This window comes from Pseudomonas sp. CF161 (assembly GCF_000416215.1).
In the GTDB taxonomy this organism is placed as follows: Bacteria; Pseudomonadota; Gammaproteobacteria; order Pseudomonadales; family Pseudomonadaceae; genus Aquipseudomonas.
The window spans coordinates 1-115343 of the sequence record NZ_ATLP01000052.1 but is presented as its reverse complement, the minus strand read 5'-3'; the positions used below and the strand labels follow the sequence as shown (position 1 = coordinate 115343).

Here is a 115343-nt window from a genome sequence, read left to right as displayed (position 1 = left end):
TGGGAATCGTCACTCCGTGGAACTCCACGTCCTTGGCGGTTTCCCGCACCTTGAAGGTGGCCACCGGCTCGAAGCGGGTGGTTTCATCCATCAGTCGGCCGATCAGCGAGCGATCGGCCTTGACCCGCTCCAGCAAGCCGGGAGTGGTCAGGAGCAGGGTCATCACCGAGCCGAACATGCGGGTAGTGGTTTCACCGGCGGCCGGCAGCAGCGAACGGGTGAAGGTAATCACTTCGTGATCATCCAGGGTGCGCCCTTCGTACTCGGCCCGCAGCAGGCGCCCGACCACATCATCACCCTGGCTGCCCTCGGCCCGGCGTTGCACCACCACCCCTTCCAGGGCGTCGTACAGGCCTTTGACGGCGATGCCGGCCTGGCGCCGGGCCTCGACCATCTTGCTCGGGTCGATCTGGTTGCCGCCGACAATGGCCAAGGCCCAGGCCGCGTATTGCTTGTATTTGGAGGGGTCGTCGGATGGGAAACCCATCAGCGCATACATCACCCGGATCGGCAGTTCGAGGCCGAACTTCATCAGGTCGGCCTGCTTCGCCGGCAGCATCGGTTGCAGGTATTCCTCGCGTATCACCTGGTCGATCTGCGGGCGCCACTTGTTCACGGTCTCCGGCATGAACGCCGGCTGCAACAGGGCGCGCACCTTGCGATGCTCGTCGCCGTCCATGGCCAGAATGATCAGGCCATCGAAAAACGCCCCCAGGCCTTCGGCGATAAAACCGCTGGTGTAGGTCGCACCGTCGCGCAGCACGGTCATCACGTCCTGGTACTTGAACAAGGCATAGGTCGGGCGCGTGCCCTGCTGGGTGCCGGCGTTGGTCGGCACGCCGAACTGGGTGATGAAGTCGCCCTCGTAGATCGGCGACTTCAGGCGTTGTTCGCGGCACACCGCATGGATGTCCAGGTCAGTGCCACGGTACATCTGCGACACGGCGGAATACGCGGTGGCCAAATCCAGTGCTGCGCTCTCGTTGCTCATCAGGCTCTCCTATCGTGTGGCCCTCGCTGTGCGCAGTCAGGTCCTTGCGCACGGCGATACCGGGGGATGCGAGACTCGCGACAGCGCAGCGCGACAACAGCAACAGGGTCGAAAACCAGGGGGCCGGCAAACCGGTAACGGCGGATGCGGCATCGACGAGTCTCTTGTTTTTATTCTTCTGCACACCAAGACGGCCTGGTTGGAACCCTCGGTGCTAAAGCGTGCCAGCGGACTTTTCGGCGCTTTACGTCCGAAGCCTGGGCTGCCAACCTATGGTATGCGCTCGCCTGTGGACGGGCAGTTCGATTCGTTTGACCCCAGGTCAAACGAAGGCATCGAGTAAATGCTTCAAGATATGAACAACGTGGCCCAAGCAGGCATAAGGAGCACAAGGTGGCGGTAAAGGCAGCCGAAGGTGGCGAACCGGGAAAACGCAATACGATGAATCGCCTGCTCGCGGCTGCTCGTATCGAGTTCGCCCGCAAAGGCCTGGCCGGGGCGCGGGTCGAGGAAATTGCCCGCGACGCCGGGGTCACCAAGCAGCTGGTCTACCACTACTACGGTTCCAAGGAAGGGCTGTTCGTGGCGGTACTGGATGAGTCCTCGGACAACATCATGTCCGAGCTGGTCAACCTCAATGTCGAGCAACTGGCACCGCCCGAGGCGATGCGCACGGTGCTCAATCACTTCTTCGACCAATACCGTTTCGACCCCTTCCTCGGCAGCCTGGCCCTGGAAGGTATTCGCTACCACGACGTCCACGAAACACCGCGCAACCATTTTCTGGAAATGGCCCCGGCACTGATCGCCAAGCTCAACGCGATCCTGGTGCGCGGCGCGGCCAGCGGCGACTTCCGCGCGGACATCAACCCGCGCCTGCTGCTGGCCTGCGCGTCACTGGTGACCACCGGCTGGTTCACCAACCGCTACTCGATGTCGGCCCTTGCCGGGCTGGACACCGACTCGGCAGAAGGCATGTCCACCTGGCGCCAGTATTCGGCGGACTTTGTCCTGGCGAGCATTGCCCTGGGGGCATGAAAAAGCCGGCAGCGCCTGGGCGCTGCCGGCGTCATGCGGCCTGGCCGGGCCCGTGACCAGGCCGTGGCCACTCGCGGTTCAGCGCCGGGTTTTCTTCAAGTAGGCGCTGACCCGCCGGGCCGCCAGGCGCCCGGCCATGCCATTGACTCCGCCGCCGGGATGGATGCCTGCACTCCCCAGGTACAGGCCCGCCACCGGCAAGGTATCGCCCCCCAGCCCATAGGCCGGGCGCATGGTGCTGGAGCGCATCGACGTGGTGTCGATGTGCACCACGCAACCGTTCACGGTGTTCAAGCGCGCGGTAAAGTCCGGCGCGGCCTCTATCCGGCGGCCGAGCACCTGGCCCTGGATCCCGTCGATGTAGGGATACAACTGCTCCAGTGCCTGGTCGGCGACCCGCTCGCGCAGCGCGTCCCACCCCAGGTTGGGGTTCACCGGCATGACCGGCGGATAGATGTACAGCACGTCCTGGCCGGCCGGAGCCTGGGAAGGGTCGGCAGCACTCGGCGCGGCCACGGTGATGTAGGGCAAGGTCGGCACCTCGCCTCGGGCGCAGGCGGCGAAATTCTCCAGCACCGCTTCTTCGGTGCCGATCAGCATCACGGTTTTGCGCAGGTCCACGCCGTCACCCCGCGCGGCCTCGAAACGTGTCAGGGAGATCTGCCCGCGCAGCGCCACATCCACCTTGAGCGGGCCGGAGCCCTTGGCATTGGCCGGGGCCATGGCAATGCGCGTCAGCAGATGCTTGGGAATCTCGCCGGGGCTGACCATCTCCAGCGCCGGCTTGGGGTGGCAGCCGGCAATCACCGCGCGGGCGGTGAACTCGCGGCCGTCGGCCAGTTTCACCCCGCTGACCTGGCCGTTCCTGGCGACGATTTCACTGACGCTGGCCGACAGCAGTACGCGCCCGCCCAATTCTTCCAGACGGGCCTGCATCGCGTTGCTCAACTGCTGCATGCCGCCCAGTACCCGACCCACCCCGAAGCGATGGAGAAAGCCGAGCAAGGCGTAATAGATCCCCCCGCCATCGGCACTGATATCGCCCGCCAGGCCGGTGAGCGCGCACATCGCGGAGATCGTCACCGGATGCTCGAAACGCTCGCGCGCCGCCTGCAGCGCCGAGCCGGTCATCAGCGCCATCAGCTCCGGCTTCAGGGCCTTGTGCTTGAGCGCGGTGCCAAGGAGCTTCAGCTTCACCCCCAGGTTGGTCCGGGCCGGGTCGACGCGCATCATCGGCAGCGCGATGTCGAGGAACAGGTCGATGACCTTCATGAACGCCAGAAACGCTTCGGCGTCGTGGCTGCTGAAGCGGCGGATCTCGGCGGCGGTCTTCTCGCGGTCACGCCAGAAGATCAGCGACTGGCCATCCGGGTGCAGGTACACGTAACCCGGGGCCAGCTCCACCGACTTGAACCCATGGCGCTCCAGCCCCAGCTCCGCCGGGACATGGGCATGCACCCGCATCGACATCATGTCCAGGGCACAGGGGTGGACCAGATGCTGGGGCGCCTCGGGAATCAGGTAGCCCGACGACGCCATGCCGCCCACCTTGTCCAGGGCCTCCAGCACCAGCACTTTCTTGCCTTCCATGCCCAGGTAGCAGCCTGCCGACAGGCCATTGGTGCCGCCGCCGACCACGATCACATCGAAATCGGTGTTTTGCGCTTGTTGGTTCTGATTCATCACATGCTTCCATGTCGAAGTTCAACCACGGCGGCACGCGGCGGCGGTGGCGGCAAAGAGGTCCACGGCCTGCCGCGGGGCAGGCCGTGGCAGGGGTTACATGCCCGTGCGGCCCATCTGCGCGAACAGCGCGCGCATGGCCACCAGCGACGGCGTGTGGCTGCTGAACCCACCGTCGGCGACCAGGGTGCTGCCCGTCACGAAGGACGATTCGTCGCTGGCCAGGAAGGCCACCACATCGGCGATCTGACGCGGCGTGCCGAGCTCGGCGGTGCAGTGGTTGTCACGCAGGATGTCGAGCAAGGGTTCCGGCATCGCGTGCTCAGAAGGCGCCAGGCCGATCTGCAACGCATTGCCACGGATCCCCTGCTTGCCGTACTGCGAGGCCACCATGCGCGGCAGCATCATCAGCCCGGCCTTGGACGTGGCGTAGCCGGTCAGGGACATATCGCCCTGCATGCCCAGGCCCGAAGTGGCGAAAATGATCGAGCCCCGGGCGTTTTCCAGCATCACCGGGATCACGTGCTTGGTGCACAGCACCGCACCACGCAGGTTGACCGCGATGGCGCGGTCCCAGGCCCGCATGTCGAGGTTGACGAAATCGCGGTCCAGCTGGCGTTGCTCGGCGTTAAGAATCGCCGCGTTGTTGTGCAGCACGTCGATCTGGCCAAAGTGCTGCCGGACCTGGGCGACCATCGCCTGCACCTGCTCCTCGCAAGACACATCGGTGCCGATCGCCAGGGCCGCGTGGCCCTGCTCCTGCAGTGCCTGGGCCACGGCCCTGGCGCCTTCGAGGTTGATATCGACCACGGCGACACTGGCGCCATGGGACGCCAGCACCCGGGCGCACTCGGCGCCCAGGCCACCACCGGCGCCGGTGATAATGGCCACGCGTCCTGCCAGTTTTCCTGTACTCATGTCCGGTTCCTTATTGTTCTTGGGAGACATTGATCCGAGGGGTGAGCGGTCACTCGCCGGTGAAGCGCGGTTCGCGTCGCTCGCTGAAGGCTTGGGCCGCTTCACGGGCATCCTTGGTCGGGGCCAGCAAGGCAAACAGGTCCAGCTCCAGGTTCAAGCCACTCTTGAGGTCCAGCTCCAGGGCCGCCCTGGCCGCCTGCTTGACAAAGGCCGAGGCGATCGGCGGCTTGCTGGCGATGCGCTGGGCAAAGGCCCGCACCTCGTCCACCAGGCTCGCGCTATCGCCGGCCAGGCGGCTGACCAGGCCAATGCGCTGCGCCTGCTCGGCGTTCATCCGGTCGCCGGTGAGCAACATGTCCAGGGCCTGGCCCGGCGCGACCACACGAGACAGGCGCTGGGTGCCACCGCCGCCGGGAATCAGCCCGAGGCCGGTTTCCGGCAGGGCGAACACCGCGTTGGGCGCGGCAAAGCGGATGTCGCAGGCCAGCACCAGCTCCAGGCCACCGCCCATGCAGTAACCGTGGATCGCCGCGATCACCGGTTTGCCGATGGTGTCCAGGGCTTCGATCCAGCGCACATTTTCCATGCGCAGGCGCACTTGCAGGCTCGACTCCGGGCCACGCCGCTCCTTGATGTCGGCGCCGGCGCAAAAGCCCCGCTCGCCTTCGCCGCGAATCACGATCACGCGGATTTCCGGGTCCTGCTGCAACAGAGCCAGAGCCTGGGGCACGCCCCGGCGAATGTCATCGTTGATGGCGTTGATCTGCTGCGGCCGGGTCAGCACCACCCAGCCGACATTGGCCTCGCGCTCCAGACGCACGGCCTCGTTGATCAGCAGCACGGGCTGCTGGATTTGCGCTGTGCTCATGCAGGGCACTCCTCGAACTCGAAGACCTGGCCGTCGAGCTCCCGTGGATCGATCTTGATCAGCGCCCGGCCGCCCACCGCCTCCGAGGATTCGATCCACTGGAATTGCGTGCCACGGGCCCGCAGGTCCTCGGCCTTGGCGGCCAGGTCGTTGACCCCGATACGGATGTAGTAAGGGCCCGGCCCCCAGTTGTTGACGTAGTGCCCGGCGTCGGTATTCCAGTAGGTGGCCTCAAGCACATCCAGGGTCGCGCTGTTGGGCACGCTGAAGCCCATGCGCGCTCGGCGGTAGCCTTCGCTGCGGATGTTTTCCACCGGGCCGCTCGGCTCCCAGTCCAGATTGGTCGAGACCTTGCGCAGGGTTTCATCGAGGTCGCGCACCAGGAAGCCGCGAGCCGTGACCCGCACCATGTCGCCGGGCTTGAGATCGAGTGGCTGCACCGGTGGCAACTGGTAGGTTTGTGCCGGCATCTGCAGCGGCTCGGTCGGCATGATCTCGATACACAGCCCGCCATCCACCGAAGGCTGGTAGTACGGCTGCTCTGGCGTGGCGCCCAGCCACAGGCGGTCGAAGGGCATTTCCGGAGTGCGCTGGGCCATGCGGAACGGCAGGCGCCGGCGCATCAGCTTGTCCACCAGGGCGTCGAATTTGTCGCCGTGCAGGGCCAGCACGATGGAGTGCGTGAGCATCGGCCGATGGCGGCCCTGAAAGTCCTTCAGGCTTTCCAGGAAGTCATGAAACAGCGGATCGCCCGGGTTGGGTCGGTCCAGGTGCCACTGGGGCTCGATCCGGGTCGGCGACACCACCAGGGATTTATGCACCCGCAAAAAGTGCGCGATGTAGGGGTGGTTGTCGAACGCCTGGCGCCAGCGCTCGTGCTTGTAGATTCCCAGCTTGTCGACCAGCATCTCCGTCATGCCGTCCGGGTCTGGAACCATCATGTCGGCACTCATCAGTAACTCGAACATCTCTCTCTCCTTGCAATTGCCAGCCAGGCCCTGGGCCCGGCGATCAGTCAGCGGGCACGCCGCGGTAAGGCGGGCTCAGTCAATGCGTGGTAGGTCGGTTGGGCCGCAGGCTTGCGTTGCTCCTGCTGCGCGCGGGCGTCCTCCAGGTCGAGGGTCATCCCGCCCTTGGAGTTGCCCTTGGGGTTGAGCAGGTAATGGGACAGGGCCGGGATCAGCACCAGTGCGCCGAGCATGTTCCAGAGGAACATGAAGGTCAGCAGGATGCCCATGTCGGCCTGGAACTTGATCGGCGACCAGGCCCAGGTAATCACCCCGGCAGCCATGGTCAGCCCCACCAGGGCCACCACCCGCCCGGTGAAGTCCAGCGAGCGTCGATAGGCCACGGCCAGGCTGCCGCCGCGTGCCTGGACCGCCAGTTGCACGCTGAGCAGGTACAACGCGTAGTCCACCCCTACTCCAACGCCCACGGCGATCACCGGCAAGGTCGCGACCTTGAGCCCGATGCCCAGCCAGACCATCAGCGCCTTGCAGATAATGGTGGTCATCAGCAGCGGGATCAGGGCCACCAGCGTGGCGCGCCAGCTGCGGAAGGTCAGCAGGCAGAGCAAGGCGGTGGCGCCGTACACCGCCAGGTACATGGTGATGATGCCGCGCTCGACCTCGATGTTGGTCGCCGCCTCGATCCCGGCATTGCCCGCCGCCAGCAGGAACTCCACCGGCTGCTCGGCACCCGCGGCGCTGTTGTTCTGCCTGGCGAAGTCTTCGGAGACCTTCAGCACCCGGCTCAGGGTGTCGGCCTTGTGGTCGGCCAGGTAGGCGATCAGCGGGGTCACCGAACATTGCTGGTTGGTGATGCCCGGGGCGGAAATCATTGCCGCGTCCACTGCCGAGTTGGTGATCGCCTGGTCCCGGCTGATGCTCAGCCATTTCGGGCTGCCCTCGGCCATGCCGGAGCTGATCATGCGCACGGTTTCCGCCAGGGACTGGGTGGTTTGCACGCCCGGGGTCTGGCGCAGGCGCCAGGCCAGCTTGTCCATGCTTTGCAGCGACTGGTACAGGCGGCAGCTGTCTTCGTTGGTCTTCATGATGACCACGAACTGGTCACTGGACAGCCCGTAGTTGCGGGTGATGTAGGCGTTGTCGAGGTTGTAGCGCGAGTCGGCGCGCAATTCGGGCGCGCCGGGGTCGAGGTCGCCCACCTTGAGATGCATCATCACCACGCTGCCCAGCAGGGTCACCAGGAGCGACAGGGCAATCACCGCCGTGGCCATGGGCCGTTCGGTGAAGCGATCGAGGCCGTGCCAGATCCGCCCGAGCACACCCCGGTTGGCTTCGCCGGCCTGGTCCTTGGCAATGGCTATGCGCGCGGCCTTGCGGCTCACGCCCAGGTAGGACAGCGCCACCGGAATCAACAGCAGCTTGGTGAAAATCAGCACCGCCACGCCGATGCTGGTGGTCAGCGCCAGATCGCGGATCACCGGGATATCGATGATCACCAGCACCGCGAAACCGACGATGTTGGTCAGCAGTGCCGTCAGGCCGGTGAGGAACAGCCGGCGAAAGGTATAGCGCGCCGCCACGTATTTATGGGTGCCGCGCCCGATGTCCTGGAGGATGCCGTTCATCTTCTGGGTGCCATGGGAAATACCGATGGCGAAAATCAGGAACGGCACCAGGATCGAGTACGGGTCCAGGTCGTAACCCAGTATCTGCATCAAGCCCAGCAGCCACACCACCCCGGCCACCGCCACGCCCACCAGCAGCAGGGTGCTGCGCAGGCAGCGGGTGTAGAAGTACACAAACAGGCCGGCGATCACCACCGAGGCGCCGAAAAACAGCATCACCGAATACAGGCCGTCGATCAGATCGCCCACCAGCTTGCTGAAGCCGACGATGTGAATGCCGACCCGGTCGCTTTCCAGCGAACGGATCTGCGCCTCCAGCTGCTTGGAGAATTCGCCGTAGTCCAGCGGTTTGCCGGTCTGCGGGTTGGTGTCGAGCAACGGCGCGACGATCATGCTCGACTGGCTGTCGTTGGCCACCAGGTTGCCGATGATGCCGGCACGCATGATATTGCGGCGCAAGGCGCTGATGGACTTCTCACTGCCGTCGTAGTCCGAGGGCATCACCGCACCGCCGTCGATGCCCTCCTCGGTGACTTCCTTCCAGCGCACGATGGGCATCCACAGCGACTTCATCCACGAGCGGTCGACCCCGGGTATCAGGTACAGGGTGTCGTTGACCTTTTGCAGGGCCAGCAGGTAGTCCGGATCGTAGATATCGCCGCTTTTGTTCTCCACCACCACGCGAATGCTGTTGCCCAGGCCCGGCAACTGGTTTTTGTAGGCCAGGTAATTCTTGATGTAGGGGCTGGAGCTGGGAATCATCTTCTCGAAGCTGGCATTGACCTGCAGCCGCGTGGCGAAGAAGCCCAACACCAGGGTGGCGAGCAGGCAGGCAACCACGACCAACATGCGGTGACGGAAAATAACCCGTTCAAACCAGCCGCCGGAGTTCTTGTCGAAGTCCTCCAGGTTGGCAATCACTGGCATTCCGCTGTTGAATTTTTGCTCGACCATGTTTTCTTTCTCGTAGGGGGATAGTGCCGGCGGCGTCAGTCAGCCCGGGCAATATCGATGACCTTGGCGCCACTGAAGCGCGTGACAACCAGGCTTCCGGCCTGTGCGGTGGCACTGGCGGCGTACACCTCGCCAACTCGTGCGTCGGGCAGTGCGGTAACCTTCAGGCTCTGCCGGTCAAGCTTGACCAACTGCCCGCCCTGGCTCACCACGATCAGCTCCGGGCCTTGCTCGACGATGCTCACCAGGCTGCTGTTGAGGTGGGTCGCCACGGCCTGCCAGTGCTGGCCGTCGTCGCGGCTGGCGAACAGGTTGCCGCGCAGCCCATAGGCCAGCAGCAGTTGATCGAAGGCCCGGACACCGAAATAGGTGCCGCTGTAGGGCGTCTCGATCCTGACCAGGCGTTGCTGCCCGGCATCCAGGCGTAGCAGCAGGCCTTGCTCGCCGCTGATGTAGAAGGTGCCAGCGTGTTCCGCCAGCCCGTACAGGTGCATGCGCCGCTCGTTGTCACTGCGCTCGATCCACGGCTCCCAGTTCTGGCCGTTGTCGAGGCTGTGCAGGACCATGCCAAAGGCACCCACGGCAAACCCCTGGCCCTGGTCGTCGAATAGCACATCGAGAAATGGCGCAGCCAACACCCCTGGGGTCGCCGACGTGCCGACCGCCATCTGGACTTCCTTGAGCACCAGGGCGGCGGACTCGTCGCCCCGCTCCGCCCGAGGGCCGTAGTAGTCGTTGAGCAGGGTCAACAGCCGGCGCCCGTCAAGCTGCACCTGCCAGCTGCGACCGCCATCGGTGCTGTGCAGCACCAGCGCGTCATGGCCGACGATCCAGCCGTTGCGCTCGTCGCGAAACCGGACCTGCACTAGGTCGCTGGACACCGGGCTGTCAACCTGTTGCCAGGTCTGCCCGCCATCGATGGAACGCTGGATCAGCCCGTGCAGGCCGACGCTGATCAGGGCGTCGCCGGCTCGGGTCACCGCCAGCAGGGGTGCGGGCAGCTGTTCATCTACCCGCAGCGCAGGCAGATCCAGAGAGTCGGTGGCCGGCGCGGCCGCGCTATGCGCCGAGGGCAGCGCCAGCAATGCGCCCATACCCACGGTCAGCGCTACGGCCAGCGCCAGGCGTGAGGTGGCGCGATGAAAAGAATCAGGACAAGGGCCAGTCATTATTTTTATTCCTCAACCATCCCGAAGGTCAGAACAGGCCCGCCCCGCCCGCCCGGCTTGATGCGCAGGCCGGTGGGCAAGGCAGGCGTGCACCGGTCAGCGTTGGGTGACCCGGGCCACGATGGCTTCCGGGTTCATGTCACGCTCGGAAAGCGGTTTGTCGATGAACTTGTAGCCGCCCTTCAAGCCGTCGTTGAGCAAGGCATACATGCCCTTGTTGAAGTCGTAGACGACGTTTTTCACGTTGTAGGGAATGGCCTTGTCGTACAGCTGCACACCACTGAGGAAGATCGAGCGATACAGCGCGCCGCTCTTGTCCCAGGCGTCATACAGGCCCACGCCGTAGGTGTCTTCATCCAGGTAGTAGGTGCGCTTGCTGTAGACGTGGCGCATGCCCGGCTTCAACGTGGCCTCCACCACCCACACCCGGTGCAGCTCCCACCGCTCGTTCGCCGGGTTGGCGTGATGCGGCATGAACTGGTCTTCCTGCTTGATGCCGAAGTAGAACTTGTAGGCGTTGTACGGGATGTACATCTCCTTGCGGCCCACCAGCTTGTAGTCGAACCGGTCCTGGCTGCCGGAGAACATCTGCAGCTCGTCGAACAGGGTCACCCCGCCCTGGCTGGCCACCGGCGTATCGAAGGCAAACTCCGGCGCCAGCTTGACCCGACGCTGCCCCGGGGAATAACTGAAGGAGCGCCGTGCCTTGGCCAACGGGTCGAGGAAGTCGGTCAACACCACCACTTCACCGGAGCGTCGCGCCGGGTAGTCGTTACGCGAGAACACCCGGGCATACATGGTCGGGTCGCGGTCCGGCTGGGTGACCTGGTAGTAAGGGGTCTCTTCGAAGGTCGCCTGCTCGGCGGTCTTGGTGATCGAGCCATTGGCGTCCACCACCCAACTGTTGGAAGACGAGGTGGTCGAGTAGCCGGTGCCGATCTTGTAGCGCACCTGCTGGTTCCACATCACTTCGTTGCCGGTCTTCGGAATCGGAAACGGCAGCCCGCCGCGGCAGCTGGTGTCCACCGCCAGGCCGTCTTTCTGGATCTGGCAACTGCTGGCATTGCGCACGGTGGCGTCGAGCACTGCCTGCGGATAGGCAGTGGTGCGGTGACTGGGGTAGATGTCGAGGTAGTAGGTCGGGTACTTCTTCATCAGGGCCTTTTGCCCTTCGCTGAGTTTGTCCGCGTACTGGTCGAGGTTCTTGGCGTCGATGCGAAACAGCGGTTTCTCATCCTTGAACGGATCGACCCAGAAGCCGCTGTCGGCGACGAAACCGGCCGGTGCCTTGGTCAGGCCGCCTTGATAGGCTGGGATGCTGCCGTCGGCGTTACCGGCCTGGATCGCGCCAAAGGCGGTCAGGCTTTTGCCCAGCTCCGAGGCATCGCCTCCGGCCGCCAGGGTGCAGGTGGCCACGCTCATCAGGGCTATGGATAAGGCAAGTTGTCGTTTCATACACAGGTTCTCCGATTCTTATTGGATTTGTCAGAAGGAGGTCTTGAAGGTGAACGCCAGCCAGCCACGGTCGGTGCCGCCTACGCCGCCGTTGCCGGCGACGGTGCCATTGGCCAGGTTCTTGGAACGCGCCTGGGTGTCGGCGTAACGCAGGCCGAACTCATAGAGCTGGGCGTAGGTGGCCTTCACCCCGACCGAGTACGACAGCGCGCCTTCGTTACCGCCGCCGGCGGTGGGTGCGTTGCCATGCAGGCCGTAGTTGACGGTGAACGGGACATCCAGGTCCCAGGACGGGAAGATCGAGATGTACTGCGGGGTGTAGTTGACGGCCACGGCGTAGTAGTTCTTCGACGAACAGCCATCGGACTCGCTGCCGGAACCGGCGATGCCCGGCGTCCTGCCATTGGTGCAGGCTGCGGTGCCGGCACCTTTGTACAGTTCTTCGTGCTCCGTCACACGTTGCAGGTGGCTGTAGGCAAATTCACCGACCAGCGTGGCGTTTTCCGAAATGAAGTTACGCGGTACGCCGTACACGGCGTTGGCGATGAAGTGCAGGGTATCGCCCCGCGGCCCTTCGTCATCCAGGGCACTGACCCCGGTGGCATTCAGCGCGCCGTTCATGCGGTAGGAAAGCTCCGTACCCACGGCCACGGTATTGAACACCCGGGCAAAACTCAGGCCCGCAAGTTTCACGCCCCGTGGGTAGACCACCCGGTAGGAGCCCAGGGCCGCCTTGACCTGCGGCGCCAGCCACGGCTGGTAATCGTCGAACTGGCGATAGTAGGCGCCGAAGGTCGATTCGACTTCCTCGACGTTGAGCTTGGCCATCACGCCCCAGTTCTTGCCATCGCGCCCGAAGCGCGAATCTTGGCGCTGCAGGGTAGCGCCATTGGGGGCCAGGGGCAGTTGGTCCGGCCCTTCGAACAGCGGGTCGGCGCCGCCGAAGTAGGTGCCGCCATAGGGGATGCGGGTCGGTTCCCACTCATAGAAGTACTGCGCCGCCAAAGACAGGTGGTCGGTGACCTGGGCCTTGGCCGACACCTGGCCAACCGGCAGGAACACTTCCTTGGTTTCGATACCCGGGCTGGTGGAGGCTTTCACCCCATCGCTGGGTGCCTGGGAGTAGGACACGGAGTGCGCGCCGAACAGCAGGCCCTCACCCCAGTAATTGGTGTGGCGACCGATCTTCAGGTTGACCGGCGTATCGCCGATGTTGAAGTTGCGCCAGACGAAGGCATCGAGCAACTCGCCCGAAGGGCCGTTGACGTAGCGCTTCACTTCGTCGCTGTAGCGGTTGTTGTGGTAGCTGGTGGCGTAGCCGGGGACGTTGCTGCTGACCTTGTGATCGTTGTACGCCTGGTCGAACCAGGCCGCAGCGCTGAGTCGCGCGCCCCACTCGTTGAGGTAGGAGAAATCGAACTCACTCAACAGATCGAGGCGATTTGTCACGATATCGCCTTTATCGAACTTTCCGTCCGACTCGTCGTAGTTCGGCGTATTCATGATGCGACGGTCCTGGCTGTCCGTACGCATGCCCAGGTTGTAGCGCACGGTATTGTCCCAGCGCACCCGGTAGTCGGGGTTAGACATATCGAACGAGGCCGCCATCAAACCCTGGGCGCTGCCCACCATCAACAGCGTCAGCGCACCTTGAGTCAGCACCCGCCGACCCTGCTTGGTCTTGTCTTTCATACACACTACCTTTTTGTTTTTATTTTCAGTCGTTGTGCGTTCAAACAGTCATTCCAGCGATCTGCGAAACCCTACAGGATCGTTGCAAGTCCCGCTTGGACGGTCGGCTCACGAGGTCTAGCACGCATCTGTGACCACAGTCCTCCTCAGCTAAAGCGCACCGTAACGGATCACGATTTAAAATTCCATATAAAGATTTCAATTCTACATATAGAATTTTAAACACTCACCGGTCGACAACGGTTCCAGGCGGCGGCAACGCCAGGACTAATACTGCACACATAAGCAATAAACGTTCAAATAATCTTTGACCCTTTTCGCGTTTGGGCTTTGAATAGCCCGGGCAGACTCACTGAAAACGCCGCGTCCCGGGAAAAAAACAGCGACGGGCGTGTAAAACAACAAGAGGAGCCACCATGAACATCGACTTGAGCGCCAAACGCGTCATCATCACCGGCGCGTCGCGGGGCATAGGCCTGGCCATCGCCCGGGCCTTCGCGGCCGAAGGGGCGCGGGTCGCGATCTGCGCCCGCAGTGAAGAGGCGGTTCGCGCCGCCGGCGCGCAATTGGCGGAACAGGCCCAGGCGGTCATTGCCCGGGCCGTCGACGTCACCGACAGTGACGGGGTCAAGGCATTTGTCGCCGAAGTTGCACAGGCCTGGGGCGGCGTCGATGTACTGGTGAACAATGCCGGCCAGGGCCGTGGCGGCAACCTCGACACCCTGACCCCGGAAGCCATTCTTGAACACGCCAATATCCTGCAGATGGGGCACTTCCGCTTCGTCCAGGCGGTGGTGCCGCACATGCGCGAACAGCGCTGGGGGCGCATCATCGAAATCAACGCCCTGGCCGGGGTGATCCCGACCCCCGACGGCATTCCCTCAGTGATCAACCGCGCCTCGTGCGTCGCCCTCTCCCGCTCCCTGGGCATGTCCCTGCCCAAGGACAACATTCTGGTCAACAGCCTGAACATGGGCTGGATCGACACCGGCCAGTGGGACCGCCACTACCGGGAAATGGGCCCGGGTGTCAGCCGCGAAGAGTTCGACGCCATGGTGATGAAAGTGGTGCCCATCGGCCGCTATGGCAAACCGGAAGACGTGGCGGGCATGGCGCTGTTCCTGGCCAGCGAATACGCCAGCTTCATCAGCGCCGCGTCGATCGATATTGCCGGCGGCATGGGTGGGCAGATTGCCTACTTCCCGACCCTCAAACGGGATTTCGCCGCCGCCATCCAGGCGCGCAACGCCGCCCGCGACTAGGGCCCGACGGGGGCCATGGCGCCCCTCCGGCACTCACCGACGGCCGCACCAGCGGCGGCCATTGCGGTGCGCAGCGCGCACCCCTCACTTTGGCGTCCGCGCAATGAACCTGCTGTTACCTGTCCTCGCATCACTGATCTGGGCCGCCAGCACGGTGGTCAATCGCCTCTCGGTGGGAGTGATCGACCCGGCGGCGATTTCGTTCTATCGCTGGCTGACGGCCCTGCTGGTGCTGTCACCGGTGTTGCTGCCCAGGGTCTGGCGACTGCGGCGCAGCATTCGCCCGCACCTGCCCCGGCTGATGCTGCTGGGCTTGCTCGGCATGTCGCTGTACCAGTCCCTGGCCTATTTCGCCGCGCATACCGTCAGCGCCACCTCCATGGGCCTGATCCTGGCGACCATGCCCCTGCTCACGGTGTTGCTGGCCTTTGTGGTGCTCAAGACACGCCCCACACCGGCGCTGCTGCTGGGCGCCCTGGTGTCGTTTGCCGGCCTGGCCTGGCTGCTGGCCGCCGGCGACCTGGCGTCGCTGTGGCGGCACGGGGTGGGCAGCGGCGAGCTGATGATGCTGTTGGCGTCGCTGTCCTACGCGCTGTATTGCGTACTGGTCAAACGTTGGCAAATCCCCCTGCCAACCTGGGAAAGCCTGTACGTGCAGATTGTCTGCGGCACCTTGCTGCTGGTGCCGCCGTTCCTGCTGGCGCCGTCCATTGCCCTGACCCCGCGCAATATTCCCCTGGTGCTGTTCGCCGGCCTGTTTGCCTCGGCCCTGGCCCCCGGCCTGTGGATGCGCGGCCTGCAAACCCTGGGACCGGAAAAGACCGCGGCCCTGATGAACCTGGTACCGCTGTTCACCGCCGCGCTGGCCATCCTGTTGCTCGATGAGACCCTGCACCTGTACCACGCCGTAGGCGGTGGCCTGATTCTGCTGGGCATCGGCCTGGCCCAGGGCTGGCCCGCCCGGCCCCTGGCCAGGGCGACGGCCTAGGGCACCAGCACGCTGTCGCGCAGCCCTTGCAGACCTGCTGGGTCCAGGCCGCTGAAACGGTGCAGGTAGCGCTCGAGGCCACCGTACTCGGTGTCGATCGCCCCCAGGGCCGCCTGCAAGTATTCAGGCCGGGCATCCAGCACCGCGTCCATGGCGGCTTCGTTCGGGGACTCGCCCAGCAAGTGCGCCAGCGCGTGGCCCAGCGCCTCCTGGTGCGGCGGGTCCAACTGGCTGAAGCGCCGCGCCGAAAGCAGGTAGTCGACCATGATCGATTGCGGCGTCACCCCCAGGGCATGCAGCAGGATCGCCACCGCCACCCCGGTACGGTCCTTGCCCGCCGCGCAATGAACCAGCACCGGAACACGGTCCGCCGCAAACAGCGCGAACAGGGCCGGCAAGTGCGGCGCCAGCAGGCCCGGCAAACGTCGGTATATCGCCTGCATCATGTCGCGCGCCCCCTGCCCCGGCGCCGCGCCCCCCAGCCGTGGGTCGCCAGGACCGTCGCCCGTGAGGTCCAGGTGCAGGTGCAGCACCATCGGCCCTGGCAGGCAACTGGGGTAACGCGCCCGCTCGCCGGCACTGCGCAAATCGCAGACGGTCCGCAGCCCCAGCTGTTGCAGGGCCTGCCAATCCTGCGCGGTCAGGCGATGCAACTGGTCGGCGCGCATAAGCGCATGCCGGCCGATGCGCCGGCCGCAACGGCTGGGCAGGCCCTGCAGGCTGCGAAAGTTATCCGCGCCCTGCAATTGCAGGGGCTCTGGATGGGCCATGGCTATGGCTCCAACAGGTGCTGGTAGGCCGGCGCCAACGGCCGTGCGTGCTGCCCCAGGATCGGCGTCCGCCGTGGCCGGCGACCGTGGGTCAGCAGGCGCAGGGTGTCGAAGTCTTCGGCGGCGGCAAAAAAACGCTCCACCATCGGCAACCCGACCTGGCCCCAGTCGTCCATGTTCGACATCCAGGTCTGCATGCCCCACACCGGCCAACGGCGCAATTGCTCCCAGGCAGCGTCCTGGCCCAGCACCCCTTCGGCGCCCAGGCTGAGCAGCTTCTCGCGGTACACCCGCAACAGCGCCGGGGCTTCGGCGCGCCGCTCCTCCACGGTCAGGGCACCGAGCATGAAATACGCGACATCCCGCCATGGCCGGCCACGCCGGGCCAGCTGCCAATCGAGCCAGATGCGCTGGCCGCTGCTGCGTAAAAAGCTGTTGCCCTGATGGGAGTCACCATGGATCAGGCAACTGGGCGACCGCTGATCCAGCTCGAACGCCGCCAGCTCGTCGAAGGCCTGGCTGAACAGCTCCGGGGCCTCATACATCCATGCCGGCAATAGCTGCAGATACTCCGGCTTGCGCAGGTTGACCTTGATGTAGTTGTACATGCGCAGCAGCCCGTTGCTGTCCACCGGGTTCGCCATCGACACCGGCAACCAGCTCTGGCGCTGCAACAGCTCGCTGCCCCAGGTGGCGCCATGCAGTGTCGCCAGTGACTCCAGGCCCGCCGCCACACCGTCCACCCCCAGGTGATCGGTGCTGTGGCCGAACTGCCCGGGAGCCAGGCCCAGGTCCTCCATCATCACCACGCCCCGGCCGCCGCCATCGGCGTCCCAGTCGCAGAAATAGCTGACCGGCAGCGGCGCCTGGGGCCAGTTGCGGGCCAGCTGATAAAAGCGCGCCTCCAGCTCACAGATATCGCCGCTTTCAAACCCTTCGGACCAGTTCGACTTCAAGCACACATGGGGCGCAATGCCCGCACGCTGGCCCACCTCGTTCAGCTGCAAGCGGGCACGCAGCTTGGTGGTGTGCCCGTTGCGCACTTCGAGCACGTCCAGGACCTGCACCTCGATCCCCGGGTAACGCGGTTGCAGCAACCCCGTGAGCCAGGCCGCGTCGATCTCCTGCAACTGCCGGGGCAGGCGCCCGCTGCGCTGCGGATACGGGCGGCCGACCTGCATCGCCAGCAGGTCGCCGGTCATGGCACCAGAACCCGATCGCTGCCGGCCGGCACCTTGAGCTTGAGCAGTTCGATGGCGTTGCCGCTGCGGATCCGCTCCCGGTCATGGCTCGACAAACCGAGCCCGGCCGTCAGGTCGCCATGGTCATAGGCCCCACCAAAGTTGGTGCCATACAGCAGGCGCTCGGCCCCCACCACTTCGGCAACCCCACGGCGCAGGCCCGGCGCATGCACGTCCAGGTCGAAATAGAAATTCTGCAGGTAGTCCATCAGCGGCCGCTGGTTGCGCGAGTCCGGGGCCATGGCCCGGTTCAGCTCGCTCAGGCGCCCCAACTGGAACACCGCCATGCCGCCGGCGTGGGTGATGTAGGTTTTCAGGGTCGGGAACACATCCAGTGCGCCGCCGCAGATCAGGTACCAGAAAAACAGGGTTTCATCGACGCAGTCGCCCACGATCGAGGTGGTCTCGAACTTGTCGTCGGTGTGTTTCTGCCCCCAGTAAATCGACTGGTTGAAGCCGTGCACCATGATCGGCACATCCAGCTGGGTGAGCTTTTCCCAGACCGGATACAGGCGCTCGTCATGGGCCTCCAGGCCATTGAAGTTGGCCCCGCCGACACACACGCCCCGAGCCCCCAACTGGGTCACCGCGCGGTCGATTTCCCGGGCGGCCTGCTCCGGGTCCGCCAGGTTGGCGTGGCACCAGAAATCGAAGTGGTCGGGATCGGCGCGGCAGAACGCCGACAACTCGTCGTTGCAGATGCGCGCGTACTCATTGGCAAAATCCCCCGCCCAATACATGAAGCAGTGGGACGGCGTGGACATCACCAGCTTGTCGACTCCGCGCTCGGCCATCAGCGTGCGGCGGCTGGCATGGGTCATGCGCGCCAGGAGGTTGGCCTGGGCCTCGGCATCGGTGGCGGCCTTGGCCGGTTGCTTAGTGCCCAGGGAAAAGTGGCCCACTGTCAGGCCCTGGACCTTCATGAACGGGCCCCAGAATTCATGACGGTTAAGCATGCCTTCGGTCAGCAGATGGGCGTGGACATCAATCAGCATGGCGTTCTCCTTTTTATAATCAGCCAGCGGACTGAACGGCCGCCTGGCGGGCCGCTCGGGTCGCGTGAGTGGGCAACTGCGCCCGGGAATAATATAAACACATTTTAAATATCTGTTCATTTAAATCTGTAGCTGCGCCGCCGTCCCGACTGCCGACAAACCTGCGCACGCTAAAACCCGGGCAAAAAAAAGCGGCCCTCACAGGCCGCCAATGCGTGCTCGGCGGTGATCAGCGCTGGGTTTCCTGGGACACGATCGACTCGGGCTTCATGTCGCGCTCGGACAGCGGCGCATCGTGCACCTGATAGCCGCCCTTGAGGCCGTCGTTGAGCAACGACCACATGCCCTTGTTGAAGTCGTAACTGACGTTTTTCACGGTGTACGGCAGGTTCTTGTCATACAGCTGCACCCCGCTCTGGAACAGCGCGCGGTACAGCACTCCGGCCTGGTCCCAGGCGTCGTACAAACCGGCACCGAAGGTGTCTTCGTCCAGGTAATAGGTGCGCTTGCTGTACACGTGGCGCTTGCCGGGTTTGAGCGTGGCCTCCACCACCCACACCCGGTGCAGCTCCCAGCGCTCGCAGGCGGGATTGGCGTGGTGCGCCTGGAACTGCTGCTCCTGGCCACAGCTGAAATAGAACTTGTAGGCGTTATAGGGGATGTACATTTCCTTGCGCCCCACCAGCTTGTAGTCGAAGCGGTCCTGGCTGCCGGAGAACATCTGCAGCTCGTCGAACAGGTTGACCCCGCCCTGGTTCGGCACCGGGGTGTCATAGGCGAATTCCGGCGCCAGCTTGATCCGGCGCATGCCCGGGGTGTAGCTCCAGGCCCGGCGCGGCTGGGCCTGGGGGTCAAGGTAGTCGGCGAGGATGATCAACTGCCCGGCGCTGCGGGCCGGGTAGCTGTCCAGCGCCCAGGCACGGTAGTACAGCTGGGGGTCACGATCCGCCTGCTTGACCTGGTAGTACGGGGACTCTTCCATGGTCGCCGACTCGGCGGTCTTGGTCACCGAACCCTGGGAGTCGACCACCCAACTGTTGGACGACGCGGTGGTGGTGTAGCCCGCGCCCTTGTAGCGCAGTTGCTGGTTCCAGATCACCTCGTTGCCATTTTGGGGCAGCGGGAACGGCAGCCCGCCACGGCACGCCGGGTCCACCGCCAGGTTATCCCGGGTGGCATGGCAGGTGCTGGCATTGCGCACGGTGGCATCGAGCATCTCTTGCGGGTAGGCCGCAGTGCGATGGCTCGGGTAGATGTCCAGGTAGTACTCGGGGAATTTGCTCAGGAGCATTTTCTGGCCGCCGCTCAGCCGGTCGGCGTACTGCTGCATGTTCTTCGAGTCGATGCGCAGCAAGGGTTTCTCATCCTTGAACGGGTCGACCCAGAACCCGCTGTCCGGCTTGAAACCCGGCGGGCTTTGCCGTAGGCCGCCGGTGTAGGGGGGAATGCTGCCATCGGCATTGCCCGCGATGATTGCGCCGAACGGGGTAAGGCTCTTGCCAATCTGCGCCACCTGGTCGGCCGGTGCCGCACCCAGGCTGCAAGTGGCGACGCTCAACAGCGCCAGCGCCCATGCACATTGTCCTTTCATAAACAGGTACTCCGTTTTTGGCTATGTCAGATGGAGGTTTTGAAGGTGAAGGCCAGCCAGCCACGGTCGGTTCCGCCCACGGCGCCGTTGCCGCCGACCCCATCGCCGGGGCCGGTCCTGGACTGGGCCGCGCTGTCGGCATACCGCAGGCCGAACTCGTAACGCTGGGCATAGGTCATCTGCACCCCGGCGGACCAGGTCAGGGCACCTTCGTTACCGCCGCCGGCGGTGGCGGCATTGCCGTACAGGCCATAGTTGACGGTCAGCGGCACGCTCATGTCCCACGACGGCAGCACCGACAGGTACTGCGGCGTGTAATTGACTGCCAGGGCCGCGTAGTCACGGGTCGAACAGCCATCACGCTTGCTCCCCGAGCCCGGCGTGCCGACCTTGGGGTCCACGCAATTGGCGCTGTGCTCGCCCAGGTACAGCTCTTCGTGCTCGGTCACTTTGCGCAGGTGGCTGTAGACGAACTCGCCGACCAGGGTGGCGTTCTTGGCGATGAAGTTGCGCGGCACGCCGTACACCGCGTTGGCCACGAAGTGCAGGCTGTCGCCGCGCGGGCCCTGGTTATCGTCCGGGTCAATGCCCACCGCATTCAACGCCCCCCCTTTGCGGTAGGAGATCTCGCTGCCGACCGACACCGTGTCCAGCACGGTGGAAAAGCTCAGGCCGAGCAACTTGACGTTACGCGGGTAAACCAGGCGGTAGCTGGCGGTGGCGGCCGACACCTGCGGCGCCAGCCAGGGTTGATAGTCGTCGAACTGGCGGTAGTACAGGCCGAGGGTGGATTGGATCGCATCGACGTCGTACTTGGCCATCACCCCCCAGTTGGCGGAGTCGCGGCCAAACCTGGATTGCTCGCGCTTGAAGGAAAACCCCGGCGCCACCGGCAGCCGGTCCGGGCCTTCGAAAAACGGGTCGGCGGCGCCGAAGTAGGTCCCGCCGTAAGGCATGCGGGTGTAGTCCCACTCGTAGAAATACTGCGCCGCCAGGGTCAGGTTATCGGTGGCCTGGGCCTTGGCCGAGATCTGCCCGATGGGCAGGAACACTTCCTTGGTTTCGATACCCGGGCTGGTCACGGCCTTGGCCCCGTCCAGGGGCGCCTGGGAGTAGGAAATCGCATGGGCGCCAAACAGCAAGCCTTCGCCCCAGTAGTTGGTGTGACGACCCGCCTTGATGTTGACCGAGGCATCGCCGAGGCGGAAATTCTTCCACACGAAGGCATCGAGAATTTCCCCCGACGGGCCTTCGGCGTAGCGCTTGACCTGCCCGCTGTAGCGATCGTTGTCGTAGCTGCTCTGGTAGCCCGCGACGTGGCTGCGCACATCGTTATCGTGATAGGCCTGGTCATACCAGCCCGCGGCGCTGACCCGCGCGCCCCAGTCCTTGCGGTATGAAAAGTCGATTTCGCTGAGCACGTCGACGCGGTTGGTGACAATGTCGCCCTTGTCGAACTTGCCATCGGACTCGTCGTAACTGGGGTTGTTCATGATGCGCCGGTCCTGGTGCTCCATGCGCATGCCCAGGTTGTAGCGCAGCGTGTTGTCCCAGCGCAGGCGGTAATCCGGGTCCGGCAGCTCGATGGAAGCCGCCAGCGCGCTACGGCCCTGCCCCAGCGCCAGCTCGGCGACCACCAGCAGTGCCAGGGTGTACCGCGCACGCAGGGCTCCCTGTGTACTCATGTGTTTCATGCAAACCACCTTTTGTTTTTATTGTCAGTCGTGCTGTCTGCGTCGCCGAAGGGCGTCGCGGCTAGCGCCCGATGGGGTAGATGATGGATTTTTCCTGAGTGAACTCTTTCAGCCAGTTCGGCCCGAATTCGCGGCCGATCCCGGAGCGTTTGAAACCGCCGATCGGCGCGTACGGCAGGCCGCCACTGCCGCCGTTGAGGTACACGCTGCCGGCACGGATGCGCCTGGCCAGGGCATAGGCAGTGGCGGCATCGGCCGAGGCCACGGCGCCGTTGAGGCCGAAGCGCGAATCGTTGGCGATGGCCACCGCCTCCTCGTCGCTGTCGAATCCCAGGACCACGCCCACCGGGCCGAAGATTTCTTCCTGGGCCACGGTCATGTCGTTGCGCACGTTATCGAACAGGGTGATCTCGCTGAAAAACCCCTGGCGCAGGTGCGCCGGGCGTCCGCCACCGCAGACCAGGGTGGCCCCGGCATCGCGACCGCTGGCGATGAAGCGCTCGACCTTGGCCCGCTGCGACTCGCGAATCAGCGGGCCCATCATCACGCTGGGGTCCGCCGGGTCGCCGATCTTCCACTGCCCGGCAATCGCCTTGGCGCACTGCACGAACTGCTCGCGCACCGAGTGATGCACCACGAACCGGGTCAGCAGCGCGCAGCCCTGCCCCGCATTCACCGCCAGGCCGGCTACCGCGCCCAGGGCGGTGGCCTGGATGTCGGCATCGGCACGCACGATCAGAGCCGACTTGCCACCCAGCTCCAGATGCACACGCTTCAGGGTCGGCGCGGCCTGGCTCATGATGCTGATGCCCACGGCTTCCGACCCGGTGAACGAGACCATGTCCACCCGCGGGTCGCTGCTCAACTGGCTGCCGACCTCGATGCCGCCGGTGACAATGTTCAACACGCCCCTGGGCAGGCCGATTTCCTCGGCGATCTCGCCGAACAGCAATGCCGAATACGGCGTGAAGGGCGAAGGTTTGAGCACCAGGGTATTACCCGCCAGCAAGGCCGGAAAAACCTTGGCCAGGTTGAGCAGGAACGGGAAGTTGTAGCCGGTGATGCCTGCTACCACCCCGATCGGCTCGCGCTCGACGGTGCCGCTGCCCAGCAGCATCGGCCCGCCCGGGTTGAACGGATTGGGGTTGGCGTGCACCGGGATCTGCTGGCTGTCGCTGTGCAGTGACTGCTCGATGGCGGTCAATACATGGGCCAGGGGCATGTCCACCTGCATGGCGTAGGTCACGCCCTGGGAGCAGCCCACCTCGGCGATGATCAGCGCCGCAAGCTGTTCCCGGCGGGCCACCAGCGCAGCGTGCATGCGCCGCAGGTAAGCGCCGCGTTCAGCCATGCTCAACCAGGGCCAGGGACCGTTGTCGAAGGCATGCCGCGCCGCGACCAGTGCGGCGTCGGCGCTGTGCCGGTCACCGACCGGAGCCCAGCCGATCACCGCTTCGGTGGCCGGGTTGAGCACGGCTTCCAGCGGGCCGTCGACGCTGACCCAGGCCCCGTCGATATACAGATGGTCCAGGTGGGTGAAGGGAACATCACTGTTGCCGGGGTGGCGGGTGTGCTGATTCATGGTGCTGGGGCTCCTGAGGGTATACCGGTGATCAGTTCTGCGGCACGCATGGCGATGGCCATGGCCGGGGCATTGGTGTTGCCGGACACCAGGCACGGCATCACCGAGGTATCGACCACCCGCAGGCCCGCGACGCCGCGCACACGCAGTTCAGGGTCGAGTACCGAGGTGCTGTCGGCGCCCATGCGGCAGGTGCCGGAAACGTGGTAGGCGGTCTGGCCGAAGTGGCGAAACGCAGACAGGATCTGCTCATCGCTCTGCACCGGTGCGCCGGGGGTCAGCTCGGCGACGATGAACGGCTTCAGCGCCGGCTGCGCGGCCAGGCGGCGGAACCAGCGAAACAGGGCAACCGCCGAGGTGCGGTCGATCTCGGCGCTCAAATAGTTGGCGTTGATCTGCGGCGGCACCCTCGGGTCCGCCGACTGGATGCGCACCTCGCCCTGGCTTTGCGGGCGCAGGAAATAACCGCCGATGGTCAGCCCGGGCTGCTTGTCGATCTCCACCTTGTTGCCGTCGCCGTCCATGGAGTACAGGCTGACGCCAATTTGCGCGTCCGGGCGGTCCAGCTCGGGCCGGGTCTTGATAAAACCACCGGCCTCGTGAGCCGCGTGCGTCATCGGACCCTTCCTGCGCAGAAAGTAGCGGGCCAAGGCGCCGAGCAGGCCCAGGCCATGAAAGCAATGGTTGAAGCTGCCCCGGGTGACCCGGTACTGCATGGCCATGTACACGTGCTCGCGCAGGTTGCGACCGACTTCGGGGGCGTCCTGCAACAGCGGGATCCCCAGCCGCTGCAACAGCTCGGCCGGGCCGATACCGGACAGTTGCAACAGCTTGGGCGATTCGATGGCCCCCGCGCACAGCAGCACCTCGCGGCGCACCGTGAACCGCGTCTGGCCGTCGCCGCCGCTGACCCGCACCGCAGAGGCCCGGCGCAGGGTGAACTCGATGCGTTGCACGTCGACGCCGGTCATCACCGTCAGGTTCGGCCGGCGGCGCACCGGGTCGAGGAAGGCCCTGGCGGCGCTGAAGCGCTGGCCCTTCCAGGTGGTCTGGGGCTGGTAGCCAAAGCCGCCGCAACTGACGGCGTCGACGTGGTTGGTGTCTTCGCTGCGTGCCACGCCCAGCGCTCCCGCCGCGCTGATCACGGCGTCGCACAGGGCATCGCCCGAGGGATGCAGCGTGACCTTGAGCGGTCCGCCCACGCCGCGCCACTGGCTGGCCCCCAACTGGTGGTCTTCCAGGGCTACAAATTGCCGGCCCATATCGGCCCAGCCCCAGCCCACGCAGCCTTGCGCTTCCCAGTGGTCGTAGTCGGCCGGTGCGCCGCGCACATAGACCATGCCGTTCACCGAGCTGGAGCCGCCCAGGGTCTTGCCCTTGAGCCACTGTTCGTCACCCATGCCCTCGCCCCGGGCCGCCTGGTAGCTCCAGACATGGGGGTTGCCTGGGCTGAGCAGTTTGCCGATGCCTCGGGGCATGGCGATCAAGGGACTGCTGTGCTCCGGGCCACTCTCGATCAACAGCACCGAGACCTGGGGGTCGGCGGACAGTCTGTTGGCCAGGACACAGCCAGCCGACCCCGCGCCGATGATGATGTAGTCGTAGGTTTTGCTCATGCTGGTTCTTCTTTTTCAGGTTGCGGTAAGCCGGAGGCCGCCTGGATCCATTAGCCCCGGAAGGGCTGCTGTGCATCGACGGGCAACCGGGCGTAAGGCGTGAGGCCGATGCTGATTAAGGGGTGTGAGGCCTGGAGGGTGCACCGCAGATTCTCGCAGCGGCGCGGGATCCAGAGATCGAAATGGCCTATCAGGTGCAGCGCAACCTGTGCGGGAACAGGTATCGGGGTGGCGGGGGTGTGGCTCATTATTATTCTCCAGGGTCTCTGACGGACTGGAGATACGGTAAGACCGAGTGCCTTAAGCCACAACGAACAGAACCGCGAATCTGTTCGGCGAACCGGCCAACAATTAACACTTTTGTGCAAACTGTTCTAAAACTTAGGTTGCTTGCACAGAAAAGCCTATGCCACTGTTTAAACCTCACCGCCAGGCAGCTGCCATGCCGGGCGCCAAGACTCCAATAAGAACGCTCAGCAGAGGTACCGGATGACTCGTTCCGCTTCCGTACAATTAGCCGACAAAAGCCACTCCAGACAGCGCCATGCCCTGCGCTCGCAACGCACCCGCGAACTGTTGCTGGACCACATGTACCGCCTGGCCCTGGAAAAGGACTACGGCGAAATCACCGTTCAGGAACTGCTGGATCGCACGGGGGTGGCCCGCTCCACGTTCTACGCCCACTTTCGCGACAAGGAAGACCTGATCGCCGCCGGCTACGAAGCCATCGGCACACCCGCCACCAAAGTCACCGAAGTCAGTGGCGACCGCCGCGTGGTGCTGGATGTCTCGACCTGGCTGTTCAGTGCCACCGAGCGCCATGCGGCGCTGACCACGTCTTTTTTCAGCGGGCCCGGGCAGAGCGTGATCCTCGCCCACCTGGAAAACATCCTGATCATCCAGGTGCGCGAGCACTACCGGAAACAGGGGCTGTACCAGGTGGCGCAGATGCGGGGCGAAGTGGCGGTGCGCTGTTTTGTCGGAGCGCTGATCGGGCTGTGGCTATGGTGGGTGCGCCATGGTTACCCGAATTCGGCGCGGGAAATGACCGAGACCTTCGACAGCCTGATGAACAACGGCCACTGGCCGGCCAAAGGCTGTACCTGCCGCTGAAGGCCTAGGACGCGCAGGCCATGATCAGGAACTGGCGCAAGGCCTGGGCCGGCTCCGACAGGTGCTGGTCCGGGAGCCAGATCAGCCCCAGTTCCATGGGGGGAATCGCGTCCACCAGCGGCCGGATCTCGATCTTCTTGCCCTCCAGGGACCAGGCCCGGTACAGCATGTCCGACAGAATCGTCACGCCGAAGCCGTGCCCCACCAGGCCACGCAATGCCTCCAGGGACGAGGTGCGAAACGCCACCTTGGGCGCCAGGCCACGGGACTCCCAGTAGCGCAGCGTCGAGGCATCGCCCTCATCCAGCGTGGCGAGGATATAGGCGTGCTCGGCCACGTCTTCAAGATTGATCGAGCTGGCCGCCATTAGCGGGTGCTGGCTGGACAGCCACAGCTGGCGCCGCGAGCGAATCAACACCTGGTGCGCGAACACTTGCAGGTTGGGGGTGTTGGACACAATGGCCAGGCCCAGGTCGAGGTCGCCATTGCTCACCGCGGCCTCGATGCTCTGGCGGTCCATGTCGACCAGATCGATCTCGACCTGCGGGTAGCTGCGCTTGAAGCGTGCCAGCAACGCCGGCAGAAAGTAGCCCAGCACCGTGTATGAAGCGCCAACACGCACCGTGCCGCGCATGGCATGGCTCAGAAACAGCGGCTCGCTGAGGGCGTCCTGCAGGGTGTCGAGGATATGCCGTGCATGCTGGGCGAACTTGTTGCCTTCGGCGGTCAGCGTCACTCCATGGGGCAGGCGCTCGAACAGGCTGACGCCCAGGGTGCCCTCCAGTTGCAGGACCGCGGCGGTGATCGCCGACTGCGACACGTGCACCTTGAGCGCCGCCTGGGAAAACTGCCCGGTATCGGCGGCGGCCACAAAATAGCGCAACTGGCGCATGGAAATATCTTTGCCCTTGGTCATCGGGTGCCCTGCTGCCTGCCCGCGGAATTAAGGAGCCGTCGTCAAACCTGGGCCAGCACTGAAAGACGCCCCATCGAGGGCGCCTTGGCCATCCAGAGGACTTAGCGGCGAATGGTCGCGGTGATTTTGGCGTGGGGCCCCGCAACCTGCGCCGCCCAGGCTTGTGCCGCCTGATCGAGGGTGTAGTCGGCGTAGTCGACCTGGATCTGCTGCTCGCGGGCAATCGTCAGCAATCGCCGCCAGATCTGCTCGCGGTCTGCGGGCGGACGCTGTCCGGTGCCGATGCAGGACAGGTTGCGAAACAGCAGGTCGGCGATGTCCAGGTTGAGCTGGCGCCCGGCGCCGGTGCCGATGGTCATGATCCGTGCGCCCCAGTTGGTGGCCTTCAACGCCGTCAGCATGGGCTGCCCGCACACCAGGTCGAGCACCACATCGAATCCGCCATCGGCGGCATCCTTGAGCGCAGCGACATCATCGCTGCTGCCCAGGGCCACCACGGCATCGGCCATCCCGCGCGACCGCAGGCGCTCCAGGGCCTGGGCAGAACGCGCCGCACCCACCACCTTGCCGGCGCCCATGCCGCGCACCAGTTGCAAGGCGATCTGGCCAAGCGTACCGGTGGCGCCCAGGATCAGGACCTTCTCGCCCTTCTGAATCTGCGCTTTCTCCAGCGGCACGATGGCGCCGGTGGCGGCGATGCCCATGCTGATCGCGGTTTTGTCGTCAACCTCGTCCGGCACGTCCCAGACTTCCGCCTGGGGCACCAGGGTGCGCTCGGCCCAGGCGCCAAAGGGCAACACCGAGCGCTCACCGAAATACACCCGGCGCCCGTCCGGGGCGCGGCCCACGCCTTCGCCGCGAATGACGCAGGGGTATTCCACCCCGAGCCGGTACGCCCCCAGCACATCCCAACCGCCCAGGCCGGCCGTGTCGACGTCGATCAGAACCGCGCCGTCCTGGGGTTGTGGGTCACGAAACTCACCCACCAGCGGCGGCGCATTGCGTTCGGAAATGATTGCTGCACGCATGGCATGCTCCTTGTCTGTTTTGTTTTAAGGTTGCGCATCGAGCAATAGTTGAACATTTTTCTATTATTTGTCCATAAATTTACCAAACACTGATTCAAGGGTCCTGGTGGACGCCCCCAAACAACGCGGAGCAGCGCCTGGCGTCGGGGCCTGAGCAGCAAACCAAACACTGATCAGGACACACCCTTGCAGGCTTCACACACCCAGCGCTGCAGCCCGGACCCGGTATCTGCAAAGCCAATACCACCTGCCTGTTTTTGTGATTTTACGATGGCAAGGACGCTCCCTAGACTCCGGCCCACAACAAGGCGACGCCATGCTCCCGGCGCCGTCGCGAGAATAAAGCCTGGAGGATGAACATGAGTGCGTCCCCGTCCCTGGATGACAAGTACGTCCAGCACAGCGGAAAAGTTTTGCTCACCGGGATCCAGGCGCTGGTCCGCCTGCCCCTGATGCAGCGTCAGCGCGACCTGGCCAACGGCCTGAACACCGCCGGGTTCATTTCCGGCTATCGCGGCTCGCCCCTGGGCGGCTTCGACCAGGCGTTGTGGAAGGCCCGCGACTACCTCAAGGAGCACCACACGGTGTTCCACCCCGGGATGAACGAAGACCTCGCCGCGACCTCGATCTGGGGCACGCAGCAGGTCAACCTGTTCGAGGGCGCAACCTACGACGGCGTGTTCGGCATGTGGTACGGCAAAGGCCCGGGCGTCGACCGCTGCGGCGATGTGTTCCGCCACGCGAATGCCGCCGGCACCTCGCGTTTCGGCGGGGTCCTGGCGATTGCCGGCGATGACCATGGCGCCCGTTCCTCGTCGCTGCCGCACCAGACCGAGCACATTTTCAAGGCGGTGATGATGCCGGTGCTGGCCCCCTCCGGGGTGCAGGAATACCTCGACTACGGCATGCACGGCTGGGCCATGTCGCGCTATTCCGGCTGCTGGGTGGCGCTCAAGGCGGTCGCCGATACCGTGGAAAGCGCGGCCATCGTCGACATCGACATACACCGTGTGCAACCGCTGATCCCGGACATCGCCCTGCCCCAGGGCGGCCTGAATATCCGTTGGCCGGACCCGCCCCTGGCCCAGGAACAAAGGCTGCTGGAGCACAAACTGTATGCGGCCCTGGCCTATGCCCGCGCCAACCGCCTCGATCGCATCGTGCTGGACTCGGCCAAGGCCCGGCTCGGCATCATCACCTCCGGCAAGTCTTACCTGGACGTCTGCCAGGCCTTGAAAATCCTGGGTATCGACGACGCCTTGGCGCAGCAGATCGGGTTGCGCGTGTACAAGGTGGGCATGGTCTGGCCGCTGGAGGCCGAAGGCGTCCGGCAGTTCGCCGAAGGCCTGGAAGAGATAGTGGTGGTCGAAGAAAAACGCCACATGATCGAGTACCAGCTCAAGGAAGAACTCTACAACTGGCGCGAAGACGTTCGCCCGCGCATCGTCGGCAAGTTCGACGACAAGGGTGAATGGAGCCTGCCGCACACCGACTGGCTGCTTCCGGCGGTCAACGACCTGACCCCGGCGATGATTGCCCGGGCCCTGGCCAAGCGCATCTTGCGCCTGCATCAAAGCGGCCCGCTGCAAGTGCGGCTGGCGGTGCTCGATGCGCAACTGGCGAGCAAAGGCCAGTTCAGCAACCTGATGGAGCGCGTGCCCCACTACTGCTCCGGCTGCCCGCACAACACCTCGACCAAGGTCCCCGAGGGCAGCCGTGCGCTGGCCGGAATCGGTTGCCACTACATGGCCGCCTGGATCTACCCGCAAACCCAGACCTTCAGCCAGATGGGCGGCGAAGGCGTGGCCTGGATCGGCCAGGCGCCCTTCACCACCACCCAGCATGTATTCGCCAACCTGGGGGACGGCACCTACTTCCACTCGGGCATCCTGGCGATTCGCGCGGCCATCGCGGCCAAGGTGCAGATCACCTACAAGATCCTCTACAACGACGCCGTGGCCATGACTGGCGGCCAGCCGGTGGACGGCAGCCTCAGCGTGGCGCAGATCAGCCGGCAGTTGGCAGCCGAAGGCGTACAGAGGCTTGTGGTGGTCAGCGACGACGTGGAGAAATACCAGCACATCCATGACCTGGCAGACGGCGTGCCGGTGCTGCGCCGCGACAAGATGGACGAGATACAGCACGAGCTGCGGCAGTTCCCGGGGGTGTCGGCGATCATCTACGACCAGACCTGCGCCGCGGAAAAACGCCGCCGGCGCAAGCGCGGCAAGTTCCCCGACCCGGCGCGCCGGGTGGTGATCAACGAAGCCGTGTGCGAAGGCTGCGGCGATTGCAGCAGCAAATCGAACTGCATGTCGGTGGTGGCGGTGGAAACCGAGTACGGCCGCAAGCGGGAAATCGATCAGTCGTCCTGCAACAAGGACTTCACCTGCCTCAACGGTTTTTGCCCCAGCTTCGTCACGGTCGAGGGCGGCACCTTGCGCAAGCCCAAGGCGCTGGCCACCGCTGCCGACGAAACCTGGGACTTGCCGAGCCCCGCCAGCATGGCCCTGGACCAGCCCTACAGCATTCTGGTGACCGGGGTCGGCGGCACCGGCGTGGTGACCATCGGCGCCCTGCTCGGCATGGCGGCATTTATCGAAGGCAAGGGCACGCTCAACCTGGACATGGCCGGCATGGCGCAAAAAGGTGGCGCGGTGTGGTCCCACATCCGCATCGCCGCCCACCAGGAGCAACTGTTCGCCCCGCGCATCGCCGAAGGTGAAGCCGCCCTGCTGCTGGGCTGCGACCTGGTGGTCAGCGCCAACAGCGAAACCCTCTCCAAGCTGCGCCAGGGCGTGACCCATGCCTTGGTCAACAGTGAAGAAAGCATCACCAGCGCCTTTGTCCGCACCTTTGCCCAACAGGCGCAGAGCGGCGACCTGCAGCAACACCCGGACCCGCAGTTCCATAGCCGCAGCATGTCGGCGCAGATCGCCGAAGCTGTGGGGCCGGACCGCGCGGACTTTATCGACGCCAGCAAGATCGCCACGGCGCTGATGGGCGACTCGATTGCCACCAACACCTTCATGCTCGGCTATGCCTACCAGAAAGGCTGGTTGCCGGTGGGTGAAGCCGCGCTGCTGCAAGCCATCGAGCTCAATGGCACCGCCGTGGCCTTCAACCTTGCGGCCTTTGCCTGGGGCCGGCGCAGCGCCCAGGACCTGCCACGGGTCCTGCGCAAATTGCAGGCCGGCCAGGTGCACGCTGCCGACCGCCTGCTGTCCCAGAGCCTGGAAGAAACCCTGGCACGACGCATCGCGTCCCTCAGCGCCTACCAGAACCCGGCCTATGCCGAGTGTTACCGGCAGCGCGTCGGGCAATTCATGGCGGCGGAAACGGCGTTGCTCGGGCAACCGGGGAAACTCTCGGCCGCCGTGGCCCGCTACTACTTCAAGGTGCTGGCGATCAAGGATGAATACGAGGTGGCCCGGCTGTTCACCAACGGCGAGTTCCTGGAAAAGATTCGCGCCACCTTCGAGGGCGACTACAGCCTGCGCTTCCACCTGGCGCCGCCGCTGCTGAACGACAACGCCGGCGGCCGCGACCCGAAAAAACGCAGCTTCGGACCCTGGATGCTCCAGGGCTTCAAACTGCTGGCCAGGCTCAAGTTCCTGCGCAACACCTGGCTCGACCCGTTTGGCTACACCCATGAGCGCCGGGTGGAGCGGGCCTGGCTGGCCAACTACGAAGCCCTCATGGACGAGGTGCTGCAAGGCCTGAGCCTCGAGAAACTGCAACTGGCCCAGGACCTGTTGGAGCTGCCCGACAGCGTGCGCGGCTACGGCCCGGTCAAGGAACGTTTCCTGGGCCACGCCGAGCAGCGCCAGGCGCACTTGCTCGAACAATGGCGCAACGGCCCGGGCCCGCAGTTTCACCCGGCCACCCCGAGCGTCGACACAATCGCCTTGACCCAGCTCTAGGCGCCCACACCCTGGCGCTGCGGCGCCGGGGCAGCGATTTCCTGCCACCTGGCAGGGCCTGGCGACTCGGCAAGGGCGCCAGGCCTTTTATTCAAGGGGAGTACAGATATGCAAGACGTCGTCATAGTCGCGGCCACCCGCACCGCCATCGGCACCTTCCAGGGCGCCCTGGCCACCACCCCCGCCGTGGAGTTGGGCAGCGTGGTGATCCAGGCCCTGCTGAAGCAGGCCGGCATCGAGGGCAGCCGGGTGGATGAGGTGATTCTCGGCCAGGTGCTGACCGCCGGTTGCGGGCAGAACCCGGCGCGCCAGGCAGCGCTGAACGCCGGCCTGCCCCATGGGGTGTCGGCCATGACCCTGAACAAGCTCTGCGGCTCCGGGTTGAAATCCGTGGCCCTGGCGGCCCAGGCGATTCGCTGCGGCGATGCGCAGGTGGTGATTGCCGGTGGCATGGAAAACATGAGCCTGGCCCCCTACACCCTGGCCAAGGCCCGCACCGGCTTGCGCATGGGCCACGCGCCACTGGCCGACTCGCTGCTGGAGGATGGCCTGCTCGACGCCTTCAACGGCTACCACATGGGCATCACCGCGGAAAATCTGGTGGACGGCCACGGCCTGACCCGGGAACAACAGGATGCCTACGCCCTGCGCTCCCAGCAGTTGGCCTGCGCGGCCCAGGAGGCTGGGCGTTTCACCGCGGAAATCACCCCGGTGTCGATTGCCCGGCGCCAGGGCGAGCCGCTGCTGTTTGCGGCGGATGAACAACCCCGTCCCCAGACCAGCGCCGACAGCCTGGCCAAGCTCAAGCCGGCGTTCAAGAAAGACGGCAGCGTCACCGCCGGCAACGCCTCGGCGATCAACGATGGCGCGGCGGCGGTGCTCTTGATGAGCGCGAGCACGGCCCGGGAATTGGGCGTGCCGGTGCTGGCCACGATCAAGGCTTACGCCAGTAGCGGGGTCGACCCGGCGATCATGGGCATCGGCCCGGTCTCGGCCACCCGCAAATGCCTGGGTAAAGCCGCCTGGAGCCTGGAGGAGCTGGACCTGATCGAGGCCAACGAAGCCTTCGCCGCCCAGTCACTGGCGGTGGGCAAGACCCTGGGCTGGGACAGCGCCAAAGTCAACGTCAACGGCGGCGCCATTGCCCTGGGCCACCCGATTGGCGCCTCGGGTTGCCGGGTGCTGGTGACCCTGCTTCACGAAATGGCCAGGCGCGATGTCAAAAAAGGCCTGGCGACCTTGTGCATCGGCGGCGGCATGGGAGTCGCCCTGGCCGTGCAGCGCCCTTGAGCCGCAGCTGTTGCACCAAGGCTTGAGCCAGGCACAGACCTGGCCGGCCCGCACCTTTCACCCCTGACAACAAGGTCGACCAATGAACCCAGAGCTGGCGAACAACTACCGCGAAATCCTCCAGGGCGTGGGTGAAGACCCGCAGCGCGAAGGCTTGCTGGACACACCGCAACGGGCGGCAAAGGCCATGCAGTACCTCTGCCATGGCTACCGCCAAACCCTGGAGGAAATCGTCAACGGCGCGCTGTTCGAGTCGGACAACGATGAGATGGTGATCGTGCGCGATATCGAGCTTTATTCACTGTGCGAGCACCACCTGCTGCCCTTTATCGGCAAGGCTCATGTTGCCTACATCCCCACCGGCAAGGTCCTGGGCCTGTCGAAGGTGGCGCGGATCGTCGACATGTTCGCCCGGCGCTTGCAGATCCAGGAAACCCTCACCCGGCAGATCGCCGAGGCCGTGGCCCAGGTCACCCGGGCTGCAGGGGTAGCGGTGGTGATCGAAGCCAAGCACATGTGCATGATGATGCGCGGCGTGGAAAAACAGAACTCGGTGATGAGCACCTCGGTGATGCTCGGAGCGTTTCGCGAGTCGTACAACACCCGCCAGGAATTCCTGCAACTGATCCGCGATCGCTAACCCCGAGCGCCCGCCGCGGCTGAGCTTCGCCTGGCGCGGCGGTTGATCTTCAATCCCCCAAGGCCCGGGCCGACGCCGGCCCAGGCTGATCCGGGGTGCTCTGGGCACCCGGGTGTGTCAGACCTCGAAACGAAAGCGCCCAACGGCCAGGTTCAGCTCATCGGACAATTCGCGCAGGGACACCACGGCGCTGGACACCTGGTGGGTGATCGCGTCGCCCTCCCCGGCCATGCGCGCGATGTGCTCGACATTCGCCGCAATCCCGCGCCCGCCGGCGCTTTGTACGCTGACCGCATCGGCGATCCGGTCGACGCCGCGAGTGGAGTCGCCTACCAGCTCCGCCGCCTGCAACAGAGTGGTCTCTAAATCACTGAGCAGCCGGCCACTGTCATCCAGGGCCACAGTGCCGGCGCGCAGGGCTTCCTCGACGACCTCGGACTGCCCCTCCAGCTTGACCGTCAACTCATTGATCGAATTGGCCGAACGCGCCGAACGCTGGGCCAGGTTGCGCACCTCATCGGCCACCACGCTGAAACCGCGCCCGCTCTCGCCGGCCCGGGCCGCCTCGATCGCCGCATTGAGCGCCAGCAGGCTGGTTTGCGCAGAGAGGTCCTTGACCTGGGTAATGCTGGTGGTGATGGCCGTGGTGCTCTCGACAAAATCCCCCACCGAGCCACGGATCGCCGAAAACGCATGGCGCACGCTGTCGATGTTCTCCAGCAGGCGGGCCAGTGCCAGGTGGCCGTCCTGGGCCCCGCGCAGGCTGGCCTCGGCGGAACTGCGCAGGCTTTCGGCGTGGGTCGAGATGGCGCTGATACCATCGCTCATCTGCTCGATGGTCATGGACACCGCCCCCACGGCGCCGGCCTGGGCCGTGGAACTCTCGGCCACCCGCGCCGAAGCCCCCACCAGCTCTTCGGCCGAGGCTCCGACCGAAGCGGCAACGGCGGCCACCTGGCGCATGGCCTGCTGGAAACCGTCGATCAGTTGGTTGAACGCCTGGGCGGTGTGGGCGATTTCATCGCGGCCTATCACCCGTACGCGCCGGGTCAGGTCGCCGTCACGCAAGTGGATGGACGCCTGCTCGATCTCGCGGATCGGGCGGATGATCTGCCCACGCAACAACAGGCTGCCAAGCACCGCCAGAGCACTGGCGGCCAACAACACCACCACCAGCATGCGCGACACCTGGCGCTGCATGGCCCCGGCCTCGGCAAACGCCTCGGAGGTCAGTTGCGCCTGCAACCCCAGCAGGCGGTTGAACTGGCCTTGCAAACCGTTGTTGTCGGCGCGGACCCGGCCCAGCAGCGAGGCCGCCTGCAACTGATCGCTCAGGGCCATGCGCTTGAACTCGGCCAGCCCCTCGCCCACCACCTCGGCCTGCTCCTGCACCGCCTGGTAGAGGGCTTTTTCGTCGTCCCCCAGGCGCGTTTCCCGGGCCACCTTGTCGAGCCCGGCACGCATTTCGTCGACACTGGCCTGCATATCTTCCAGGTACGACTCCAGCTCCTCGGCGGAGGCCTGGCCATTGGATTCGAGAATGCGCGCGCCGGTGGCATAGGCGCCGACCATTGCCGCCTGGGAGGCCGCGGAAGTTTCCAGCACCTGGCGATACTGCTGGAACCGCAGCTGGTCGATTTCTTCGATCACCGCCTGCTGCTTGGCCAGCCCGCGATAGGCCATCCCCGAGACGAGCAACAGCGCGAGCACAAACAACCCGGGCAGCACCAGAAGCTTGGCGCCGATGGAAAGGCTTTTCAGGAAGGACATGATGGTTACCGTTCTTGTTGTTATAGACATGACTGCGCAGGCGCGAGCGCCCGCATAATTCTTTATACAGTATTCAATTCTATAACCAGAACGTTGATCTGGAAAAATCTACAGCCTGCTGCAACCTCCAACAACCGCGCGCCCCAGCCACAGGGCGCGCCTCACTCTCACTGATGGGAATACAACGGCAACGCCTTGGCGAACCCACGGGCGCGGAAGATGGCGCTGCCCTGCCCCAGGTCGCCGTCGCTGGCCACCAGGTACACCTCGTTGGTGCCGGGCTTGAGCGCCAGGCTGGTGGAGCGCAGGAAGTGCCCGTCGTCACGCCCCGGGATCAGGATCTGGCCGATCGGCAGGCCGTTGGGGTTGAGCACCAGCACCCGCCCCTGGCTGTACTGGGCCACATACAGGTTGCCGTCCTGATCGACCCGCATCGAGTCCGGCGACGGGCCGTTGAAGCGGTACACCACCGCCTCGCCGAACGGGGCAATGGTCTGCGCATCCTTGAGTTCGATGCGGTGCAGCAGCCCGGTGGCGAACTCGGTGACCCACAGGGTCTTGCCGTCGGGCGACAGGGCAATGCCGTTGGCGATGGCCAGCCTGGGCAGGATCGGCACGATCTGCTGGCTGCCTGGCGCCACGTAGTACACGCCGCCGGTGGGTTCGGTGGAGGTGCCCTTGAAGTCGGTGAAGTAGAAACCGCCCTGGCGGTCGAACACCAGGTCATCCACCAGAAAGTGCCGGTCGCCGGCGATGAGCACCTGCGGCGCCGAGCCATCGGCGTTGTAGACCGTGAGGTTGCCGCTGTCCTTGAAGTTGCCCAGGCCGGCCACGAACAGCCGCCCGTCCTTGTGGATCGCCAGCCCGGCCGAGCCCAGGGCGTTCTTCGGCACCACGACGCTGAGCCGGCCCTGAGGGTCGGCCTTGAGCACCTGGCCGCCGAAGACTTCGACAAACAGCAGGTTGCCGGCGCGGTCGAACGACGGCCCTTCGAGCTGCAAGCCCTGGTCCGAGACCTGCAGCCAGCGCTGGGCAGTGACCGTCGGCAGGTCGCGCTCGGCCACCGGCAGCGCCTGCAACCGGGCGCCTCCCGGTGGGTAGGTCAGGCTCGGCAACGGCTCGGCGGCTTGGGCTCCAGGCCCCACGGCGACCAGGGCGAACAGCAGGGAAAACGCAATCAGCTTAGGCATGATGAAACCCCGAGAGTGTGGTTATGCAGGCCATAGGTCAGGCACCCAGCAGCGCGGCCAGGGCCGGCACCGTGAGTACGGCGGTGTAGTAGCCCATGAACTGCACGCCGATGTTGAAGCCCAGGAAACGCGAGAGAAAACCGCCCAGCAGGCCCACGGTGATGATCACCAGCAGGCCGAGCAAACCGCCCTCCCAGATGCCGATCACCAGGATCAGCCCGACAAAGGTCGCGATCACCGCTTCATGGCTGATCTTGCGCGACACGTAGGACGCCGCGCGGTGGGCGTAATTCATGGTGAAGGGGTAGGCAATCAGGATCGCCACCACCACCGCCAGCAGGCCGTAGCCGAGGAATTCCCAGGTGCTGAGCAGCGAGTGCAGGTTGTTGACCTGGCCCGAGGCCGCGTCGACGCTGAAGCGTGGTGGCGCGTTGAACAGCGGCGCTGCCGGTCCCGCGGCCACCGGGCTCAGGGGCAGGCCGAAGGCGATCAGCGGGATCAGCGCCTCGGCGATGTAGGTGGCCTCGGTCACGCCATTGCGCGCGGTAATCACCGTGGTCAGGCGGTGGTAGACATGCCGCACCCGGGAGCCCACCAACTCGCCCATGATCACGGTCATGGCCACTGGGCTGAAGACGAAGGTGGCACTGGAAATCACCGCGGTGATGCCGGTCCACAGGCTTTGCTTGCGGTCCAGGACCTTGAGCGGGTTGGGGAAGAATCCGCCCCAGCTCTTGACGTCCGGCGACAGCGAAAAGGTCCGCACCTGATCGCGGCGCATCTTCGCCCGCTCCGTCGGGGCCAGCATGGAAAACAGCGCGGCGATCAACGGCCCGATGGCGATCCCCAGAAAGTAACTGACGCTGAGCTTGACCCCGTACTGCCCGGTGAAGCTTTGCAGGCCAAGGATCACCATCACGAAGGGGATCAGGGTCAGCACCGCCGCCAGCCGGCCCTTGGAAAACCAGGCAATGGCCACCGCCGCCGCAAGAAAGACCCAGGGCGCCGCGTGTTTGATCATGTCGCCGAACGGCGCCAGCATCACCGCGAACAGCACCGCCATCGGCACCGCGATCAAGGCCGCGATCACCGCGCCGGAAATCATCTTGCGCAGGGCAATGTGCGGCACCCCCAGGTTGCGCAGGAAGTTGGCCTCGCGCATCAATGGCGTGGCCATGGTGTCGCCGGGAATGCCCAGCAGCGCCGTGGGCACCGCGTGGGTCATGTGCTTGGCCACCGCGCCGGCCAGGAAGAAGGTCAACACCCCGGGCGCCGGCACGCCGAGCAGCACCACCAGCAGGGTCAGGGGCGCCAGGGTGGTGGTTTCATCGCTACCGGAAATCAGGCCGATGCCGGCAAAGATCAGCGCACCGAGGATGCCCATGCCCAGGGCCATCAGGAGTGTGTCGAGCAAGGGCGCGATCATGGGCGAACACCCTGTACGGGGCCCACGGTGGCCGGCAAGTCACTGCCCGGTGCCGCTGCGGCCTGGGCCTGCTCGTACTGGGCGAACAATTCGTAAAGGTCCATTTCCCGCAGTTCGGCGATGGTTTCCGGCGGCAGGTCGCTGAGCCGCCCCAGGTCGCCGAACTCGCTTTGCAGCTCGATCAGGACCTGGGTCCGCGTCCGCAGATCCGCCTGGTGTTCCACCACGTGGCGCTTGGGCTTGAACAGGCGGGCACTGATGGCGCCGCCGATCAGGCAACCGACGATCCCCAGCAACATGGCGTAGGCCCGCGCCATCTGCGCCGACTCGACCCAGCCATTGAGCAAATGCTGGGCACCGAAAAATGCGCCGAGGCTGACGCAGGCACCAATGCCGATCGAATAAATCAGGTGACGACCGTCAATCGTGTCGCCCCACACTTCATAGAGTTCGGGTTTCAAAGCACTTCTCCCACCGCCCCTGCGGGCTTTTATTGTTATGCACGTGAAGAGCTACCACTCAATGGGCGATGGCCAGCCGTCCCTTGGCCTGCAACGCCTGCGCCACCCTCGACCCGGTTTCCCGGCCCAGCCGGGCATTGATAAAGGCCCCGGCCGCCATCAGCCGATCCAGGTCGACGCCATGCTCCATCCCCAGGCCGTCCAGCAGGTACACCAGGTCTTCGGTGGCCACATTACCGGTGGCGCCCGGGGAATACGGACAGCCCCCCAAACCCGCGACCGAGCTGTCGAACACCCGGACCCCAGCCTCCAGCGCGCTGTGCACGTTGGCCACGGCCATGCCGTAGGTGTCATGAAAATGCCCGGCCAGGGCCGTCACCGGCACCACCTGGCTGCACGCCTCGATCAAGGCGCGGGTGGCCCTCGGCGTGCCGCTGCCCAGGGTATCCCCCAGGCTGATTTCATAGCAGCCCATGGCGTACAGCGCGGCGCTGACCGTGGCCACCGCTTCGGGCTCGACCCGCCCGCTGAATGGGCACTCCATGACGCACGACACATAGCCCCGGACCTTGATCCCTGCCGCGCACGCGCCTTGCAGCACCGCCTCGAAACGCTCCAGGCTGCGGGCAATCGAGCAGTTGATGTTTTTTTGCGAGAACGCTTCGGACGCTGCGGCAAACACCGCCACCTCGCGGCAACCCGCTGCCAGCGCCGCCTCCAGCCCCTGGACATTGGGCACCAGGGCGGTCCAGGTCACCCCGGGGCGCTCGGGCAGGGCCCGGAACACCTGATCCGACCCGGCCATTTGCGGCACCCAGCGCGGCGAGACAAACGCCCCCGCCTCCAGGGTGCGCAAGCCGGCATCCGCCAAGTGCTGCAGCAGTTGCAGGCGGACCTCGGGGCTGAGGACCTGCGCCTCGTTCTGCAAGCCATCTCGGGCGCCGACTTCCACCAGGCGCACCGCCTGTTGCGCGGCGCGGCTCATCCCTCGGCGCGCTTGTGTGCCAGCAGCGCCGCTGCATTGTCGGCGCGCACGTCACGGGCTTCGACCATCTGTTTCACCAGCCAATCCACCTCAGGCCCGCGCGCCCCGGCAGACAAGGCAATGTTGCGTGCATGCAGGGCCATGTGCCCGCGCTGGATGCCTTCAGTGGACAGGGCGCGCAAGGCCCCGAGGTTTTGCGCCAGGCCCACGGCCACGGCGATTTCCGCCAGCTCCTGGGCACTCTTGACCCCGAGGATGCGCAGCGACAGCTGGGCCAGGGGGTGGGTCTTGGTGGCGCCACCTACCAGGCCTACCGGCATGGGCATTTCCAGGGTGCCCACCAGGTGCCCCTGGCGGTCTTTTTCCCAGGTGGTGAGGGAGCCGTAGTGGCCGTTGCGGCAGGCGTAGGCATGGGCCCCGGCCTCCACCGCGCGCCAGTCGTTGCCGGTGGCGACGATCAGCGGGTCGATGCCGTTCATGATGCCTTTGTTGTGGGTTGCGGCGCGGTACGGGTCGATTACCGCGAAGTTGTAGGCATCGAGGATGCCCTCGATCACCTCTTCGCCCTTGTACGCGGTGGTGGCCAGCAGCTCGGGGGCAATGCGCACCTGGGCCCGGGCCAGGCGCAGGTCGGCCAGGTTGGAGAGGATGCGCAGGCGCACCTTGCCGCCGGTGATTTCCTCCATCAACGGCGCCACGGCCTCGGCCATGGTGTTCACGGTGTTGGCGCCCATGGCGTCGCGCACATCGACGATCAAGTGCGCCACCAGCATCGGCCCCCGTGGGCTCTGGGCAAAGGTATGGACTTCGATATCCCGGCAGCCGCCGCCCAGTTGGTTGAGCAACTGGTCCTTGCGGTTGGCCAGTTCGATGATGTCCGCCTTGCGCCGCATCAGGCTCAGCCGGGCGTTGAACGGGTCCTCGACCTCGACGATCTGCACCTGGGCACGCATCAGCGGCAGCGAGCTGGAGGTCTGGAAGCCCCCGGCTTCGCGGGCCAGCTTGGCCATGAACGAGGCCGCGGCCACCACCGAGGGTTCTTCGACCACCAGGGGCACGATCACATCGCGGCCATTGATCTGGAAGTTGCTGGCCACCGCATAGGGCAGTTCGAATTTTCCGATCACGTTTTCGATCATGCCATCGGCGATTTCCAGCGGCAGTGCGCCGGCATCGCGCAGCAGCGCCACGTCGGCGCCGGGCAGTTGCAGCAGCTCCTGCAAGTGATTCAGGCGTTCGGCCGGGGTCATGCTACGGAACATGGGGAGGCGGGAGTCGAGGCTCATAAAAATCCTGTCGCAGTTATTGTTGTTCAGTGAGCGCCACCCTAATCCGCTGCGTCGCGGCAAAGAAGGTACAGTTTGGACAGACAGTACCCACGCTGTACCCTGCGCATAATTCCCCCCCAGGACTTCCCCCCATGGCGCACCTGACCCTGGCCCAGCAACTGGCGGCGTCGCTTGCCGAGCAGATCGGCAATGGCACCTACCGCGTCGGCGACCGCCTGCCGTCCCTGCGCGAATGCATGCGCCTGTTCGGCCATTCGAAAAACACCGTGATCAATGCCTACGAGGCGCTGGCCTCCCAGGGCCTGGTGGAGGCGCGCCATGGCCAGGGCTTTTTCGTCAAGCAGGGCGCGCCCAATGGCAGCGAACCCGAGGAACCGCCGCCTTACGCCCGGGCCATGGACACCATCTGGCTGATGCGCCAGCAGTTCGTGCGCGAGCCCGGGCAGTCCCCCCTCGGCGAGGGTTTTGCGCCGGTGGAGTGGCTGATGGACATGCGCCTCGACAAGTTCACCCGGCAGATCATGCGCACCGGGGTCAGCACCCTGTTCCGCTACGGCAACCGCCTGGGCAACGCCAGCCTGCGCCAGCACCTGGTGCAGAAGCTGGCGGCCTACTCGATCAGCGCCACCCCGCGCCAGATCGTCACCACCCACGGCGCCAATCACGCCCTGGACCTGATCATCCGGCGCTTTGTCGGCTACGGCGATACGGTGCTGGTGGAAGACCCGGGCTACTACCCGCTGTTCGGCAAGCTGCAATTGCAGGGCGCGCGCATGCTGCCGGTGCCGCGCCTGCCGGACGGGCCGGACCTGGACGTGCTCGAACAGCACCTGCGCGTGCATAAGCCCAAGCTGTTTTTCATCCAGTCGATCGGCCATAACCCCACCGGCTCCGACCTCTCGCCGAGCAAGGCGTTCCGCCTGGTGCAACTGGCCCAGGCGCACAACCTGATCCTGGTGGACGACGACGCCCTGGCCGATTTCAAGCCGGCCTCGGCCATCAGGGTCTCGGCCCTGGATCAGTTGCAGCGCTCGTTATATGTCGGGAGTTTTTCCAAGTCGGTGTCGGCGGCGCTGCGGGTCGGTTTTATCGCCGGCAGCAAGGAGCTGATCGATGAACTGGGCGACCTGAAGATGCTGCTGCACACCAGTTCATCGGAGTTCTGCGAGCGCACGGTGGACGTGATCCTCACCGAAGGCCATTTCCTGCGCCACCTGATCCGCCTCCAGGAGCGCCTGCGCAGCGCCACCGACAGCGGCTTGCAGTTGCTGGAGGAAATCGGCGCCGAGGTGTTCGTGCGCCCCGAGCAGAGCCTGTACCTGTGGGCCCGCTTTGCCCATATCGACGATGCCCGGGAGCTGACCCGGCAACTGCTGCCCAAGGGGTTCATGATCGCCCCCGGGCACATCTTTTCCCCGGAGCAATCGCGGATCAACCCCTGGACCCGGCTCAACGTCGCCTACCTCAATGACCCGCAGCTCAAGGCGGTGTTGCAGCGCTGAGGGGGCATGTTCGATGCCCTCAGGCGCTCAAGGGCTGCTCAGGAGGCCAGGGTCGCGGTCTCGAGCGGCTCTTCCGGGATTTTCACAAAGACCGTGTATTTGCCGCCCTCCATGGCCTCGAAGGCGATCAGCTTATCCACCAGGGCCATGCTCAGGACCTTGCCCGCATTGAGCAGCAACATGCCGTTGTCGGCATTCAGGTTGCGCGCCAGGATCATCCCGGCGGCCAGTTCCCGGGTGCTCAGGTCCTTGACGCTTGGATCGGCCAGGGTCACGTCGCTGAGGAAGGTGGCGCAGACCTTGACGAAGTCTTCCACCAGGTCCGGGTCATACAATTTTCCGGCGTATTTGCGAATGAACAGCAGCGCCTCGTCGCTGTTCATCTGCCGTTCGAGGACCAGCCCGCGCTGCAACTCGATAAAGTCCACCGCCAGCTTCAGCCAGCGCGAGCCCAGGGGAATCGCCGAGCCCTTGAGGTGATCGGGAAAGCCGGTGCCATCCCAGCGCTCCTGGTGATGCAGGATGATCCGCGCCGCGTCCTTCATCGGCTCCAGGGTCATCAACAACGACTCGCTCTGCTTCGGATAGGCCCGGTACAGCTCGCGCTCGGTGTGATAAAGCAAGTCGGCCGGGGCCGTCATCATGCTGTCGGTCCAGCTCAGCTTGCCGATGTTGTAGAGCGCGGCAGCCATGCTCATGTCGCGGCTTGCGGCGTCGTCCAGGCCATGGCTGGCGCAGTAGACGCGAATCAGTTCGATGATCTGCCGGTTGGTCTGCTTGGCCTTGGGCAAGCGCAGGTTGGCCAGCAGTGAAAAGACCTCGGTTCCGGTCACGTAGCTGCGCTTGAGCTCTTCATAGGCCAGGTCGAGCATGTCGGCGGTCTGCTGCAGCTCGGCGGTGCGGGCCGCCACGTGTTTTTCCAGAGTCACGTTGAGGCTGCGCAGCTGTTCGTTCTGCTGCTGGGTCAAGGTTTCCAGGCGCTGGCGTTCGCTTTCCGAATGCTGATAGACCAGGGCCTGGCGCAAAGTCACCAGCATTTCGTCGTCGTTCCAGGGCTTGCTGATATAGCGATGAATCTGCCCTTCATTGATGGCCTTGGCGATCATCGTCATGTCGGCGTACCCGGTGAGCAGGATCCGCAGCGTCGAGGGATAAAGCCGATGGATGTGCGCCAGCAGGGTCGCGCCGTCCATGCCCGGCATGCGCGCATCGCTCATGACCACGTCCACCGGTCGCTGCCCAAGGATTTCCAGGGCCTTGGCGCCGCTGTCGGCCAGCAGGATCTCGTAAGGCTGGCTGCGCAACAGGCGGCGCAGGCTGTTGAGGATCGGTTCTTCGTCATCGACCAACAGAATCGTCGGCCGGTGCTGAGTCACGCCGTTTTCATACTCGTCCATGCATCCCCCTTCCGTTTGACGTCTATCAGACTCACCGTGGGCATCAGACTAGATGAATTGCGCTCGCGGCGTACGAATTGAATGCCAGGATTCGCGCTTGGATCCGCACAGGACTATGCTCAGGCTCCGGAAGGATCGCCCGCGCCAAACACGAAAGGAAGCCCGATGAGCCAAAACCCAAGGTCGCCGCATTGGGCTGGAACCTGGCAATGACCGGGCTGACGAATCGCCGCAACCGGCGAATCCTGATCGTCGACGACACCGCCGCGATCCATCAGGATTTTCGCAAGATCCTGGCCCCCGGCATCTCCGCTGAAGACCCCCTGGGCAGCGCCGAAGCCGCGCTGTTCGGCTCTCCCATCAGCGTTGCGGCAGAAGATTTTGCCCTCGACTCGGCCTTCCAGGGCCAAGAAGCGCTGGAAAAAGTGCAGGCGGCGCTGGACTGTGACCAGCCTTACGCCATGGCCTTTATCGACATGCGCATGCCGCCCGGCTGGGACGGCCTGGAAACCATCTCGCGGCTGTGGCAGGCCGACCCCAAGCTGCAAATTGCCCTGTGCACGGCCTATTCCGACTATTCCTGGGAAGACATCGCCGAGCGCCTGGAACTGGGCGACCGCCTGTTGATCCTGAAAAAACCCTTCGATGCCATCGAGATCCGGCAGATGGCCAGCACCCTGACCGTCAAATGGCAGATGACCGAAGCCGCGGCGCTGAAACTGGACCAGCTGCAACAGGCCGTCGAGGAACGCACCCGCGAGCTGGCCGACGCCAACATCATCGTCCAGAACAGCCCCACGATTCTCTATCGGCTGCGGGGCGAGCCGTCATTCACGCTGATGTACATCTCCCACAACATCACCAAGTTCGGCCATGTGGCGGCGCAGTTGGTGGCGTCCCCCGACTGGGCCCAGTCGCTGATCCACGCCGACGACCGGGCCAAGGTCGAGCTGGCCATGCTGCGCGCCCTGGACCGGGACGTCTGCGGCGCCTCCATCGAATTTCGCATGCTCACCGGCGACGGCGGCTTTCGCTGGGTGGAAAACCGCTACATCCCGGTGCGCAACAACCTGGGCCAGTTGGTCGAGGTGGAAGGCATCATCCTCGACATCACCGAACGCCGTCTGGCCGAAGAAAAAATCGCTTTGCTGGCCCACACCGACGGTCTGACCGGGCTGGCCAACCGCCCGACCCTGGTCGAACGCCTGCACCAGGCGTTTGCCGCGGCCCGACGCGGCGCGCCGCCCTTCGCGATGTTTTACCTGGACCTGGACCATTTCAAGCGCATCAACGACACCCTGGGTCATCCCGCTGGCGACCTGTTGTTGCAGGAGGTGGCCCGGCGCCTGAAGTCCTGCACCCGGGAAAACGACGTGGTGGCTCGCCTGGGCGGCGATGAGTTCGCGATCCTGCAACTGGAGGTCGAGGAAGCCACCCAATGCGCGAGCCTGGCGGCGAAGATCCTCGACACCCTGGTGCTCCCCTATTTCCTGGACGGCAACGAGGCGCGTGTCTCGGCCAGCATCGGCATCAGTCTCTACAGCCCCCATACCCTCAGCGCCGACGGGCTCATGGCGCAGTCGGACATGGCGCTGTATCGCTCCAAGGACAAGGGCCGCAACCAGTTTCACTTCCACAGCGAGGACATCAACCAGGAAGTCACCCAACGCGTGGCCCTGGCCAACCAGTTGAAACTGGCCCTGGAGCGCGACGAACTGCATCTGCAGTACCTGCCCGAAGTCGATCTCGGCACCGGCAAAATCCTCAGCATGGCGACCCAGGTGCGCTGGCTCCACCCCCAGCGCGGCTGGCTCGAAGCCGAGGCGTTCATGGCGGTTGCGGAAAAGACCGGGATCATCATCCCCCTGGGCCACTGGATACTGGACCAGGCCTGTCGGCAGATGCGTGCATGGCGCGACCAGGACCTGGCGCCGCCGCTGATTGCGATCCACCTGTCCCTGGTCCAGCTCAAGACCGGTTCGGAACTGATTTACCAGGTACTGCGGACCACCGCGCGCTGGAACCTGTGCCCCTGGGACCTGCGATTCGACGTCACCGAGGGCACGCTGGCCCAGACCAAGTGGACCCACAACGACATACTGCCCCGGCTGTGCGAACTGGGCGTGAAGATCGCCATCGACGACTTCGGCACCGAGTATTCCTCGTTCGACTACCTGAAAACCTACCGGGTCAGCCACCTCAAGCTCGCCCAACGCCTGCTCGACAGTGCCAGCAGCGACCCGGACAACGCCCTGACCCTGCGCGCGATCCTCAATTTTGCCAGCGAGGCCGGGATCGGCGTCACCGCCGAAGGCGTGGAAACCCAGGAGCAGCGCATCACCCTGCTGTCCAGCGGTATGCCACTGGGGCACTCCCCGGCACTGGCGGTGGACAGCGAACAAGCCGGTGAACTGCTCAAGGCCACATCCGCCGTCGAGGCTGCGGACCCCACGGCGGAGACGCTCAAATGAACCCTGCTTACGCAACCGCCAACCGGCGGATCCTGATCATCGACGACACGCCGGCCATCCACCTGGACTTTCGCAAGATCCTCTGCCCCGAGGATGAAGGCCCGCTGAGCAGCACCGAAGCGCTGCTGTTCGGTGCCACGCGCATTCCCCAATCACACTTCCAGCTCGATTCCGCCTATCAGGGCGAAGAAGGCGTGGAACGGGTCAAGCAGGCCCTGGCCGAAGGCCGGCCCTACGCCCTGGCCTTTATCGATATGCGCATGCCGCCCGGCTGGGACGGCCTGCAAACGATCGAGCAACTATGGAAAACCGACCCTCACCTGCAGATCGCCTTGTGCACCGCGTTCTCCGACTACTCCTGGGAGGCCATGGCCGAGCGCATTGAATTCGGCGATCAATTGCTGATCCTGAAAAAGCCATTCGACAGCCTGGAAATCCGCCAGATGGCCAGCGCCCTCACCTGGAAATGGCAATTGACACACGATGCCGCGGTCAAGATGCGCGACCTGGAGCAAACCATCGAGCAACGGGTCCAGGAACTGCTGAGCGTGTCCCGCCTGCTGCACTACGACCTGCTCACCGATCTGCCCAACAGCACCTTGCTGGGTGATCGCCTGACCCAGTACTTGTCCCAGTCCCGGCGCCACGAGCGGCAGATTGCCGTGATGTTTATCGGCCTGGACCGCTTCAAGCGGATCAACAATGCCCTCGGTCATCCCGCCGGGGATGAAATGCTCAAGCTCGTCGCCCAGAGCCTGGCGCAGGCGCTGCGCGAGTCCGACTCGGTGTTCCGTTACGGTTCGGACGAGTTCGTGGTGATCCTGAGCGACATCGTCCATCCGCAGCAGACCCGGGGGGTCGCGGAAAAACTGCTGGCCGCGGTCAACACCCCGCACTGGGTGGCCGGTCACGACCTGGCGGTAACCGCCAGCCTGGGCATCAGCATTTACCCCGATGATGGCTGCGATGCCGTAACCCTGATCAAAAAAGCCGAAACCGCCATGCGCAACGTCAAGGACTGCGGCCCCAATGGCTTCAGTTTTTTCATCGAAGACATGAACCTCCACGCCCGGCACCGGCAAACCCTGGAAAGCGGGCTGCGCCTGGCCTTGCAACGCCAGGAACTGGTCCTGCACTACCAGCCCAAACTGGACCTGGCCAGCGGCGCCGTGGTCGGCGCCGAAGCCCTGGTGCGCTGGGCCCGGCCCGGCCATGGCCTGGTCAGCCCCGCGGTGTTCATTCCGGTGGCCGAAGACTGCGGGCTGATCGTCGCCCTCAGCCAATGGGTGCTGCGCAGCGCCTGCCTCCAGTCGCGGGCCTGGCAGGCCCGGGGCCTGCCGCCCATCTGCATGTCGGTGAATGTCTCAGCCATTGATTTTCGCCAGGCCGACTTCGTCGAACGCCTGACCCGGACACTGGCCGAGACCGGGCTCGACCCGTCGCAGCTGGAGCTGGAGATCACCGAAAGCGTGCTGATGCAGAACGTCGCCACCACCATCACCACCCTGCATGCGATCAAGCGGCTCGGGGTGCGGCTGGCGGTGGATGACTTCGGGACCGGCTATTCGAGCCTGAGCTATTTGCAGAAATTTCCGGTCGACGTGCTGAAAATCGACCAATCCTTCGTGCGCGACCTGAGTATCGACAGCAACGACGCCAAGTTGGTCAGCAGCATCATCGACCTGGGTAAAAGCCTCAACCTGCGCATCATCGCCGAAGGTATCGAGACCGCCGAGCAACTGGACTTTCTCAGGCGCTACCGGTGCGAGGAAGGCCAGGGCTTCTACTTCAGCAAGGCCGTGGAGCCCGAGGCGTTCGTGCTGTTCCTGAACGCCTCGCGCCAGCCCCAACCAAGCCGTTCATGACCCTTCGCCAGGTAAGGATACCGAGCATGCCGTCACTCCCATCACTGCTCTGCGCCAGCATGCTGCTCGCGGCCGGCGCCGAGGCCGCGCCGCTGGAGGGCCCCCTCAAGTCCTTGCCGCCGGTGCCGGCCCTGGATGGCCAGCGCGTCGAACTGGGACGCCAGCTGTTCAACGACCCACGCCTTTCAGTCAACAACAGCCTGTCCTGCGCCAGTTGCCATCGCCTGGAGCATGGCGGCGCCGATGACAAGCCCCTATCGCTGGGGTTTGACGGCAAACCCGTGGCGGTCAATACACCGAGCGTGTTCAACGCCAGCTTGAACTTCCGCCAGTTCTGGGACGGCCGCGCCGAAACCTTGGAAGAACAAGTGCACGTCGTGGTCCAGAGCCCCACCGAGATGGGCAATGACTGGGCCACCGTGGTCCAGCGCATCGGCGCCGACCCGGCCTATGGCCGCGCATTCGCCGAGGCCTACCCGGACGCCGTGACCCAGGCCAATATCCGCAGCGCCCTGGCCGACTATGAACGGACCCTGCTCAGCAGCAACTCGCGTTTCGACCAGTACCTGGCGGGTAACACCGCGATCCTGACCCTGGAGGAAAAGTACGGCTACCAGCGTTTCCAGGACTACGGCTGCATCGCCTGCCACCAGGGGGTGAACATCGGCGGCAACATGTTCCAGAAATTCGGCGTGCTCGGCGATTACTTCAAGGCCCGGGGCAACCCGACCGTGGCGGACCTGGGGCGGTTCAACATCACCGGCGATGAAGACGACCGCAACGTGTTCAAGGTGCCGAGCCTGCGCAACGTCGCGGTCACCGCGCCCTACTTCCATGACGGGTCGGAACCGACCCTCGAGGGCGCCGTGGCGATCATGTTCAAGTACCAGCTGGGGCGTATTCCCTCCGCGGAAGACACCGCCCTGATCGTCCTGTTTCTCAAGACCCTGACCGGCGAATGGGAAGGCAAGCCTCTATGAAAGTATCCCGTCGCACCAGCCTCTTCCTGCTGGCCGGGGTCGCCGCCGTGCTGGCGTCGATCCTGCTGTTTCTGTACGTCAATTCGCGCTCGGACCAGACCGCCTCCTACACCCAGTCCCGGGACCTGATCCGCCAGATCATGCAGCAGAACGCCCAATGGGAAAACGAGATCCTCAAGGCCCGGGTCGCCATCAGCCACAACTACGACCCGCTGGTCTCACCCTTGAGTGAAATGACCCGGCTCTGGCAAAGCTTCGACTCCATGGCCTCCCAGGACCGGCGCAACGCCTCGCCAGCCTGGCGCACCACCCAGGATGCGTACCTTGACGCGATGAAGGAGAAGACCCGGCTGGTGGAGCAGTTCAAGTCGCACAATGCCGTGCTGCGCAACTCCCTGGCCTTCCTGCCGACCGCCGAGGATGACATCCAGGCCCAGTTGGCGCGGCTCACCGACACCGACAAACAGCAGTTGCAGAATATCGCCACCGACACCTACGACCTGTTGCTCAGCAGCCTGGAGTTCGCCCAGGTCACCTCCGCCGAGCATGCCGCCGACATCCTGGTGGGGCTGAACAAACTGCAAGTGAACAAGGAGCGGCTGCCCCAGGAGTTTCATGACCCGATCGATGTGCTCAGCAACCATATTTCGCTGATCCTGCGCGAGCAGCCCCTGGTCAACGGCCTGCTTGAACAGATCGAATTGGTGCCGGTCGCCGAGCGCCTGGACGACATCACCAACCTGCTCAACCATGACCAGCAGGAGGCCGAAATCATTGACCAGCGCTACCACTTCTACCTGCTGCTGTTTTCCGCGCTGCTGGTATTGCTCCTGATCTGGCTGGCGGTCCGCCTGATCCGCAGTTTTGCCCAGATCAACCAGATGAACCGGGCGCTGGTGGCGGCCAACGACGAACTCGAACAACGGGTCGAGGAGCGCACGCGCGAGCTCAAGGATACCCAGAGCGAACTGCTGGACAGCGCACGCCAGGCCGGCATGGCGGAGATCGCCACCAACGTCCTGCACAATGTCGGCAACGTGCTCAACAGTGTGAACATCTCCGCCGACCTGGTGACCCGCAAACTGCGCAACAGCAAGACCCAGGGCCTGGGCAAGGCGATGCAACTGATCAACCAGCACCCCCAGGACCTGGGGTACTTTCTCAGCGAGGACGAGAAAGGCAAATTGCTCCCCGGCTACCTGAACCAGTTGGTGGAGGCCATTGACCTTGAGCAGCAAGGCATGGCCGAGGAACTGACCCAGTTGAGCAAGAGCGTCGATCACATCAAGGACATCGTCTCCACCCAGCAATCCTACGCCGGGGCCAGCAGCGTGCTGGAGCCGCTGTCGATCGGCGAACTGCTGGAAGATGCGCTGCGCATGAACTCCGGCGCCCTCACCCGGCACCATGTGACGGTGCTCAAGGAGTACGCCGATATCCCGCGCATCATGGGCGACAAGCACCGGCTGCTGCTGATCCTGATCAACCTGATCAGCAACGCCAAGTACGCCATGTCCGACGTCTCCAACCACGAGCGCAACATGACCCTGGCCACCTGCATCGTCGACGGCGAGACCCTGCAGATCAGCGTCCGCGACGAAGGCGAAGGCATCACCCCGGAAAACATGGCGCGCATTTTTGTCCACGGTTTCACCACGCGCAAGGAAGGCCATGGCTTTGGCCTGCACAGCTGCGCGCTGGCCGCCATCGAGATGAGCGGCCGCTTGAATGCCTACAGCGACGGACCTGGCACCGGTGCGCTGTTCGTCCTGCAAATCCCCCTGAAAATCGCCGAAGGTGAGTCATGAGCAACCCCATCAACCGGCGCATCCTGCTGATCGACGATACCCCGGCGATCCACGTCGACTTCCGCAAGATCCTCACGCCCCAGACCGGTGACAGTGCCGAACTGGACGCCATGGAAAGCGCCCTGTTCGGCAGTGCGCCGAAGACCGCCGCCACCCTGTTCGAACTGGACTCGGCCTACGGCGGCCAGGAAGGCCTGGCCAAGCTGCTGGAGGCTGCGAGCCTCGGGCGGCCCTACGCCCTGGCCTTTGTCGACATGCGCATGCCCGATGGCTGGGACGGCGCACAGACCATCGAGCAACTGTGGAAACACGACCCGCTGCTGCAAGTGGTGGTGTGCACCGCCTACTCCGATTACTCCTGGGACGAGTTGCTCGATCGCCTGGACGGTCATGACCGCCTGCTGATCCTGAAAAAGCCGTTCGACAATATCGAAGTCCAGCAAATGGCCAACACCCTCACCACCAAGTGGGACATGACCACCCGGGCCAATCTGCAGATGAGCCAGCTGGAAGAGCGGGTGGAGCAACGCACCCTGGCCTTCAAGCAGACCAGCGCCGAACTGCAACGGGAGATCGACGAGCGCAAGTTGCTGGAAACCCAGCTGGTGCAGTCCGAAAAACTCGCGTCCCTGGGTCAACTGGCAGCCGGGGTGGCCCATGAAATCAACAACCCCATCGGCTTCATTTCTTCCAACCTGGGCACCCTGGACAACTACTTCAGGCGCTTGCAGGAGATGCTCGATGCCTATCGCCACGGGGAGCAGGCCATTGCCCAGGAGGCGGCGCTGCAATCCCTGGTGCAACTGCGCACGGCGATCGAGCTGGACTTCCTCCTGGAGGACATTCCATTGCTGATCAAGGAATCCAAGGAAGGCATTGGCCGGGTCAGCCAGATCGTCAAGGACCTCAAGGACTTCTCCCGGGTGGACTCCAGCCAGGAATGGCAATGGGCGGACCTGCAACAGGGCCTGGACTCGACCTTGAACATCGTCGCCACCGAGATCAAGTACAAGGCCGACGTGGTCAAGTGCTACACACCGCTGCCGGAGGTCGAGTGCCTGCCGTCGCAGATCAACCAGGTGCTGATGAACCTGATCGTCAACGCCGCCCAGGCCATGGGCCCGGAACGGGGCACCATCACCCTGAGCAACGGTGTGGAAGGCGAACGGGTCTGGATCGAAGTCAGCGACACCGGCTCGGGGATAGCGCCGGACAGCTTGCAGAAAATCTTCGACCCCTTCTACACCACCAAACCGGTGGGCCAGGGCACGGGCCTGGGTTTGTCCCTGTCCTACGGCATCATCAAGAAGCACCGTGGCGAGATCAGCGTGCGCAGCGAACTGGGGATCGGCACCACCTTTCGCGTCGAGCTGCCGATCAGGCAGGCGCAGCAGTATCAGTAGCCTCGAGTACCCGTTGTCGGGCACTGAGGCTGCGCCTGGAGAATGCCCCGGGCTTTGTCGCCTGTGCGCCGTTTTTGCATTTATGTGCGACAGATCCCACTTATGGCACTCCCGTTCCACTGCCAGGTGGTGTTAGGTTGTGGGCCTTTCTGACGTTCAGTTCAGATACTTCCCCACTCTGCAAAGGAATGCCTCACACCATGGATTTTTCCCTGAAGCACCTGGCCGCTGCGACCCTGATGGCGGCGGGTCTGTCGTTGTTCACCGGCTCGGCCCAGGCCAACCTCACCCCGCAACAGAACGCAGCCATTCTGAAACACTTCAACGAGGCTTCGGCCACGGATTTCAGGCAGTTCCTCGGCACCCTGGCCAAGAGCGAGCTGGGCAAGAGCGACAACCTGGACTCGACCATCGGCGCCTTCCTCGATAACAAGCCGCTGTCCGCCGAGCAGCAGAACGAGATACATCGCCTGCTGGGCCTGTACACCCGCATCAAGTACGGCAAGGCCGCCACCGAGACCCTGCGCGAGCTGGTGGCGATCCCCACCTTCAGCGTCGACGGCGTGCCGGCCCATGAGAACCCCGAGTTCATCAAGATCGCCGACAAGATCAAAAGCCTGGCCCAGGCCTTCAACCTCGCCTACCGCAACGTCGACGGCCGGGTCTATGAGATCACCCTGGAGGGCACCGGCGATGAAGTGGTCGGTATCCACGCCCACGCCGACGTCGTGCCGGTCACCCCGGAAAACTGGGTGTTGCAGGACGGCACCCGCCTCGACCCGTTCAAGGTCACCCTGGTGGGCGACCGCCTGTATGGCCGCGGCACCGAGGATGACAAGAACGGCATCGTCGTCACCCTGTACGCGATGAAGGTGATCAAGGAAGAGAAGCTGCCCCTGGCGCGCAACTTCAAGCTGCTGGTGGACACCACCGAGGAAACCACCGGCGACGCCATCCCCTATTACTTCGAACGCAACCCCACGCCCAACTACAACCTGGCGCTGGACGGCGGCTACCCGGTGGTGATCGCCGAGAAAGGCTACGGCACGGTGATGGCCAACTTCCCGCAGCGCAAAGCCCAAGGCAAAGGCGCGGAAATCACCACGCTGACCGGCGGCCTGGCCACCAACCAGATCCCTTCGACCTCGGTCGCCACCCTGGTCACCGACAAGCCGGCCGAACTCGCGGCCAGCCTGCAAAAGGCCGGCAACGAGTACGCCCAGCGCCAGGCCGGCAACGGCGGCAAGTTCGAGGTCAGCGCCAAGGTCGACGGCAAGAACGTCAAGCTCACGGTCACTGGCGTGTCCGCCCACTCCTCCGAACCCGAGTCCGGGGTCAACCCGGTGGCGCGGATGCTCGACTTCCTCGACAGCCTCGACGGCAAGGTCGCGCTCAAGCACAACGCGATCACCGATGCCGCGCGCTACGCCGCCGATAACTGGGGCCTGGATTACCTGGGTGGCAAGCTCGGGGTCGGTTTCTCCGACGATTTCATGGGCCCGTTGACCACCTCCCTGACCTACGTCGGGGTCAAGGACAACGCCTTCCAGCTGGCGGTCAACCTGCGGGTGCCAAAAGGCAAGTCGCCGCAGGTGCTGAAAAGCGAAATCGCCGACAAACTCGACGCCTGGAGCAAGAAGGCCAAGGTCGCGGTGGCCTTCGACTACTCGATCGCCGAGCCGATGTACCGCAACCCCGAGGGTGAATGGGTCAAGGCGCTGTTGGCCGTGGCCACCGAGAACCTGGGCATGGAACACAAGTTCGGCACGTCCGCCGGCGCCACCTCGGTGCATGAACTGCCCAACGGCGTGCAATTCGGCCTGGCGCGGCCGGAGGTCAAGTACACCGGTCACAACGACAACGAGTTCAAGACGGTTGAACAGTTCCTGCTGGACCTGCAGATCGTGACCGAAATGATGGGCCGTATCGGCCAGTTGCCAAAACTCTGATACACCTGCCGGACCCGCCGTCCTGGCGGGTCCTTGGCAATACGTGCGCGTCAATCCTTGAGCTTGAAGCCAATCCAACGGCATCCCAAAACCGGTGCCAGTATCCCCAAGACCACCCACCACGGCTCGTACCTGCGCTCAAACGTCTCGATCACCACCAGGTACAAGCCCAGCCCGAACACCAGCGGAATCACAATAATCAGCAGTAGCACCCGCAGGGTGTTCATCGGGCCAAACAGGTCGTTGCGACGGTTTATGCACAGGTACCAGAAGTACCCCCAGCACACCACGCCGACCATGTAGCCCCCCAGGACCAGCAGGTCCCCAGCCATCCCAAAGCCATGCATCCCGCACTCTCAACTGGCAAAAAATGCGCCCATCATGTCAGTTGGCCAGAGCCCCTGGGGGCCCAAGCCTATTGCCGGATATTTCCCCCGAGGCGCAAACAGTCTCCTCCTGGGCCTCAAGCCCTCCAGAGAACAACATCGGCTTAGCATTTTTTTGACGCTTTTTTCTTATTCGCATCTCTACATTCTGCGCCTCGCCACACATGCAAATGATTCTTATTGAATCAACATGACTCAGTGTTTCCTCTCTGTTCGGCCAAAAAAAAATCGACCACAGGAGCTCCATCAACATGATCCCCCGTATTCCTTGCGTGCTAAAAAAAGCGTTGTTGTTCACCGCCCTGGTCAGCGTCGGCCAGGTTTATGCGGCGACCGATACGGATGGCATTGTGGTCTACAACGCCCAGCACCAAAGCCTGACCCAAGCGTGGGTGAACGGCTTTACCAAGGAAACCGGGATCAAGGTCACGGTGCGCAATGGCGACGACACTGAGATGGGGAACCAGATCATCCAGGAGGGCGCTTCCTCCCCGGCTGACGTGTTCCTGACTGAAAACTCTCCGGCCATGGTGCTGGTGGATAACGCCGGGCTGTTTGCTCCCGTAGCACCGACCACCCTGGACCAGGTCGATGCGGCCTATCGCCCGGCCCACGGCAAGTGGCTGGGAATCGCGGCTCGCTCCACAGTGTTCGTCTACAACCCGAGCCTGCTCAAAGAAGACCAATTACCAACTTCCTTGCTGGATTTGGCCTCGCCAAGCTGGAAAGGCCGCTGGGCCGTGTCCCCCGCTGGGGCGGACTTCCAGGCCATAGTCGCCGCCGTACTCGAACTCAAGGGCGAAGCCGCCACCCTCGAATGGCTCAAGGCGATGAAAGCCAATGCCAGCCTCTACCGTGGCAATAGTGCCGTGCTCAAGGCCGTCAACGCCGGCCAGGTCGACAGTGGGGTGATTTATCACTATTACAGCTTCGTCGATCAGGCCAAGACCGGCGAAAACAGCCATAACACCCGCCTGCACTACTTCAAGCACCAGGACCCCGGGGCCTTTATCAGCATTTCCGGGGCCGGCGTGCTGGCGTCCAGTACGCATAAAGAGCAGGCCCAGGCCTTCCTGAAATGGATCACCAGCAAGGACGGCCAGGCGATTCTGAAAAATGGCAATTCGTTCGAATACGCCGTGGGCCAAGACGTGCAGTCGAACCCCAAACTGCTGCCACTGGCACAACTCGATGCGCCCAGGGTCGACGCCGCCAAGCTGGACAGCAAAAAAGCGGTGGCACTCATGACCCTGGCCGGACTTCTCTAATTGCAGCCTGAACACCTGTCGGCAGCTATCGCCCAAGCGCTACCCGTCCGCTCCCGCAGACACTCCCGTGGACGCTTCAAAGGTCGTGGGGGCGCGTGGGTGATCGGTTTATCGGTGCTGGTTTCACTGCTGGCGCTGTTGCCGATTGCCTTTGTCATCGGCGTGTCCTGGGACATCGGCTGGGGACAAATCGTGGCGCTGGTATGGCGGCCACGGGTTGCCGAACTGCTGCTCAACACCCTGCTGCTGGTGCTGATCACCCTGCCCTTGTGCGTGACCCTGGGCATTGCCCTGGCCTGGCTTACCGAACGCAGCGACCTGCCGGGCAGGCGCCTGTGGTCGCTGCTGGCCGTTGCGCCGCTGGCGGTGCCAGCCTTCGTCCACAGCTATGCCTGGGTCAGCCTGGTGCCATCGATACATGGCTTGCCAGCCGGCGTGCTGGTGTCGGTGATCGCTTACTTCCCCTTTCTCTACTTGCCGCTGGCCGCCACCTTGCGCCGGCTCGACCCGGCCATCGAAGACGTGGCGCAATCCCTTGGGCTCAAGCCCTGGGCGGTGTTTTTCCGGGTGTTGTTGCCCCAGTTGCGCCTGGCGATCGGTGGCGGCGCGTTACTGGTGGGCCTGCACTTGCTGGCCGAGTACGGCCTGTACGCGATGATCCGCTTCGACACCTTCACCACCGCGATCTTCGATCAGTTCAAGTCCACCTTCAACGGCCCGGCGGCGAACATGTTGGCAGCGGTGCTGGCCCTGTGTTGCCTGGTGCTGCTTGGCAGCGAATCTGCCGCCCGGGGCGCAGCCCGTTATGCCCGGGTGGGCTCGGGCAGCGCCCGGGAGCCATGCCTCGTGCAACTGAGTGGGCGCAGCCGCGCCCTGGGCTTGGCCCTGCAGGCCCTGACCTGCCTGCTGGCCCTGGGCGTGCCGCTGATCACACTGGGCAAGTGGCTGATTGCCGGGGGCCGCGAGGTCTGGCAACTGGCTGAACTGCTGCCCGCTCTGGAGCAGACCCTGCTGCTGGGCGTCGTCGGCGCCCTGCTGACCACCTGTGCCGCAGTGCCAATTGCCTGGCTCTCGATTCGTGCGCCAGGGCGTTTGCAACGGCTGCTGGAAAGCTGCAACTACATCACCAGTTCGCTGCCCGGCATCGTCGTGGCTCTGGCCCTGGTGACCGTGACCATCCACTTCGCCCGGCCGCTTTACCAGACCACCTTCAGCGTGCTGCTGGCCTACCTGCTGATGTTCCTGCCACGGGCCCTGGTGAGCTTGCGCGCCGGCATCGCCCAGGCTCCGGTGGAACTGGAAAACATGGCCCAAAGCCTGGGGCGTTCGCCTGCCCGGGCCCTGTGGCTGATCACGCTGCGCCTGGCCGCTCCCGGGGCCGCCGCAGGCGCCGCACTGGTGTTCCTGGCGATCACCAATGAACTGACCGCCACCCTGCTGCTGGCACCCAATGGCACTCGCACCCTGGCCACCGGGTTCTGGGCGATGACCAGCGAGATCGACTACGCGGCGGCGGCCCCCTACGCCCTGCTGATGATCCTGCTGTCGCTGCCGCTGACCGGGGTTCTTTATCACCACTCCAAACGCACGGCGGGCCGATGAACACGCTGGAACTCACCGCGATTTGCAAATCCTTTGGCCGCCAATCGGCCCTGGACACTATCAACCTGTCACTGCCCACCGGCAGTCGCACCGTCATCGTCGGGCCTTCCGGGTCGGGCAAGACCACGCTGTTGCGCGTGATTGCCGGGTTCGAGTTCCCCGACTCCGGCAGCCTCAGGCTCAACGGTCAGGTGCTGGTGGACGACCAGCATCAAGTCCCCGCCCACCAGCGCCTGATCGGCTACGTACCCCAGGATGGCGCCCTGTTCCCGCACATGACGGTCGCCGCCAACGTCGGCTTTGGCCTGGCGATCAAGGGCGATGCCAGGCAGCAACGGATCGCCGAACTGCTGGACAGCGTTGCGCTTGAGGCCAGCTTGGGCGGGCGCTGGCCCCATGAATTGTCGGGCGGCCAGCAACAGCGTGTGGCCTTGGCTCGGGCCCTGGCGCAACAGCCGCGACTGATGTTGCTGGATGAACCGTTTTCAGCCCTGGACACCGGCTTGCGCACGGCCATGCGCAAAATGGTCGCGCGACTGCTGGAAGAGGCTGGCGTCACCACGCTGCTGGTGACCCATGACCAGAGCGAAGCCTTGTCCTTCGCCGACCAGTTGGCCGTGATGCGCCAAGGGCGCCTGGTGCAATCGGGGCCCCCCATGGACGTGTATCAATTTCCCAACGACCGACAGACCGCGTTGTTTCTCGGCGAAGCCGTGCTGATGCCTGCCAGGATCGAAGCCGGTTGGGCCTATTGCGACCTCGGCCGCATCGCGGTCAACCACCAGCGCAATAACGCCCAGGTGCACATCATGCTGCGCCCCGAACAGCTGCAGATCAGCACCGCAGAGCCGAACTCGGCCGGGTGCCAGGGCGTGGTCACCGAGCGGGACTTTGCTGGCGATAGCTGCGCCCTGACGGTGATGCTGCATGGGGAAAGTGCTCGATCCTTGCGCGTGCGCAGTTCCTGCCTGCAAGCGCCGACCATCGGCAGCAAGGTGCAACTGACCACCCGGGGCCAGGCTCATGTCCTGATGGATTGAAGCCCGACGCGCCACCCTCAGTCTCAGCTAAGTCTTGTGCCGTACCTTCTCCCCTGCGCCCAACCCGGCGCTCTGATAGAGAGGTAACCCAGATGAATGACACCGCAGCCCGTTGGCTGAACAAAGTACCCGAAGTGACCGTGTCCTTCTGGGTCATCAAGGTCATGTCGACGACCGTGGGCGAAACCGGTGCCGATTTTCTCGCGGTGGACGCTGGCTTCGGCGCCGGCGCGACCAGCATCGGCATGGCGATGCTGCTGGCAATTGCGCTGTTCTGCCAACTGCGTACCAAGGCCTACACCCCTTGGATCTACTGGCTGAGCGTGGTGCTGGTGAGCATCGTCGGCACGCAGATCACCGACATCCTCACGGACAAACTGGACGTCAGCCTGTACGCCAGCACGGCGATCTTCTCGGTGTTGCTGGCGATCAGCTTCCTGGCCTGGTATCGAGCCGAGCACACCCTGTCGATCCGCGAGATCGTCACCCCGCGCCGCGAGTTGTTCTATTGGGCCACGGTGCTCTGCACCTTCGCCCTGGGCACCGCCGCCGGCGACTTGGCCAGCGAAGCCCTGGGCCTGGGCTTCACCCTCGGCGCCGCGATCTTCGCCGCGCTGATCGCCGCCACCCTGGTGGCCTGGCGCTTGAGTGCCAACGGGGTACTGACCTTCTGGATCGCCTACATCCTGACTCGCCCCTTCGGCGCGTCCCTGGGTGACCTGCTGACCCAGGCCAAGACCTATGGCGGCCTGGGCATGGGCGCCACCTGGACCAGTGCCCTGTTTCTCTGCGTCATCGTGCTGCTGGTGGCTGTGGCCCAAGCCAATGTCGGCAAACGCACTGCCATCACTCGATAAACCCTTCAGGGACATCATCATGCGCTACGCCTCCCCCCTTATGCGTCACGTTGCACTCGTCTCGTCGATCTTGTTACTGAGTCTGGTCGCCGGTTGTTCGAAGCCCGCCGAGCCGCCCACCGCCGCGCCAGGCACGGCGGCGGCAACCCGGAACCAGGCTGGCTCGAAACTGGGCGATTTATCGGAGTTTCGCAGCATCGCCGCTGACGTCAGCGCGCTGGTTGATAAACACGACCTGCCGGGCGCCAAAACCCGGATCAAGGACCTGGAAAGTACCTGGGACTCCGCCGAGGCCGGGATAAAGCCCCGCGCCGCCAGCGACTGGCATGTGCTGGACAAGGCCATCGATCGCGCACTGGACGCCTTGCGCGCCAGCAGCCCGAACCCCAGCGATTGCAAGACAAGCATGGATAACCTGATGCAGGCCTTCGACTCGATGAACGCCAAACCCTGAACCCGCAGCGGACACAGCGCTGTCCAGGTGCTTCACTACAGGCGCGAGGGTCATCACCCTCGCGCCTTCTGCATACCGGAGCGAAACATGCGGATATTGCTGATCGAAGACGACCCCATGATTGGCGATGCGATCCAGCGCGCCCTCACCGACGTCAGCTACGCCGCCGACTGGGTGAAAAATGGCCCCGCCGGCCTCGCCGCGCTGGATACCCACGTCTACGACCTGGTGTTGCTGGACCTGGGCCTGCCCGGCAAGGACGGCCTGGAGGTACTGGACACCCTTCGCGCGCGCAATAACCCGGTGCCGTTGCTCATCATTACAGCTCGGGATAGCCTCGACGACCGCCTGCGCGGCCTGGACGGCGGCGCGGACGACTATCTGCTCAAACCCTTCGCCATGGCCGAGTTGTTGGCGCGTATGCGTGCGGTGTTGCGGCGCAAGGGCGGCAGCGCCCTTCCCGTGCTGGGCAATGGCGTGGTGTCGCTGGACCTGGTGTCGAAGCAGGCCAGCACCGAAGAGTGCGGCAGCGTGCCACTCTCCAATCGCGAGTTCGCCCTGTTGCAAGCCTTGTTGATCCGCCCGGGGGCAATCCTCTCGCGCAGCGAACTCGAAGACCGTCTCTACGGTTGGGGCAACGAGGTGGAAAGCAACGCCATCGAGTTCTTGATTCATGCCTTGCGGCGCAAATTGGGAAGCCAGGTCATCAAAAACGTCAGGGGCATAGGATGGATGGTTTCAAAAAGCGTCTGAGGGAGTCGGTCCAGCTCAGGTTGTCGGTGGCCCTGTCACTGGCGATTTTACTGGTGGCAGGGGTGGCCAGCGTTTTCGCCTTTATGTCGGCCTTCGACGAAGCCCGTGAACTGCAAGACGACACCTTGCGCCAGGTGGCGATGCTGTTTGACCGCCAGCAGATGACCTTGCACTACCCTGCGGGCAAGGCCATCGAGGGCGACGACGAAGAGTCCCGAGTCACCATTCAGTACCTGGCCGATGGCGCCAACGCCTCGGGGAGCCAGGATGATGTCATTCCGTTGCCATTGCCCACGACACTCGCCGATGGTTTGTCGACGTTGCAGGTCGGTGGCGAGGCGTTTCGGGTGCTGGTCAGGACCACCGCACGCGGCGAGCGCATTGCCGTGGCCCAGGAAGCCGATGTTCGCAACAAGGACGCCCGCGAAAGCGCCTGGCGCAGCTTGTTGCCATTCCTGATTCTGTTCCCGGTGTTGCTGCTGGTGGTGGCAGACCTGCTGCGCAAGCTGTTTCGTCCCATCGCTACCCTCGCGGCGGAAATCGACCAGCGCGCGGAACAGGCACTGCACTCGATCGATGAACAGCACCTGCCCACGGAAGTCCGGCCTTTTGTGGTCGCCATCAACCGCCTGCTCGCGCGGGTCGAGCAGGCCATGCAAACCCAGCGCCGCTTCGTCGCCGATGCCGCTCACGAATTACGCTCGCCCATGACCGCCCTGTCCCTGCAAGCCGAACGCCTGGACGCCGCCGAGATGCCGGCGCAGGCCCGCGAACGCCTGCTGCCGTTATCGCAGGGTATTGAGCGCAGCAGAAAGCTGATCGATCAACTATTGACCCTGGCCGCCGCGCAATCGCAATCGAACCGGCAACCAGAGGCGGTTTCGGTTCACGACCTTTATCGCCGGGTGTTGGAAGACTTGCTGCCATTGGCCGAACACAAGGGCATCGATATCGGTGTCGAAGGTACCGAGGACGTACGGGTGATCATCCACGACATGGAGTTGTACACCCTGATCAAGAACCTGCTCGACAATGCTATTCGCTATACCCCTCCCGGCGGGCGGATCGATCTGCTGGTGGAGCGGGAGCACGAAGCGGCACGGCTCCAGGTCAAGGACTCGGGGCCGGGTATTCCCCAGGCCGAGCAAACGCGGGTGTTCGACCCCTTCTATCGCAGCCTGGGTTCCGGTGAGACCGGATCCGGGCTCGGGCTGTCGATTGTCAAGGCGATTGCCGAGCGCAACGGCGCACGCCTTGAGTTGGCGTTCACCGATCAGACCCGGCAGCGCGGGTTATGGGTCTCCCTCTGGTTAAAAGCCGCGCCGTGACGGCCTGTGTTGAGCGGGCAATCGGTGCAGTGCGAGCTACTTCACCAGCCGGGTCTCCTTCGACGGCCGGTAACCAAAGTACGCGCTGTAGCACTTGCTGAAATGGCTGGGCGAGACAAAGCCGCAGGCCACCAGCACATCGACCTGGGACAGTTCGGTGTGCTGCAGCAGGCGGCGCGCTTCGGTGATGCGCAACTCCAGGTAGTAGCGTTGCGGCGTGGTGCCCAGTTGCTCCTTGAACAAGCGCTCGAGCTGACGCCGTGAGCGGCCGGCGTAGACCGCCAGTTGCTCCAGCTCCAGGGGCTCTTCGAGGTTGGCGGCCATCAGCTTGACCACTTCGCGCAGGGGCGCGCTGAGGCAGATATTGCCGGTGGGCTTGATGCGTCGGTAGCGCGACTCCTCAAAGGCCAGGATGTCTTCGATGCCCTCGACCAGGGCCTTGTCGTGCAGGCCCTTGATCCAGTCCAGGGCCATATGGAACGCCCCCGAAGGGCTTGCCGCGGTGAGCCGGTCGCGGTCGATCACGTAGGGTTCGCTGCTGACCTGGGTCGCCTTGCAGAACTCCGCCAGGGCCGGGCGATGTTCGGGGTGGATCGCGCAGCGGTAGCCCGCCAGGAGCCCGGCCCGACCGAGAAACCACGCTCCATTCCACAGCCCGGCCAGGGTCACGCCCTGTTCGGCAGCGGCCTTGAGCAGATGAATGAATGCGTCCGAGGCCTTGAGTTCGGTGCGGTAGCCACCGCACACCACCAGCAGGTCGAGGTCCTTGAGCTGGGAGCCATCGAGATGGGCGTCCGGCCGGATCACCAGGCCCAGGTCGCTCACCACCTCCCCCTCGTGCAGGCCAAAGGTGCGGGAACAGAACAGGTTGGGCCGCAACAGGTTGGCGGTGACGATGGTGTCCAGCGCCTGGGTGAACGCCGGCAGGGAAAAATGCTCAAGCAGCACAAACCCCGCTTGCAGCGGCCGCTGGCCCTGGCTGGGTTGCTCATTCAGGTAGCGCAGGTTCTTGCCCTTCATGCCTGTGCTGAATTGCCGTCGTTCGATCAAGGCTCGCCCTCTGTTGCGTTAACGGGGGCACAGTTTGCGGTGTTTGCCCGGCGCAGCACCAGAGGCAAGCAAGCGGCGACACGAACTGGCTCCGAGAATAAAACGTGGCCTTTATCAATAACCGGATAAGACGTCCCACAACTTATTATTTAAAACCTGCGCTCGCGCTTTTTTAATCAATAAACCTGATCACTGATTACCATCCCTTATCGCCCTAATAAGAACATTGACTCAGCAAACACCGGTACTTGCATTGACACGAACCCCGCATAAATAAAGACTCTACCCAGGTCATACGACGACGTATAACTAATAATAAAAGGTGGTCTTACTTATGCTCTGTTTGCAGTTTCATGCAGCGCGACCCATTCGCCCCAACCGCTCTTCAGCGGCCCGCAGCGAGTTGCACAACCGCCCCCCACTCAACGGGGAGCACCGTTCATGAAAGAACTGATAAGACTTTATTTCCTGGCCCTGAAGGTACTGATCGTCGGTTGCCTGGTGTGTATCACGGCGCTGATTTTCACCAATGTGGTGCTGCGCTACGGCTTCAATTCCGGCTTGTTCTTCAGTGAGGAAATTTCCCGGCTGGCGTTCGTCTGGCTGGTGTTCGCCGGCTCCCAGCTGATGCTGCACGAGAACGGCCATATCGGGGTCGATATCGTCACCAGCCGCGCCTCGCCCAGGGTCGCCAAACACCTGCTGACCCTGACCTACCTGCTGATGCTGTTCGCCACCTGGCTGTTTCTCCAGGGCAGCTGGAAACAGACCCTGATCAACCTGAATGTGGGCGCGCCCTCCACCGGTATCTCCATGGGCCTGTTCTACGGCGCCGGCCTGGTGTTTTCGGTATTGAGCAGCGTTCTGCTCGGCGCCCAACTGGTCAAGCACCTGGCCACCCCGGCCGGCGAGCTCCAGCCTTCCACCAGCGTGCAAGGGGTGCTCAAGTAATGGCCCTCGGCGTATTTGTCGGCGTGCTGATGGCCGCCATTCTTATCGGCGTGCCCATCGCCTATGCCCTGATTCTCTGCGGCGTGGCCCTGATGTGGCTGCTGGGGCTGTTCGATGGCCAGATCATCGCGCAGAACATCATCAACTCGGCGGGCAGCTTTCCGTTGCTGGCGATTCCGTTGTTCATCATCGCCGGCGAAGTGATGAACAGCGGCGGCCTGTCCAAGCGCATCATCAACCTGGCGATTTCCCTGGTCGGCCATATGCGCGGTGGCCTGGGCTACGTCACGATCTTTGCCGGGGTGCTGCTGTCCAGCCTGTCGGGCTCGGCCCTGGCCGACGCGGCTTCGCTGACCGCCCTGCTGCTGCCGATGATGGTGATCGCGGGCTACAACCGCAATCGCTCCGGCGGCCTGATCGCCTCGGTTTCGGTGCTGGGCTCGATCATTCCCCCGAGCATCGGCTTCGTGGTGCTGGGGGTGGCTTCCGGCTTGTCGATCACCAAGCTGTTCCTGGCGGGGATCGCCCCCGGGCTGATGATTGCCGTGGCCCTGGTGATCGCCTGGTGGCTGGTGTCGCGCCGTGACAACGATGTCGAGCTAAGCCCCAAGGCTTCCGGCAAGGAGCGCCTCAAGGCCTTTGTCGACAGCACCTGGGCGCTGATGCTGCCGGTGATCATCGTCGCCGGCCTGCGCTTCGGCGTGGTCACCCCGACCGAAGCCGGGGCCGTGGCCAGCGTCTATGCGCTGCTGGTGTCGTCGCTGATCTACCGCGAGCTGAGCCTGAAATCCCTCGGTGAGCTGCTGTTGCGCGCCGGCAAGACCACCGCCGCAGTGATGTTCCTGGTGGCCGCGGCGTCGATCCCGGCCTGGATGATCACCATCGCCGACATCCCCGGGCAGATCATCGACCTGATCCAGCCGGTCATGGACAACCCGAAACTGCTGATCGTGGTGTTGATGCTGCTGATCCTGCTGATCTCCATGGTCATGGACCTGACGCCGACCATCCTGCTCCTGGCGCCGATCCTGGTGCCGGTGGTGACGGCGGCCAATATCGACCCGATCTACTTCGGCGTGCTGTTCATGATCAATTGCTCCATCGGCCTGATCACGCCGCCCGTGGGCACGGTGCTCAACGTGGTGTGCGGGATCGGCAAGATGCGCTACGAGGCCCTGCTCAAGGGCACCTTCCCGTTCCTTATCGCCGAAATCATCGTGCTGTTCCTGCTGGTGATCTTCCCTGAACTGGTGACGGTTCCGGCGCAATGGTTCGCCCACTGACACCCCGAACAACAATAAGGAATGACCATGACCCGACACCTCTCCGTGCTCGCCGCGCTGCTGCTGGCCAGCAGCCTGAGCTTCGCCGCCGAGTACAACTCACGCACCCTCAAGTTCGCCGCCACCAGCCCCAAGGGCACCCCACCGGCCATTGGCATGGAGCTGTTCGCGAAGAAGATCAACGAACGCAGCGGCGGCAAGATCAAGGTCCGCACCTTCCCCAACGGCGTGCTCGGGGGCGACGTGCAAGTGCTGTCGTCGCTGCAGGGCGGCGTGGTGGAAATGATGACCTGGAACGCCGGCCTGATGCTCAACCACGTGACCGATTTCGGCATCCTCGACTTCCCGTTTATCTACACCGACACCGCCAAGGTCGACGCCATGCTCGATGGCGAGGTCGGCAAGATGCTGATCGACCAGCTGCCGGAGAAAAAACTGGTGGGCCTGGCGTTCTGGGAGCTGGGGGTGCGCAACCTGACCAACAACGTGCGCCCGGTGCAGAAGATGGAAGACATCACCGGCCTGAAGATTCGCGCCCAGCAATCGCCGCTGTTCCTCGACGTGTGGTCGACCCTCGGCGCCAACCCCACGCCCCTGCCCTTCACCGAGGTGCACACCGCCCTCGAGACCGGCACCGTGGACGGTCAGGAAAACCCGGCGGCACTGATCCTGGCCTCGAAGTTCAATGAAGTGCAGAAGTACCTGAGCCTGACCCGTCACAACTACAACCCGCAGATCGTACTGATCAGCAAACCCTTCTGGGACACCCTGAACCCGGACGAGCAGGCGCTGCTGACGGAGGTGGCCATGGAGGTGCGCCTGGAGCAGCGTCAGATCTCCCGCGCAGCCGACAGCAAGGCAATTGCCGAGCTCACCCGCTCCGGGATGCAGGTCAACGAATTGCCCGCCGAAGAGGTGGTGCGCATCCAGCAGAAGATCCGCCCGGTGATCGAAAAATACGCGGCGCAGATCAACCCCGAACTGGTGAAGAAGGTGTACCAGGCCGTGGGTTACCAGGCGCAGTAACAGGGACTGCGGCGCAGTCCGGCGAGGGCCCGCGCCCTCGCCACCGGTCACCCCGGTATCCGCCTTATACGCCCGCCCGGCGGGCACTGCCGTATCAGCCAAGAGGAAGCAGCAAGATGAAAATTTCGGTCGCCCAGATCCACCCGGTCATCGGCAATCCCGCACAGACCATCGACAAGGTCGCGCAGTTGTCGCGCCAGGCCGCGGCAGACGGCTCGCGCCTGATTGCCTTTGCCGAATGCCTGTTGACCGGCGGCTCGTTCGACAGCCGTGAAGAACTGGAGCAAGGCGCCATCAGCCTCGACGCCCTGGCCCCGTTGCTGGCGGTCAGTGCTGAAAGCGGGATCCACATCGTGGTCGGTTTCTATGAAAAACACGCCGACTCGATCTTCAATACCGCCGCCCTGCTCGGCCCCCAGGGTGTCATTGGCCTGCATCGCAAACGCCACCTGCCGTTCATGATCGGCGACCGTTTCACCGATCGCCCGGAGGAGTGGACACCGCCGGTGTTCAACACCGACATCGGCCGCATCGGCCTGGCGATCTGCTATGAAATCCGCTTCCCGGAAGTCATCCGCACCCTGGCCCTGGAGGGCGCCGATATCGTGGTCCTGCCGGCCGCCTGGCCGGAGCAGGCGCGGCTGCTGCCGGACCTGTTCAGCACCGTGCGCGCCGCGGAAAACATCGTGTATTTCGTGGCCCCCAACCGCAATGACCTGGACGGCGGCATGCAGTTTATCGGCATGAGCCACATCATCGAACCGTCCGGCACCACCCTGACCCGCGCCGGCCTGGAAGACGGGGTGTTCAGCGTCGAGATCGACCTGGCCAAGGCGCGCAACAAGTCGCTGATCCGCGACCCGGGAGTGTTCGAGATCCACCCGTTCCGCGACCGCCTGCCCGAGACCTATCGCCTCTGAAAACCCGGGTGCCGACTTGCCACGCCTTTGATCGGGCCCTCGGATGGCGCATCGGCACCCGGCCATCGCCCCTCACTCTTCAGGTAATCGCAATGCAAAACACGATCAGTTCGCTCAAGGACCGAATGGCCGCTGGCGTTACGTTCGGCATGAACATCTACAGCACCGCCTGCCTGCCCATCGAAGTGGCCGGCAACTGGGGGCTGGACTTTGTCTTTATCGATGCCGAGCACACGGCCCTGGGGGTCGACCGGGACATGGAGAAACTGCTGCTGGCGGCGCACCACGCGGCGATCCACAGCCTGGTCCGGGTGCGCGGCACCCTCGAATGGGACATACGCAAAGCCCTGGAAATGGGCGCTTCGGGGGTGATTATTCCCCAGGTGCACAACGCCGCGCAGATGCGCGAGATCATTCGCTGCAGCAAATTTCCGCCCGTGGGCCGGCGCGGTGGCGACAGTTCGGTGCGCTCGGCCCGTTACGCCGGCCCCGGCTTCGACTGGGCGCGCTACACCGAGGCGGAAAACCAGCGCGGCGTGATCGTGCCCATGGCCGAGAGCTATGAATTCTTCGACAACATCGATGAGATCCTCGACGTCGAGGGCATCGACGCCGTGCATTTCGGCCCGGCCGATTACTCCCTGTCCCGCCAGTTGCCGGTGGATTATCGCCTGGGCAACCCCGAGGTCCTGGCGCGCCTGCAATGGCTGATCAAGAAATGCCATCAGCGCGCGATCCAAGTGATGGTGCCGTGCTTCCCCGCCGACACTGAAACCGCGCGGCGCCTGCGAGAAATGGGCTGCGACATGCTGCTGATGGGCAGTGACCTGTCCTGGCTGAATCAGGCCGGGCAGCAGATCGCCGCCACCCGGGAGGCACTCGAGAGGTAGGAACAAGCTCCCGGTTTGCCGGGGGCACTGTCCGTTCACTCCACGTTTATTGGAATAACCTGCACACTTGGGCCGAACTCATCCACTTGATTCGGCGTTGCAACTCATGCCGTAAAAATTCAATTAACCAGGAAGTTCTGGCGCAATAACGTGGCCCGTGTCAGTGCAACTAACTCATCAAGTTGCACGTCCGGTTTTTCCGTCACATAAGACAAACAGAACTTGGCCGGTGCAATAGGCGGAGTGCACGGTAATACTTTGAGCATGTCCACCGCCAACATATCCCTAATCAACGGCACTGGCAGAATTCCAATAGCGTGCCCGGCCGATATCATCTTCGCGATAAAGGCCAGGGAGTTACTGGAATGAAATGCCTCGGAGACATTGCCGCCCTCTTTCAACCAGCGCTCGACCACTGAATACAGGGTCGAAGGCGCGGAATGGGTGACGATCGGGTAGGCCCCGGCGTGCTGCGGCAGGAACGAATCGCCGTCGATTTCCAGGTGGGCGGCGGCCACCCACTGGAAGGTCATCCAGCCCAGGAAGATATCGGTCACGTCGTCGCGGGTCATGGGGTTGGTCAACAGCGCCAGGTCCAGCTCGTGATCATTGAGCTTGCGATTGAGCACCGCCCCCACATCGATGGTGATTTCCAGGGTGATCTCCGGGAAATGCGCCTTGATCTCGGCAATCACCGCCGTCAGCCCGACCATGGCCGAACACTCGTCGGCGCCCACCCGCAGCCGCCGGTTCTGCTTCTGCTTGGCCGCGAACTGCTCCAGTTTCACGCTGTTGTTCAGCGCCAGTTCGGCATGTTGCAGGGCGATCAAACCGTCGGCGGTGATTATCATGCGCTGCTTGCTGCGATCGAAGAGTTTCACGCTCAACAATGACTCCATCTCCCGAATGCGCGAAGAGATGGCCGGCTGGGTCAGGTGAAGATGGCGCGAGGCGGCATGCACGCCCCCTAATCGGGCCGTCCAATAGAAGGCCTCGATCTGCATCAGGGTAATTCGCATGATAAAAATAGTCCCGAAGTTGACGCGCTGATTTTTATTATCGCCTTGAAATCCTGCTTGCTAGGATGAACTAAATGCACCAGACATTCACCAAAAACAAGTCAATCCAAGCATGTATATTATTCAAGAACTACCGCAGCAAATGACCGAAGAAGAACGCTCGATACTTCTTGCGGCAGAACCGGCCACCCTGGGCCACTTCATTACCCAGGGTATTTTAAACAGCGATATAAAGGCTCACTTCCAGGATGTGCGCGCCGCCGGGACGGCGGTCACAGTGAAGATGCCCGGGGCCGATGGCGGGATCCTGCATTACGCCATGGGGTGCGCGCGCCCCGGGGATTTCTTGATCGTCGATCGCTGTGGCGAGCGGGTCACCGCCGCCCTCGGTGGGGCCATGGCCTATGCGGCCAAACAGGCGGGCATCGCCGGGATCGTGATTGACGGCTTTGTCACTGACCTCGGCGAATTGCGCCAGCACGGGGTGCCGATCTGGTCCTGGGGCGCCAGCGCCATCACCACCCGGCTCAAGGGCGAAGAAGGCGAGTTCTGCACCACGATTCAGTGTGGTGGCGTGGTGGTGCGGCCCGGGGATGCGGTGCTGGCCGATGAAAACGGCATCGTGGTCATGGCCCTTGATCAGGCCCTGCCCCTGGCGCGCCGGGCCATTGAATTTCAGGACAATGAAAAAACCACCCTGGCCAGGTTGGCCAAGGGCGAGAAATTCCCTGATATCGTCGGCTCCCGAGCCATTATCGAGGCCGCCATCCAGCGCCGTTCCTGACCCGGAGCAAGCACCACCCGCAGCCCCTTTGCCATGCCGTTTCTGCCTTAGTAGCTCCCTCTAGAAAAACAACAGGACTACCATGAAACCGTACCTCATAGCGTCCCTGGCCCTCGCCCTGGCCGGCCCTGTAAAGGCCGACACCCCGGCGCCGATTCACTTCAATGTGATTGGCGGCGGCAGCCACAACTACACCTTTGGCGCGGTGGAAAAACCGTTCTGGAACCAGACCCTGCCCGACCGTTCCGGCGGCCGCCTCACGGCGAGCCTGCGCGGGCTGTCGGAAAGCGGGCTCAAGGGCCCGGAGATGGTGCGCCTGCTGCGCAGCGGCGCGGTGGAAATCGGCATGGGGGTGTTTGCCTTCGTCGCCGGTGACGACCCGTTTTTCGAAGGCATCGACCTGCCGGGCATGGCCCCCAACATCCAGACTTCCCGGCGGATTTCCAGCGCCTTCAAGCCGGTGCTGGCCGAGCGCATGGCCGAGCATCACGGGGTCAAGCTGCTGGCGACCGTGCCCTACACCGCGCAGGTGTTTTTCTGTCGCGACCCTCTGGCCTCGCTCGCCGACCTCAAGGGCCGCAAGGTCCGGGTTCGTGGGCGCAATATGTCGGACATGATCAGCGCCCTCGGCGGCTCGCCCATGACCCTGCCGTTCGCCGAAGTGGTGACGGCGATGCAGACCGGCGTCATCGACTGTGCGGTGACCGGCATCGGCTCCGGCAATGCCGCCCGCTGGTATGACGTCGCCAACCACCTCTACAACCTGCCGGTGGACTGGTCCATCGGCTTTTATGCCATCGGTCTCAAGCGCTGGCAGGCGTTGCCCGAACCGGTGCAGCGCCTGCTTCAGGAACAGGCCCAGGCCCTGGAAGACCGCTGGTGGGAAGCCACCGCCAACGAGAACCAGTCGGCCCTGGCCTGCAACATCGGCGCCGCCGACTGCAAGATCCATCGACCGGCGCGGATGCAGGTCAGCACCCCAACGGACGCCGAGCGCCAGGTCCTGCAGAACGCCGTGCTGACCATCGCCAACGACTGGGGCCAACGCTGCGGCGCGCCCTGCGTCGAACGCTGGAATGCCACCGCAGGCGCCGCCATCGGCGTGCACCTGCAACAGCCCTGAGCCGTGCAGCCTGCCCTGCGTAATGCACCCACACCGTTTGCGGAGAACTGTCCATGACCCCCACTGAATCCCGCGCGACCCGGCTGGTGAACGGCATAGCCCGGCTCAGCGCCTGGGTCGGCGGCATCGCCCTGATGGGCACCGCGCTGATGATCGGGATCGACCTGATCCTGCGCAAGACCCTGGGCCTGTCCCTGGGCGGGGCCGATGAGATAGCCGGCTATGTACTGGCGATTGTCAGCACCTGGGCATTTCCCATCGCCCTGTTGAAACGCTCCCATATCCGGGTCGACATCCTCTATTCACGGCTGTCGCTCAAGGCCCGGAGCCTGCTCGACCTGCTGGCCCTGAGCGGCATGGCGCTGTTTGCCGGGACCCTGCTGTACCACGCCTGGGGCGTGCTTTGGGACTCGATCCACTACCGCTCGATTTCCACCACGCCGCTGCAGATCCCGCTGTGGGCGCCGCAGTCGATCTGGTTCGCCGGCTACGGCTTCTTTGCCCTGACCCTGCTGGTGCTGGCCTGCACCAGCCTGTCGCGGCTGCGCCAACGACGCTGGGCAGCGATCAACGGGCTGATCGGGATCAACTCGGTCGAAGAAGACATTCAACAAGAAACCCACGGTGGCGCCGGCGCGCCATCCCATGGAGCGCACTAGATGCTGGCCTTTACCCTCTTTACCCTGCTGGCCCTGCTTGGCCTGAGCGTGGCGGCGGCGGTCAGCGTCGGCCTGTTGGGCATGTCGTTGTCCGAGCTGTTTTCCAACCTGCCCCTGAGCAACGCCATGGGCGAAATCGCCTGGAGCACCAGCGCCGAATTCCTGCTGGTGGCCATCCCGCTGTACATCCTGATGGGTGAGCTGCTGGTGTGTTCGGGGGTCGCCGGGCGCATGTACGGCGCCGTCGACAAGTGGCTGTCGTGGCTGCCGGGCGGCTTGATGAACTCCAACATCGGCGCCTCGGCGCTGTTCTCGGCCACCAGCGGCTCCAGCGTGGCCACCGCCGCCACCATTTCCACCATTGCCCTGCCGGAGCAGGAGCGCAAAGGCTACCCGGCCCCGCTGTTCCTGGGATCGATCGCGGCCGGCGGCACCCTGGGCATCCTGATTCCGCCATCGATCAACATGATTCTGTTCGCCCTGATCGCCAACCTCTCGGTGCCCAAGCTGTACCTGGCGGCAACCCTGCCGGGGATCCTGCTCAGTTTCATGTTCGTGGCGATGATCGTCATCGCCTGCCTGATCCGCCCCGAACTGGGCGGCCACAAGCAGCACACGACCTGGGCCGAACGCCTGGCCAGCATCCCCGACCTGTTGCCGCCGCTGGCGATCTTCGCCCTGGTGGTGGGCGCCATCTACAGCGGCTTCGCCACCGCCAGCGAGTCGGCCGCCCTGGGGGTGATCGCCGCCTTTGCCCTGGGCCTGTGGCGCCGCGCATTCACCTGGAGCAACCTGGGCCAGGCCTTTGAATCCACCATGCGCACCACCGGCATGATCCTGTTCATCACCCTGTCGGCGTTCTTTCTCAACTTCGTGCTGGCGTCCATCGGGCTGACCTCGACCCTGGTCAGCTTCGTCACCGACCTCGACATGTCGCCGATGGGCACCCTGCTGGCGATCATCCTGTTCTACATCGTCCTCGGCTGCTTTATGGACACCCTGGCGATGTTGATCACCACCGCGCCGCTGGTGGTGCCGATCATCGTTGCCCTGGGCTTCGACCCGCTGTGGTTCGGGGTGATCCTGATCATCCTCTGCGAGATGGGGCAGATCACCCCGCCATTCGGCATGAACCTGTTCGTGGTGCAAAGCATCCGCAACAAGGGCCGCTTCCTGGATGTGGTGTACGGCGCCCTGCCGTTCTGCGCGGTGCTGCTGATCCTGATCGCGCTGTTGATCCTGTTTCCGCAGATCGCGCTCTGGCTGCCTCACCTGGCCTGATCGCGGCAGCCCCTGATAACGCCGCCGGCAGCATCAGGGGCTGAAAAATAATGCGCCAGCGACTAAGGTAGACAGCGGTCAGCCCCAGCTAACCGTCAACAACAATAAGATCGCCGTGCACACCGCCCCCCGGTGTCACGCCTGATGGGAGCACTCCATGACTCGGCACAGCGCGCAGACCAGCCCCAGCGAACTCGCGGCCTTCGTCAACGATCACTTTTCCGCACGCGGCATCCGCCCCGACGGGCTGATCGCCCAGTCCTGGTACCGCAGCGTGGTCGAGCACCGCCTCGACCCGGGCGCCGCCAGCCGCAAGAACATCCTGTGCGCCGAGGACATCCGCCGCCATCAGCAGCAACATCAGCAGTACCTGGCGATTGCCAGCCAGGGCGTCAGCGGCCTGGCCAAGCGCGTGGTTCCGGCCGGCTTCGCGGTGCTGCTCAGCGACGAAAACGGCATCACCCTCGACTCGCGGCTGCCGAGCCACGACGACGCCTACACCCAGTCGGGGCTGGTGGTCGGCGCACGCTGGGACGAATCGATGGTCGGCACCAACGGCATCGGCACCACCCTGGCAGCCGCCCAGCCGTTGATCATCCACCGCGAAGAACACTTCCTGGCCTCCAACTTCCGCCTCAGCTGCTCGGTGGCGCCGATCTTCGACGCCCAGGGCCTGCTGCGCGGCTGCCTCAACGCCACCTGCCTGAACAGCGACGGCCCCCGGGAAAGCCAGTACCTGACCCTGCAACTGGTGATCATGTACGCGCGCCTGATCGAGAACGCGCACTTTCGCCAGAGCCACCGCGATCGCCTGACCCTGTCCCTCAAGCCCATCGATGAAATCGCCGACCTGGCCAACGAGCAGTTGCTGGCCCTGGATGAAAACGGCCGGGTGATGGGCGCCAACCGCGCGGCCTTTGTGGCCCTGGAACGGAGCGCCGGGGCGCCGCTGCTGGGGGCGCCGATCCACAGCCTGCTGCCGGCCACGGTGGACGAACTGTTGCAGTTCACCAATGGCGGCGCGCGCGGAGTACGCCTGCGGGGTTTGCAGGATGAAGCCCTGCTGGACGTTGGCCTGCGCATCCCCTCGGAGCAGCACCGCCCGCCCGCCGTGGTGCGCCCGGCGAGCCAGCCGCATCCGGACCTGCAACAACTGGCCGGGAACGACCCGCGCCTGCAACAGAACGTACGCCGGGTTCGCAAGGTGATCGACAAGGGCATCCCGATCCTGATCACCGGCGAGACCGGCACCGGCAAGGAGGCCTTCGCTCGCGCCATCCACCAGGCCAGCAGTCGTCGCGCCGGGCCCTTTATCGCCCTGAACTGCGCGGCGATCCCGGAAACCCTGATCGAAAGCGAACTGTTCGGCTACCGCGCCGGCAGCTTCACCGGCGCCAACAAGAAAGGCATGAAGGGCAAGCTGGAACTGGCCAATGGCGGCACCCTGTTTCTCGACGAGATCGGCGACATGCCGGCGCACCTGCAAACCCGCCTGCTGCGGGTCCTGGCGGAGCGGGAAATCTCGCCCCTGGGGGCCGAAGTGCCGGTGGCGCTGGATGTGCAGGTGATCTCTGCCACCCATCAGGACCTGCACGGGATGATCGCCGCCAAAGACTTTCGCCAGGACCTGTTCTACCGCCTGGCCGGCATGAACCTGGCGCTCCCGGCCTTGCGCGAGCGCAGCGACCGTGCCGAGCTGATCGACAGCCTGCTGCGGGCCCAGACCGATGCCCATGGGCTGCGCCTGGACGCCCAAGCCCGCCAGTGCCTGTTCGACTACCCCTGGCCGGGCAATATCCGCCAACTGCTCAATAGCCTGCGTTACGCCGTGGCCCTGGCCGAAGACGGAGTCATCGACCTCGACTGCCTGCCCGGCGAACTGCTGGCGCCCCTGCCCTTGCCCCTGATCAGCCGCGACCCACCGCCGACCGCGCACCTCGCCGAGCAACTGGGCGACGATGAATCCCGGCGCCTGCACGACTGCCTGCGCCGTCAGCGCTGGAACATCAGCGCCGCCGCCAGCGAGCTGGGTATCTCGCGCTCGACCCTGTACCGCAAGATGAAAAAGCACGGGCTGATCGCGCCCAACGACCGGCTGTAAGGCGCCGTCGCCCCCATGAAAAATGCCGGCCCCTTGACGGGAACCGGCATTTTTTCACCTCGGGCCTAGCCTCAGATCTGGATGTACACCACGTGGGTGTGGGTGTACTCGTACAAGCCGTGCTTGCCGTCAGCGCCGCCGATCCCGGACTTGCGTGTGCCGGCATGGAAGCCCTGCATCGCCTCGAAGTTCTCGCGGTTGATGTAGGTTTCACCGAAATCCAGGCCGTTGCTGGCGCGCATGGCCGCGCTCAGGCTGCGGGTGTAGATCGATGAGGTCAGGCCGTATTCGCTGTCGTTGGCCAGGGCAATGGCCTCTTCCAGGTCATCGACAATCTGGATCGGCAGTACCGGGCCGAAAATCTCCTGACGCATGATCGGCATTTCGCTGCCACAGCCGGCCAACACCGTGGGCTGGTAATGGAAGCCCTGGCCCTTGTCGGCCACCGCGCCGCCGGTCACCACTTCCGCGCCCTGACCGCGTGCGGTCTCGACCATCTTCGCCACCTTGTCCAGGGCCGCCTGGTTGATCAGCGGCCCCATGTCCAGGTCGTCCTCGGCCAGGGGGTCGCCATAGCGGGTGGCCGCCATCGAGGCAGCAATCTGCTCGATAAAGGGCTCGGCCACCTTGCGCTCGACGTACACCCGCTCGGCGCAGTTGCACACCTGCCCGGTGTTGATCACCCGCGACGCGGTGATGGCCTTGACCGCCAGTGCCAGATCGGCGTCCGCAAGCACAATGGCCGGGGCCTTGCCCCCCAGTTCCAGGTTGAGTTTGGTGATGTTCGGCGCGGCGGCGGCCATGATCCGCGAGCCGGTGCCGACGCTGCCGGTAAAGCTGATCAAGTCGATGCCGGCGTGGCTGGTCAGGCTGTGGCCGACCGTGGCCCCGGTGCCGCTGACCACGTTGAACACCCCGGGCGGCAGGTCGGTTTCAGCCACCAGGCGGGCGAATTCGAAGCAGTTGATCGGGGTTTCTTCGCTGGGCTTGATGACGATGGTGTTGCCGGTGATCAGCGCCGGCGCCATCTTGCGCGCAATAAGGAAGAACGGAAAATTCCACGGCAGGACCCCGGCCACCACCCCCAGGGGTTTGCGCAGCAGAAAGATGCTTTCGCCGACCCGGTCGCTGGTCAGCACTTCGCCTTCCAGGCGCCGGGCCCATTCGGCCATGTAGTCCAGGTAATCGGCGGTGAAGTTGACCTCGACCCGGGCCAGCCCCAGGACCTTGCCCTGCTCGGCGGTGATGATGTGGGCCAGGCGTTCGGCGTTGTCGCGCACCTTGGCCGCGATCTGGCGCAGGTAGCCGGCGCGCTCGATGGCCGGACGCGCAGCCCAGCCCTTTTGCGCCTGGCGCGCGGCAGCGATGGCGGCCTCGACCTGATCGCTGCTGGCCTGGGGCACCCGTGCCAGCAAGCGGGCATTGGCCGGGTTGTGCACCTCGAGGTGTTGGTCGCTGGCGACAAAGGCGTTGCCAATGAAGTTCTGGTAGTGAATCAGCTCGGTCATGGTGGTTCTCTCGCAGACAGGGTCAAAAAAGGCTGCAGGCGCCACCGGGGCGCCTGCGTCGCGGGTCGTTACTGAGCGCTGAAGGTTTTCCAGATGCCGCCTTCCTGTTGCAGGTCGTGGCTGCGCTTGATCAGGTACTGATGGATCTGGTCCACCTGTTGCGGGGTGAAGGCGTCGGCAAAGGACGGCATGCCATCGGGCACCCGACCGCCGAACAGGATGCCGAGGAACATCTGGTGTTTTTCCGGCGTCAGCTTGCGCAGGTCCGGCAACACGCCACCGCTGACCGCATGGATGCCGTGGCACTGCGAGCAGTAGCCGTCATACAGCTTGGCGCCGGCCTCGATGGCGGCGGTGTCAGCGCTCAAGGGCGGTGGTTTCGGCGTGTCGGCGGGCGGTGCCGGTTCGTTGAGCGTGGCGGTGCCCCCCAGCTTGTAGGTCAGCACCTGGGAAAACGGCTGCACCCCGGCCCGCAGCGACAAGGCCCCGGCAAAGGTCGAGAAGGCGCCACCCCAGCCGGCCATAAAGGTCACGTATTGCTCACCGTCGACGCTGTAGGTAATGGGCGCCGCCATCACTCCGCTGGCAGCCGGCTGCTCCCAGAGTTTCTTGCCGCTGTCGGCCGCGTAGGCGATCACCCGGCCATCGGCGCTGCCCTCGAACACCAGGTTGCCGGCAGTGCTCAAGGTGCCGCCGTTGAAGATGGTGACGTAGGGCACTTCCCAGGCCGCCTTCTGCTTCACCGGGTCCCAGGCGATCAGCTTGCCGGACCAGCCCTTGGCCATTTCCAGCAGGCCTTCGGCGTTCTCCGGCATCATCCCGGTGCGCAGGCCCAACTGGTACATGCTCTTGAACGGGTTGCGCTTGGGCGCCTCGGGGATGTGCTCGTAGTAGGCCGACATGATGTGCGCCGGGATGTACACCAGCCCGGTGTTGGGGTTGTAGGACATCGGCTGCCAGTCATGGGCGCCCCAGAACGCCGGGGTCACCAGGTTGCGCTTGCCGTTCTTCCAGTAGGCGGCGTTCTCCTCATCGAGGATCGGCCGGCCGGTCTTCATGTCCATGCCCTTGGTCCAGCTCTGGGGCACGATGCCCTTGGCCGACAGCAGCTCGCCGGTGGCGCGGTCGATCACGTAGAAGAAGCCGTTCTTGGGCGCCTGCATCAGCACCTTGCGCGGTTTGCCGTCAATCGGCAGCTCGGCGAGGATCATGTGCTGGGTCGCGGTGTAGTCCCAGGCGTCGCCCGGGGTGGTCTGGTAGTGCCAGGCGTACTCACCGGTGTCGGCGTTGACCGCGACGATGGAGGACAAAAACAGGTTGTCGCCCTTGGCCTGGCTGCGCCATTTCGGGTCCCACATCGAGCCGTTGCCGACGCCGATGTACAGCAGGTTCAACTCGGGGTCGAAGGCGAAGGAATCCCAGGCGGTGCCGCCCCCGCCCTGCTCGACGAAGGCGTCGCCGTGCCAGGTCTTGGCGGCAATTGCCATGGCCTTGTCTTCCGGTGGCAACTTGGGGTCCCCCGGCACGGTGAAGAAGCGCCAGGCCTGCTTGCCGGTCTCGGCGTCGTAGGCGGTGACATAGCCGCGCACGCCGAACTCGGCGCCGCCGTTGCCGATCACCACCTTGCCGTTGACCACCCGTGGCGCGCCGGTGATGGTGTAGCTGCGCTTGTGGTCGGCGCGGGTGTCCACCGACCAGGCGCGTTGCCCGGTCTTGGCGTCGATGGCCTCCAGGCGGCCGTCGAGCACCCCGACATAGACCTTGCCCTTCCACACCGCCACGCCGCGGTTGACCGCATCGCAGCAAGCCTCACCGGCGCGGTTGCGGTCGGATTTTGGGTCGTACTTCCACAGCAGCTTGCCGTCGCGCGCGTCCAGGGCATAGACCACCGAAAACGGCCCGGTGGTGTACATCACGCCGTCGACCACGATGGGTGTGGCCTCGACCCCGCGATCCAGGTCGAGCTTGTAGCTCCAGGCCAGGCCCAGCTTGCCGACGTTCTGGTCGCTGATTTTATTCAGCGGGCTGTAGCGCTGTTCATCGTAGGTGCGCCCGGTGCTCATCCAGTTACCGGGCTCCTTGTCGGCGGCGATAATCCGCGGGCCATCGACGTTGGCGGGCAGGTCCTGGGCCCAGGCCGGCGCGCCACCCAAGGCCAGGGCCAGGGCGATAAACAGGGTCTTGAATGGAACGCCAAGGGGCGCGGTCGGCAAAGAGGGAGGCACGGCGAGGCCAATCTGTGTCATGGGGGAGACTCCTGATTCTTATTAGTAGCGAAGCCATTGCGCTGCGCGACTAGAGAAGAGCAACCGCCATGCCAGCCTTCGGCCAATCCCCTGCAAGCCCCACGGGGCAAGGCGTGCAGCCCGGAGCAAGGCTCGCGTCCGGGTGCGACAGGTGTCGCATCGGGCGCTACACCTGGGTCAGGCCTGGCACAGGGCGACACTTTCGGCAGTGCACGGTCGCTTGGGCGCCAACGGCTTCATCTGCCCAGCAGGCCACGGCCCCTTGAACCTAAAGCCGGACTGGCAGTCGTAGGGCGGTGAGTTTTATTAAGGAATACCCATGAACAAAGCACTGACGCTGTCCACCGCCATCGCCGCTGCCCTGCTGATCAGCGCCTGCTCCCACCGCGCACCGGCCGCCAAGGCGGTCAAGCCGCCCCCCGCGCCCCATGTGACCCTGGTGCCTGACGACAAGCACGCCAGCCTGACGTACCGCCATGTCGGCGGCAACGGCAACAACCCGGTCACGTTCTTCTTCAGCAGCCCGGAAGTGCCGAACGACTTCATGACCGTCGCCGGCGAGCCGGTGTTCGATGCCACCTACCTCAAGAAAATCCCCGCCTACCTGCGGCGCATGGCCCCCGGGACCGATGTGATCGACCAGTTGGTCAGCGCCGGCCAGCCGATCAAGGTCCGGGCCAAGGTCAAGGAGTCCACCTTTGTCTTCAACGGCATCCCAATCCCCCTGGGCGCCAGCAAGCAGCCGCCGGTCCAGGTCTTCACGCCCAAGCCGTTGCAGACCTACCTCATCGAAACCGTGCTCGCCGATGGCTACACCCTGAGCATCTACGAACTGTCGATGTCGGGTGAGCGCACCCTGGTGTCACCGACGCCCTGAGGCGACGGCCTGGCCGGCGCGATACTGCATCCGGGCTAGCGTGTTTGATACGCAACTTAGATCAAAAAATGATTTCACACGGCTGGGCCAGCCGCTTAAGTTCGCTCCTGACCGACCCCTGCCAGGTGGAGGCAAACCCTCTCTCTGGTCACGGTCAGGATCTCCCCCATGGCATACGCACTGCGCTTCACCCCTTGGCTGGTCTCATTGCTGTTCGCCCTGCTGCTGGTGCTCAGCGGTCTGCTGGGCAACGCTCAGCCACACCCTCAGAACATCACCCCCGACCTGTCCAAGCTTAGGGCCCAGAACGCCAGCGACTCCGCTGCAGATGGGTTGCTGGCATAGTGCCTGCCACGCAGCAGCGAGCCCTCTGCGACGGGGGCCTTGGTTGTTTTTATCGACCGGGTGCGTGAAAAAAAAGCGCCCGTAGTCGGTTGTTTCACAAGGCTTTCCTGGCGCGCAATCCACGCCTCGCCGTCGCCCCTCGAATGCCTTGGCACCGCCCTTGCTCTAGCGCCGATACCTTCCCTTCCTCATGCAGGATCAGCGCCTTGTTCAAGTCCAATGTTTTAGCCGGTGCCGTTGCACTCGCCGCCCTTAATCCGTCCTCGCTGGCATTCGCCCAGGACAGCCGCGAACCTCGCGTCGAAGACGAGCAGCTCGACAGCGTGGTGGTGATCGGCACCCGCCGCAGCGATGTGACGGCGCTGCAGAGCTCGGCGCCGGTGGATGTGATTTCCGCGGCGCAGTTGCAAGACTCCGGCGCCGCCAACCTGGGCCAGGCGCTGGCCAGTCTGTTGCCCTCGTTCAGCTTTCCGCAGAACGTCAACGGCGCCTTCGCCCAGGAGGTGCCGCCAGGGGTGTCGCTGCGGGGCCTGGGCTCGGATCAGGTGCTGGTGCTGGTCAACGGCAAGCGCCGGCACACCGGGTCGACGGTGACCCGGCAGAACTACGCGGCCAAGGGCGGCGTGCCGGTGGACATCAGCCTGTTCCCGCTGGATGCCATCGAGCGGGTGGAAGTGCTGCGTGACGGCGCCTCGGCCCAGTACGGCTCGGACGCCATCGCCGGGGTGATCAATATCGTGCTCAAGGGCGCGGATCAGGGCGGCAAGCTGGGCTATCGCCTGGGTGAATACAAAAAGGGCGATGGGCTGTCGCGCAAGCTCAGCGGCTGGAAGGGTTTCGCCCTGCCGGGGGATGGCTTCCTGACGGTGAGCTTCGATGCCGGCGAGTCGGACCCGGCCAACGACACCAACCCGGACAATCGGGTGCCGGCCAGCAACCCCTTGCGTGACTGGCGCTTCGGCGTCGGCAAGGTGTCCGACCAGTACAACCTGCTGCTCAACAGCGAGGCCTCCCTGAGTGAGCGCCTGAGCGCCTACGGCTTCGCCACCTGGTCGCACAAGAACAGCGACGCCGAGGCCTCGCTGGTGCTGCCGGGGGACCGGCGCAACATTGCCTCGGTCTACCCCAACGGCTACTGGCCGGTGACCCGCTATCGCCTCGAAGACTACGCCGCCACCACCGGCCTGCGCTTCGAAGACCCGGGCCTGGGCAAGTTCGACCTCTCGGCCAACTACGGGCGCAACGAAGTCGACTCCACCTACTACGACACCCTGAATGCCAGTTGGGGCCCCACCTCGCCAACCCGTTTCGACACCGGCAGCCGCATCAACTCCCAGGCCAACCTGGGGCTGGACTGGGTCAAGGACTTCGCGGTCGATGGCCTGCACGGCCCGCTGACCCTGTCCAGCGGCCTGGCCTATCGCTGGGAACAATACGAATTGCAGGCCGGGGAAGCCGCCGCCTCGGAAAACCGCTGGTACCCGCACCCGGCGGGCGGCTTCTACACCCCGGCCAGCTCCGGGATCACCCCGGTGGACGCCGGCCGCCTGTCGCGCAATGTGTTCGGCGGCTATGTCGATGCCGAGGCCCAGGTCACCGAGAAATTCAACGCCGGGGTGGCCCTGCGCTCCGAGCATTATTCGGACTTCGGCGACACCACCAACGGCAAGCTGTCCCTGCGTTATGACTTCACGCCCAAGGTCGCGCTACGCGGCAGCCTGAGCACCGGCTACCGCGCGCCCTCCCTGGTGCAGGCCGGGTATCAGGCCTCCGGCATCCAGATCGTGCAGACCGGCGCGGTGTACGACTCGGTGTTGCAGCGCACGCTGCGGGCCGACGGGCCGATCGCCGCGGCCCTGGGCGGCAAGGCGCTGAAGCCGGAACAGTCGAAGAACATCTCGGTCGGCCTGGTGCTGCGCCCGCTGCCCGAGGCCAGCATCACCCTGGATGCCTACCGCATCGACATCAACGACCGCATCACCCCTTCCGAAAACCTGACCGGTGCCGACGTGGTGGCGGCCCTGGCGGCGGCAGGCATCACCGGCGTCAACAGCGCGACCTTCTTCACCAACGTCCTCGACACCCGCACCAAGGGCCTGGAACTGGGGGGCAAGTACCGCCTCACCCTGCCCCGAGGCACCCTGGACCTGAGCGCGGGTTTTGCCCACACCGAGACCGAAGTCACCAACGCGCGGGATGTGGGGCGCTTCGCCTCGAGCCGGATCATGGGCCGCACCGCCATCGGTGTGCTGGAAGACAACGTGCCGGAGAACAAGTTGATCTGGGGCCTGCACTACGCCTTCAACGGCTTCGAGGCCAACTTCAACCAGCGCCGCTACGGCGAGTACACCACCCGTGGCACCACCGCCAGCACCGACCAGACCTTCTCCGCACAATGGATCAGCGACCTGGACCTGAGCTATCGCTTTGCCGCAGGGCTGCGGGTGGCGGTTGGCGCGCAGAACCTGTTCGACAGCCACCCCGACAAACTGGACGCCACCGGCAGCGGTCCCTACGGCATTGCCAAGTACTCCACGGTGTCGCCGGAAGGTCATCAGGGCGCGTTCTACTACACCAACCTGAGCTACGCGTTCTGATGCGCGCCCCTATCCAGCCTTGGCGCCGGCTGACACGGATCGGCGCCCTGCTCTGCGCCGGGCTGCTCGCCGGCAGCCTGGCCCAGGCCCAACCCCAGGTACTGGATGCCGGCCGGATCGGCCAGGGCCTGGATCGCCTGGCGGTCCTGGGCAGCGTGCTGTACATCGCCGCCCACCCCGACGATGAGAACACCCAACTGCTCGCCTGGCTGGCGCAGCAGCGGCATTACCGCACCGCCTACCTGTCGCTGACCCGTGGCGATGGCGGGCAAAACCTGCTGGGTAACGAGCAGGGCACTGCCCTGGGCCTGATCCGCTCCCGGGAGTTGCTCGAAGCTCGCCAGGAAGATGGCGCCGAGCAACTGTTCGGCCAGGCCAGGGACTTCGGCTTCAGCAAGACCTCGGCAGAAACCCTGCGCACCTGGGGCCGGGAACAGACCCTGGGCGATCTGGTGTGGGCCATTCGCAAATTCCAGCCCGACGTCATCATCACCCGCTTCCCCGGCGACAGCCGCGCCGGTCACGGTCATCACCAGGCGTCTTCGCTGCTGGCCCAGGAGGCCTTTCGCGCGGCGGCCGACCCACGGCGTTTTCCCCAGCAGTTGAGCGAGGTGCAGCCCTGGCAAGCCAAGCGCCTGCTGTGGAATACCTGGAAGTCATTTCTGGGCAGCGGCGACACCACCGCACCCGGCCAATTACAGGTCGACATCGGCGGCTTCAACCCCAGGCTCGGCCTGAGCTATGGCGAAATAGCCGCCCTGAGTCGCAACCACCACCAGAGCCAGGGCTTCGGCAGCGCCCCACAGCGTGGTCGGCTCATGGAGTCCTTTGCCCTGCTCGACGGCCAGGCACCGCAACAGGACCTGTTCGACGGCGTGGACAGCACCTGGAACCGCCTGCCCCAGACCCAGGCCATCGCCCGGCAGGTCGAGCAGCTGCAACGGGAATACGACAGCGCCGCACCGGCCAGGTCCGTCCCGGCGCTGGCGCAACTGCACCGGCAACTGCTGGGGTTACCCGCCGGCCTGTGGCGCGAACGCAAGCTGCAAGAAGTACAGACGCTGCTGCTGGCGGCGGCGGGCGTGTGGCTGGAAACCACAGCCGGTGCGGCGCACTTCCCGGCTGGCAGCGCCATTCCCGTGCGCACTGAAATCCTCCTGCGCAGCGCGGTCGAGGTGTCAGTGCTCAGTGCCGGCGAGCACCGTCCATTGCAGATTGACCAGCCGCTGTGGCTGAACGGCTCGGCCCATGGCCTGCAGGTCAGCACGCAACTGACCATCGCCGGGCAGGTGCTTGAGGTGCAGCGCGAGATCCAGTTCAAGCACGTTGATCCGATTCGTGGCGAGGTCTATCGCCCGGTGCAGTTCACCCCGCCGCTGACACTGACCCCGTCGAGCACGGCCTACCTGTTTGGTGACGATCGCCGGCGGCGGATCGAAGTCCAGCTGCACGCTTTCGTCGACGGACTCAATGGTGTGTTGCAGCCGCAAGCCCCGGCCGGCTGGCGCATCACCCCCGAGCAGCAGCCGTTCAGCCTGCGGCGCAAGGACGACGAACTGACCCTGGGCTTCGACCTCGAACCCGAGGCTCAGCCGCAGAACGGCGAGCTGCGCTTTCAGGCCAGGGTCGACGGCCAGGTGCTGGACAAGGCCCTGGCAACCGTCGACTACGGGCATATCCCGGAATTCGACTGGTTCCCCCCGGCCACGGCAACCCTGATCAAATTCGACCTCAAGCGCGGCGGTGAACGCATCGGCTACCTGCCCGGTGCCGGCGACCGCCTGCCGCAGATGCTGCGGCAACTGGGCTATCAGGTCGACGAACTGAAAGCCGAGACCCTCTCCCGACAATCCCTTGCCGAGTACGACGCCATCGTCACCGGGGTCCGGGCCTACAACGTCAATCCGGCACTCGCCGCGGCGCGCACCCAACTGCTGCAGTACGTCGAGCAAGGCGGCGTGCTGCTGGTGCAATACAACACGCTGGCGCCCCTGCCTGCCGAACCGCTGGGGCCCTACCCCTTCACGATCACCCGCGACCGGGTCACCGAAGAGGACGCCGCGGTGCGCCTGCTGCTGCCGGAGCATCCGCTGCTGAACCACCCCAACCCCATCACCGAGCACGATTTCGACGGCTGGGTGCAGGAACGCGGGCTGTACTTCGCCAGCAATATCGACCCGCGCTATCAACGCCTGCTGGGCATGCACGACCGCGGCGAACAGGAACTGAGTGGCGCACTGATCAGCGCGCAGGTGGGCCGGGGCCGCTTCATCTACGCGCCGCTGTCGTTCTTCCGCCAACTGCCGGCAGGCGTGCCGGGCGCGGCACGCCTGCTGGCCAATCTGTTGGCGAAGTGAGGGGGCATCTACCTCAAGTGCCGGGTGGCAGCCCAGGCTCCCTGAAGCACGCGCGTCCCTGCAAGGCACCACGCCAATCCGTCGTACCTTGCTAGACTGCGCGCCGCAGACTGTCCACGGCCAACCAGGGGAAGCTTTATGAGTAATCCAGTTCCGGGCGTCACTTTTTCATTGAGCTCAATGGGCGACTTCTCGATACCGTCCCAGGCCCGGGCAATCATCCAGTGCCTCGACAGCGCCGCCGCCAGTGTCCGGCCCACCCGCTTCGGCGCCTTCGAGGGGCGCCAGCCCTGGGTCGATGTGGAAGAACCGCTGCGCTTTCTGGCGCAGCCGGGCACCTCGGCGACGGCGGGAAGCCTGGTGCTGGAGGCAGGCAGCCACCTTGGCTACCAAGTGCAGTGGAACCATTCGACCCCGCCATCGTTTCCATTTGTCAGTGGTTTCCTGATGCGCAAAGCCTTCAGCAAAAAGCCCGCAATGCTTGACGACTTCCTGGCCTTGATCAAGCAGCTGGCGGCCTGTAGCAACACGCTGTATGGCGACATCCGCAGCATGGAATTCGCCGGCTGGGACACCCCGTTCAACCTCCACCTGCGCCTGCCGGAAATCCCCAACATCTCGCTCTACGGCAAGCCCTATATCGAGCTGTTCGGCAGGCAAGCCATAGAACGTGCGCCGTTCCAGCGTGTGGAGCAGCTTGGCGACGATCTCTATTGGCTGGAGGCCACCGCGCAGATCACCGACCCGGTGCCGGACGAGGTCCGGCTGGCGATCCGCAGGCACTTTGGCGAAGACGCGTTCATGGCCGGGAAGAAGTGGCGCTACAGCGAGGGGCGGCATCCGGAGTTTGGAGGCTGAGGAGTGGGTGCAGGGCGGATTGACCGATGGGTCGCCACTCTCAGGCACCGGCACAGGTAAATTCGTTTTCCTTCGCAAAATCTCTGTTAAAAACCTATACATAAATATACATTTGTATAGGTTTTAAGCTCTAAAACTGCCATGTATCCGCTGTGGGGCCCCTTCCCATGCCGGATAAACCTTTGCTCAACAGACCTTTGCGCCGGATACCCCTCATGAACGCGACTCGCCGACTGTGCCTGGTGCTGGGCGACCAGTTGTCCTTTGACCTGGCCTCGCTGCAGGGGCTGGATGCGCAGCGCGACACGGTGTTGCTGGTGGAGGTGATGGAGGAAGCCAGCCACGTGCCCCATCACCCGCAGAAGATCGTGCTGATTTTCAGTGCCATGCGCCATTTTGCCCAGGCGTTGCGCGAGCGGGGGTTGCGGGTGCAGTACGTGACCCTGGATGACCCGCACAACACCGGCTCGGTGCCGGGGGAGTTGCGCCGCTGGCAGGCGCTGTTGCAGGCCCAGGCGCTGTACCTGACCGAGTGCGGCGACTGGCGCCTTGAGCAGTCGATCAAGGACTGCGGGCTTAGCATCGAATGGCACGCCGATACGCGTTTTATCTGTTCCCGCAGCGAGTTCGCGGCCTGGGCCCAGGGCAAGAAACAGCTGCGCATGGAGTTCTTTTACCGTGAGATGCGGCGCAAGAGCGGGCTGTTGCTCAATGGTGACGGCAGCCCGGTGGGCGGTGCCTGGAACTTTGATGCCGACAACCGCAAGGCGCTGCCCAAGGGAACGAAGGCGCCCTACCCGGCGCGGTTTGCCACGGACGCCATGACCTGCGAGGTCCTGGAGTTGGTGGCCGCACGCTTCTCCAGCCACTACGGCTCCCTGGAGCGCTTCGACTACCCGGTGACCCACGCCGAGGCCCTGGCGCTGTGGGAGCACTTTCTGGATTTCGGCCTGGCCGGGTTTGGCGACTACCAGGACGCCATGGCCAGCAACGAACCGTTTCTGTTTCACGCCCGCATCAGCGCCGCGCTGAATATCGGCCTGCTGGATGTCCGCCAGGTGTGCAGCGATGTGGAGGCGGCGTACTGGTCGGGCAGGATTGCCCTGAATGCCGCCGAAGGCTTTATCCGCCAACTGATCGGCTGGCGTGAGTACGTGCGCGGCGTGTACTGGCTGAAGATGCCCGACTACGCCCAGGGCAATGCCTTCGGCAACCAGCGGCCGCTGCCGGAGTTCTACTGGACCGGCGCCACCCGGATGAATTGCATGCGCCAGGCCATCGGCCAGAGCCTGGAGCATGCTTACGCCCATCACATTCAGCGGCTGATGGTCACCGGCAATTTTGCCCTGCTGGCCGGGATCGCGCCGAGCCAGATCTGCGAGTGGTACCTGGCCATCTACATGGACGCTTTCGACTGGGTCGAACTGCCCAATACCCTGGGCATGGTCATGCACGCCGATGGCGGTTACCTGGGCTCCAAGCCCTATTGCGCCAGTGGCCAGTACATCAAGCGCATGTCGGATTACTGCCGCGACTGCGCGTACAAGGTCACTGAAAGCACGGCCGACAATGCCTGCCCCTTCAATGCGCTGTACTGGCACTTCCTGATGCGCCACGGCGACTTGCTGCGGGGCAACCCACGCATGGGCATGCTCTATAAAAACCTCGACCGCATGCCCGAGGCCAAGCAGCAAGCGCTCTGGCAACGCGGCCAGCATCTGCTCGCCACCCTGGACGCCGGGGACCCGCTGTGAAAAAGAGCGAACTGCCGGTCAAGACCTGCGCGACCTGCGGGCTGCCCTTTGCCTGGCGCAAGAAATGGGCGCGCTGCTGGGATCAGGTGCGCTATTGCTCGGAGCGCTGTCGACGGCAAAAAAAACGGTGAGTGGCGCCGCGCCTGCAACGCCGGGTCGTCGCGGCGTCGCCTTGGGCTGGCTGCCTGCAACGTCCAGCACCCGGCACCTGGAGCCCGGGCTGCTACGCTGAAAATCTCACCGGGGCTGGCGCTGCTGATGGCCCGTGAGTGGGATTTGCACCGGTTTTCGACGCCACCACTTGAGGCCTATCGACTATGCAGAAGCTCTGGAATCGCTATGTGGAACGGCTGGAGAACGATCTCAATACGCAGATCTTCGACAACGTGAAAAACCTGGTCGTCTGCGCCCTGCTGTTTGCCGCGGGGACCGATGCGCTCAGGGGCACCCATGATCTGTTCCTGGGGCTGCTGGTTTCCAGCATGGCAGGCTGGGGCCTGATCGGCTTATCGACCCTGTTGTGGCTGCTCAATGTCAGTGACGGGGTTCGACGGCTGGCCAAGCTGGAATATCACCTGGCGCTGCAACTGGGCCTTATCGTGATCTACCTGGTGGTTGCGGAGCGCATCGTGGAGATGGTCTGGGGGTTTCGCTCGCACTGAGGGGTAATGACCCCGGCCTGACAACCCGCCGTTGGCGTGGCGGGGGTCAAGCCAGAGTGTGATCCCCTAGGGCACCGTGACCTCGGCTTGACCACTCGCCGCCAGTGCGGCATGGACAAACCCCTCGGCCTTTTTGCGCTCGACGAAGGCCCGCACATACGCCGCCCCTGCCGCGCGCTGGCGAGGCACGGCCAGGGCCTGGCGGATCGCGGTGAACGCGCCGTCCAGCACCCGGTAACGCCCATCGGCAGCGGCCACCTGTTGCAGGGGCTGGCGCACGCCGGCGGCGGCATCCAGGCCCTGCTCGACGTACAGCTCCACCGCCGCCGCGGAGGTCTCGGCCCGCTCCAGTTGCGCGTGCTGCAAGGTCCGACTGAGGAACAGGTCGTACGCCGCGCCGCGGCCGACCGCGAGACGCAGCCCGGGCTGATCCAGATCTTCGACCTTGAGGTACGCCGAGTCGCTCGCGACCAGGTAGGTGCCTTCGATCATCACGTAGGGTTCGCTGAACGCGATCTGTTGCTCGCGCACCGGCTCGATGGCCAGGAACGCCAGGCTCCAGCTGCCCTGCTCCAGCGCGGCAAACACTTTGCCGGCGGCGTCGAAGGTCAGCAGCTCCAGGCGCACCTCCAGCTCCTCGGCCAAGGCCTTGGCCAGGGCCACGGATACCCCCTGTAGCGAGCCATCCCGGGCCTGCTGCGCCAGTACCGGATTGCCGAGATTGATGGCCGCGCGCAGCACGCCGCCAGGGGCCAGGTCTTGAAGAACCGCAGGGGTGATTGCACTCATGATTTGCTCCAGGATCAGGGTCGGGTTCGTGCAGCGCGCTCTAGGCGCCCAGGCGCTTGAGCCATTCGAGGGAGGTCAGGGTCGGGCCGCAAGGTCGGTATTCACAACCGATCCAGCCGGCGTAACTGTGCTGTTCCAGTGCCGCGAACAAGGCCGGAAAATCCATGTTTCCGGTTCCCGGCTGATGACGCCCCGGGCAGTCGGCGATTTGCACATGCACGGTTCGCTCATGGAACCGCGCCAGCACGGCAGCCGCATCCGCTGTCAGCAACTGGGCATGGTACAGATCGAGAATCAGCCCGACACCGGGGAAGGCCTCCAGCACCTGTTGTGCCTTGTCGAAGTCGGACAGGTAGTAGCCGGGCACCTCCTGGGCACTGATCACTTCGATCAGCGGCCGCAGCCCCTGGTCTTCGAAGTACTTGACCGCATACTCCAGGTTGCCGCCGAAGGTCGAGGCCGCATCGTCCCGGGTGGTGACGCCGGACATGATGTGCACATCCAAGCAGCCCAGTGTCCTCCCATAGCGGACGGCCTGCGCCAGGCCCGTGCGAAACTCCTGCTCCTTGCCGTGCTGGGCGGCCAGGCCTTTGCTGACACCGGCCGGTGCAGCGAACTGAATCAGCGGCAGCGCGTGCTGGGCCAGGTGATCCGCCAGCAGGCTGGCGTCGAACTCATAGGGCGATGGGAACTCCACCGCCCGAAAACCTGCGGCCGCAGCCGCTTCGATGCGTTGCAGAAACGGCCATTCATTGAACTGAAAACCAAGGTGAGCATTGAACTTGAGCACTGGGTAAACCTCCATCCTGGGAAAAACGGATCATCCGCCTGGAGCTCTTTGCAGCGCTCCGGCACTGCGCCATCGGCGTATTCAACAAGGGCCTGTACCACGATTGCCCGCCAGCCCACCCGCAGTCGCTGCGTATGGTATTTTCCACCTCCAGTCCGCCAGGGCCCCTGGGCCACCGCCAAGAGACTGCGGCCACTCCTTCGAGAAAGAACCCGTGATCAAGAAAGACCTCGCCTTGCAACTGGCCCCCCGCGTCCTCGACCTGGTTCGCGCCCGATCGATGCAGACCGGTGAGCCCTTGCGCGAGCAGACCTTCGCCGAGGCCCTGGGGGTTTCGCGCTCCCCTGTGCGGCGGGTGTTTGCCTTGCTCGCCGAGTGGGGCCTGGCGATCCACGAACCCAATCGCGGTTACTTTCTGAATCAGGACGCCGCGCAGATTCAGCAAGCGGCGGTCCCTGTTGCCAGCGACCCTTTCGACGACTTTTACCTGCGGGTGGTCGACGACATTCTGAGCGGCGAAATACCCGCCCATTTTTTTGAAGCACAACTGCTGCGCCGCTATGCAGTGCCGCGCGGGCAACTGCTCAAGGTATTGAACCGGCTGGCCGGCGAAGCCATGGTCGAGCGCAATCCCGGCCAAGGCTGGAGCCTCAAGGACTTCGTGCACAACACCCAGGCCCACATCCAGAGCTACCGCTTCCGCATGGCCATTGAGCCGGCCGCGCTGCTCGAGCCTGGCTATCAGGTCAATCACAGCGCGTTTGCCAAGGCCCGGCAGCAACAACAGGCCCTGCTCGACGGAGAGATCCAGACCTTGTCCCGCGCCCAACTGTTCGAGATCGGCGCGCAGTTTCACGAACTGATCGTGCAGGGCTCCGCCAATACCTTTTTCATCGACGCCATCCGCCAGCAAAACCAGCTCCGGCGCTTTATGGGCTACACGGCCAACGTCGATCGCACGCGTCTTGCGGCGCAATGCCGGGAACATATCCATTTGCTCGACCTCATCGAATCCGATCGGCGTGAAGAGGCCGCGCACTTTCTCTGGAAGCATCTGGACCACGTAGGCCGGCTCAAGACTCAGCAGGACGAGGTGCCCGCAAGCAACGCGATGTCGCCTGCACAGGACGATTGAAACCTCCCCCGACGCCGCCCCAGTGCGTTGCGGCGCAGCTTAGCACGATTGTTTCCTGTTAATACAAGATACAAAACAAACGATAAGCCCACCCCAAAGGGTGGGCTTACGCAGGCGTCGATGTGCAGGCTTTACCCCGGCCGGCCACAAGGGCTGGCTCAATCGTCCAGGGCTTTCTCGATCAAGGGGTCCAGCGCGACACGTGCCTGGCTCGAGAGTGATGCGGCCAGGAGGTTGACCGCGTCGATCACCTCGTCGCGCTCCAGGGTGTAGAGGAAGCCATGCTTGCGATTGAGCCCGGCGATCAGCTCGAGGAACGTGGCGATGGCCGCGGTGACCCGTTGGCTGTAGGCGCCCTCGTCGCCCCGGACGTCTTCAGCCTCGCGCACCTGGCGCAACGCCGCGATGTAGGCCGCGTGCACCTTCTTGACCAGGGCCGGGGCAAACCCTTCGCGGCCGTCCCAATGCCGCAGTGGGTTGTCGAGGTTCTCCGCCAGCCATTCGGGCTTGCGCGGTTTGCTCAGTGTCAGGTCCACCTGCGGCGCCTTCTTGTACGCCTTGCGCACCGCCGCCGCGACATCTGCCGGCAGGCTGTCCAGGCTCAGGCTGGTCAGGCTCGCCAGCGCAGCAGGCGCGGGGAAATCATCCGGGGTGTAGCCGAACAGGTCACAGAACCACAGCGCTTCAAGCTTCGCCAGCTCACTCAATGCCCCCAGCCCGCTCAGGGTCCCGGGGGCGCCGAACAGGTGCAGGTATTCGATGTGGGGGAAGGTGTCGACCACCTCCGCCAGGTCAAGCGCGCTCACCTTGGCCACCACCAGCCCGCGCAACTGGTCGAGCCCCTGTACCGCAGGCACCGTGCCGGTGGCCTGCAGCGAGATCCAGCGCCCGTTCTGGGCGGCCACCACGGTCAGCATCGGGCGCACATCAGCTGCAGGCTGGCTGAGGTCCTCGCTGGCGCCCAAGCGGTTGAGCGCGCCCTGGCCGTGGACGATCAGGGTGGTCAGGCTCTTGGGCAGGACCAGTCGTTCAAGGCCCGCGATGTCGATCACCAGCCGTTCAAGGCAGGTGGCCGAGAAGTCGAGCTCGCGCTGATCGTGCTTGAGCAGCGACAGCTCGGTGACCAGGGGCGCGCTGCGCAGAAAAGGGATCAGGTCGTCGCGCCAGGCGTGCAGGAACACCTGGTGCAGCAGCGGCCAGGCACGCAATGAGGCCATGTTGAAATCGCCGCTGATGCGGTAGGCCGCGTCATCGCTGAAGCGCGAGGCGGCCCTGACGCGCATTTGCATCGGCTGCTCGTTGTCGGCACAGAGGAGCCCCGGAGCAGTGACCAGGGCGTCGCTGTCCAGGCTGGCCTTGAACGTCTGGGTCAGCTCGCCGGGCAGCGCATTCCAGACAGACTGGCGGGCGATGAGATCGCCGAAGTCCCAGCCGCCATAGCTGTTGGATTCGCTGCTGCCCCGCGGCGGCAGGATGCCGATGCTGCAATACGCCTCCGGCACGGGCAAGGCCAGGTGCATGACGATTTCCTGGTCGTTCCAGAACATGAAGTTCTTCACGAAGCGCGGGGCATCCGCCACATCATCCAGCGTCGGCATCTGCTCGCCGGTCCAGTCCAGCAATGCCACCGTGACCTGTTGCTTGTCGGGGTCGAGCGCCAGGATCTGGCACGCGCCAAAACGGCCAATGCGCGCAATCGGAAAACCCAGCACCTCGCCAGGTGCCGGCATCTGCTTTGCCATGGGTAAAGTCCTCGATAAAGGCGCCGTCCTCGCGCCCGAACCGGCGAGTCTATAGGGCCGGCTTTTCAGTGGCGAGACCCGTCGCCGGCTGATGGCCGAGTACTGCCAGGCCGCGTTGACGACGGGCCTGGCGCGGCGGGGCAAGCCGGATCGCAACGCTGTATGTCGTTTTGTTGTTCGATCTGTATCTAACACACGGCTGTCGGGCGCCCTACTATCGGCGCCATCGAGTCGACTGCCTCGGCGCTGGCCAATACCCTCGGGTAAGGGGCCGGCGCAGTACCGATTCTCTTCTCTGTTTTCAGGAGTCACCCCATGCCCGAACTGTCCAACCTCGTCGCCTACGGCCTGATCTCCCTCGGCATGGTGCTGACCCCGGGGCCGAACATGATTTACCTGATCTCACGCTCGATCTGCCAGGGACGAATGGCCGGGTTGATTTCCCTGGGCGGCGTGGCGCTGGGCTTCCTGGTCTACATGCTGTGCGCGGCCCTGGGCATCACCGCCTTGCTGCTGGCGGTGCCCTATGCGTATGACGCCCTGCGCCTGGGCGGCGCGCTGTACTTGCTGTACCTGGCCTGGCAGGCGGTCAAGCCCGGCGGACGCTCCGCGTTCCAGGTGCGGGACCTGCCCCAGGACAGCCCGCGCAAGCTGTTCACCATGGGCTTTGTCACCAACCTGCTGAACCCCAAGGTCGCGGTCATGTACCTGTCGCTGATGCCGCAGTTTATCGACCCCACCGGCCCCGGTTCGGTGCTGACCCAGTCCCTGGTGCTGGGCTCGACCCAGATCGCCATCAGCGTGAGCGTCAATGCGCTGATCGCGATGATGGCCGGCTCCATTGCCGCCTTCCTCGCCGGCAAGCCGGTGTGGCAGTTGGTGCAGCGCTGGCTGATGGGCACAGTGCTGGCGGGCCTGGCGGTGCGCATGGCGGTTGAAGGGCGGCGCTGAGGCGAGTTGCTGGGGGGTGGCTGCCCCGCCCCCTGATTCGGCCCAGCCCCGAGCGCCCGCCTGCCTCCAGCAGTTGCACAGCCCCGTCATGCAATTGAGCGGTCCGTTGCACCCTGTTCGGCAACGAAAAAAGGAGCCGAGGCTCCTTTTTTTCAAACATCGACAAGCGTCGAAGGTGCTGGCGAAATCAGTAACCCGCCCCGCCCTCCGGCTTGCCACTGACAATGCTCACTCCCGAACTGGTGCCCAGGCGCGTAGCGCCGGCTTCGATCATGGCCACTGCGGCCGCGTAATCACGCACCCCGCCCGACGCCTTGACCCCCATCTGCGGGCCGACGACGCGGCGCATCAGGGCGATGTCTTCGGCGGTGGCGCCACTGCGGCTGAAGCCGGTCGAGGTCTTGACGAAGGCCACCCCCAGTTCACGGCAGATTTCGCAGGCGCGGATCTTCTGCTCCTCGTCCAACAGGCAGGTTTCGAGGATCACTTTCAGTGGCACCGAACCGCAGGCTCGATGCACCGTGGCGATGTCGTCGCGCACCGTGTCCAACAGGCCCTCGCGCAACGCGCCGATATTGAGCACCATGTCGATCTCGCCCGCACCTGCGGCAATTGCCTGTTGGGCTTCGAAGGCTTTACTCTCGCTCAGCCCGGCGCCCAGCGGGAACCCGACCACCGCGCAGACCTTGACCTTCTGCCCGCTGAGCAATTGAGCGGCATAAGGCACCTGGCCCGAGTTCACGCACACGGAATAGAACCCGTACTCCTGCGCTTCTTTGCATAACACGGCGATCTGCTGCCGCGTCGCGTCAGGCGCCAGCAAGGTGTGGTCGATAAACGGTGCAAGTGCTGCGGGTGTGATTGAGGTCATGAAATCCGTTCCTGGTGAAGGAGCACGATGGGCGTAATACGTTAGAAAGCACGCCCAACAGATGTTAATATAATACCAACAAATGATGTAATTACAACATTACTAGCCGATCGGAATGCCTGTGGAAAGCAAACAATCAGAACGCATCAAACTGATCCAGCAAGCCCTGCAGGACCAAAAGGCGATCCATCTGCGGGAAATGGCCGGGTTGCTGGAAGTCTCGGAAATGACCCTGCGCCGGGATCTCAACCGCTACCCGGACAAGTTCCATCTGCTCGGCGGGCATATCACCCTGGCCTTCGACCCGGCCGACGCGCCCGACTACAAGGTCACGGAACAGGGCACCCGCCACGTGGAAGAGAAACGCCGCATCGGCAAGCTCGCGGCCGGGTTTATCAAGGGCGGCGACACGGTGTTCTTCGACTGCGGCACCACGGTGCCCTTCGTGATTGATTTCATTGCCGATGAGCTGGAGTTCACCGCGGTCTGCAACTCGCTCAACGTGCTGCTCAAGCTGCAACAGAAGCCCAACTGCAATATCGTCCTGTGCGGCGGCACCTTCCATCGCAAGAACCAGGTGTTCGAGCATGCCGACGAGAGCAGTATCCTCGACAGCGTGCGCTTGACCTGGGCCTTTATCTCGGCCGCAGGCGTCAGCGAAACCTTCGGCGTGACCTGTTTCAACTTCAATGAAGTCGCGGTCAAGCAGAAGGTCTTGCGCCAGGCCCAGCACTGCATGCTGCTGGCCGATCACAGCAAGTTCGACGTCGTGCGCACCGCGCATTTCGCCACCCTGGACCAATTCAACGTGGTGGTCTCCGACAAGAAGCTGCCCAAGCCCTACCGCGAACTGATCACCCAATACGGCGCGCAGTGGGTGGTCTGAACCACCCTCGCCGCCACACATCAGCCGCCCAGCTCATCGCGCAGGCGGCGCCGTTCTGCAGCCGACAGGTAGCCGGTGGTCACGTTGAACACTGCGCGTTGCCCGCCGGCCAATGAGCGCACATGGCCCTTGGCGTGTTCCGCCAGGTAGCCCTCGGGTTCGCAGGTGGCCGGCAAGACGAAGGCGGCCACGCCCTGGTCGGCGTTGTGCAGGATCCAGCGAGTGGCATGGGCGAACTGATCGGGTCGGTAGCGGGTGTAAAACGCCGGGCCTGCCGGGTGGTCCAGCAGAAAATGCGCATTGCCCGCGGTGTCGGCCGGGACCGAGTCAAAGAAACAGACGATTTCCGGGTCATGCAGCGCGGGCGTGTCCAGGGTCCTCAGGCGCGCGGGATCCTGGCTCAGCTGCGCCATGTAGGCCGACCACTCGGGGGTCGGCTTGACGTGGGCCGGCACGCTGCTGCGCACCCGCACCCGGGCTCCGGCCAGGGGCTCGACCAGGTTGCCCCCGGCAATGTAGGCGTAGTTCATGTGGGCCATGTACATCAATTCCATGGCCTTGCCCGCAAGGTTGGTGACCGCCATGCCGATATCAAACAGCCCCGAACCGGCGCGTAGGGTCAGGGTCGGGGTGGCCCGGTAATGGTCGCCAAAGCCCTGCACATACTCGTAGTCGCCACCCAGACGCAGGTACAGGCCCGCAGCGTCCTCGCCGACTTCGAGCCAGGCCGCGTCCATGGGCGCGCAAGGCATTTCGCCGTGCAGCGGGTGGTCATCCTCGGGAGCCGGGCAACCGTTGCGCAGCAGGCCGGCGTGGAACATAAAGCAGCCGTAGGTGCCGATCACCGTCGGGCTGGGCCTGGGCTGGCTGAACATATTGCGCATGGTCAGGTCGCAGCCATCGAAGGTCGCGGACCAGATCATCTGCCCCTGATAAGGCAGGGCCACCACCCGGCCACGGGCGTTCTCCAGCGCCAGGGCCTTGACCCCACTGGGGTAGGTCCAGGCCAGCACGCGAAAGTCGGCGGATTGCAGCAGGGTCTTTTCCACCCCGCTGAACTGCTCGGGAGACAAGGCCAGGGTGAAGGCATTCATGAGGCCACCACCGCACCGGCCCGAGGCTGCGTGGCACGACTGTGGCGCATGCAGGAATAGGCGTAGGCGACAATCACCACGAAGCACAGCAGGGGCACGCTGTAGGCCAGTTGCATATTGCCGTGGGTGGCGTCTGATAGCAGGCCCTGGAACACCGGAATCACCCCGCCGCCGACAATGCTCATCACCAGCAGCGAACCGCCGACGCTGGTGTCTTCACCCAGCCCTTCGATCGTCAGGCCATAGATGGTCGGCCAGCACGGCCCGAGGAAAATGCTCACCGCCACCGCCGCATACACCGCGCTGATATTCGGCACCAGGATGGTGTAGGCCAGCAGGACGATGGTCAGCACGCCGTAGATCGCCAGGACCTTGGCCGGGTGCAGCTTGCGCATCAGCAGGTTGGCGATCATCTTGCCCACGAAATAAGCGGCAAAGGTCGTCAGCAGGAACCAGGACGCGCTGCGCTCGTTCATCCCGCCCATTTGCATCGCCAGGCGAATGGTGAAGCTCCACACCCCGACCTGGGCCCCCACATACAGAAACTGCGCCAGCACCCCGAAGGTAAAGCGCGGGTTGCGCGACAGGCGCGCCAGGCTCTGGCCGAGGCTGGGCTTTTTCACGTCCGACCTGGCATTACCGCGGCACGCGGGGAAGCGGGTGATGGCGATCAGGATGAACATCAGCACCAGCACGGCGATCATCCATTTGTACGGCAGCAAGGTCGACTGGATCATTTCCAGCTGCTGGATGGCCGCCTCCGAGGCGCTCATCTGGGTCAGCTGTTCGTGGGTGGCGTCGGTGTCCTTGAACATCACGAAGCTGCCGACATACACCCCGGCCATGGCCCCGAACGGGTGGAAGGTCTGCGAGATGTTCAGGCGCCGGGTGCCGGTTTCACGCGGGCCCATCAGGGTCGAGTAGGTGTTGCAGGCGGTTTCGAGAAACGACAGCCCGCACGCGATCACAAACAGCGCCATCAGGAACATGCCGTAGGTGGCGGTGGATGCCGCAGGAAAGAACAGCGCGCAGCCCGCCATGTAGAACATCAGGCCGACCAGGATCGTGCTTTTGTAGCCGAAGCGGCGCACCACCATGGCCGCCGGAATCGCCACGAAAAAGTAACCCAGGTAAAACGCCGATTGCACGAAGGCGGTCTGGAAATCGCTGAGCAGGAAGGCTTTCTTGAAATGGGCGATCAACACGTCATTCATGCTGGCCGCAGCCGCCCACAAGGCGAAGATGCTGCACAGCAGCAAGAACGCGAACCAGGGCGTGCGGTTGAGGTAAAAGCCATCGGGGGTCTGTTGGAGCGGGACTTTTGTCATTGTTATTCTCCGTGGGATTCAGGGCGCATCAGCGCCACGCGGGTATGGTCAACTGCGTGAGCGGGGATCAACGCTCGTCAAAAAACTCGGCGAACCTGGCCGCATCGGGGTAGGAACTCTGGGTGCCAAGGGCGGTGACCGAGCAGGCGGAATACGCCACCGCCCGGGTCATGGCGGCACGCATGTCGCCGTGCTCGGTCCAGTAGTGGGCAAAGCAGCCGATAAAGGCATCACCGGCACCGGTGGTATCCCGGGCCACGACCTTGCGCCCCGGCACGTGAAACTCACCCTCCTCGCCCACATACAACGCGCCCTGTTCGCCCAGGGTGACGATGACGTGGCGAATGCCCTGGGCGGCCAATTCCCGGGCGGCACGCAGCGCACTCTCGGGGCCATCGACCGGCTTGCCGGTGATCAGCGCCAGTTCGCTTTCGTTGGGGATGAAAAAGTCTAGCTGCGCCAGGTGCTCACGGCTTAGCCCGGCGACCGCGGGGGCCGGGTTGAGCAACACTGGAATGCCGTGGCGCTTGGCAAAGTCGATGGCGTAATAGACGGTCGCCAGGTCGATTTCCAGCTGCAGCACCATCAGCCTGCATTCACGCAACGCCGCTGCTGCGGCGTCGATATCCGCCGGCTTCAAATGCGCGTTGGCGCCTTTGACAATCAGAATGCTGTTATGGGAATCGCTCTGCACGAAGATCGGCGCCACGCCGCTGGAGACGCCCGGCACCCGCGTGACATAACGCGAGTCGATGGCATGGCGCTGAAAATTGGCCAGGGTGTTATCGGCGAACATGTCATCCCCCAGCTTGGTCACCATCAACACCCCGCTGCCAAGCTTGGCCGCCGCCACCGCCTGATTCGCGCCCTTGCCGCCACAGCCCATGGCGAACCCCGGGGCCTCGAGGGTCTCGCCCTGCTGGGGCATCCGGTCGATATAGGTAATCAAATCCACCATGTTGCTGCCGATGACCGCGATCTTATTCATGGATATCTTTACCTTGTGCACGTCGTGGCAAGCACCACAGCGTTATTATTTTTGTTATTTAAATAACATTTGATGTGACTATTCAACCTTTTTCTTGTTGCCGTGCAAAAATCTGACCGCCGCCCGGGCGGTTCGCAGAAACAAAAACGCAGCCCAAAGGGGCTGCGTTGTGATGGGCATTGCTGCTCCACTGCTGGACACCGGCCCCCTGGATTTGCGCAACAGACGGCGGGTTGTCCGACAGCGACGGGGCGTGGGCACTGCGGCGGCATCAGCGCCAGGCCCAACACCCGGACCTGGCGTGTGCTGTATATCGCCTACGAGCGCCTTGGCAGCATCCGCGCCAGGGTGTTGTCACGTACCCAGTAATGATGGAACAGGCCGGCGCCGGCATGCAGAGCGATCAGCCAGTAGCCGGCGCTGCCGATCAGCTCATGCCACTCCTTGAATTGCCTCGCCAGGTCGGGGTCCACCGCCAGCGGCGACGGCAGCATGAAGCCGAAGTACGGCACCGGTTTGCCGGCAGCGCTGAGCATCAGCCAGGCCAGGGCCGGGGTCACGATCATCAACAGGTACAGGGCCAGGTGGGTTGCCCGCGCCAGCCCATTCTGCCAGGCCGGTGGCTTCGGCTCGATCGACGGGCGCGGCGTCAGGCGTCCCAGCAAACGGACCCAGACCAGGGCGAAGATAGCGATCCCCAGCACGGCGTGCATGCCCAGCAACGGCGCCTTCAGGGCATGCCCGCGCGGCAGCAGCCCCTTGAGTTCGATGCAGCCGTAAACCCCGACAAACAGCGCCAGCATCAGCCAGTGCAAGGTCATCGACAGTGTTGTGTACCGCTGTGTTTCTGAAGCATTAGTCATCACAGGCTCCGTCAGGATGAGGGGCGATTGCCCAATCGTTCGTGCAACCGCAGTTCGGCTTCACACCGATGTTACGCACGCACCCTGCCTGGCCAGTCTTAAGGGAGTCTGAAGATGCCCGCGAAAACTGTTTTGGCCACCTTCAGATTCGCTTAAGAAACCGCTCCGATACTCCTCCTTACTCAATTAGGGAGGCGCGCTGCCAATGCCCGATTTCAACTGGAACATCCCCCTGCCCCTGCGTTTTGGCAAAGCCGACAGCGCACCGATGACCCTGACCCGAGCCTTGGCCGACGAGGGTTCGCGTCCCGCCTTCGAAGCCTTTATCCAGCAACGTTTCCGCAAGGCCCATGGCGCCGATATCCGCCATTTCATGCCGCAGCTGTTCGGCCTGAGCGATGACCGCGGGCAGCTGTGTGCCGTGGCCGGCGTGCGTGTGGCCAGTGACGAGCCGCTGTTCCTGGAACGTTACCTGGACGAGTCGATCGCGCCACTGATCAGTGCCGCCGCCGATCAGCCGGTCGACCGCGAAGGCATTGTCGAGGTTGGCAACCTGGCGGCCAGTGACACCGGCAGCGCCCGCCTGAGCATCATCGCCATCACCTACCTGCTGGCCATGGGCGGACTGGAGTGGGTGGCCTTCACCGGCAACATCGGCCTGGTCAACAGCTTCCACCGCCTGGGCCTGAAGCCCGTCACCCTGTGTGCCGCCGACCCGCAACGCCTGGGGGACGACCGCCATCACTGGGGCAGTTACTACGAAAGCCAACCCTGGGTACACGTCGGCAATATCCGCGCCGGCTTTATCCATCTGCGCAACATGGGCCTGTTCGCCCGTCTCGGATTGTCCTGTGCCCTTGAGGAGTCCAGTCATGTCGCTTGAAGTGGAGCGCTTCCAACACACCTTGCGCGAGCATGCCGAGACCCGGGGCTTTGATATCGCCCTGTGGGACGACCACTTGCGGATCGACTACGCCACGCTGTATGCCGAAGTGCTGTATCGCCAGGAATGCCTGCGCGAAGAGTCGGTCAGTGTGGTCGCCCTGGCCCTGGACAATGGCGCCGAAGCCCTGCTGTGGGACCTGGCCATTCTGTTCGAAGGGCTGACCTGCCTGACCCTGCCGACCTTCTTCAGCCCCGCACAACGCCGCCATTGCCTGGAACAAAGCCAGGCGCAATGGGTGATCGCCGAGTCGCCGCTGGACGAAGAACTGCAAAGCGCCGGCTACCTCAAGAGCGGCACGATCTGGCGACGCTCGTTCAGCGCTCCAAGCCCACTGCCCGCGGGCACCGCAAAACTCACGTTCACCTCAGGCACCACCGGCACACCCAAGGGCGTTTGCCTGAGTGCCGACAGCCTGCTGCAAGTGGCACGCGAGCTGGAGCACGCCAGCCGCCCCAGCTTCGCGCAGCATCATTTGACCCTGCTGCCGGTGGCCATTCTGCTGGAAAACCTCGGCTGTTATGCCGCGCTCTACGCCGGCGCCACCGTGAGCCTGCCCAGCCAGAAAAGCCTGGGCATCCAGGGCGCCAGCGGGGTCGATGTGCCGCGCCTGCTGGGCTGCCTGGCCACCCGCAAGCCCCACAGCCTGATCCTGGTGCCGCAGTTGCTGTTGCTCCTGGTCAGCGCCGCCGAGCAACACGCCTTTGACCCGCGCAGCTTGCGTTTCGCTGCGGTGGGCGGGGCCCGGGTCAGCCTCGGCTTGCTGGAGCGCGCGCAACGCCTGGGCATGCCGATCTATGAAGGGTATGGCTTGTCGGAATGCGCCTCGGTGGTCAGCCTCAACCGGCCCCAGGCCGCACGCCCCGGCAGTGTCGGCAAACCCCTGCCCCACGTTCAGATCCGCCCGGCCGAAGACGGCGAAGTCATGATCAAGAGCAGCGCGCTGCTGGGGTATCTGGGGGACGTGCCGCGCCGCGATCCCTGGTGGCCCAGTGGCGATCTCGGCGAGTTCGATGCCGACGGTTTTCTCTACCTCAAGGGCCGCAAGAAGCATCAGTTCGTCACCAGCTACGGGCGCAACGTCAACCCCGAATGGGTCGAGGCCGAATTGACCCAACGCAGCCATATTGCCCAGGCCTTTGTGCATGGCGAAGCGCTGCCGCAGAACCACGCCCTGCTCTGGCCCCGTCATCCCGATTGCAGCGACGAGGAACTGGCCGCCGCCGTCGCCCAGGCCAACCAGGCCCTGCCCGAGTACGCCCGGGTGCACCACTGGAGCCGCCTGGATCAACCCTTTACCACCGCCAACAGCCTGCTGACCGCCAACGGTCGGCCGCGCCGCGACGCCATCGCCGAGCGCTACCGAACACAGCTCGACACCTTCATGTCCTCCGAGGAAGCCCCATCATGAGTTTTTTCGACACCCTGCAAGAGGCCACCCAGGCCGAGCGCCAGGCGCTGTTCAACCTGCCGATCATCACCGATGCCCTACAGGGCCGGGTCAGCCTGGAAAGCTACCGCGCCTTCCTCGCACAGGCTTACTACCACGTGCGCCATACGGTGCCCCTGATGATGGCCTGCGGCGCGCGCCTGCCCTCACGCCTGGAATGGCTGCGCAAAGCCGTCTGCGAATACATCGAGGACGAATACGGCCACGAGCAGTGGGTTCTCAATGACATTGCCGCCTGCGGTGGCGACCAGGATGCGGTACGTGACGGCACGCCCTCACTGCCCATCGAACTGATGGTCAGCTTCCTCTACGACCTGATCGCCCGGGGCAACCCGGTGGGTCTGTTCGGCATGGTCAATGTGCTGGAAGGCACCAGCATTGCCCTGGCCACCCACGCCGCCGGCAGTATTCGCGAGCGCCTGGCCCTGCCGGAAAGCGCCTTCAGCTACCTCAGCTCCCATGGCTCGCTGGACATCGAACACATGCAGACCTATCGCCGGCTGATGAACACCCTGGAGGACCCGCAGGACCAGGCGGCGGTGATTCACGCCTCGAAGGTGGTGTACCGGCTTTATGCCGACATGTTCCGCGCCCTGCCACGGGACGAGGAGCAGCAGCATGCGTCTATCTGAAGCGCGGGTGGTACTGACCGGCGCCAGCGGCGGCATCGGCCTGGCCATCGCGGGCGCCCTGTGTGCCCAGGGTGCCAAGGTGCTGGCCGTGGCCCGTCACGGTGCCCCCCTGGCCCATCTGCTGGAGTTATACCCGCAGCATCTGTGCTGGGTCGCCGCGGACCTGACGTTTCTCGCCGACCGGCGCAAGGTGCTGGTTGCGGCCCAGGCCATTGGCGGCATCAACCTGCTGATCAACGCCGCCGGGGTCAACCACTTCGCCATGCTCGAACAGCTCGATGACAGCGAGATCAACGCCATGCTGGCGGTGAACATCAGCGCGCCCATCTGCCTGACCAAGACCTTGCTGCCGCTGCTCAAGGAGGCCGAGAGCGCCATGGTGGTCAATGTCGGTTCCACCTATGGCTCGATCGGCTACGCCGGATTTGCCAGCTACTGCGCCACTAAATTCGCCCTGCGCGGGTTCTCCGAAGCCTTGCGCCGCGAGCTGGCCGATACCCGGGTCAGCGTGCTGTATGTCGCCCCACGGGCCACCCGCACCAGCATGAACAGCCCTGAGGCCCAGGCCTTGAACGACGCCCTCAAGGTCAATGTGGATGACCCGCAGACCGTGGCCAATGCGGTGATCCACGCCATTGCCAGCGACCGGCGGGATTTGTACCTGGGCTGGCCGGAGCGTTTTTTCGTGCGCCTCAACAGCCTGCTGCCAAACCTGGTGGACCGCGGCGTGCGCAAGCAATTGCCGTTGATTCGCCGCCTCAGCCAGAAGCCTGACAACGAGAACCCCCAGCCATGAAAAAACTGATCACCTGTCTGCTCCTGGGGGCCTTGAGCCAGAGTACCTGGGCCCTGGACAACGCCGACCAGCAACGCCTGAGCGGCATCCAGCAACGTTGGGCGCAGATCCAGTACCAACTGCCGGCCGCACAGCGCACAGCCGCTTTTGAACAGCTGGCGGGCCAGGCCTCGGCGTTTACCCGCGAGCGCCAGTCGCTGGCCGAAGCCTGGATCTGGTCGGGTATTGTCACCAGCAGTTGGGCCGGTGCCCAAGGCGGGCTCGGGGCACTGAGCAAGGCCAAACAGGCCAAGGTCGACCTGGAAAAGGCCCTGGCCCTGGACCCCAACGCCCTGCAAGGCTCGGCGTACACCAGCCTGGCGGCCTTGTATGATCGCGTACCCGGCTGGCCCATTGGTTTCGGCGATGCCGACACGGCAGAACACCTGCTGAAACAGGCCTTGCAACTCAACCCCAACGGGATCGACAGCCTGTACTTCTGGGGGGATCATCTTTACCGTCAAAAACGCTACGCCGAGGCCAAGCAGGCGCTGCAACAAGCCCTGCTCGCCGCGCCCCGTCCCGGCAGGGAAATAGCCGACAGCGGGCGGCGCAAGGACATTGAGGCGTTGCTGCTGGACGTCAATCAAAAACTCAACTGACAGGAGTCAGCGTGCGTTTATTACTCATCGAAGATGACGTGGCCCTGGGTGAGGGTATTCACCAAGCCCTGGGTCGCGAGGGGTACACCGTCGACTGGTTGCAGGACGGCAGCAGCGCGCTGCATTCGCTGCTCAGCGAAACCTTTGACCTGGCCGTGCTCGACCTCGGCTTGCCGCGCCTGGACGGCCTTGAAGTGTTGCGCCGCCTGCGTCAAAGCGGCTCGACCCTGCCGGTGCTGATCCTCACCGCACGCGACGCCACCGAAGACCGGATCGCCGGGCTGGATGCCGGCGCCGATGACTACCTGATCAAACCCTTTGACCTCGATGAATTGAAAGCCCGGCTGCGGGCACTGCTGCGGCGCAGCGCCGGGCGCGCCCGGGTGTTGATTGAACACGCCGGCATCAGCCTGGACCCCAGCACCCAGCTGGTCTCCTACCAGGGCGAGGCCGTGGCCCTGACCCCCAAGGAATACCAACTGCTCTATGAGTTGCTGTCGCCACCGGGACGGGTCATGACCCGTGAGCGCCTGATGCAACTGCTCTACGGCTGGAACGAAGAAGCCGAAAGCAACACCCTGGAGGTGCACATCCACCACCTGCGTAAAAAATTCAGCAGCGACCTGATCCGCACCATCCGTGGGGTCGGCTATCTGGTGGAGGAGCGCCGATGAGTTCGATCCGGCGCCGTACCCTGACCTTGATCATTGGCCTGCTACTCACCGGCCTGCTGATTCTCAGCCTGTTCAACCTGCATGACAGCAACCATGAAATTGCCGAGGTGTATGACGCCCAACTGGCACAGAACGCACGCCTGCTGCTGGGGGTGATGCACATGCCCCTGGCCAGCAAGGAACGCGGGGAGCTGTACCAGGCGTTCAACAAGGCCCTGGGCGACGCGATGCCCAGGGTCGACGGGCACCCTTACGAAAGCAAGATCGCCTTCCAGGTCTGGAACAACCAGGGTGAAGTGCTGGTGCATACCGCCAGTGCCCCCGCCTTCAGCACCCCGCCGACGGCCCCCGGCTTCAGTGATGTGCTGGACCTTAACAACCGTCAATGGCGCGCCTTTATCCTCGAAGACTCAGCCAACAACCTGCGAATCTGGGTCGGCGAACGGGGCGACGTGCGTTCCGACCTGGTGGAGCGCATCGTGCGCCATACCCTCTGGCCCAACGTGCTGGGCAGCCTGATTCTGGCAGCCATGGTCTGGCTGGCCATCGGTTGGGGGCTCAAGCCCCTGGCGAACATGGCGGCGATCTTGCGCGCACGGCACTCCGGCTCATTGGAGCCGTTGCAACTCCAGCCCTTGCCCAGCGAACTGGAACCGATGCAGGCGGCCTTGAACCGAATGCTGGCGCAAATCCAGCAGGTGCTGGGACGTGAACGACGGTTCATTGCCGATGCGGCTCATGAGATGCGCACCCCCCTGGCAGTACTCAGGGTTCATGCACAAAACCTGTTGGAGGCCGGGACCGAGCAAGAGCGTCGCGAATCGCTCATGCACCTGATCAATGGGGTAGACCGCACCAGCCGCCTGGTCAACCAACTGCTGACCATGGCCCGCCTTGAGCCCCAGTCCGTGGCCAAGGAGCTGCCGTCCATCGATCTGCTGGGCACCATTCGCGAAAGCCTGGTGCAAATGACGCCCTGGCTGCTCAACAAGGGGCTGGAATTGGTGTTCGAAGCCGATGACGAGGCATGCCCGGCCCGGGTCGAAGCGGCAACCATCAACATCGCCCTGAACAACCTGGTGACCAACGCCGCGAATTTCTCCCCCGAGCACGGGGTGATCACCGTACGCCTCAAGCGCCAGGCGCAGCATATCGAGCTGTCGGTGGAGGACCAGGGGCCCGGCATCGACGAGTCGCAAAGAGAACGGCTCTTCGAGCGGTTCTACAGCCGTGGCAATGACCAGGGCGCAGGGCTGGGGCTGACCATTGTGCAAGCCATTGCCGTTCGCCTCGGCGGACAAATCAGGCTGGAAAACATCCAACCCGCGGGGCTGCGCGCAACCCTCGAAATGTCACTGACTTAATTCAGGCTTTGACCACCACCGCGTAGTGGCAGCCGGCGCCATGTTCGACGCTGTGCTCACCGAATGTGTGTGTGTGTACGCGCAGAACAGGAGCAACCCGATGAGCAAGGTTTTGGCCCCCGCCGCTGAGCACCCACCGTCGACGCCGCAAGCCGTCAGCCTTCGCGAGGCCTTCGGGTTTTGGTTGCGGCTCGGGTTCATCAGTTTCGGCGGGCCCGCGGGGCAGATTTCCACCCTGTACCAGGAGTTGGTGGAGCGGCGACGCTGGATCTCCGAGCGACGTTTTCTGCATGCCCTCAACTACTGCATGTTGCTCCCCGGGCCGGAGGCGCAGCAGTTGGCAACCTACATCGGCTGGCTGATGCATCGGACCTGGGGCGGGGTCATCGCGGGCGTGCTGTTCGTGCTGCCCTCATTGTTCATCCTGATCGCGTTGTCGTGGATGTACATCGCCTTGGGTGAAGTCCCGGTGATGGCCGGGTTGTTCTATGGCATCAAGCCTGCCGTGACCGCGATCGTCGTCCAGGCCGCCCAGCGGATCGGCTCTCGGGCCTTGAAAAACACCTGGCTCTGGGCAATAGCCGCGGCCTCGTTCACCGCCCTCTTCGCGTTCAATGTTCCATTCCCGCTGATCGTTGCCGGCGCCGCACTGATCGGCTATGTCGGCGGACGCCTGGCGCCGGAGAAGTTCAGAACAGGTGGCCATGCCACGAACAAAAGATCCTTCGGGCCAGCCTTGATCGATGACGACACTCCGCCCCCGGAGCATGCCCGGTTCAGCTGGATGAAACTGGCATCGCTGGGGCTGATTGGCGCCACCCTCTGGGCCGTGCCGATGGGCATTCTGACCGCACTCTTTGGCTGGGAAGGCACCCTGACCCAAATGGGCTGGTTCTTCACCAAAGCGGCCTTGCTGACGTTTGGCGGGGCTTACGCGGTGCTTCCGTATGTCTACCAGGGTGCGGTCGTTCACTACGGCTGGCTGACACCGGCACACATGATCGATGGCCTGGCATTGGGCGAGACGACACCCGGGCCGCTGATCATGGTCGTGGCCTTCGTCGGCTTCATCGGGGCCTATGTCACGCAAGTGTTCGGTAGCGAGCATGTGTTTCTGGCTGGCGCCGTCGCCGCCACCCTGGTGACCTGGTTCACCTTCCTGCCCTCTTTTCTGTTCATCCTCGCCGGCGGACCGTTGGTTGAATCAACCCACAACGAACTCACGTTCACCGCCCCCCTCACCGCCATTACCGCAGCCGTGGTCGGGGTGATTCTCAATCTGGCGTGCTTCTTCGGTTATCACGTGCTTTGGCCACAGGGATTGAGCGGCAGCCTCGATTGGCCGTCGGTGCTGATCGCGATTGCAGCGGCGATTGCCTTGTTCCGGTTCAAGCGGGGAATCATTCAGGTGCTGATGGCCTGCGCACTCGTCGGATTGGCGGTGCATCTGCTGCGCTGAAAGCGCCAAAAAAAACCGTGCGCTCCGACAGCAACTACACTGCAAAAAACCCAGTCCCATTGGATCCGAAACGGATTCGATCCTCCTTGAAAACAGCGAATTTCACATGAATATTGAAATTCTTAAACAGGCAGTCATGGACTCAAGAGATGGCATTACCATTTCCGACAACAGCCTGAATGACAATCCATTGATCTTTGTAAACCCGGCCTTTGAGCGTATGACCGGCTACTCAGCCGAAGAAATAACCAACATTAACTGTCGCTACCTGCAAGGCAACGACCGAGAACAACCCGAACTGGAGATTGTTCACAATGCCATCAGCCAGGGTGAATACTGCCTGGTGACCTTGCGCAACTACCGTAAGGACGGCGCCATGTTCTGGAATGAACTGAGCATCTCGCCGATCCACGATGACACGGGGGCGGTCACTAACTTTATTGGCATTCAAAAAGACGTCACCTCTCGTGTCCTGATCCAGCAACAGTTACGCGATGAACATCAGTCACTCGAACAAATGAAAATGCACTTCGAACAGCTCTCGATAAAAGATGGGCTGACCGGCATTTACAACCGCCGTTTCTTTGATACGCAGTTGGAAATCCAATGCAAAATTGCCTGCCGCAACGGCGACGCGTTGACACTGGCCATGATCGATGTCGATCACTTCAAATCCTTCAACGATCTTTATGGGCATCCCGCGGGCGACAAGGCGTTGATACGCATCGCGGACAGTTTGAGTCATACCTTCCAGCGCGGCTCTGACTTTGCAGCCCGCTATGGCGGCGAAGAGTTTGTGATCCTCTCCAACGGCATGACGCACGACCAGGCCAAGTTGTATGTCGAATCGCTGTGCCAACGTGTACGGGATCTGAAAATACCGCACTGCGCGTCCACCTCGGGCTATTTGACCATCAGCATCGGCTTTTCGGTTCAGACCTTCGGCCCGCTGCAGCCGTCCAGTGCCTTAGTGGCACAAGCCGACAAAGCGCTTTATAGGGCTAAACAACGGGGCAGAGATCAGTTTTTCAGTTTCTAGACGCTTGATGCCCGCGGCAAAGGACGGTGTTGGCTGACTGTCCTTAGCCACTCTGCCCTCCTCCACACCGCGGACGGGTCATAGGGATTCCATGGCGGGCGGCTGCCCCGCGGGTAAGGTGATGATGAAACTAAAACATCCCGCCTACAGGGCGCACGACCTTCAGCCGTATCAGAACGCGTAACTGGCTTTAAGGGTGCCCGCCCCGCCCTCACGCTCACCGACGTAACCTTGCACACCCACATCGATACTCAGGGCCTCGGCGCTGGCCAGTGGGTTCATGGTTACACCCAGCTCAACGATCCCTGTGCTACCGCCGAGCCCGGGTTTCTCGATTGAAAGGTCGTAGGCACTGCCTGACACATCACCTTTGAACTCATGCTCATAGGCGGCCCCCATATAAGGTTTGATTCTCGGTGTGTAGGCGTAGCTGTAACGGCTACCCAGGCGCAGACGGGAGCTGTCCGAGGTATTGAAACTCAGGGTGTCTTTACCGATGCTGACCTTGTCCGCCTCCAGCCGGGTCCAGGTGTAGCGGCTGTACACATCCAGCGACTGCTGTTGATCCAGATTCAGCACATACCCCACTGCACCATGAGCACCGTAGTACCTGGACTTTTTGTTGTAGGTGCCACGAACCCCCTCGGCATCTGTCAGGTCATGGCTGTCAAAGCTCAGGTCAGCATTACCCGTACGTACCGATCCATCGAGGTACAGCCCCGCATGCCCACGGGTACTCGATGAGGGCGTTTTGTTCAGCGCAGTGCCGGCGACGTCCATATGGAACAACGCACCACCACCGGTGTAACGCACATTGCCGGTGCCATGGACAGAGCCGTAGTCAGAGAAGCGGTTGTAGCTGTCGTAATCACCATCACCCCGCTCAGCAAAGACACCCAGGGTCATCGCGCTCTGGTCTTTGAGCTCAAGGCCGGTGGCCACGCCGAAGAGCAGGTTGACCCCCCGTACATCAACATGAGAGCCCGTGTTGTAACGGCTGGAACCACCATTGAGCAGCACGAATGGCGTCAGGTTGATCCCGTCCTGCCGGGCTCGTTTAACACTTGAATCAGCGGCACTGATTGCGTAATCACTGATCAAATCCGCCCCTTGATTGGTGAAAGCAAGGGACGCTGCGCGACCTTCCAGGAAGGCTTTTGAAGTCGGGTTGATTCGCCCGGCAGGCGTAGCGTCCTGCTTGCCGTCAATGCTCAAAACGAGGCCGTCATTGCGGGTCTTCAGGCTGGCATCGTAAAGGATGAAATGCCCCTGCCTGACCTGCTGGGTGGTCAGCGTTGGAGTGCCTTCAGCCTTATCGATAAGGGTCACAACGTCACCCGCATTAAGGCGATTGCCATCGTTTTCCATGGCAATCGTGTGCCGGGTGTTATCAAGCTGGACCTTGTCGGTGCCCGTGATCTTGACCAGGGTGTCCTGGTTGACCACGTCCTTGGGCAAGACCCAGTTATAGGTTTCAAAGTTGTAGATGCCGGCCAGCGAGCCCCTGTAGCCATTGAGATTAAGGGTGTTGCCAGTAAAGGCCCTGCTGTTTTGCACCGTGCCATCGCCGTCAACGCTATAGCCGCCATAAACCGAGCCGGCGATCGTCAAGTCAGGGCCTTGCAGCGTCACGCTATTGTTATTGGCGTTCCCGCCCAGACCGGCGAGGCCACCGCTATCGGTATCCGCAGCGCCGCCGCTGCTGTAGCCACCGTAGATATCACCAGAGAGGGATGACGTGCCTGAGAGGACGATGCTGTTGTCAGTGACTTGACCACCGTTGCCGCCAGCATCCGCACCGGTGCCGCCGACACTCAAGCCGCCATAGACACTGCCGCCGTTCATGCCCGCCATGCCGTCAGCACTGCTACCACTGCCGCCACTGCCGCCTGCTGCCCCCGTCAGCGTCACATTCGTGAGGAGCAACTGGTTGTTGGTGACCTTTCCTGCCGCACCGCCACTGCCGCCGGACAGGTCCAGGAAATCGAACAAACCCGCAGCGCCACCAATGCTCAGGCCGCCATACACACTGCCGCCACCCATACCGCCAACACCGCCCGAGGTAGAGCTTTGAACGGCTGTACCACCGTCGCCACCTTTTGAACCTGTCAGCACGACATCGGTCAAGGTCACCGAGTTGTTGTAAACATCGCCCCCACTACCGCCATCACCCTTCATGCCTCCGCCGGCGCCACCGATACTCAACCCGCCATAAATGCTGCCGCCACCCATGCCGCCAACGCCGCCTGCGCCGTTTCCGCTGCCGCTGGAACCGCCAGTACCGCCGGCGGCCCCCTCTAACAGCACCTGCCTCAGCGTTAGGGAGTTGTTGTAAACCGAACCGCCGTTCCCACCGACACGAACCGAACCCGAACCGCCGGAGCCACCCACACTCAACCCGCCATAAACACTGGCGCCGCCCATACCGCCAACACCGCCACCGCTGCCGTATTGCAAGTCCTTGCCATTGAATGCTGTTTGCCCGTCCCAGCTGTACTGGACATTACTCACCGTCACCTTATTGCCAGAAATATCGACTGCGTGAGTGCCGCCATCCGCGCCGACATCCACACCTCCATAAATTACATAGGGCGCGACAAGGGCACTGCCACTCGAACCCCAAACTTCCCGAGTTGCAGCATCAGGATCACCGACAGTAACGGTGTTATTCGATACATCACTGGGCACCAGGCTGTTGTTCGGGGTCGATGTATCTCCCGTTGGATCCGCCCTCAGATCAGATGAGTTCCCGGTATATGTGATGTCTGCAGCAACAGCAGATGATATAGGGGTGACGGCGGAACCTACAGATGCCACAACTAAAAAAGTCAGGCGTATCGCAGAACCGTTGCGGGTGCGTGGGAAGTACTGGAGGTTATATTTCATAAACATCTCATTGGAACTGATGAAAAGATAAACAATGACCCAACAATCGGAGCTTTCCGGGGCGCGTTTCGCGACAGCGCATTCCCGCACAATCAAGGCTGGCGCTTAGTTAATTGGAGTGAATGCTCATTCCTTGTCTGAAACGGCAGTCGCAGACCGGAAAGACCACATCGATAAGGACAGCCAGAAGCAGTTATAAGCTTGGCTTAAGTGTCTTTATGGACCTACGCTCCAACATGAGCGCAAGTAATTCAGCTGCAGGCTTGGGCGAATAGAAAAAATCCCCCTGGGCCAAATCGACGCCCAATTCTTTCAAGTACGGGAGCGAGTTCTGCGTCTCGACTCCGTCGATGACCACCTTGGCGCTGACAGACTTGGCCAGCAATGACACGCCTTTAATAATCTGATCGTTATTAATGGAGAACGACGGCTTCAACAAGCTCGAACAGATCTTTATCTGGGTGAACGGAATGTCCGCCAGGATCTTGATCAACGAACACCGGACATCATATCGACACAGGCACAGGCATATTCCAGCACTCACCAGCACGGTGATGTTTTCAATGCAGTCCAGGCTCATGGGATTGGTTGGTGTCCAAGCCACATCAAGAAACACGTGGTTGAGCGGCACACCCGCGGCCTTGATGACTTTAACCAGCTCTTCGCCAAATTGCTTGGTGCCCAACAGCTGCCAATCAAGGCTATAGGAGAATGTCAACGGCTCGCCAATACTGCCCAGGTACCTATGCAGCCTTAGAGCAGGGTTCAACACGCAGTTAAAAACCTCGCTCTGCAGAACGGGTGAAGTAAACAACCCGCCAAACGCTTCCAACACTGTCGCGCCATACTCCGGGTGCAGCCACTGCGCCACTACTTGCACACCGACTATAGTCTCCGTACTCATGCAGAGCCGCGGTTGAAAGTAAGGCTGTATTTGCTTGGCCTTGAGTGCCTGGTTAGTTATATCTTCGGACAACGGCGACTCATAAAGCCGATCACCCTGCTCCGCCAGACGCCTGCTGGAGCCACAATGATCAATGACTATCTTCTTAACCGCCAGTGCCTTTCTAACCAGACTGTCAAACCCTGCGCCACTTTCAGTCAACGCATAAAAGCCGGCATTATATTTGTTTGACTTGACCTGCAAACTTTGAACGCCCCACTTCAGCCCTCCCGCTAACGCTTCAGATATGACGATCGAAAAAAAAGACACCCGTTCGCACAACGCCTTGAACACCCCAAACTCGTTCAGGGTTTTAAAAGAATCGCACACCACCAGATCTATTTTCTCTTGCGCCGGAGGCAGCGCTACGGCGTCGACACCACCGACAACATGGATGCGTTCGACGCCAGCAGCCTCTAACTTAAACACTAACGAACTGGATCTTGAGGCACTCGAACAAAAGAGTATTACTGTTAGAGTTTTCACGTTACATGAGGTCATCTTGCGAAACTTTTTTGATCGTACGCGTCGCATTCCCTCAAGAAAATAAGAAAATTCTTAATTCTATTCAGCCCACCATAAGTGCCTGCCGAGCCAAGTTGCGGTTCAAGTCATCGGCCAGTAATACCGCAGCAACCTGTCGATCGCACCCACTTCTTATAGAACTCGCTGCGCCAGTGGAGAGGTCCACTGAAACCCGTCAGCCATTAAGCTCCAGCCCCTTGATGAACCCCAGGCAGCAACGGTATTGGCTGACCGCCCCTGGCACGCCGTCCCCTGCACCTTGCGCACAGGGGCCCGCGATTGACCGCTACAGCCCCATCAACCGATACCCCACCTGCAACTCGGTAATGAAGTGCGCCGGCTGGGCCGGATCGGCTTCGAGTTTCTGGCGCAGGTGGGCCATGTGCACGCGCAGGTAGTGAAAGCGCTCCACGTAGTCCAGGCCCCACACTTCCAGGAGCAATTGGCGGTGGGTCAGGACCCGGCTCTGGCCGCGAATCAGGGCGCAGAGCAAGCGGTATTCAATGGGCGTCAGGTGCACCGGCGCGCCCTCGCGGCGCACCTCGTGGGTGGCCAGGTCGACCTCGATGCTTCCGAAGGCCACCTTGCTGGTGGCGGCGGTGGTACTGGCTTGCACATGGCGCCGCAGTTGGGCGCGGATACGCGCCAGCAGCTCCGGCACACCGAAGGGTTTGACCAGGTAATCGTCGGCGCCGGCATCCAGCGCCGCCACTTTCTCGTCCTCGCGGTCTCGGGCCGACAACACCAGGATCGGCACCGCCAGCCAGCCCCGCAGTTCGGTGATCAGCTGTTTGCCATCACCGTCCGGCAGGCCCAGGTCGACGATCACCAGGTCCGGCTGGCGGCTGGCTGCGTGGATCAGCGCGCGTTTCACGCTGTCGGCCTCGAACACTTGAAAGCCCTCATCCTGCAAGGCGATGCCGACAAAACGGCGAATATTGGCCTCGTCTTCGACGATAAGGATGCGCGCACTGGTCATAGGGATTCCATGGAGGGCGGCTGCCCCGCGGGTAAGGTGATGATGAAACTGATGCCCGGGCCGGCGTGAGGCTGGGCCTCGATGCGGCCGCCGTGGGCTTCGATAATGCGCCGGCTCAAGGCCAGCCCCAGGCCGATACCGGCCACCGAAGATTCCTGCCGACCCCGGGTGAAGGGTTCGAACAGGCTGTGCAGCGAGCTGCCCTCGGGGCAGCCCGGCCCGGCATCGCTGACCTGCAGGACGATACTGTGCTGCTCCTCCCGGGCCTTGATCTGAATCAGGGTGCCGGCGGGCGTGTACTTGGCGGCGTTATCCAGCAGGTTGACCAGCACCCGTTCGAGCAACAAGGCGTCGACCTCCACCAGCGGCAACTCGGGGTCCATGGCTGTGCGCACCACATGCCGGGCCAGGGGCTCGCGCAGTTGGCGCAGGGCGCTGCCGACGATTTCCTCCAGGGAATGCCACTGGCGATTCAGGCGCACCCCGCCCTCTTGCATGCGCGCCATGTCCAGCAGGTTTTCGATCAGGCGCTGCATGGAGCTGGCCTGTTCGTGGATGCCGCCCAGCAGGTCCTGCAACGGGCCCGGTGGTGCGTGGGGGGCCGCAGCGTCCGCCGCGCCGATGATGGTGGTCAGCGGGGTGCGCAAGTCGTGGGAGATGGCGGCGAGCAAGGTGTTGCGCATGCGTTCGCCTTCCATCTGCACCAGGGTGCTCTGCGCCACCTCGACGTAATGCACCCGCTCCAGGGCGATGGCCAACTGGCTCATGCAGGCCTCCAGCAAGCCCTGCTCCTGGGGATCGGCCAGGCGCTCGGCCTCGGCCAGCTCCAGGACCAACACGCCGCGCACCCGCATCGGGGCCTTGAGCGGCAGGTAGCGGCCCTTGGCCGCGGCCAGGGTGTCGGTGCCCTGGCCCGCGGGCTGGTCATGGTCATAGGCCCATTGCGCAATGCTTTCATCCAGGGCAAAAGCCCCGCTGCCGACGCCGTGCACGCTGCCCGCCAGGTCCGGCAGGGCCAGGCCGACCCGCGCGTCGAACACGCCACTGAAGGTGCGCAGGGCCACCTCGCTGATCTGCTCCACCGTCAGCG

Annotated in this window: 93 protein-coding genes (1 of these 93 running past the window's edge); 51 read left to right on the top strand and 42 right to left on the bottom strand. The window is 63.9% G+C overall.

The genetic code is table 11. The annotated features are described in order from the left end of the window. On the bottom strand, nucleotides 1–991 hold the 5' portion of the coding sequence (locus tag CF161_RS09390) for a cytochrome P450 (protein WP_020296343.1). 287 nt of this gene lie to the left of the window's left edge; only the first 991 of its 1278 coding nucleotides appear in the window; the start codon lies at nucleotides 989–991; its stop codon lies off the left edge, out of view. A 393-nt stretch (nucleotides 992–1384) separates the two neighbouring features. Between CF161_RS09390 and CF161_RS09385 the strand changes: the two genes are divergently transcribed. Next, nucleotides 1385–2029: a TetR/AcrR family transcriptional regulator gene (locus CF161_RS09385; protein ID WP_020296342.1), complete on the top strand. Its 645-nt coding sequence runs from the start codon at nucleotides 1385–1387 to the stop codon at nucleotides 2027–2029. Nucleotides 2030–2107: 78 nt separating this feature from the next. Here CF161_RS09385 and CF161_RS09380 read toward each other — a convergent pair whose 3' ends face one another. The 8 genes from CF161_RS09380 to CF161_RS09345 form a co-directional block, all read right to left on the bottom strand. After that, complete coding sequence (locus CF161_RS09380; protein ID WP_020296341.1) at nucleotides 2108–3712, bottom strand: NAD(P)/FAD-dependent oxidoreductase; 1605 nt, start codon at nucleotides 3710–3712, stop codon at nucleotides 2108–2110. 96 nt (nucleotides 3713–3808) lie between these two features. Continuing rightward, the gene (locus CF161_RS09375) at nucleotides 3809–4630 is read right to left on the bottom strand and encodes an SDR family NAD(P)-dependent oxidoreductase (protein ID WP_043228996.1); all 822 of its coding nucleotides are present in this window, start codon (nucleotides 4628–4630) and stop codon (nucleotides 3809–3811) included. Nucleotides 4631–4679: 49 nt separating this feature from the next. After that, the gene (locus tag CF161_RS09370) at nucleotides 4680–5498 is read right to left on the bottom strand and encodes an enoyl-CoA hydratase/isomerase family protein (RefSeq protein WP_020296339.1); all 819 of its coding nucleotides are present in this window, start codon (nucleotides 5496–5498) and stop codon (nucleotides 4680–4682) included. Then, nucleotides 5495–6466, bottom strand: coding sequence for a hypothetical protein (locus CF161_RS09365; RefSeq protein WP_020296338.1), 972 nt, complete (start codon nucleotides 6464–6466; stop codon nucleotides 5495–5497). The genes CF161_RS09370 and CF161_RS09365 overlap by 4 nt, the downstream gene beginning before the upstream one ends. Before the next feature lie 47 nt (nucleotides 6467–6513). Next, complete coding sequence (locus tag CF161_RS09360) at nucleotides 6514–9045, bottom strand: RND family transporter (RefSeq protein WP_020296337.1); 2532 nt, start codon at nucleotides 9043–9045, stop codon at nucleotides 6514–6516. Nucleotides 9046–9080: 35 nt separating this feature from the next. Continuing rightward, on the bottom strand, nucleotides 9081–10214 hold the full coding sequence (locus CF161_RS09355) for a YCF48-related protein (RefSeq protein WP_020296336.1): 1134 nt from the start codon (nucleotides 10212–10214) through the stop codon (nucleotides 9081–9083). 96 nt (nucleotides 10215–10310) lie between these two features. Next, complete coding sequence (locus CF161_RS09350) at nucleotides 10311–11669, bottom strand: DUF1329 domain-containing protein (RefSeq protein ID WP_043228994.1); 1359 nt, start codon at nucleotides 11667–11669, stop codon at nucleotides 10311–10313. A 30-nt stretch (nucleotides 11670–11699) separates the two neighbouring features. Next, complete coding sequence (locus CF161_RS09345; RefSeq protein ID WP_020296334.1) at nucleotides 11700–13361, bottom strand: DUF1302 domain-containing protein; 1662 nt, start codon at nucleotides 13359–13361, stop codon at nucleotides 11700–11702. Nucleotides 13362–13777: 416 nt separating this feature from the next. On the opposite strand from CF161_RS09345, the gene CF161_RS09340 reads away from it, so the two are divergent. Together CF161_RS09340 and CF161_RS09335 are read left to right on the top strand one after the other, a co-directional pair. Then, nucleotides 13778–14623 (top strand): SDR family oxidoreductase, encoded by an 846-nt coding sequence (locus CF161_RS09340; RefSeq protein ID WP_020296333.1) that lies wholly within the window; start codon nucleotides 13778–13780, stop codon nucleotides 14621–14623. Between the two features lie 103 nt (nucleotides 14624–14726). Continuing rightward, complete coding sequence (locus CF161_RS09335; RefSeq protein ID WP_020296332.1) at nucleotides 14727–15611, top strand: DMT family transporter; 885 nt, start codon at nucleotides 14727–14729, stop codon at nucleotides 15609–15611. On the opposite strand, the gene CF161_RS09330 is transcribed toward CF161_RS09335, so the two are convergent. The 7 genes from CF161_RS09330 to CF161_RS09300 all read right to left on the bottom strand — a co-directional run bounded on the left by CF161_RS09330 (nucleotide 15608) and on the right by CF161_RS09300 (nucleotide 25100). Further along, complete coding sequence (locus CF161_RS09330) at nucleotides 15608–16381, bottom strand: tyrosine-protein phosphatase (RefSeq protein WP_020296331.1); 774 nt, start codon at nucleotides 16379–16381, stop codon at nucleotides 15608–15610. The genes CF161_RS09335 and CF161_RS09330 overlap by 4 nt on opposite strands. Nucleotides 16382–16383: 2 nt before the next feature. After that, a complete protein-coding gene (locus tag CF161_RS09325) occupies nucleotides 16384–17583 on the bottom strand; it encodes a phosphotransferase (protein WP_020296330.1) in 1200 nt (399 codons plus the stop codon). Beyond that, nucleotides 17580–18617 (bottom strand): amidohydrolase family protein, encoded by a 1038-nt coding sequence (locus CF161_RS09320; protein WP_020296329.1) that lies wholly within the window; start codon nucleotides 18615–18617, stop codon nucleotides 17580–17582. Before CF161_RS09320 ends, CF161_RS09325 begins: the two co-directional genes overlap by 4 nt. Nucleotides 18618–18846: 229 nt before the next feature. After that, nucleotides 18847–20208, bottom strand: a complete 1362-nt coding sequence (locus CF161_RS09315) for a DUF1329 domain-containing protein (protein ID WP_020296328.1) — start codon at nucleotides 20206–20208, stop codon at nucleotides 18847–18849. A gap of 26 nt (nucleotides 20209–20234) precedes the next feature. After that, the gene (locus CF161_RS09310; RefSeq protein WP_020296327.1) at nucleotides 20235–21902 is read right to left on the bottom strand and encodes a DUF1302 domain-containing protein; all 1668 of its coding nucleotides are present in this window, start codon (nucleotides 21900–21902) and stop codon (nucleotides 20235–20237) included. A gap of 61 nt (nucleotides 21903–21963) precedes the next feature. Beyond that, nucleotides 21964–23484, bottom strand: a complete 1521-nt coding sequence (locus CF161_RS09305) for an aldehyde dehydrogenase family protein (protein WP_020296326.1) — start codon at nucleotides 23482–23484, stop codon at nucleotides 21964–21966. Continuing rightward, the gene (locus tag CF161_RS09300; protein WP_020296325.1) at nucleotides 23481–25100 is read right to left on the bottom strand and encodes a GMC family oxidoreductase; all 1620 of its coding nucleotides are present in this window, start codon (nucleotides 25098–25100) and stop codon (nucleotides 23481–23483) included. The genes CF161_RS09305 and CF161_RS09300 overlap by 4 nt, the downstream gene beginning before the upstream one ends. A gap of 489 nt (nucleotides 25101–25589) precedes the next feature. Here CF161_RS09300 and CF161_RS09290 point away from each other — a divergent pair, with 489 nt between their 5' ends. Continuing rightward, nucleotides 25590–26213 carry a TetR/AcrR family transcriptional regulator gene (locus tag CF161_RS09290; protein WP_020296323.1) on the top strand — a complete coding sequence of 208 codons (624 nt, stop codon included), beginning with the start codon at nucleotides 25590–25592 and terminating at the stop codon, nucleotides 26211–26213. Nucleotides 26214–26217: 4 nt separating this feature from the next. On the opposite strand, the gene CF161_RS09285 is transcribed toward CF161_RS09290, so the two are convergent. Continuing rightward, the gene (locus CF161_RS09285; protein WP_020296322.1) at nucleotides 26218–27129 is read right to left on the bottom strand and encodes a LysR family transcriptional regulator; all 912 of its coding nucleotides are present in this window, start codon (nucleotides 27127–27129) and stop codon (nucleotides 26218–26220) included. A gap of 101 nt (nucleotides 27130–27230) precedes the next feature. Continuing rightward, nucleotides 27231–28157: a zinc-binding dehydrogenase gene (locus CF161_RS09280; RefSeq protein ID WP_020296321.1), complete on the bottom strand. Its 927-nt coding sequence runs from the start codon at nucleotides 28155–28157 to the stop codon at nucleotides 27231–27233. 359 nt (nucleotides 28158–28516) lie between these two features. Here CF161_RS09280 and CF161_RS09275 point away from each other — a divergent pair, with 359 nt between their 5' ends. The 3 genes from CF161_RS09275 (at nucleotide 28517) to folE (ending at nucleotide 34010) form a co-directional block, all read left to right on the top strand. Further along, complete coding sequence (locus CF161_RS09275) at nucleotides 28517–32080, top strand: indolepyruvate ferredoxin oxidoreductase family protein (RefSeq protein WP_020296320.1); 3564 nt, start codon at nucleotides 28517–28519, stop codon at nucleotides 32078–32080. 108 nt (nucleotides 32081–32188) lie between these two features. Further along, entirely contained in the window at nucleotides 32189–33370 is a 1182-nt protein-coding gene (locus CF161_RS09270) for an acetyl-CoA C-acetyltransferase (RefSeq protein WP_020296319.1), read from the top strand. An 82-nt stretch (nucleotides 33371–33452) separates the two neighbouring features. Further along, nucleotides 33453–34010, top strand: coding sequence for a GTP cyclohydrolase I FolE (gene folE / locus CF161_RS09265; protein ID WP_020296318.1), 558 nt, complete (start codon nucleotides 33453–33455; stop codon nucleotides 34008–34010). A 117-nt stretch (nucleotides 34011–34127) separates the two neighbouring features. On the opposite strand, the gene CF161_RS09260 is transcribed toward folE, so the two are convergent. From CF161_RS09260 to CF161_RS09235, 6 genes are all read right to left on the bottom strand, one after another. Continuing rightward, a complete protein-coding gene (locus CF161_RS09260) occupies nucleotides 34128–35780 on the bottom strand; it encodes a methyl-accepting chemotaxis protein (RefSeq protein WP_020296317.1) in 1653 nt (550 codons plus the stop codon). Nucleotides 35781–35947: 167 nt separating this feature from the next. Continuing rightward, a complete protein-coding gene (locus CF161_RS09255) occupies nucleotides 35948–36970 on the bottom strand; it encodes an SMP-30/gluconolactonase/LRE family protein (protein ID WP_020296316.1) in 1023 nt (340 codons plus the stop codon). A gap of 37 nt (nucleotides 36971–37007) precedes the next feature. Beyond that, the gene (locus CF161_RS09250; protein ID WP_020296315.1) at nucleotides 37008–38396 is read right to left on the bottom strand and encodes a tripartite tricarboxylate transporter permease; all 1389 of its coding nucleotides are present in this window, start codon (nucleotides 38394–38396) and stop codon (nucleotides 37008–37010) included. Then, on the bottom strand, nucleotides 38393–38857 hold the full coding sequence (locus tag CF161_RS09245; RefSeq protein WP_020296314.1) for a hypothetical protein: 465 nt from the start codon (nucleotides 38855–38857) through the stop codon (nucleotides 38393–38395). The genes CF161_RS09250 and CF161_RS09245 overlap by 4 nt, the downstream gene beginning before the upstream one ends. 58 nt (nucleotides 38858–38915) lie before the next feature. Further along, the gene (locus tag CF161_RS09240; RefSeq protein WP_020296313.1) at nucleotides 38916–39842 is read right to left on the bottom strand and encodes a hydroxymethylglutaryl-CoA lyase; all 927 of its coding nucleotides are present in this window, start codon (nucleotides 39840–39842) and stop codon (nucleotides 38916–38918) included. Further along, entirely contained in the window at nucleotides 39839–41128 is a 1290-nt protein-coding gene (locus tag CF161_RS09235; protein WP_020296312.1) for a hydroxymethylglutaryl-CoA reductase, degradative, read from the bottom strand. Before CF161_RS09235 ends, CF161_RS09240 begins: the two co-directional genes overlap by 4 nt. Nucleotides 41129–41262: 134 nt before the next feature. Here CF161_RS09235 and CF161_RS09230 point away from each other — a divergent pair, with 134 nt between their 5' ends. After that, nucleotides 41263–42633 (top strand): PLP-dependent aminotransferase family protein, encoded by a 1371-nt coding sequence (locus CF161_RS09230; RefSeq protein WP_020296311.1) that lies wholly within the window; start codon nucleotides 41263–41265, stop codon nucleotides 42631–42633. Between the two features lie 38 nt (nucleotides 42634–42671). On the opposite strand, the gene CF161_RS09225 is transcribed toward CF161_RS09230, so the two are convergent. Then, nucleotides 42672–44030, bottom strand: a complete 1359-nt coding sequence (locus CF161_RS09225; protein ID WP_020296310.1) for an HD domain-containing phosphohydrolase — start codon at nucleotides 44028–44030, stop codon at nucleotides 42672–42674. 209 nt (nucleotides 44031–44239) lie between these two features. Here CF161_RS09225 and CF161_RS09220 point away from each other — a divergent pair, with 209 nt between their 5' ends. From CF161_RS09220 to CF161_RS09195, 6 genes are all read left to right on the top strand, one after another. Continuing rightward, nucleotides 44240–46501 carry an EAL domain-containing protein gene (locus CF161_RS09220; protein ID WP_020296309.1) on the top strand — a complete coding sequence of 754 codons (2262 nt, stop codon included), beginning with the start codon at nucleotides 44240–44242 and terminating at the stop codon, nucleotides 46499–46501. Then, nucleotides 46498–48366 (top strand): GGDEF and EAL domain-containing protein, encoded by a 1869-nt coding sequence (locus tag CF161_RS09215; protein WP_020296308.1) that lies wholly within the window; start codon nucleotides 46498–46500, stop codon nucleotides 48364–48366. Before CF161_RS09220 ends, CF161_RS09215 begins: the two co-directional genes overlap by 4 nt. A gap of 26 nt (nucleotides 48367–48392) precedes the next feature. After that, nucleotides 48393–49346: a cytochrome-c peroxidase gene (locus CF161_RS09210; protein ID WP_020296307.1), complete on the top strand. Its 954-nt coding sequence runs from the start codon at nucleotides 48393–48395 to the stop codon at nucleotides 49344–49346. Further along, on the top strand, nucleotides 49343–51154 hold the full coding sequence (locus tag CF161_RS09205) for a DAHL domain-containing protein (RefSeq protein ID WP_020296306.1): 1812 nt from the start codon (nucleotides 49343–49345) through the stop codon (nucleotides 51152–51154). The genes CF161_RS09210 and CF161_RS09205 overlap by 4 nt, the downstream gene beginning before the upstream one ends. After that, the gene (locus tag CF161_RS09200; RefSeq protein WP_020296305.1) at nucleotides 51151–52557 is read left to right on the top strand and encodes an ATP-binding protein; all 1407 of its coding nucleotides are present in this window, start codon (nucleotides 51151–51153) and stop codon (nucleotides 52555–52557) included. Before CF161_RS09205 ends, CF161_RS09200 begins: the two co-directional genes overlap by 4 nt. A 200-nt stretch (nucleotides 52558–52757) precedes the next feature. Then, on the top strand, nucleotides 52758–54506 hold the full coding sequence (locus CF161_RS09195) for a dipeptidase (protein ID WP_020296304.1): 1749 nt from the start codon (nucleotides 52758–52760) through the stop codon (nucleotides 54504–54506). A gap of 50 nt (nucleotides 54507–54556) precedes the next feature. On the opposite strand, the gene CF161_RS09190 is transcribed toward CF161_RS09195, so the two are convergent. Then, on the bottom strand, nucleotides 54557–54838 hold the full coding sequence (locus tag CF161_RS09190; protein ID WP_156882671.1) for a hypothetical protein: 282 nt from the start codon (nucleotides 54836–54838) through the stop codon (nucleotides 54557–54559). 305 nt (nucleotides 54839–55143) lie between these two features. Between CF161_RS09190 and CF161_RS09180 the strand changes: the two genes are divergently transcribed. The 7 genes from CF161_RS09180 to CF161_RS09150 all read left to right on the top strand — a co-directional run bounded on the left by CF161_RS09180 (nucleotide 55144) and on the right by CF161_RS09150 (nucleotide 62194). Continuing rightward, on the top strand, nucleotides 55144–56160 hold the full coding sequence (locus tag CF161_RS09180) for an iron ABC transporter substrate-binding protein (RefSeq protein WP_020296301.1): 1017 nt from the start codon (nucleotides 55144–55146) through the stop codon (nucleotides 56158–56160). A 27-nt stretch (nucleotides 56161–56187) separates the two neighbouring features. Continuing rightward, on the top strand, nucleotides 56188–57762 hold the full coding sequence (locus CF161_RS09175; protein ID WP_052027206.1) for an iron ABC transporter permease: 1575 nt from the start codon (nucleotides 56188–56190) through the stop codon (nucleotides 57760–57762). Further along, nucleotides 57759–58802, top strand: coding sequence for an ABC transporter ATP-binding protein (locus CF161_RS09170; RefSeq protein ID WP_020296299.1), 1044 nt, complete (start codon nucleotides 57759–57761; stop codon nucleotides 58800–58802). Before CF161_RS09175 ends, CF161_RS09170 begins: the two co-directional genes overlap by 4 nt. Before the next feature lie 92 nt (nucleotides 58803–58894). Next, nucleotides 58895–59659, top strand: coding sequence for a hypothetical protein (locus CF161_RS09165; RefSeq protein ID WP_020296298.1), 765 nt, complete (start codon nucleotides 58895–58897; stop codon nucleotides 59657–59659). 19 nt (nucleotides 59660–59678) lie between these two features. Then, nucleotides 59679–60113, top strand: coding sequence for a hypothetical protein (locus tag CF161_RS09160; protein WP_020296297.1), 435 nt, complete (start codon nucleotides 59679–59681; stop codon nucleotides 60111–60113). An 87-nt stretch (nucleotides 60114–60200) separates the two neighbouring features. Next, nucleotides 60201–60866, top strand: coding sequence for a response regulator transcription factor (locus CF161_RS09155; protein ID WP_020296296.1), 666 nt, complete (start codon nucleotides 60201–60203; stop codon nucleotides 60864–60866). Continuing rightward, on the top strand, nucleotides 60842–62194 hold the full coding sequence (locus CF161_RS09150) for an ATP-binding protein (RefSeq protein WP_043228991.1): 1353 nt from the start codon (nucleotides 60842–60844) through the stop codon (nucleotides 62192–62194). The genes CF161_RS09155 and CF161_RS09150 overlap by 25 nt, the downstream gene beginning before the upstream one ends. A 36-nt stretch (nucleotides 62195–62230) precedes the next feature. Here CF161_RS09150 and CF161_RS09145 read toward each other — a convergent pair whose 3' ends face one another. Beyond that, nucleotides 62231–63214, bottom strand: a complete 984-nt coding sequence (locus tag CF161_RS09145) for a GlxA family transcriptional regulator (RefSeq protein WP_020296294.1) — start codon at nucleotides 63212–63214, stop codon at nucleotides 62231–62233. A gap of 471 nt (nucleotides 63215–63685) precedes the next feature. Between CF161_RS09145 and CF161_RS09140 the strand changes: the two genes are divergently transcribed. The 5 genes from CF161_RS09140 (at nucleotide 63686) to CF161_RS09120 (ending at nucleotide 68314) form a co-directional block, all read left to right on the top strand. Continuing rightward, on the top strand, nucleotides 63686–64195 hold the full coding sequence (locus CF161_RS09140; RefSeq protein ID WP_020296293.1) for a TRAP transporter small permease: 510 nt from the start codon (nucleotides 63686–63688) through the stop codon (nucleotides 64193–64195). Beyond that, on the top strand, nucleotides 64195–65478 hold the full coding sequence (locus tag CF161_RS09135; RefSeq protein WP_020296292.1) for a TRAP transporter large permease subunit: 1284 nt from the start codon (nucleotides 64195–64197) through the stop codon (nucleotides 65476–65478). Before CF161_RS09140 ends, CF161_RS09135 begins: the two co-directional genes overlap by 1 nt. Nucleotides 65479–65505: 27 nt before the next feature. Beyond that, nucleotides 65506–66504: a TRAP transporter substrate-binding protein gene (locus CF161_RS09130; RefSeq protein ID WP_020296291.1), complete on the top strand. Its 999-nt coding sequence runs from the start codon at nucleotides 65506–65508 to the stop codon at nucleotides 66502–66504. 116 nt (nucleotides 66505–66620) lie between these two features. Continuing rightward, nucleotides 66621–67424, top strand: coding sequence for a carbon-nitrogen hydrolase family protein (locus CF161_RS09125; RefSeq protein ID WP_020296290.1), 804 nt, complete (start codon nucleotides 66621–66623; stop codon nucleotides 67422–67424). Between the two features lie 92 nt (nucleotides 67425–67516). Next, nucleotides 67517–68314 carry an HpcH/HpaI aldolase/citrate lyase family protein gene (locus CF161_RS09120; RefSeq protein WP_020296289.1) on the top strand — a complete coding sequence of 266 codons (798 nt, stop codon included), beginning with the start codon at nucleotides 67517–67519 and terminating at the stop codon, nucleotides 68312–68314. A 119-nt stretch (nucleotides 68315–68433) separates the two neighbouring features. Here CF161_RS09120 and CF161_RS09115 read toward each other — a convergent pair whose 3' ends face one another. Next, nucleotides 68434–69333, bottom strand: a complete 900-nt coding sequence (locus tag CF161_RS09115) for a LysR family transcriptional regulator (RefSeq protein ID WP_020296288.1) — start codon at nucleotides 69331–69333, stop codon at nucleotides 68434–68436. Nucleotides 69334–69445: 112 nt separating this feature from the next. On the opposite strand from CF161_RS09115, the gene CF161_RS09110 reads away from it, so the two are divergent. The 5 genes from CF161_RS09110 (at nucleotide 69446) to CF161_RS09090 (ending at nucleotide 75281) form a co-directional block, all read left to right on the top strand. Then, on the top strand, nucleotides 69446–70117 hold the full coding sequence (locus CF161_RS09110) for an RraA family protein (RefSeq protein ID WP_043228986.1): 672 nt from the start codon (nucleotides 69446–69448) through the stop codon (nucleotides 70115–70117). A gap of 82 nt (nucleotides 70118–70199) precedes the next feature. Further along, on the top strand, nucleotides 70200–71240 hold the full coding sequence (gene dctP, locus CF161_RS09105; protein WP_020296286.1) for a TRAP transporter substrate-binding protein DctP: 1041 nt from the start codon (nucleotides 70200–70202) through the stop codon (nucleotides 71238–71240). Between the two features lie 53 nt (nucleotides 71241–71293). Beyond that, a complete protein-coding gene (locus CF161_RS09100) occupies nucleotides 71294–71899 on the top strand; it encodes a TRAP transporter small permease subunit (RefSeq protein ID WP_020296285.1) in 606 nt (201 codons plus the stop codon). Beyond that, nucleotides 71900–73180, top strand: a complete 1281-nt coding sequence (locus CF161_RS09095; protein WP_020296284.1) for a TRAP transporter large permease — start codon at nucleotides 71900–71902, stop codon at nucleotides 73178–73180. It abuts the gene before it with no gap. Between the two features lie 157 nt (nucleotides 73181–73337). After that, entirely contained in the window at nucleotides 73338–75281 is a 1944-nt protein-coding gene (locus CF161_RS09090; protein ID WP_020296283.1) for a sigma-54-dependent Fis family transcriptional regulator, read from the top strand. Nucleotides 75282–75352: 71 nt separating this feature from the next. Here CF161_RS09090 and aldA read toward each other — a convergent pair whose 3' ends face one another. Then, nucleotides 75353–76789: an aldehyde dehydrogenase gene (aldA, locus tag CF161_RS09085; RefSeq protein WP_020296282.1), complete on the bottom strand. Its 1437-nt coding sequence runs from the start codon at nucleotides 76787–76789 to the stop codon at nucleotides 75353–75355. 68 nt (nucleotides 76790–76857) lie between these two features. Continuing rightward, nucleotides 76858–79035, bottom strand: coding sequence for a PQQ-dependent dehydrogenase, methanol/ethanol family (locus tag CF161_RS09080; RefSeq protein WP_020296281.1), 2178 nt, complete (start codon nucleotides 79033–79035; stop codon nucleotides 76858–76860). Nucleotides 79036–79354: 319 nt separating this feature from the next. Here CF161_RS09080 and CF161_RS09075 point away from each other — a divergent pair, with 319 nt between their 5' ends. From CF161_RS09075 to CF161_RS09050, 8 genes are all read left to right on the top strand, one after another. After that, nucleotides 79355–79912, top strand: a complete 558-nt coding sequence (locus CF161_RS09075) for a hypothetical protein (protein WP_020296280.1) — start codon at nucleotides 79355–79357, stop codon at nucleotides 79910–79912. 168 nt (nucleotides 79913–80080) lie between these two features. Further along, nucleotides 80081–80257, top strand: coding sequence for a hypothetical protein (locus CF161_RS32795; RefSeq protein ID WP_020296279.1), 177 nt, complete (start codon nucleotides 80081–80083; stop codon nucleotides 80255–80257). 206 nt (nucleotides 80258–80463) lie between these two features. Further along, a complete protein-coding gene (locus CF161_RS09070) occupies nucleotides 80464–82854 on the top strand; it encodes a TonB-dependent siderophore receptor (protein WP_020296278.1) in 2391 nt (796 codons plus the stop codon). Beyond that, entirely contained in the window at nucleotides 82854–85211 is a 2358-nt protein-coding gene (locus tag CF161_RS09065; protein ID WP_020296277.1) for a PIG-L family deacetylase, read from the top strand. The genes CF161_RS09070 and CF161_RS09065 overlap by 1 nt, the downstream gene beginning before the upstream one ends. A gap of 138 nt (nucleotides 85212–85349) precedes the next feature. Continuing rightward, on the top strand, nucleotides 85350–86069 hold the full coding sequence (locus tag CF161_RS09060) for a hypothetical protein (protein ID WP_156882669.1): 720 nt from the start codon (nucleotides 85350–85352) through the stop codon (nucleotides 86067–86069). Between the two features lie 215 nt (nucleotides 86070–86284). Further along, nucleotides 86285–87823, top strand: coding sequence for a cryptochrome/photolyase family protein (locus tag CF161_RS09055; protein WP_020296275.1), 1539 nt, complete (start codon nucleotides 86285–86287; stop codon nucleotides 87821–87823). After that, nucleotides 87820–87954 (top strand): DUF2256 domain-containing protein, encoded by a 135-nt coding sequence (locus CF161_RS32140; protein ID WP_020296274.1) that lies wholly within the window; start codon nucleotides 87820–87822, stop codon nucleotides 87952–87954. The genes CF161_RS09055 and CF161_RS32140 overlap by 4 nt, the downstream gene beginning before the upstream one ends. Nucleotides 87955–88140: 186 nt before the next feature. Next, complete coding sequence (locus CF161_RS09050; RefSeq protein ID WP_020296273.1) at nucleotides 88141–88485, top strand: hypothetical protein; 345 nt, start codon at nucleotides 88141–88143, stop codon at nucleotides 88483–88485. Nucleotides 88486–88551: 66 nt separating this feature from the next. On the opposite strand, the gene CF161_RS09045 is transcribed toward CF161_RS09050, so the two are convergent. Both CF161_RS09045 and CF161_RS09040 read right to left on the bottom strand, forming a co-directional pair. Next, nucleotides 88552–89274: a transporter substrate-binding domain-containing protein gene (locus CF161_RS09045; RefSeq protein WP_020296272.1), complete on the bottom strand. Its 723-nt coding sequence runs from the start codon at nucleotides 89272–89274 to the stop codon at nucleotides 88552–88554. A gap of 40 nt (nucleotides 89275–89314) precedes the next feature. Continuing rightward, nucleotides 89315–90064 (bottom strand): hydroxypyruvate isomerase family protein, encoded by a 750-nt coding sequence (locus tag CF161_RS09040; protein ID WP_020296271.1) that lies wholly within the window; start codon nucleotides 90062–90064, stop codon nucleotides 89315–89317. Between the two features lie 214 nt (nucleotides 90065–90278). Here CF161_RS09040 and CF161_RS09035 point away from each other — a divergent pair, with 214 nt between their 5' ends. Further along, nucleotides 90279–91199 carry a GntR family transcriptional regulator gene (locus CF161_RS09035; protein ID WP_020296270.1) on the top strand — a complete coding sequence of 307 codons (921 nt, stop codon included), beginning with the start codon at nucleotides 90279–90281 and terminating at the stop codon, nucleotides 91197–91199. Nucleotides 91200–91357: 158 nt separating this feature from the next. On the opposite strand, the gene CF161_RS09030 is transcribed toward CF161_RS09035, so the two are convergent. Then, the gene (locus CF161_RS09030; RefSeq protein ID WP_020296269.1) at nucleotides 91358–92941 is read right to left on the bottom strand and encodes a hypothetical protein; all 1584 of its coding nucleotides are present in this window, start codon (nucleotides 92939–92941) and stop codon (nucleotides 91358–91360) included. A 315-nt stretch (nucleotides 92942–93256) separates the two neighbouring features. On the opposite strand from CF161_RS09030, the gene CF161_RS09025 reads away from it, so the two are divergent. After that, entirely contained in the window at nucleotides 93257–93892 is a 636-nt protein-coding gene (locus CF161_RS09025) for a LysE family translocator (RefSeq protein ID WP_020296268.1), read from the top strand. Between the two features lie 187 nt (nucleotides 93893–94079). Here CF161_RS09025 and deoC read toward each other — a convergent pair whose 3' ends face one another. Continuing rightward, nucleotides 94080–94763, bottom strand: a complete 684-nt coding sequence (deoC, locus tag CF161_RS09020; protein ID WP_020296267.1) for a deoxyribose-phosphate aldolase — start codon at nucleotides 94761–94763, stop codon at nucleotides 94080–94082. Between the two features lie 115 nt (nucleotides 94764–94878). On the opposite strand from deoC, the gene deoR reads away from it, so the two are divergent. Then, nucleotides 94879–95649, top strand: coding sequence for a DNA-binding transcriptional repressor DeoR (deoR, locus tag CF161_RS09015; RefSeq protein ID WP_043228982.1), 771 nt, complete (start codon nucleotides 94879–94881; stop codon nucleotides 95647–95649). A gap of 20 nt (nucleotides 95650–95669) precedes the next feature. Here the strand turns inward: deoR and CF161_RS09010 are convergent, their stop codons facing one another. The 4 genes from CF161_RS09010 to CF161_RS08995 form a co-directional block, all read right to left on the bottom strand. Continuing rightward, complete coding sequence (locus tag CF161_RS09010; RefSeq protein ID WP_020296265.1) at nucleotides 95670–96743, bottom strand: aldose 1-epimerase family protein; 1074 nt, start codon at nucleotides 96741–96743, stop codon at nucleotides 95670–95672. Continuing rightward, entirely contained in the window at nucleotides 96740–98071 is a 1332-nt protein-coding gene (fucP, locus tag CF161_RS09005; RefSeq protein WP_020296264.1) for an L-fucose:H+ symporter permease, read from the bottom strand. Before fucP ends, CF161_RS09010 begins: the two co-directional genes overlap by 4 nt. Before the next feature lie 67 nt (nucleotides 98072–98138). Next, nucleotides 98139–99059, bottom strand: coding sequence for a ribokinase (gene rbsK, locus CF161_RS09000; protein ID WP_020296263.1), 921 nt, complete (start codon nucleotides 99057–99059; stop codon nucleotides 98139–98141). A gap of 317 nt (nucleotides 99060–99376) precedes the next feature. Beyond that, complete coding sequence (locus CF161_RS08995) at nucleotides 99377–99922, bottom strand: cytochrome b (RefSeq protein ID WP_043228980.1); 546 nt, start codon at nucleotides 99920–99922, stop codon at nucleotides 99377–99379. 205 nt (nucleotides 99923–100127) lie between these two features. On the opposite strand from CF161_RS08995, the gene CF161_RS08990 reads away from it, so the two are divergent. The 9 genes from CF161_RS08990 to CF161_RS08950 all read left to right on the top strand — a co-directional run bounded on the left by CF161_RS08990 (nucleotide 100128) and on the right by CF161_RS08950 (nucleotide 108920). Then, nucleotides 100128–100805 carry a thermostable hemolysin gene (locus CF161_RS08990; RefSeq protein ID WP_020296261.1) on the top strand — a complete coding sequence of 226 codons (678 nt, stop codon included), beginning with the start codon at nucleotides 100128–100130 and terminating at the stop codon, nucleotides 100803–100805. Next, on the top strand, nucleotides 100795–102276 hold the full coding sequence (locus CF161_RS08985) for an AMP-binding protein (RefSeq protein ID WP_020296260.1): 1482 nt from the start codon (nucleotides 100795–100797) through the stop codon (nucleotides 102274–102276). The genes CF161_RS08990 and CF161_RS08985 overlap by 11 nt, the downstream gene beginning before the upstream one ends. Continuing rightward, nucleotides 102273–102947 carry a TenA family transcriptional regulator gene (locus CF161_RS08980; RefSeq protein ID WP_020296259.1) on the top strand — a complete coding sequence of 225 codons (675 nt, stop codon included), beginning with the start codon at nucleotides 102273–102275 and terminating at the stop codon, nucleotides 102945–102947. The genes CF161_RS08985 and CF161_RS08980 overlap by 4 nt, the downstream gene beginning before the upstream one ends. Further along, the gene (locus CF161_RS08975) at nucleotides 102934–103743 is read left to right on the top strand and encodes an SDR family oxidoreductase (RefSeq protein ID WP_020296258.1); all 810 of its coding nucleotides are present in this window, start codon (nucleotides 102934–102936) and stop codon (nucleotides 103741–103743) included. The genes CF161_RS08980 and CF161_RS08975 overlap by 14 nt, the downstream gene beginning before the upstream one ends. Further along, the gene (locus CF161_RS08970) at nucleotides 103740–104384 is read left to right on the top strand and encodes a tetratricopeptide repeat protein (RefSeq protein ID WP_020296257.1); all 645 of its coding nucleotides are present in this window, start codon (nucleotides 103740–103742) and stop codon (nucleotides 104382–104384) included. The genes CF161_RS08975 and CF161_RS08970 overlap by 4 nt, the downstream gene beginning before the upstream one ends. Nucleotides 104385–104395: 11 nt before the next feature. Then, the gene (locus tag CF161_RS08965; protein ID WP_020296256.1) at nucleotides 104396–105058 is read left to right on the top strand and encodes a response regulator; all 663 of its coding nucleotides are present in this window, start codon (nucleotides 104396–104398) and stop codon (nucleotides 105056–105058) included. Then, a complete protein-coding gene (locus CF161_RS08960) occupies nucleotides 105055–106422 on the top strand; it encodes an ATP-binding protein (protein WP_020296255.1) in 1368 nt (455 codons plus the stop codon). Before CF161_RS08965 ends, CF161_RS08960 begins: the two co-directional genes overlap by 4 nt. Before the next feature lie 100 nt (nucleotides 106423–106522). Further along, complete coding sequence (gene chrA, locus CF161_RS08955) at nucleotides 106523–107881, top strand: chromate efflux transporter (RefSeq protein ID WP_020296254.1); 1359 nt, start codon at nucleotides 106523–106525, stop codon at nucleotides 107879–107881. Between the two features lie 106 nt (nucleotides 107882–107987). Continuing rightward, entirely contained in the window at nucleotides 107988–108920 is a 933-nt protein-coding gene (locus tag CF161_RS08950) for a GGDEF domain-containing protein (protein WP_043228977.1), read from the top strand. A 171-nt stretch (nucleotides 108921–109091) separates the two neighbouring features. Here CF161_RS08950 and CF161_RS08945 read toward each other — a convergent pair whose 3' ends face one another. From CF161_RS08945 to CF161_RS08930, 4 genes are all read right to left on the bottom strand, one after another. Then, entirely contained in the window at nucleotides 109092–111806 is a 2715-nt protein-coding gene (locus tag CF161_RS08945; protein WP_256206352.1) for an autotransporter outer membrane beta-barrel domain-containing protein, read from the bottom strand. 193 nt (nucleotides 111807–111999) lie between these two features. Further along, nucleotides 112000–113178, bottom strand: a complete 1179-nt coding sequence (locus CF161_RS08940; protein WP_020296251.1) for an EAL domain-containing protein — start codon at nucleotides 113176–113178, stop codon at nucleotides 112000–112002. Nucleotides 113179–113560: 382 nt separating this feature from the next. Then, nucleotides 113561–114253 (bottom strand): response regulator, encoded by a 693-nt coding sequence (locus CF161_RS08935; RefSeq protein WP_020296250.1) that lies wholly within the window; start codon nucleotides 114251–114253, stop codon nucleotides 113561–113563. After that, on the bottom strand, nucleotides 114250–115343 hold a 1094-nt coding region (locus CF161_RS08930; RefSeq protein WP_043228975.1), incomplete at its 5' end, for an ATP-binding protein. The genes CF161_RS08930 and CF161_RS08935, both read right to left, overlap by 4 nt.

What these genes read in the sequence shown, in the direction of transcription:
- CF161_RS09380 (WP_020296341.1), bottom strand. Translation starts at nt 3,712, where the DNA reads ATGAATCAGAACCAACAAGCGCAAAACACCGATTTCGATGTGATCGTG.
- CF161_RS09375 (WP_043228996.1), bottom strand. Translation starts at nt 4,630, where the DNA reads ATGAGTACAGGAAAACTGGCAGGACGCGTGGCCATTATCACCGGCGCC.
- CF161_RS09370 (WP_020296339.1), bottom strand. Translation starts at nt 5,498, where the DNA reads ATGAGCACAGCGCAAATCCAGCAGCCCGTGCTGCTGATCAACGAGGCC.
- CF161_RS09365 (WP_020296338.1), bottom strand. Translation starts at nt 6,466, where the DNA reads ATGTTCGAGTTACTGATGAGTGCCGACATGATGGTTCCAGACCCGGAC.
- CF161_RS09360 (WP_020296337.1), bottom strand. Translation starts at nt 9,045, where the DNA reads ATGGTCGAGCAAAAATTCAACAGCGGAATGCCAGTGATTGCCAACCTG.
- CF161_RS09355 (WP_020296336.1), bottom strand. Translation starts at nt 10,214, where the DNA reads ATGACTGGCCCTTGTCCTGATTCTTTTCATCGCGCCACCTCACGCCTG.
- CF161_RS09350 (WP_043228994.1), bottom strand. Translation starts at nt 11,669, where the DNA reads ATGAAACGACAACTTGCCTTATCCATAGCCCTGATGAGCGTGGCCACC.
- CF161_RS09345 (WP_020296334.1), bottom strand. Translation starts at nt 13,361, where the DNA reads ATGAAAGACAAGACCAAGCAGGGTCGGCGGGTGCTGACTCAAGGTGCG.
- CF161_RS09340 (WP_020296333.1), top strand. Translation starts at nt 13,778, where the DNA reads ATGAACATCGACTTGAGCGCCAAACGCGTCATCATCACCGGCGCGTCG.
- CF161_RS09335 (WP_020296332.1), top strand. Translation starts at nt 14,727, where the DNA reads ATGAACCTGCTGTTACCTGTCCTCGCATCACTGATCTGGGCCGCCAGC.
- CF161_RS09330 (WP_020296331.1), bottom strand. Translation starts at nt 16,381, where the DNA reads ATGGCCCATCCAGAGCCCCTGCAATTGCAGGGCGCGGATAACTTTCGC.
- CF161_RS09325 (WP_020296330.1), bottom strand. Translation starts at nt 17,583, where the DNA reads ATGACCGGCGACCTGCTGGCGATGCAGGTCGGCCGCCCGTATCCGCAG.
- CF161_RS09320 (WP_020296329.1), bottom strand. Translation starts at nt 18,617, where the DNA reads ATGCTGATTGATGTCCACGCCCATCTGCTGACCGAAGGCATGCTTAAC.
- CF161_RS09315 (WP_020296328.1), bottom strand. Translation starts at nt 20,208, where the DNA reads ATGAAAGGACAATGTGCATGGGCGCTGGCGCTGTTGAGCGTCGCCACT.
- CF161_RS09310 (WP_020296327.1), bottom strand. Translation starts at nt 21,902, where the DNA reads ATGAAACACATGAGTACACAGGGAGCCCTGCGTGCGCGGTACACCCTG.
- CF161_RS09305 (WP_020296326.1), bottom strand. Translation starts at nt 23,484, where the DNA reads ATGAATCAGCACACCCGCCACCCCGGCAACAGTGATGTTCCCTTCACC.
- CF161_RS09300 (WP_020296325.1), bottom strand. Translation starts at nt 25,100, where the DNA reads ATGAGCAAAACCTACGACTACATCATCATCGGCGCGGGGTCGGCTGGC.
- CF161_RS09290 (WP_020296323.1), top strand. Translation starts at nt 25,590, where the DNA reads ATGACTCGTTCCGCTTCCGTACAATTAGCCGACAAAAGCCACTCCAGA.
- CF161_RS09285 (WP_020296322.1), bottom strand. Translation starts at nt 27,129, where the DNA reads ATGACCAAGGGCAAAGATATTTCCATGCGCCAGTTGCGCTATTTTGTG.
- CF161_RS09280 (WP_020296321.1), bottom strand. Translation starts at nt 28,157, where the DNA reads ATGCGTGCAGCAATCATTTCCGAACGCAATGCGCCGCCGCTGGTGGGT.
- CF161_RS09275 (WP_020296320.1), top strand. Translation starts at nt 28,517, where the DNA reads ATGAGTGCGTCCCCGTCCCTGGATGACAAGTACGTCCAGCACAGCGGA.
- CF161_RS09270 (WP_020296319.1), top strand. Translation starts at nt 32,189, where the DNA reads ATGCAAGACGTCGTCATAGTCGCGGCCACCCGCACCGCCATCGGCACC.
- folE (WP_020296318.1), top strand. Translation starts at nt 33,453, where the DNA reads ATGAACCCAGAGCTGGCGAACAACTACCGCGAAATCCTCCAGGGCGTG.
- CF161_RS09260 (WP_020296317.1), bottom strand. Translation starts at nt 35,780, where the DNA reads ATGTCCTTCCTGAAAAGCCTTTCCATCGGCGCCAAGCTTCTGGTGCTG.
- CF161_RS09255 (WP_020296316.1), bottom strand. Translation starts at nt 36,970, where the DNA reads ATGCCTAAGCTGATTGCGTTTTCCCTGCTGTTCGCCCTGGTCGCCGTG.
- CF161_RS09250 (WP_020296315.1), bottom strand. Translation starts at nt 38,396, where the DNA reads ATGATCGCGCCCTTGCTCGACACACTCCTGATGGCCCTGGGCATGGGC.
- CF161_RS09240 (WP_020296313.1), bottom strand. Translation starts at nt 39,842, where the DNA reads ATGAGCCGCGCCGCGCAACAGGCGGTGCGCCTGGTGGAAGTCGGCGCC.
- CF161_RS09235 (WP_020296312.1), bottom strand. Translation starts at nt 41,128, where the DNA reads ATGAGCCTCGACTCCCGCCTCCCCATGTTCCGTAGCATGACCCCGGCC.
- CF161_RS09230 (WP_020296311.1), top strand. Translation starts at nt 41,263, where the DNA reads ATGGCGCACCTGACCCTGGCCCAGCAACTGGCGGCGTCGCTTGCCGAG.
- CF161_RS09225 (WP_020296310.1), bottom strand. Translation starts at nt 44,030, where the DNA reads ATGGACGAGTATGAAAACGGCGTGACTCAGCACCGGCCGACGATTCTG.
- CF161_RS09220 (WP_020296309.1), top strand. Translation starts at nt 44,240, where the DNA reads ATGACCGGGCTGACGAATCGCCGCAACCGGCGAATCCTGATCGTCGAC.
- CF161_RS09215 (WP_020296308.1), top strand. Translation starts at nt 46,498, where the DNA reads ATGAACCCTGCTTACGCAACCGCCAACCGGCGGATCCTGATCATCGAC.
- CF161_RS09210 (WP_020296307.1), top strand. Translation starts at nt 48,393, where the DNA reads ATGCCGTCACTCCCATCACTGCTCTGCGCCAGCATGCTGCTCGCGGCC.
- CF161_RS09205 (WP_020296306.1), top strand. Translation starts at nt 49,343, where the DNA reads ATGAAAGTATCCCGTCGCACCAGCCTCTTCCTGCTGGCCGGGGTCGCC.
- CF161_RS09200 (WP_020296305.1), top strand. Translation starts at nt 51,151, where the DNA reads ATGAGCAACCCCATCAACCGGCGCATCCTGCTGATCGACGATACCCCG.
- CF161_RS09195 (WP_020296304.1), top strand. Translation starts at nt 52,758, where the DNA reads ATGGATTTTTCCCTGAAGCACCTGGCCGCTGCGACCCTGATGGCGGCG.
- CF161_RS09190 (WP_156882671.1), bottom strand. Translation starts at nt 54,838, where the DNA reads ATGGCTGGGGACCTGCTGGTCCTGGGGGGCTACATGGTCGGCGTGGTG.
- CF161_RS09180 (WP_020296301.1), top strand. Translation starts at nt 55,144, where the DNA reads ATGATCCCCCGTATTCCTTGCGTGCTAAAAAAAGCGTTGTTGTTCACC.
- CF161_RS09170 (WP_020296299.1), top strand. Translation starts at nt 57,759, where the DNA reads ATGAACACGCTGGAACTCACCGCGATTTGCAAATCCTTTGGCCGCCAA.
- CF161_RS09165 (WP_020296298.1), top strand. Translation starts at nt 58,895, where the DNA reads ATGAATGACACCGCAGCCCGTTGGCTGAACAAAGTACCCGAAGTGACC.
- CF161_RS09160 (WP_020296297.1), top strand. Translation starts at nt 59,679, where the DNA reads ATGCGCTACGCCTCCCCCCTTATGCGTCACGTTGCACTCGTCTCGTCG.
- CF161_RS09155 (WP_020296296.1), top strand. Translation starts at nt 60,201, where the DNA reads ATGCGGATATTGCTGATCGAAGACGACCCCATGATTGGCGATGCGATC.
- CF161_RS09150 (WP_043228991.1), top strand. Translation starts at nt 60,842, where the DNA reads ATGGATGGTTTCAAAAAGCGTCTGAGGGAGTCGGTCCAGCTCAGGTTG.
- CF161_RS09145 (WP_020296294.1), bottom strand. Translation starts at nt 63,214, where the DNA reads ATGAAGGGCAAGAACCTGCGCTACCTGAATGAGCAACCCAGCCAGGGC.
- CF161_RS09140 (WP_020296293.1), top strand. Translation starts at nt 63,686, where the DNA reads ATGAAAGAACTGATAAGACTTTATTTCCTGGCCCTGAAGGTACTGATC.
- CF161_RS09135 (WP_020296292.1), top strand. Translation starts at nt 64,195, where the DNA reads ATGGCCCTCGGCGTATTTGTCGGCGTGCTGATGGCCGCCATTCTTATC.
- CF161_RS09130 (WP_020296291.1), top strand. Translation starts at nt 65,506, where the DNA reads ATGACCCGACACCTCTCCGTGCTCGCCGCGCTGCTGCTGGCCAGCAGC.
- CF161_RS09125 (WP_020296290.1), top strand. Translation starts at nt 66,621, where the DNA reads ATGAAAATTTCGGTCGCCCAGATCCACCCGGTCATCGGCAATCCCGCA.
- CF161_RS09120 (WP_020296289.1), top strand. Translation starts at nt 67,517, where the DNA reads ATGCAAAACACGATCAGTTCGCTCAAGGACCGAATGGCCGCTGGCGTT.
- CF161_RS09115 (WP_020296288.1), bottom strand. Translation starts at nt 69,333, where the DNA reads ATGCGAATTACCCTGATGCAGATCGAGGCCTTCTATTGGACGGCCCGA.
- CF161_RS09110 (WP_043228986.1), top strand. Translation starts at nt 69,446, where the DNA reads ATGTATATTATTCAAGAACTACCGCAGCAAATGACCGAAGAAGAACGC.
- dctP (WP_020296286.1), top strand. Translation starts at nt 70,200, where the DNA reads ATGAAACCGTACCTCATAGCGTCCCTGGCCCTCGCCCTGGCCGGCCCT.
- CF161_RS09100 (WP_020296285.1), top strand. Translation starts at nt 71,294, where the DNA reads ATGACCCCCACTGAATCCCGCGCGACCCGGCTGGTGAACGGCATAGCC.
- CF161_RS09095 (WP_020296284.1), top strand. Translation starts at nt 71,900, where the DNA reads ATGCTGGCCTTTACCCTCTTTACCCTGCTGGCCCTGCTTGGCCTGAGC.
- CF161_RS09090 (WP_020296283.1), top strand. Translation starts at nt 73,338, where the DNA reads ATGACTCGGCACAGCGCGCAGACCAGCCCCAGCGAACTCGCGGCCTTC.
- aldA (WP_020296282.1), bottom strand. Translation starts at nt 76,789, where the DNA reads ATGACCGAGCTGATTCACTACCAGAACTTCATTGGCAACGCCTTTGTC.
- CF161_RS09080 (WP_020296281.1), bottom strand. Translation starts at nt 79,035, where the DNA reads ATGACACAGATTGGCCTCGCCGTGCCTCCCTCTTTGCCGACCGCGCCC.
- CF161_RS09075 (WP_020296280.1), top strand. Translation starts at nt 79,355, where the DNA reads ATGAACAAAGCACTGACGCTGTCCACCGCCATCGCCGCTGCCCTGCTG.
- CF161_RS32795 (WP_020296279.1), top strand. Translation starts at nt 80,081, where the DNA reads ATGGCATACGCACTGCGCTTCACCCCTTGGCTGGTCTCATTGCTGTTC.
- CF161_RS09065 (WP_020296277.1), top strand. Translation starts at nt 82,854, where the DNA reads ATGCGCGCCCCTATCCAGCCTTGGCGCCGGCTGACACGGATCGGCGCC.
- CF161_RS09060 (WP_156882669.1), top strand. Translation starts at nt 85,350, where the DNA reads ATGAGTAATCCAGTTCCGGGCGTCACTTTTTCATTGAGCTCAATGGGC.
- CF161_RS09055 (WP_020296275.1), top strand. Translation starts at nt 86,285, where the DNA reads ATGAACGCGACTCGCCGACTGTGCCTGGTGCTGGGCGACCAGTTGTCC.
- CF161_RS09050 (WP_020296273.1), top strand. Translation starts at nt 88,141, where the DNA reads ATGCAGAAGCTCTGGAATCGCTATGTGGAACGGCTGGAGAACGATCTC.
- CF161_RS09045 (WP_020296272.1), bottom strand. Translation starts at nt 89,274, where the DNA reads ATGAGTGCAATCACCCCTGCGGTTCTTCAAGACCTGGCCCCTGGCGGC.
- CF161_RS09030 (WP_020296269.1), bottom strand. Translation starts at nt 92,941, where the DNA reads ATGGCAAAGCAGATGCCGGCACCTGGCGAGGTGCTGGGTTTTCCGATT.
- CF161_RS09025 (WP_020296268.1), top strand. Translation starts at nt 93,257, where the DNA reads ATGCCCGAACTGTCCAACCTCGTCGCCTACGGCCTGATCTCCCTCGGC.
- deoC (WP_020296267.1), bottom strand. Translation starts at nt 94,763, where the DNA reads ATGACCTCAATCACACCCGCAGCACTTGCACCGTTTATCGACCACACC.
- deoR (WP_043228982.1), top strand. Translation starts at nt 94,879, where the DNA reads ATGCCTGTGGAAAGCAAACAATCAGAACGCATCAAACTGATCCAGCAA.
- CF161_RS09010 (WP_020296265.1), bottom strand. Translation starts at nt 96,743, where the DNA reads ATGAATGCCTTCACCCTGGCCTTGTCTCCCGAGCAGTTCAGCGGGGTG.
- fucP (WP_020296264.1), bottom strand. Translation starts at nt 98,071, where the DNA reads ATGACAAAAGTCCCGCTCCAACAGACCCCCGATGGCTTTTACCTCAAC.
- rbsK (WP_020296263.1), bottom strand. Translation starts at nt 99,059, where the DNA reads ATGAATAAGATCGCGGTCATCGGCAGCAACATGGTGGATTTGATTACC.
- CF161_RS08995 (WP_043228980.1), bottom strand. Translation starts at nt 99,922, where the DNA reads ATGACTAATGCTTCAGAAACACAGCGGTACACAACACTGTCGATGACC.
- CF161_RS08990 (WP_020296261.1), top strand. Translation starts at nt 100,128, where the DNA reads ATGCCCGATTTCAACTGGAACATCCCCCTGCCCCTGCGTTTTGGCAAA.
- CF161_RS08985 (WP_020296260.1), top strand. Translation starts at nt 100,795, where the DNA reads ATGTCGCTTGAAGTGGAGCGCTTCCAACACACCTTGCGCGAGCATGCC.
- CF161_RS08980 (WP_020296259.1), top strand. Translation starts at nt 102,273, where the DNA reads ATGAGTTTTTTCGACACCCTGCAAGAGGCCACCCAGGCCGAGCGCCAG.
- CF161_RS08975 (WP_020296258.1), top strand. Translation starts at nt 102,934, where the DNA reads ATGCGTCTATCTGAAGCGCGGGTGGTACTGACCGGCGCCAGCGGCGGC.
- CF161_RS08970 (WP_020296257.1), top strand. Translation starts at nt 103,740, where the DNA reads ATGAAAAAACTGATCACCTGTCTGCTCCTGGGGGCCTTGAGCCAGAGT.
- CF161_RS08960 (WP_020296255.1), top strand. Translation starts at nt 105,055, where the DNA reads ATGAGTTCGATCCGGCGCCGTACCCTGACCTTGATCATTGGCCTGCTA.
- chrA (WP_020296254.1), top strand. Translation starts at nt 106,523, where the DNA reads ATGAGCAAGGTTTTGGCCCCCGCCGCTGAGCACCCACCGTCGACGCCG.
- CF161_RS08950 (WP_043228977.1), top strand. Translation starts at nt 107,988, where the DNA reads ATGAATATTGAAATTCTTAAACAGGCAGTCATGGACTCAAGAGATGGC.
- CF161_RS08945 (WP_256206352.1), bottom strand. Translation starts at nt 111,806, where the DNA reads ATGAAATATAACCTCCAGTACTTCCCACGCACCCGCAACGGTTCTGCG.
- CF161_RS08935 (WP_020296250.1), bottom strand. Translation starts at nt 114,253, where the DNA reads ATGACCAGTGCGCGCATCCTTATCGTCGAAGACGAGGCCAATATTCGC.